Annotated in this window: 75 protein-coding genes; 38 read left to right on the forward strand and 37 right to left on the reverse strand. The window is 70.9% G+C overall.

What is annotated here, in order from left to right:
- The first annotated feature begins 163 nt into the window (after positions 1-163).
- The 6 genes from P0084_RS14455 to uxuA are packed head-to-tail and all read left to right on the forward strand — an operon-like array spanning position 164 to position 6777.
- Positions 164-1132, forward strand: coding sequence for a TRAP transporter substrate-binding protein (locus P0084_RS14455; protein WP_308917578.1), 969 nt, complete (start codon positions 164-166; stop codon positions 1130-1132).
- A 54-nt stretch (positions 1133-1186) separates the two neighbouring features.
- Positions 1187-1720 (forward strand): TRAP transporter small permease, encoded by a 534-nt coding sequence (locus P0084_RS14460; protein WP_308917579.1) that lies wholly within the window; start codon positions 1187-1189, stop codon positions 1718-1720.
- A complete protein-coding gene (locus P0084_RS14465; RefSeq protein WP_308917580.1) occupies positions 1720-3003 on the forward strand; it encodes a TRAP transporter large permease in 1284 nt (427 codons plus the stop codon). The genes P0084_RS14460 and P0084_RS14465 overlap by 1 nt, the downstream gene beginning before the upstream one ends.
- Positions 3004-3005: 2 nt before the next feature.
- A complete protein-coding gene (uxaC, locus tag P0084_RS14470) occupies positions 3006-4340 on the forward strand; it encodes a glucuronate isomerase (protein WP_308917581.1) in 1335 nt (444 codons plus the stop codon).
- The gene (locus P0084_RS14475; RefSeq protein ID WP_308917582.1) at positions 4337-5569 is read left to right on the forward strand and encodes a mannitol dehydrogenase family protein; all 1233 of its coding nucleotides are present in this window, start codon (positions 4337-4339) and stop codon (positions 5567-5569) included. Before uxaC ends, P0084_RS14475 begins: the two co-directional genes overlap by 4 nt.
- A complete protein-coding gene (gene uxuA, locus P0084_RS14480) occupies positions 5566-6777 on the forward strand; it encodes a mannonate dehydratase (RefSeq protein ID WP_308917583.1) in 1212 nt (403 codons plus the stop codon). The genes P0084_RS14475 and uxuA overlap by 4 nt, the downstream gene beginning before the upstream one ends.
- A 37-nt stretch (positions 6778-6814) precedes the next feature.
- Here the strand turns inward: uxuA and P0084_RS14485 are convergent, their stop codons facing one another.
- Genes P0084_RS14485 through P0084_RS14510 form a run of 6 tightly spaced genes read right to left on the reverse strand, consistent with a single transcriptional unit; the run spans position 6815 to position 14530 of the window.
- The gene (locus tag P0084_RS14485; RefSeq protein ID WP_308917584.1) at positions 6815-10003 is read right to left on the reverse strand and encodes a 4Fe-4S dicluster domain-containing protein; all 3189 of its coding nucleotides are present in this window, start codon (positions 10001-10003) and stop codon (positions 6815-6817) included.
- Between the two features lie 5 nt (positions 10004-10008).
- Entirely contained in the window at positions 10009-10839 is an 831-nt protein-coding gene (locus tag P0084_RS14490; protein ID WP_374213668.1) for a metal ABC transporter permease, read from the reverse strand.
- Positions 10839-11687 carry a metal ABC transporter permease gene (locus tag P0084_RS14495; protein WP_308917586.1) on the reverse strand — a complete coding sequence of 283 codons (849 nt, stop codon included), beginning with the start codon at positions 11685-11687 and terminating at the stop codon, positions 10839-10841. The genes P0084_RS14490 and P0084_RS14495 overlap by 1 nt, the downstream gene beginning before the upstream one ends.
- Positions 11688-11727: 40 nt before the next feature.
- On the reverse strand, positions 11728-12633 hold the full coding sequence (locus P0084_RS14500) for a manganese/iron ABC transporter ATP-binding protein (RefSeq protein ID WP_308917587.1): 906 nt from the start codon (positions 12631-12633) through the stop codon (positions 11728-11730).
- Positions 12630-13526: a metal ABC transporter substrate-binding protein gene (locus tag P0084_RS14505; RefSeq protein WP_308917588.1), complete on the reverse strand. Its 897-nt coding sequence runs from the start codon at positions 13524-13526 to the stop codon at positions 12630-12632. The genes P0084_RS14500 and P0084_RS14505 overlap by 4 nt, the downstream gene beginning before the upstream one ends.
- Positions 13523-14530 (reverse strand): serine/threonine dehydratase, encoded by a 1008-nt coding sequence (locus tag P0084_RS14510; RefSeq protein WP_308917589.1) that lies wholly within the window; start codon positions 14528-14530, stop codon positions 13523-13525. Before P0084_RS14510 ends, P0084_RS14505 begins: the two co-directional genes overlap by 4 nt.
- Before the next feature lie 43 nt (positions 14531-14573).
- Here P0084_RS14510 and P0084_RS14515 point away from each other — a divergent pair, with 43 nt between their 5' ends.
- The gene (locus tag P0084_RS14515) at positions 14574-15434 is read left to right on the forward strand and encodes an LOG family protein (RefSeq protein ID WP_308917590.1); all 861 of its coding nucleotides are present in this window, start codon (positions 14574-14576) and stop codon (positions 15432-15434) included.
- Between the two features lie 146 nt (positions 15435-15580).
- On the opposite strand, the gene P0084_RS14520 is transcribed toward P0084_RS14515, so the two are convergent.
- The 4 genes from P0084_RS14520 to P0084_RS14535 are packed head-to-tail and all read right to left on the reverse strand — an operon-like array spanning position 15581 to position 19807.
- Positions 15581-16435: an esterase-like activity of phytase family protein gene (locus P0084_RS14520; protein WP_308917591.1), complete on the reverse strand. Its 855-nt coding sequence runs from the start codon at positions 16433-16435 to the stop codon at positions 15581-15583.
- On the reverse strand, positions 16402-17310 hold the full coding sequence (gene mepA / locus P0084_RS14525) for a penicillin-insensitive murein endopeptidase (RefSeq protein ID WP_308917592.1): 909 nt from the start codon (positions 17308-17310) through the stop codon (positions 16402-16404). Before mepA ends, P0084_RS14520 begins: the two co-directional genes overlap by 34 nt.
- Positions 17310-18686: an MFS transporter gene (locus P0084_RS14530; protein WP_308917593.1), complete on the reverse strand. Its 1377-nt coding sequence runs from the start codon at positions 18684-18686 to the stop codon at positions 17310-17312. Before P0084_RS14530 ends, mepA begins: the two co-directional genes overlap by 1 nt.
- Positions 18683-19807 carry a fumarylacetoacetate hydrolase family protein gene (locus P0084_RS14535; protein ID WP_308917594.1) on the reverse strand — a complete coding sequence of 375 codons (1125 nt, stop codon included), beginning with the start codon at positions 19805-19807 and terminating at the stop codon, positions 18683-18685. Before P0084_RS14535 ends, P0084_RS14530 begins: the two co-directional genes overlap by 4 nt.
- Before the next feature lie 107 nt (positions 19808-19914).
- On the opposite strand from P0084_RS14535, the gene P0084_RS14540 reads away from it, so the two are divergent.
- The 10 genes from P0084_RS14540 (at position 19915) to P0084_RS14585 (ending at position 29500) form a co-directional block, all read left to right on the forward strand.
- Positions 19915-20202 carry an acylphosphatase gene (locus P0084_RS14540; RefSeq protein ID WP_308917595.1) on the forward strand — a complete coding sequence of 96 codons (288 nt, stop codon included), beginning with the start codon at positions 19915-19917 and terminating at the stop codon, positions 20200-20202.
- A gap of 102 nt (positions 20203-20304) precedes the next feature.
- Positions 20305-20898, forward strand: coding sequence for a Rieske (2Fe-2S) protein (locus tag P0084_RS14545; RefSeq protein WP_308917596.1), 594 nt, complete (start codon positions 20305-20307; stop codon positions 20896-20898).
- Positions 20895-21743: an aromatic ring-hydroxylating dioxygenase subunit alpha gene (locus tag P0084_RS14550; protein WP_308917597.1), complete on the forward strand. Its 849-nt coding sequence runs from the start codon at positions 20895-20897 to the stop codon at positions 21741-21743. Before P0084_RS14545 ends, P0084_RS14550 begins: the two co-directional genes overlap by 4 nt.
- Positions 21740-22432: a glutathione S-transferase family protein gene (locus tag P0084_RS14555; protein ID WP_308917598.1), complete on the forward strand. Its 693-nt coding sequence runs from the start codon at positions 21740-21742 to the stop codon at positions 22430-22432. The genes P0084_RS14550 and P0084_RS14555 overlap by 4 nt, the downstream gene beginning before the upstream one ends.
- Positions 22429-23817 carry an amidohydrolase gene (locus P0084_RS14560; RefSeq protein ID WP_308917599.1) on the forward strand — a complete coding sequence of 463 codons (1389 nt, stop codon included), beginning with the start codon at positions 22429-22431 and terminating at the stop codon, positions 23815-23817. Before P0084_RS14555 ends, P0084_RS14560 begins: the two co-directional genes overlap by 4 nt.
- 11 nt (positions 23818-23828) lie before the next feature.
- Positions 23829-24905, forward strand: a complete 1077-nt coding sequence (locus tag P0084_RS14565) for a BMP family ABC transporter substrate-binding protein (RefSeq protein WP_308917600.1) — start codon at positions 23829-23831, stop codon at positions 24903-24905.
- Positions 24906-24913: 8 nt separating this feature from the next.
- Entirely contained in the window at positions 24914-26407 is a 1494-nt protein-coding gene (locus P0084_RS14570) for an ABC transporter ATP-binding protein (RefSeq protein WP_308917601.1), read from the forward strand.
- Positions 26407-27552, forward strand: coding sequence for an ABC transporter permease (locus P0084_RS14575; protein WP_308917602.1), 1146 nt, complete (start codon positions 26407-26409; stop codon positions 27550-27552). The genes P0084_RS14570 and P0084_RS14575 overlap by 1 nt, the downstream gene beginning before the upstream one ends.
- A complete protein-coding gene (locus P0084_RS14580; RefSeq protein ID WP_308917603.1) occupies positions 27549-28418 on the forward strand; it encodes an ABC transporter permease in 870 nt (289 codons plus the stop codon). Before P0084_RS14575 ends, P0084_RS14580 begins: the two co-directional genes overlap by 4 nt.
- Before the next feature lie 26 nt (positions 28419-28444).
- Positions 28445-29500 carry a YihY/virulence factor BrkB family protein gene (locus tag P0084_RS14585; protein ID WP_308917604.1) on the forward strand — a complete coding sequence of 352 codons (1056 nt, stop codon included), beginning with the start codon at positions 28445-28447 and terminating at the stop codon, positions 29498-29500.
- Positions 29501-29796: 296 nt separating this feature from the next.
- Here P0084_RS14585 and P0084_RS14590 read toward each other — a convergent pair whose 3' ends face one another.
- Entirely contained in the window at positions 29797-31611 is a 1815-nt protein-coding gene (locus tag P0084_RS14590; protein ID WP_308917605.1) for a patatin-like phospholipase family protein, read from the reverse strand.
- Between the two features lie 195 nt (positions 31612-31806).
- On the opposite strand from P0084_RS14590, the gene P0084_RS14595 reads away from it, so the two are divergent.
- The 3 genes from P0084_RS14595 (at position 31807) to P0084_RS14605 (ending at position 34997) form a co-directional block, all read left to right on the forward strand.
- On the forward strand, positions 31807-32796 hold the full coding sequence (locus P0084_RS14595; protein WP_308917606.1) for a glycine betaine ABC transporter substrate-binding protein: 990 nt from the start codon (positions 31807-31809) through the stop codon (positions 32794-32796).
- A 90-nt stretch (positions 32797-32886) separates the two neighbouring features.
- On the forward strand, positions 32887-33927 hold the full coding sequence (locus P0084_RS14600; protein WP_308917607.1) for an ABC transporter permease: 1041 nt from the start codon (positions 32887-32889) through the stop codon (positions 33925-33927).
- Positions 33924-34997 carry a quaternary amine ABC transporter ATP-binding protein gene (locus P0084_RS14605; RefSeq protein WP_308917608.1) on the forward strand — a complete coding sequence of 358 codons (1074 nt, stop codon included), beginning with the start codon at positions 33924-33926 and terminating at the stop codon, positions 34995-34997. The genes P0084_RS14600 and P0084_RS14605 overlap by 4 nt, the downstream gene beginning before the upstream one ends.
- A gap of 132 nt (positions 34998-35129) precedes the next feature.
- Here the strand turns inward: P0084_RS14605 and P0084_RS14610 are convergent, their stop codons facing one another.
- The 5 genes from P0084_RS14610 to P0084_RS14630 form a co-directional block, all read right to left on the reverse strand.
- Positions 35130-36098 (reverse strand): pirin family protein, encoded by a 969-nt coding sequence (locus P0084_RS14610; protein WP_308917609.1) that lies wholly within the window; start codon positions 36096-36098, stop codon positions 35130-35132.
- A 109-nt stretch (positions 36099-36207) separates the two neighbouring features.
- Positions 36208-36996, reverse strand: coding sequence for a Crp/Fnr family transcriptional regulator (locus P0084_RS14615; protein ID WP_308917610.1), 789 nt, complete (start codon positions 36994-36996; stop codon positions 36208-36210).
- A complete protein-coding gene (locus P0084_RS14620; protein ID WP_308917611.1) occupies positions 36996-38141 on the reverse strand; it encodes a glycosyltransferase in 1146 nt (381 codons plus the stop codon). Before P0084_RS14620 ends, P0084_RS14615 begins: the two co-directional genes overlap by 1 nt.
- Positions 38138-40288, reverse strand: coding sequence for a glycosyltransferase (locus tag P0084_RS14625; RefSeq protein WP_308917612.1), 2151 nt, complete (start codon positions 40286-40288; stop codon positions 38138-38140). Before P0084_RS14625 ends, P0084_RS14620 begins: the two co-directional genes overlap by 4 nt.
- Positions 40285-42330, reverse strand: a complete 2046-nt coding sequence (locus P0084_RS14630) for an HAD-IIB family hydrolase (RefSeq protein WP_308917613.1) — start codon at positions 42328-42330, stop codon at positions 40285-40287. Before P0084_RS14630 ends, P0084_RS14625 begins: the two co-directional genes overlap by 4 nt.
- Positions 42331-42496: 166 nt before the next feature.
- Here P0084_RS14630 and P0084_RS14635 point away from each other — a divergent pair, with 166 nt between their 5' ends.
- Positions 42497-43300, forward strand: coding sequence for a sulfotransferase family protein (locus tag P0084_RS14635; protein WP_308917614.1), 804 nt, complete (start codon positions 42497-42499; stop codon positions 43298-43300).
- 21 nt (positions 43301-43321) lie between these two features.
- Here P0084_RS14635 and P0084_RS14640 read toward each other — a convergent pair whose 3' ends face one another.
- Complete coding sequence (locus tag P0084_RS14640; RefSeq protein WP_308917615.1) at positions 43322-43537, reverse strand: hypothetical protein; 216 nt, start codon at positions 43535-43537, stop codon at positions 43322-43324.
- A gap of 55 nt (positions 43538-43592) precedes the next feature.
- Between P0084_RS14640 and P0084_RS14645 the strand changes: the two genes are divergently transcribed.
- Positions 43593-44432, forward strand: a complete 840-nt coding sequence (locus P0084_RS14645) for a LysR family transcriptional regulator (protein ID WP_308917616.1) — start codon at positions 43593-43595, stop codon at positions 44430-44432.
- On the opposite strand, the gene P0084_RS14650 is transcribed toward P0084_RS14645, so the two are convergent.
- On the reverse strand, positions 44422-44802 hold the full coding sequence (locus P0084_RS14650) for a hypothetical protein (RefSeq protein WP_308917617.1): 381 nt from the start codon (positions 44800-44802) through the stop codon (positions 44422-44424). The genes P0084_RS14645 and P0084_RS14650 overlap by 11 nt on opposite strands.
- 55 nt (positions 44803-44857) lie before the next feature.
- On the opposite strand from P0084_RS14650, the gene P0084_RS14655 reads away from it, so the two are divergent.
- Positions 44858-45139, forward strand: a complete 282-nt coding sequence (locus P0084_RS14655; RefSeq protein ID WP_308917618.1) for a hypothetical protein — start codon at positions 44858-44860, stop codon at positions 45137-45139.
- 28 nt (positions 45140-45167) lie between these two features.
- Here P0084_RS14655 and P0084_RS14660 read toward each other — a convergent pair whose 3' ends face one another.
- Positions 45168-46091, reverse strand: coding sequence for a LysR family transcriptional regulator (locus P0084_RS14660; RefSeq protein WP_308917619.1), 924 nt, complete (start codon positions 46089-46091; stop codon positions 45168-45170).
- A 98-nt stretch (positions 46092-46189) separates the two neighbouring features.
- Between P0084_RS14660 and P0084_RS14665 the strand changes: the two genes are divergently transcribed.
- Genes P0084_RS14665 through P0084_RS14680 form a run of 4 tightly spaced genes read left to right on the forward strand, consistent with a single transcriptional unit; the run spans position 46190 to position 50702 of the window.
- On the forward strand, positions 46190-47152 hold the full coding sequence (locus P0084_RS14665) for a TAXI family TRAP transporter solute-binding subunit (protein WP_308917620.1): 963 nt from the start codon (positions 46190-46192) through the stop codon (positions 47150-47152).
- A gap of 4 nt (positions 47153-47156) precedes the next feature.
- Positions 47157-49034, forward strand: a complete 1878-nt coding sequence (locus P0084_RS14670; protein ID WP_308917621.1) for a TRAP transporter permease — start codon at positions 47157-47159, stop codon at positions 49032-49034.
- A complete protein-coding gene (locus tag P0084_RS14675; RefSeq protein ID WP_308917622.1) occupies positions 49031-50371 on the forward strand; it encodes an acyclic terpene utilization AtuA family protein in 1341 nt (446 codons plus the stop codon). The genes P0084_RS14670 and P0084_RS14675 overlap by 4 nt, the downstream gene beginning before the upstream one ends.
- 1 nt (position 50372) lies before the next feature.
- On the forward strand, positions 50373-50702 hold the full coding sequence (locus P0084_RS14680; RefSeq protein WP_308917623.1) for an AtuA-related protein: 330 nt from the start codon (positions 50373-50375) through the stop codon (positions 50700-50702).
- 79 nt (positions 50703-50781) lie between these two features.
- Here the strand turns inward: P0084_RS14680 and P0084_RS14685 are convergent, their stop codons facing one another.
- The 5 genes from P0084_RS14685 to P0084_RS14705 all read right to left on the reverse strand — a co-directional run bounded on the left by P0084_RS14685 (position 50782) and on the right by P0084_RS14705 (position 56304).
- The gene (locus P0084_RS14685; RefSeq protein WP_308917624.1) at positions 50782-51792 is read right to left on the reverse strand and encodes a LacI family DNA-binding transcriptional regulator; all 1011 of its coding nucleotides are present in this window, start codon (positions 51790-51792) and stop codon (positions 50782-50784) included.
- A gap of 62 nt (positions 51793-51854) precedes the next feature.
- Positions 51855-52688: a carbohydrate ABC transporter permease gene (locus P0084_RS14690; protein WP_374213675.1), complete on the reverse strand. Its 834-nt coding sequence runs from the start codon at positions 52686-52688 to the stop codon at positions 51855-51857.
- A 50-nt stretch (positions 52689-52738) separates the two neighbouring features.
- Entirely contained in the window at positions 52739-53779 is a 1041-nt protein-coding gene (locus P0084_RS14695) for a carbohydrate ABC transporter permease (protein WP_308917625.1), read from the reverse strand.
- 61 nt (positions 53780-53840) lie between these two features.
- The gene (locus tag P0084_RS14700) at positions 53841-55073 is read right to left on the reverse strand and encodes an extracellular solute-binding protein (protein ID WP_308917626.1); all 1233 of its coding nucleotides are present in this window, start codon (positions 55071-55073) and stop codon (positions 53841-53843) included.
- Between the two features lie 40 nt (positions 55074-55113).
- Positions 55114-56304 (reverse strand): nuclear transport factor 2 family protein, encoded by a 1191-nt coding sequence (locus P0084_RS14705; RefSeq protein WP_308917627.1) that lies wholly within the window; start codon positions 56302-56304, stop codon positions 55114-55116.
- Between the two features lie 131 nt (positions 56305-56435).
- Here P0084_RS14705 and hisD point away from each other — a divergent pair, with 131 nt between their 5' ends.
- Positions 56436-57725 (forward strand): histidinol dehydrogenase, encoded by a 1290-nt coding sequence (gene hisD / locus P0084_RS14710; RefSeq protein ID WP_308917628.1) that lies wholly within the window; start codon positions 56436-56438, stop codon positions 57723-57725.
- Positions 57726-57731: 6 nt separating this feature from the next.
- On the opposite strand, the gene P0084_RS14715 is transcribed toward hisD, so the two are convergent.
- From P0084_RS14715 to P0084_RS14725, 3 genes are all read right to left on the reverse strand, one after another.
- Positions 57732-59066 (reverse strand): amidase, encoded by a 1335-nt coding sequence (locus tag P0084_RS14715; protein ID WP_308917629.1) that lies wholly within the window; start codon positions 59064-59066, stop codon positions 57732-57734.
- 87 nt (positions 59067-59153) lie between these two features.
- Entirely contained in the window at positions 59154-59531 is a 378-nt protein-coding gene (locus P0084_RS14720) for a rhodanese-like domain-containing protein (protein WP_308917630.1), read from the reverse strand.
- Between the two features lie 263 nt (positions 59532-59794).
- Entirely contained in the window at positions 59795-60655 is an 861-nt protein-coding gene (locus P0084_RS14725; RefSeq protein WP_374213672.1) for an AraC family transcriptional regulator, read from the reverse strand.
- Positions 60656-61134: 479 nt separating this feature from the next.
- Here P0084_RS14725 and P0084_RS14730 point away from each other — a divergent pair, with 479 nt between their 5' ends.
- The gene (locus tag P0084_RS14730) at positions 61135-62028 is read left to right on the forward strand and encodes an NAD(P)H-binding protein (RefSeq protein ID WP_308917632.1); all 894 of its coding nucleotides are present in this window, start codon (positions 61135-61137) and stop codon (positions 62026-62028) included.
- 462 nt (positions 62029-62490) lie between these two features.
- Here the strand turns inward: P0084_RS14730 and infB are convergent, their stop codons facing one another.
- The 4 genes from infB to rimP are packed head-to-tail and all read right to left on the reverse strand — an operon-like array spanning position 62491 to position 67852.
- The gene (gene infB / locus P0084_RS14735) at positions 62491-64977 is read right to left on the reverse strand and encodes a translation initiation factor IF-2 (RefSeq protein WP_308917633.1); all 2487 of its coding nucleotides are present in this window, start codon (positions 64975-64977) and stop codon (positions 62491-62493) included.
- A 5-nt stretch (positions 64978-64982) separates the two neighbouring features.
- Entirely contained in the window at positions 64983-65606 is a 624-nt protein-coding gene (locus P0084_RS14740; RefSeq protein ID WP_308917651.1) for an RNA-binding protein, read from the reverse strand.
- Between the two features lie 18 nt (positions 65607-65624).
- On the reverse strand, positions 65625-67256 hold the full coding sequence (nusA, locus tag P0084_RS14745; protein ID WP_308917634.1) for a transcription termination factor NusA: 1632 nt from the start codon (positions 67254-67256) through the stop codon (positions 65625-65627).
- Positions 67256-67852 carry a ribosome maturation factor RimP gene (rimP, locus tag P0084_RS14750; protein WP_308917635.1) on the reverse strand — a complete coding sequence of 199 codons (597 nt, stop codon included), beginning with the start codon at positions 67850-67852 and terminating at the stop codon, positions 67256-67258. Before rimP ends, nusA begins: the two co-directional genes overlap by 1 nt.
- Positions 67853-68027: 175 nt before the next feature.
- Here rimP and P0084_RS14755 point away from each other — a divergent pair, with 175 nt between their 5' ends.
- Positions 68028-69530, forward strand: a complete 1503-nt coding sequence (locus P0084_RS14755) for an FAD-dependent oxidoreductase (protein ID WP_308917636.1) — start codon at positions 68028-68030, stop codon at positions 69528-69530.
- 4 nt (positions 69531-69534) lie between these two features.
- On the opposite strand, the gene P0084_RS14760 is transcribed toward P0084_RS14755, so the two are convergent.
- Positions 69535-70527: a Gfo/Idh/MocA family protein gene (locus tag P0084_RS14760; RefSeq protein ID WP_308917637.1), complete on the reverse strand. Its 993-nt coding sequence runs from the start codon at positions 70525-70527 to the stop codon at positions 69535-69537.
- A gap of 135 nt (positions 70528-70662) precedes the next feature.
- On the opposite strand from P0084_RS14760, the gene P0084_RS14765 reads away from it, so the two are divergent.
- Complete coding sequence (locus tag P0084_RS14765; protein WP_308917638.1) at positions 70663-71343, forward strand: potassium channel family protein; 681 nt, start codon at positions 70663-70665, stop codon at positions 71341-71343.
- 1 nt (position 71344) lies between these two features.
- On the forward strand, positions 71345-72739 hold the full coding sequence (locus P0084_RS14770; RefSeq protein ID WP_374213674.1) for a TrkH family potassium uptake protein: 1395 nt from the start codon (positions 71345-71347) through the stop codon (positions 72737-72739).
- Positions 72740-73231: 492 nt separating this feature from the next.
- Here P0084_RS14770 and P0084_RS14775 read toward each other — a convergent pair whose 3' ends face one another.
- Positions 73232-73654, reverse strand: coding sequence for a DUF2335 domain-containing protein (locus P0084_RS14775; protein WP_308917639.1), 423 nt, complete (start codon positions 73652-73654; stop codon positions 73232-73234).
- A gap of 282 nt (positions 73655-73936) precedes the next feature.
- Positions 73937-75592, reverse strand: a complete 1656-nt coding sequence (gene ettA, locus P0084_RS14780; protein ID WP_308917640.1) for an energy-dependent translational throttle protein EttA — start codon at positions 75590-75592, stop codon at positions 73937-73939.
- Positions 75593-75705: 113 nt separating this feature from the next.
- Between ettA and P0084_RS14785 the strand changes: the two genes are divergently transcribed.
- Positions 75706-76323: a nicotinate-nucleotide adenylyltransferase gene (locus P0084_RS14785; protein ID WP_308917641.1), complete on the forward strand. Its 618-nt coding sequence runs from the start codon at positions 75706-75708 to the stop codon at positions 76321-76323.
- A 52-nt stretch (positions 76324-76375) separates the two neighbouring features.
- Here the strand turns inward: P0084_RS14785 and P0084_RS14790 are convergent, their stop codons facing one another.
- Complete coding sequence (locus P0084_RS14790) at positions 76376-77221, reverse strand: DMT family transporter (RefSeq protein ID WP_308917642.1); 846 nt, start codon at positions 77219-77221, stop codon at positions 76376-76378.
- 230 nt (positions 77222-77451) lie between these two features.
- Between P0084_RS14790 and dacB the strand changes: the two genes are divergently transcribed.
- From dacB to P0084_RS14805, 3 genes are read left to right on the forward strand one after another with little or no spacing between them, the layout of a single operon-like run.
- Positions 77452-78915 carry a D-alanyl-D-alanine carboxypeptidase/D-alanyl-D-alanine endopeptidase gene (gene dacB / locus P0084_RS14795; protein ID WP_308917643.1) on the forward strand — a complete coding sequence of 488 codons (1464 nt, stop codon included), beginning with the start codon at positions 77452-77454 and terminating at the stop codon, positions 78913-78915.
- The gene (locus P0084_RS14800) at positions 78908-79369 is read left to right on the forward strand and encodes an excinuclease ABC subunit B (RefSeq protein WP_308917644.1); all 462 of its coding nucleotides are present in this window, start codon (positions 78908-78910) and stop codon (positions 79367-79369) included. The genes dacB and P0084_RS14800 overlap by 8 nt, the downstream gene beginning before the upstream one ends.
- Positions 79370-79378: 9 nt before the next feature.
- Positions 79379-79876 (forward strand): tRNA (cytidine(34)-2'-O)-methyltransferase, encoded by a 498-nt coding sequence (locus P0084_RS14805; RefSeq protein WP_308917645.1) that lies wholly within the window; start codon positions 79379-79381, stop codon positions 79874-79876.
- 105 nt (positions 79877-79981) lie between these two features.
- Here the strand turns inward: P0084_RS14805 and P0084_RS14810 are convergent, their stop codons facing one another.
- Together P0084_RS14810 and P0084_RS14815 are read right to left on the reverse strand one after the other, a co-directional pair.
- Positions 79982-80734 (reverse strand): 3-keto-5-aminohexanoate cleavage protein, encoded by a 753-nt coding sequence (locus tag P0084_RS14810; protein WP_308917646.1) that lies wholly within the window; start codon positions 80732-80734, stop codon positions 79982-79984.
- On the reverse strand, positions 80731-82050 hold the full coding sequence (locus P0084_RS14815) for an aspartate aminotransferase family protein (protein ID WP_308917647.1): 1320 nt from the start codon (positions 82048-82050) through the stop codon (positions 80731-80733). Before P0084_RS14815 ends, P0084_RS14810 begins: the two co-directional genes overlap by 4 nt.
- A 168-nt stretch (positions 82051-82218) precedes the next feature.
- On the opposite strand from P0084_RS14815, the gene P0084_RS14820 reads away from it, so the two are divergent.
- Both P0084_RS14820 and P0084_RS14825 read left to right on the forward strand, forming a co-directional pair.
- Positions 82219-83193 (forward strand): TAXI family TRAP transporter solute-binding subunit, encoded by a 975-nt coding sequence (locus tag P0084_RS14820; RefSeq protein ID WP_308917648.1) that lies wholly within the window; start codon positions 82219-82221, stop codon positions 83191-83193.
- Between the two features lie 71 nt (positions 83194-83264).
- Positions 83265-85883 (forward strand): TRAP transporter permease, encoded by a 2619-nt coding sequence (locus tag P0084_RS14825; protein ID WP_308917649.1) that lies wholly within the window; start codon positions 83265-83267, stop codon positions 85881-85883.
- Positions 85884-85995 lie beyond the last annotated feature (112 nt).

Raw genomic sequence — 85995 nt, forward strand, 5'->3', positions numbered from 1 at the left:
TGCTTCCTGGTCAGACCAAAGACAGCCTAACAGACCCCGTGGAGGCCGAAATCCCGTTTTGCGCGAAATTGGTCTTGCCATAATGGGTGCCGCCGGTCGAATGTCGCCGGATTGGACGGACCAATTCGCCGCATGGCGACCATGTCCGAACGGGAGGACCACCATGAAGAGACTGACCCTCGCCGCGGCCCTGCTGGGCGCGACCACGCTGACCGTGCAAGCCCAGGAGATGGCCCTGCGCGGCTGGAACACGCACGTTCCCGACTACCCCGTCTCCATCGCGCTGGACCGCTTCGCGGAGATGGTCGAGGAGCGCACCGAAGGCCGCATCCAGATGGAGAACTTCCACGGCGCCACCCTGGGCGAGGGCGAGTTCGCCACCGAGCAGCTGCAGTTGGGCGCGCTCGATTACGGCGTCTTCTCGACGGCGCCGATGGTCAACACCGTGCCGGAGCTTGGGCTCTTCAGCCTGCCCTACGCGTTCCGGTCGCCCGAGCATCAGTTCCGCGTCCTGGAGGGTCCCATCGGCGACGAGATCGCGGCCGCCATGAACGAGGCCAACATGGAGCCGCTGTCCTGGTACGCGTCGGGCACGCGATCGTTCTATGCCAACACCCCGCTCGACAGCGTGGAGGATCTTCAGGGTCTGAAGTTCCGCGTCCAGAACAGCGACATCAACGTCGCCATGGTCGAGGCGCTGGGCGCCAACGCCACGCCCCTGCCCTTCGGCGAGGTCTATACCGCCATCCAGTCGGGCGTCGTGGACGGGGCGGAGAACAACTGGCCGTCCTACGAGTCGACGGGGCATTACGAGGTCGCGCCCTACTACATCATCGACAGCCACACGATCATCCCGGAGGGGATCTTCTTCGCCCTGACGACCTGGGACCAGATCAGCCCGGAGGACCAGGAGATCATCCGCGAGGCCGCGCAGGGATCGGCGATCTACCAGCGCGAACTGTGGGCCGAGCGCGAGGCCGAGTCGCGACGGATCGTGGAGGAGGCGGGCGTCACCATCGTCGAGGACGTGGACAGCGCGTCGTTCTCGGACGCGATGGGGCCGGTCTACGACCGGTTCGTGACCGACGACACCCTGCGCGACATGCTGGACCGCATCCAGGCGACGGAGTGATCCCGCGGACGGGGGCGGCCGCGCCCCCGTCACCCCATGCCCCGGGAGTCGTCGATGCCTGACCATCGCTGGACCTTTCTCGACCCGCTGGCCCGCGTGGTGGTGGCGATCAGCGCCGTGTCGCTGGTGGCGCTGGTCGTGCTGACCGGCTGGCAGGTCTGGGGGCGCTATGTCCTGAACGACACGCCGACCTGGACGGAGAAGGCCGCGCTGCTGCTGATCCTGGTGGTCACGCTGCCCATGGCCGCGGTGGGCCTGCGCGAGAACACGCATCTGGGGCTGGATCTTCTGGTGGACGCGCTGCCCCGCCCCGCGCGCCGGGCCGTCCGCATGCTGGGCGCGCTGGCGGTGGGCGTCTTCGGCGTCTGGATGATCTTCGGTTCCTGGCCGCTGGTCGAACGGACATGGGGGCGCCTGATCCCGCTGCTGCCCTTGCCGCAGGGGGTGCAGTACCTGCCCCTGATGATCACCGGCGCCCTGATCGCGATCTTCATGGCGGAGCGGATCTGGATGCTGGCGCGCGGATGGGAGCCGCTGCCCGACCTCGGCCCGCCCGCCGATCCCGGACCCGAGGGACGGGTGGACTGATGGGGCTGGCCGTCCTGCTGGGCGTCTTCGCCCTGGCGGTCCTGGCGGGCGTCCCCATCGCCTTCGCCCTGGGCCTGTCGGCCTTGGCTGCCGCGCTGCAGTCCGGCGTGCCGGAGTTCGTGGTCTTCCAGCGGATCGTGTCCGGGATCAACGTCTACACGCTGCTGGCCATCCCGTTCTTCGTCTTCGCCGGCGAGATCATGATGCGCGGCGGCATCGCCCTTCGCCTGGTGCGCGCGGCGGAGGCGGTCGTGGGCCGGGTCCGCGGCGGGCTGGGCGTGGTCAACGTGCTGACGTCGATGCTGTTCGGCGGGATATCGGGCTCCGCGGTGGCGGACACGTCGGCCCTGGGATCGGTGATGATCCCCATGATGCGCGAGCGGGGCTACGACGACGACTATGCGGTCAACGTCACCGTCACGTCCTCCATCGCGGGCGTGATGATCCCGCCCAGCCACAACATGATCCTCTATGCGCTGGCGGCGGGGGGCGGCATGTCGATCACGTCGCTGTTCCTGGCGGGCGTGGTGCCGGGCGTGCTGATGTGCCTGTGCCTGACGGCGGCGGCCTATGCGGTGGCGGTCAGGCGCGGCTATCCCACCGGGGCCTTTCCGGGGTGGGGCGCGGCCCTGGTGGCCATCGCGGCCGCCCTGCCCGGCTTCCTGACGGCGGTGGTCATCATCGGGGGCGTGGTGTCAGGGATCTTCACCGTCACCGAGAGCGCGGCCATCGGCGTCATCTATGCGCTGCTGGTCACGCTGGTCGTGTATCGCAGCCTGGACTGGCGGGCCTTCCGCGACAGCGTGCTGGCGGCCATCCGGACGACCGCGATGGTGATGGTGCTGGTCGGCACGGCCAGCGCGTTCAGCTACTTCGTGACGCTCAACCGCGTGCCCGAGACGATCCTGGCCACGTTCCAGGGGCTGACCGACAATCCGATCGTCCTGCTGCTGCTGATCAACCTGTCGCTGCTGGTCCTGGGGATGCTGATGGACATGGGCGCGCTGATCCTGATCTGCACGCCCATCTTCCTGCCCGTGGCGCAGGCGCTGGGCGTCGATCCGATCCAGTTCGGCATGATCCTGATGATGAACCTCGGGCTCGGGCTGACGACCCCGCCGGTGGGCAACTGCCTGTTCGTCGGATGCGCCATCGCCAAGGTCCGCATCGAATCCGTCGTCGGCACGATTTGGCCCTTCTACCTCGCGATCCTGGTCGCGCTGGCGGCGACGACCTACGTGCCGGTGCTGTCGCTGGGGCTGCCGGGCCTTCTGGGATACTGACCATGCTCTACGACGCCATCGCCGACCTTCCGATCCTGTCGCCGCACGGGCACACGGTGCCCGAATGGTTCGCGCAGGACCGCGCCTTCGCCGACCCGGCCGCGCTGCTGATCGTGCCGGACCACTACGTGTTCCGGCTGCTCCGTTCGCGCGGCGTGGCGCTGGGGGATCTGGGCGTGGGCGTGGACCCCGCCGATCGCGACCCGCGCCGCGCCTTCCGCATCCTGGCCGAGCACTGGCACCTGTTCCTGGGCACCCCGTCCCGCGGGTGGCTGGAGCACACGCTGCGCCACGTCTTCGGCATCGACGACCCCCTGGGCCCCGACACGGCGGACGCGATCTACGACCGGATCGACGCCGCGCTGGCGACGGACGCGTTCCGGCCCCGCGCGCTGCTGGAGCGGTTCGGGATCGAGGTGCTGGCCACGACCGACTCCGCGCTCGACGACCTGGCGCCCCATGCGGCCTTCGCGACCCTGGGGCACCGCACGCGGCTGGTCCCGACCTTCCGCCCCGACGCGGTGCTTGACCCGGCCAAGCCGGACTGGGCCGCGGACATGGAACGGCTGGGCGGGCTGACGGGTGAGGACACGGCCACGCTGGCGGGCTGGCGGGCCGCGCTGCGGGCGCGGCGGGCGCATTTCCGCGACCACGGGGCCACGGCCACGGACCACGCGATAGACCACCTGGCGACCGAATGGCTGGACGATGGCGAGGCGCAGGCGCTGCTGGACGCCTGCCTGACGGGGCGGGCCGACGCGGGGGCGCGCGCGCGCCTGCACAACCACATGCTGATCGAGATGGCGCAGATGTCTGCCGACGACGGGCTGACCATGCAGATCCACGCCGGATCGGGCCGCAACACCGACCGCGCCCTGTTCGAGCGCCTGGGCCCCGACAAGGGCGCCGACATCCCCCTGCCGCAGGACTGGGTGCGCGGGGCGGACGGACTGCTGAACCGGGTCGGCACCGAACCCGGCCTGACGATCGTCGCCTTCACCCTGGACGAGAGCGTGTATGCCCGCGAGCTGGCGCCGATGGCGGGGTACTGGCCGGCCCTGAGGCTGGGGCCGCCGTGGTGGTTCCACGACAGCCCCAACGGCATCGCGCGCTATTTCGACCGGGTGGTCGAGACGGCGGGGTACTGGAACCTGGCGGGGTTCAACGACGACACCCGCGCGCTGATGTCGATCCCCGCGCGTCACGACATGTGGCGGCGCGCCGTGGCCCGCCACCTGGACGCGCAGGTGGCGCGCGGCCTGTTCGGCCCGGCGGACGCGGAGCGCATCGCCCGGTGGCTGACCGATGGCGCCGCGCGGGAGGCGTACCGCCTGTGAACCGGATCGTGCATCTGGGCTTGGGGGCGTTCCACCGCGCGCACGGGGCGCATTACGTCCACCGGGCGAACGCCGCGACGGGGACGGGCTGGCGCATCCACGGCGTTTCGTTCCGATCGGCGGGCGTGCGCGACGCGCTGGCCGCCGATGGCTGGCGCTATGTGCTGGAGGTCGCGGATGCCGACGGGCGGCGGCCGGAGGTCGTGGACGTCCTGGACGGCGTCACCGTGCTGCCGGAGAAGCCGGACGCCCTGCGCGGCCTGTTGGCGGACCCGGCCGTGTCCCTGGTCACCCTGACCGTGACCGAGAAGGGATACCACCTGCGCGGGAACGGCCGGGCGGACCTGGACGCGCTGGCGGAGGACGTGGCCGCGCTGCGGGACGGGCGGCCGGGGCGCACGGTACCCGGCGCGCTTTTGGACGCCCTGCGCCACCGCGACGCGCCGCTGACGGTCCTGTCCTGCGACAACCTGCCGGACAACGGGGCGGCGCTGCGCGGCGTGCTGCTGTCGCTGGCGGACGCGGCGGGGGTGGAGCGGGGCGTCGTGACCCGACACGCGTATCCGTCCTCCATGGTGGACCGCATCACGCCCGCGGCCGACGACGCCCTGCGCGACCGGATGCGCGCGGCGGGCCTGCCCCACGCCGCGCCCGTCGCGACGGAGGCGTTCACCGAATGGGTGGTGGAGGATCGCTTCGCGGGCCCGATGCCCGACATCGCCACGGCGGGCGCGCGGATCGTGCCGGACGTCGCCCCCCACGAGATGCGCAAGCTGCGGATGCTGAACGGCGCGCATTCCACGCTGGCCTATGCCGGGTTGAACGCGGGCCACGCCTTCGTCCACGAGGCGGTCGCCGACCCCGACCTGCGCGCCGTGGCCCGCGCCGTGATGGCCGAGGCCGCGGCCACCCTTCCGCAGGCCGTGCAGGGCGATGCGCCGGCCTATGCCGACGCGCTGATCGAGCGGTTCGAGAACCCCCATCTGGCCCACCGGCTGGATCAGATCGCCATCGACGGGTCGCGCAAGCTGCCCATCCGCATCCTGGGCACGCGGCGGGACCACGACGGCCCCACGCCCGCCTGCGACCGCGCCCTGCGGGAATGGACCGCCTGGCTGGACGCGACCTTCGCCGCCGGCGGGACCCCCGACGATCCCGCCGCGGACGTCCTGCGGGCGGGCCGGGCGGCGGGCCACGACGCCGAGCGGCTTCTGGAGGACGCGGCATGAGGGCCACTTGGCGCTGGTTCGGGCCACAGGACACGGTTCCCGTGGACTGGATGATGCAGGCGGGCGTCGAGGGCGTCGTCAGCGCGCTGCACCACGTCCCCTATGGCGCGGCGTGGACGCCCGACGAGATCGCCAAGCGCCAGGCCGAGATCGCGACGATGCGCGACGGCGGCCCGTCCGGCCTGGCCTGGGAGGTGGTGGAGAGCCTGCCGGTGTCAGAGGACGTCAAGACGCAGACGGGCGACTGGCGCGCGCATTTGGACGCCTATCGCAGCAGCCTGGAGGCCCTGGCGGCGGCGGGGATCCGGGTCGTGTGTTACAACTTCATGCCCGTGCTCGACTGGACGCGGACGGATCTGGCCTGGCGCCTGCCCCACGGCGGCACGGCGATGCGGTTCGACGCCGTGGACTTCGCGGCCTTCGACATCCACATCCTGGGCCGCCCCGGCGCGGCGGACGGCCTGCCGGAGGACGTCGTGGAGGCCGCCGGGCGCCGCCACGCCGCCATGGACGACCCCGCGAAGGAGCGCCTGGCCGCGAACCTGGTCATGGGCCTGCCCGGCGGTCAGGCGGGCCTGACGCTGGACGAGCTGTGCGACCACCTGGCGACCTATGCCGCCATACCGGAGGACCGTCTGCGCCGTCATTTGGCCGACTTCCTGGCGGAGGTCGTGCCCACCGCCGAACGACTGGGACTGCGGATGTGTTGCCACCCCGACGACCCGCCCTGGCCGCTGCTGGGCCTGCCGCGGATCGCGTCGACGGAAGCCGACTACGTGTCCCTTACGGCGGCGGTGGACAGCCCGGCCAATGGCGTGACGCTGTGTTCCGGCGCGCTGGGGCCGCGAACGGACAACGACCTGCCCGGCATGATGCGGCGGCTGGGGCGCAAGGTGCATTTCCTGCACCTGCGCAACGTCGCGCGCGAGGGCGATGCCGTGACGGGGGGCTCGTTCCACGAGGCGGATCACCTGGCCGGAGCCACCGACATGGCCGCCCTGGTCGCCGCCGTCCTGGCGGAGGAGGACCGGCGGAACGCGGAGGGACGCGCGGACGCGGAGATCCCGTTCCGCCCCGACCATGGCCAGGACCTGATGGACGACGCCGCGCGCGGCGGTCAGCCGGGATATCCTGCGGTGGGGCGCCTGAAGGGGCTGGCGGAACTGCGGGGGGTCGTCGCGGGCCTGCGGCACGGGGCGGGTCGGTAGAGGACCGCACGGCCCCGCGCGCGGCGCGCGCGCACGGCTAGAGCGCCACCTCCACCACGCCGCCCGCCTGCGCGGCCCGGCTGCGGCACAGGATCATGGACGTCTCCCGCTCCGCCTGCGACAGCACGTGGTCTCGGTGGTCGACCGCGCCCGCGACCACCCCGCACCGGCACACGCCGCACAGGCCGTCGCTGCATTTCAGGTCCACGGGCACCCCGGCCTCCTGCAACGCCTCCGCCGCCGAACGGTCGGCGGGCACCGCGACGTCTCGGCCGGTGCGGGCCAGGCGCAGGACGAAGGGATGCGATTCCCGCTCGGGCTCGTCCGGCACGGCGAAGAATTCCAGATGGCGCGCGTCCTCCGGATAGCCCTTCGCCTCCGCGGCCCGCATCGCGGCCTCCATGTAGGCCCCGCCCCCGCAGGCGTAGAGATGCGCGCCGGGGGCATGGGGCGGGATGGCGGCGTCCAGGTCGCAGCGCGTGCCCTCGTCGGTGACGTAGAGGCGGACGTGGTCGGCCCAGGGAAACGCGGCGAGGTCGTCCAGGAACCCCATGGCCCCCCGCGACCGCCCGGAATAATGCAGCGCGAAGGGCGTGCCGCGCCGGTGCAGGGCGTGGCCCATCGCGATCAGCGGCGTGATGCCGATGCCCCCGCCCATCAGCGTCACCCGCGTGGCGTCCGGGACCAGGGGGAAGTGGTTCGCGGGCGGGGCGGCGAAGACGCGGCGGCCCGGCGCGAAGATGCGGTGCAGGAGCGCCGATCCGCCCCGGCCCCCGTCCTCCCGCAGGACGCCGATCTGATAGGTCGTCCGGTCCGCCGGGTCGCCCGACATCGAATAGGGACGCAGGTATTCGGGGGCCACCACCACGTCCAGATGCGCGCCCGCCTCCCATGGCGGCAGGTCGGATCCGTCGGCAGCCCCGAGGTCGTACTTCGTGACGCCGTCGGCCATCGGCGTGGCGGCGCGCACCACGAGCGACAGGACGGGGCTGTCCGCGGCGGCCGCATAGAGGTGGTCGGTGGGCGCCTCGCCCCGATCCAGCCGGGCGCGGTATTCCGCGGCCGACGGCATCGCGCGATGGGCGGCGATCCCGGCCTCCCGGTCCATGGGCGCGGGATAGGGATGGGGGTGGGGCGCCAGATGGGCGGGATAGACGGCCATCGTCTGATCCCGTGCATCGAGGGTCAGGTCCGGCCGCAGATCGCGGGCGTTCACGGGGTCCGGCGTGGGACGGTACGCGCCGCCGTCCTCGGACAGGGCGATGTCCCACCACCACTTCTTCGCGGGATTGAGGCCGCCGTTGCCCGCCGCGTCGTCCAGCTTCGCCAGGACGGGCGCCAGGCTGGGCGCGTTCATCGCGGCCCAGCGGAAGGGACGTTCCTTGAACACGCCTTCGAGGTTCCAGGGACAGGTCTTCATGCAGCGTCCGCACATCGCCCCGCCCTTCGTGGTGATGCGGTAGGTCGCGCATTTCTGGCTGTCGGACTTCCAGATCTCGTAGCCGTTGAACATGGTCTTCGGCCCGGCCGTGATCGCCCCGGATGGGCATTCGCGCGCGCACTTGTTGCACCCCTCGCAGAAGCGCTGGAGCCCGAAGTCGATCGGCCGGTCGTGCGCCACCGGCATGTCGGTCGTCACGACACCGGACTTCAGGCGCGGCCCCAGGAAGGGGTTCAGGATGACCTCGCCGATGCGCGACACCTCCCCCAGGCCGGACAGCAGCAGGAGGGGCGGCTGGAGCACCTCCCCGTCCATGACGGTGTGGGCCTTGGCCGAATGGCCCAAACGTCGGATCTGTGCGGCCACCACGCCGCCCAGCAGGCTGAACCGCAGATAGGCGCGCATGGACTGGGCCACGCTGATCCAGTCGTCGCCCGATGCCCCCTCCATCGTCTCGTAGCCCTGGTCCACCACCATGCTGATCGCGTGACCGTGGGGCGGGTCGATCGGGTCGCCCGCGGCGTCGTGGGAATACCACGCCCAGTCCGGGCAGCGGGAGATCCCGACCGCGTCGATCCCCAGGAAGTAGGACGCGGCCTTGACCAGGTCGGCAGCGTCCCGTGGCCCGGGGGCCGTCCGGTCCGCCGCGGGCGTGCCGTCCTGGAACGGCACGAGCGCGCCCAGGGCACGCCGCTGGGCCGCCGCCGTGGGGGCCTTGCGGATGTGATGGCCGCCCTTCATCGCGTCCTGCACCCGCTTGCCCATGTCGCCGAACTGCCCGCGTGCGAACAGGTCGGCGCGCTTGGGCACGCGGGGGACGCGCGGCTCGTCGATATAGGTCGTCGGCGCGTCCACGCGGCGCAGCGTCTCGAACGGGTGGGGACCGTCGCGGAAGTCGCGCGCGGCGAACGGGTCCACCGTGCCGGCCCGCACCCCCGTGCCGACGCCCAGCGTCCAACGCCAGTCGAAGGCGGCCCGGGACCGGTCGGGCGCCAGGGGGCGGTCGGGCGCCAGCGGGCAGGTCGTGGTGATCGCGGCCAGGGCATAATCGTGCCCAAGATGGGGATGCCGCAGGTCGGCATGGACCAGCCCCGCGGCGACGGCCAGGACGTTCAGGTCCACCTCCGCGTCGGACATGGTATGCGCGCGGGCGGGATGCCCCAGGAGGCGCAGGTAGTTGGCCAGCACGACCGCGTTCTCGGCGGCCAGCAGCGCGGACCGATGCATGCGCGCGCCGCGGATCCAGGCGGCGCCGGGTTCGTCCGCGCGGGGCTCGCGCGGGTGGTGGACGAGGACGATCAGCGCGTGGTCGTGGTCCGCGATGCCGCCCGGGGGCGCGGCCAGCCCTTCGCGCAGGTCCGCCATGATCGCGTCGATGCCGGCGGCCAAGGACTTGACCGGACGGTCCCGCAGATCCGCCGCCAGGCGCGCCACGTCCGCGTTGCGGTGGGGCGTGGCGAGGCGCGCGGCGTCGGGCAGGCGGCAGACGCCCATGCCCGTGGCGTCGTTGAAGTGCCCGAACGCCTTGAGGTGGTTCGCGCGCGCGACCGGGTCGTCCGGGATCTCGGCGGAGGCGGGGTTGACGGGTCCGTCGCGGATGGCGTCCAGCACGGCGGCATGCTCGGCCATCGCGTGGACGATGGAGGCGGGATCGTCCGCCTCGTACCGCAGGGGCGGACGGGGCGGCACGTCCGCCAGGTCGACCGCGTCCGTGCGGGCCAGACGCTCCACCGGCAGGGGGCCCATGTGGACGGGCCGGTCCGCGTTCGACAGAAGGCGTCGCATGCGCGTCAGGCGGTGCGGCGCGATGCGGCCCGCGTCAGGCGCATCCGGCGCAGGAAGGCCAGGACGAACAGGGCGGTCAGGATCAGCACGACGGTGGGCGCGGGCGCCGCGTCGATGAAGAAGCTGAGATACACGCCCGCCAGCAGGGACGCGGTGCAGACCGCGACCGACACGGCCAGCATCCGACCGAAGGACCGAACCACCAGGAACGCGACGGCCCCCGGCGTGACCAGCAGCGCCACCGCCAGGATCAGCCCCGTCGCCGTCAGGGTGGCCACGATGCACAGCGACAGGACCGACAGCAGCCCGTAATGCAGCCAGGCCACGGCCAGGCCGGAGGCGCGGGCCTGCGCGGGATCGAAGGCGTGCAGCAGCAGGTCCCTCCATTGCAGCAGCAGGAACAGGCAGACGATGGCCGAGATGACGCCCGCGGTCCACAGATCCCCCGGCCCCACGCCCAGCATGTTGCCGAACAGGATGTGGTCCAGATGCGCCTCCGTCGGGATCGCGGTGTAGAGCACGATGCCCACCGCGAACATGCCGCTGAAGACGACCCCCATCACCGTGTCGGACTTCACCCGGCTGTTCTGCGACAGATAGCCGGTCGCGAGCGCGCAGGTCATGCCCGCCGCGAAGGCGCCCACCACGAGGGGCAGGCCCGTGATCCAGGCCAGCACCACGCCCGGCAGGACGGCATGGCTGACCGCGTCGCCCATGAGGGCCCAGCCCTTCAGCACCAGGAAGCAGGACAGGAGCGCGGCGGGCGGACCCACCAGCAGGGCCACGTAGAAGGCGTTGCGCATGAACGGGAACGCGAACGGCAGCAGCGGGTCCATCAAGCCACCGCCGCCCGCGCGCGGCGCCGGGCCGCAAGCAGCCCGTGCCGGGGCGCCAGCACGAAAGCCGCCAGGAACACGGTCGTCTGCAGCGCGACGATGATCCCGCCCGTCGCCCCGTTCAGGAAATAGGACAGGTAGGCGCCCGCGAAGGACGTCGCCGCCCCGATCGCCACCGACGTGGCCAGAAGGCGCGGAAAGCGGTCGCAGAGCAGATAGGCCGTGGCCCCCGGCGTCACGACCAGGGCGATGACCAGGAAGGCCCCCACCGTCATCATCGCCGCCACCACCGCCGCCGAGAGCAGGGTGAAGAACACGACGCGCAGGAGGTCGGGGTTCAGGCCGATGGCGCGCGCGTGGCTCTCGTCGAAGAAGACGACCATCAGGTCCTTCCACTTCAGCCCCAGCACCGTCAGCGCGACGAGACCGATGACCGCCAATTGCGCCGTGTCGCCGGGCGAGATCGCCAGGATGTTGCCCATCACGATGGTCTGGACGTCCACCGAGGTCGGCGACACGGAGATCATGAACAGGCCCAGCCCGAAGAACGACGTGAAGATGATCCCGATCACGACGTCCACCTTCAGGCCCGACCGCCCCGACAGGAACAGCATCGCCCCCGCCGCCAGCCCGCCCGCGAAGAACGCCCCCACCGCGAAGGGCAGGCCGATCAGGTAGGCCCCCGCGACGCCGGGCACGACCGAATGGGCCAGGGCGTCGCCGATCAGCGACCAGCCCTTCAGCATCAGGTAGGCCGACAGGAACGCGCAGACCGCGCCCACCAGCGCGGACACCCACATCGCGTTGAACATGTAGCCGTAGGCGAAGGGCTCGAGGAGGGTGGTCATGTCATCGCGCCGTCATTCCCGGACTCGATCCGGGGAGGACCTATCGCTTCGCATCCGCGTCGGGCGACGGCTTCGCCCGCTCCCCGTAATGGACGAACGGCCGCTCGTCGTCGGTGATGATCCGCACGATGCGGTCGTCGTCGTCGTCGTGCAGCTCGTCGCCCCCCAACGTGAAGTGGCGCAAGACGCCGCCGAAGGCACGCTCCAGGTTGGCGCGCGTGAAGATCTCGGCCGTGGGGCCGTGGGCCAGCACGGTGCGCTTGACCAGGATGGTGCGGTCGCAGAACTCCGGCACGGAGCCTAGGTTGTGCGTGCTGACCAGCATCACGCGCCCCTCGTCGCGCAGGGCGCGCAGGAGTGCTATGATCTGATCCTCCGTCTTCACGTCGACGCCGGTGAAGGGTTCGTCCAGCAGGATGACCTGCCCGTCCTGCGCCAGCGCGCGGGCCAGGAACACCCGCTTGCGCTGTCCGCCCGACAACTCGCCGATCTGACGGTCGGCGAAGTCGGTCATGCCCACGCGGTCCAGGGCGCCGGCCACCGCGTCCCGGTCGGCGCGCGACGGGATGCGCAGGAACCCCATCCGTCCATAGCGGCCCATCATCACGACATCGCGGACCAGGACGGGGAAGTCCCAGTCCACCTCCTCCGCCTGGGGGACGTAGGCCACCAGGTTCGCGCGCAGCGCGTCGCGCACGGGGCGGCCCAGCAGCGTGATGGCGCCCGCGGCGACGGGAACGAAGCCCATGATCGCCTTGAACAGCGTCGACTTGCCCGCGCCGTTCACGCCCACGAGCGCGGTGATCGTCCCGCGCGGCACGGCGAAGCTGGCATCGTGCAGCGCGGTGTGGCCGTTGCGATAGGTGACAGTCACGCCGCGCGCGACGATGCCCGCCCCGTCCGAATTCCCCGCCGCGAAGCCGGACGCGCGCGGTTCGGCGTTCATCCCGCTCCGCCTTCCAGCCCGTCGGCGATCGTCTCGGACGTGACGCGCAGCAGATCCAGGAAGGTCGGCACCGGTCCGTCCGCCTCCGACAGGGAATCGACGTAGAGGACGCCGCCGTAACCCGCCCCCGTTTCGCGGGCGACCTGCTCGGCGGGGGCGGTGTTGACGGTGGATTCGCAGAACACGACCGGGACGTCGTTGTCGCGCACGCCGTCGATCACCGCACGCACCTGCCGCGGCGTGCCCACGCGATCGGCGTTCATGGGCCATAGGTACAGCTCGCGCATGCCGAAGTCGCGGGCGAGATAGCTGAACGCCCCCTCGCACGTCACCAGCCAGCGGCGGTCCTCGGGGATGACTTGGATGCGCGCGCGCAGGGGCTCGATCACGCTTTCCAGTTGGAGCTTGTAGGCTTCGGCGTTGGCCCGATAGATGTCCGCGTTCTCCGGATCGACCCGTGCGAAGGCGGCGGCGATGTTGTCGACATAGGTCCGGGCGGTGTCCAGCCCCATCCAGGCATGGGGGTTCGTCTGCCCCTCGTACGCCCCTTCGGCGATGGGGATGGGGTCGATCCCTTCCGTGACGGTGACGTACGGGATGTCGCCGAGGTTCACGAGGAACTGCTCGAACCACCGCTCCAGGTTCAGGCCGTTCCACAACAGGAGGTCGGCGTCGCTCGCCCGCACGATGTCCTGTGGCGTCGGCTCGTAGCCGTGGATCTCGGCCCCCGGCTTCGTGATGGACACGACGTCCGCGGCATCGCCGGCCACGTTCCGCGCGATGTCGGCCAGGACGGTGAAGGTGGTGGCGACCTTCATGCGGTCGGCCGTGGCCGCCGTCGCGGTCAGCAGAACGGCCGCGAGGGCGGTGGCAATGGTCTTCGCACGGATCATGGTCGCACCTTTCCCGCAGGGTGTCGTTCCCTAGATGCGATCCGTTCGCAATAGTCAACCCTGTTGCGAACGATTCCTAACTGCATGCCTCGTACGTCAACGGGTCGTACCGGATTGGCCCCGCAGATCAGCACCGCGACGCGTTCGCCCGGCCCCGGTCGATAGGCCCCCGACAGGAGCGCCGCCACCCCCGCGGCCCCCGCGGGCTCGACCAGGCATCGCAGTTCGCGCCACAGCAGGTCGCGCGCGGCCAGGATCGCGTCGTCGTCCACCAGGACGGCGTCGATCCCCCGCGCGAGTTCGAAGCCGAGCGCACCGATGCGCCTGGCCCCCAGGGCGTTCGCCGCGATCCCGCCCACGTCGACGTCCACCGGGCGCCCCGCGTCCAGGGCGGCACGCAACGTCGCGGTCCCCGTGGATTCCACGGCCACCACCTTGCGCCGGCCGTCAAGCCACGCCAGCGCGCCGCCGATCAGCCCGCCGCCGCCCACGGCGATCAACACGGTGTCCGCGTCCAGTCCCTGCGCCTCCCATTCGCGCATGACGGTGCCCTGGCCCGCCAGCGTCGGCACCGCGTCATAGGCGTGGACCTGCATCGCCCCCGTGGCCGCCTCGTGCGCCCGCGCCGCCGCCAGCGCGTCGGCATAGAGGCCGGGCACCACGTGGCACGCGGCGCCCGTGCGTTCGACCAGGGCGATCTTCGACGGTCCCGCGACCTCCGGGACGAAGACGTGCGCCGGATGTCCCAGCGCCGCCGCCGCGAAACCCACCGCGGCCCCGTGGTTGCCCCCGGACGCCGCCACCACGCCGCCCGCGGGCACGTCCGCCGCGAGCAGCGTGTTGAACGCGCCCCGCGCCTTGAAGCTGCCGGTGTGCTGCATGTGCTCCAGCTTGCACGTCAGGTCGAACCCCCCAAGCGTGACGTCGATCACGGGGGTCACGCGGACGTGGCCCGCGATGCGCCCCGCCGCGGCCTCGATTTCCGCCTGCCAATCCCCCGCCATCCTGCTAGGTCCCCCCCTTCGACACCGCTTCGGGGAACGCCGCATGAAGGACGACCACCGCCACCACCCCATGCGCGACTCGCGCGAGGATATCCACACCGCCGCAGTCGTCCCGGACACGCCGCAGACCCGCGACCCGGCCTATCGCCTGGCCTTCGCGGACGACGACTTCCTGTGCCGGGAGGAGCTGCGCCCCGTCCGCCTGCAGTTGGAGCTGATGAAGCCCACGATGGGCCTGGACGAGGCGGGGGTGGAGTCCACGGTCGTCCTGTTCGGCGGTGCCCGCATCCCGCGGCCGGAGAACCGCGACCGGGCGCGGACCTCCACCCTGCGGGATCTGTCGGACCAGTACGATCAGGCCCGCCGCTTCGCCCGCCTGATGACCGAACGCAGCATCGCGCGCAGCGGCGGGCGCGAGGACGTGATCGTCACGGGCGGCGGCCCCGGCGTGATGGAGGCGGGCAACCGCGGCGCCGCGGATGCGGGCGGGCGCAGCGTTGGGCTGAACATCGTGCTGCCCCACGAGCAGGCCCCCAACGAGTACGTCACGCCGGAGCTGTCGTTCAACTTCCACTACTTCGCGATCCGCAAGATGCACTTCCTGATGCGGGCGTCGGCGATCTGCGTCTTCCCCGGCGGGTTCGGCACCCTGGACGAGTTGTTCGAGGCGCTGACCCTGATCCAAACGGGCCGCATGGCGCGGGTGCCGTTCCTGCTGTTCGGCGAAGGGTTCTGGCGCCGCATCGTCGACTGGGAGGCGCTGCGCGACGCGGGCACGATCGGGGTCGACGACCTAGATCTGTTCCGCTTCGTCGAGACCGCGGAGGAGGCGATCGCCCTCATCGACGACTGGCCCCTGCCCCGTGGTCGCCGACAGGAGATCCCGAACCGGGTGGAAGGTTAGGGCGGGTTCGACCGGGGTGGACGGGCCCGGCACCGGAGTGCCGAAGGTGGTCACGACACGGTCGCCCCGATCCTGTTTCGAGTCGGCCCGCCCGCGAACCCCGGTGAACGGCCACGGATCGATCGTCAACCCATCGTGCGCCTGGATCAGTCCGCATCGCCCAGCGCGTAGTCCACGAACTCCGTGCGCTGCACCGCGCGGAAGTTGTCGTCCGAGATCATCGTCGCGCGCAGCCGCCCCGCGTCGTCGCGCCAGATCGCCAGCCCTTCCAGGTTGTCGTGGCTGCCCAGCGCGCTGACCATCTCCTCCCGCTCGTCGCCGCCCGACGGGTCGAAGCTGCGGATGCGGCTGCGGAACCCGATCAGGGCGAAGTCGCGTTCCAGCACGTAGAGGCGTCCGTCGGGACCGATATCGGCGCCCACAACCAGGAAGCCGCCCCGCCGGGAGACGTGGAAGGCCCGCGTCCAGACCCCGCCCTCCCCCACGAAGACGGGAAACCCCTGCGGCTCCGCCGTTTCGGTGATCGCGAACAGGCGGCCCGCGGCATCGACGGCCAGCGCTTCCAACCCGTTGTTGGGCCGTGGCGGCGCCAACCCTTCGATGTCGGGCAAGCGTTCCCCGGGGGCCGCGGGGTCCGCGAAGCGCATGACCCTGTGGTCCTGCTCGAACGACACGAAGACCGTTCCGTCCCGCACGGCCAACCCTTCGGCGTCCGCCGACAGGCCCCGCAGGGGGCCTCCCCGTCCCAGGAAGGCGCCGCGCTCCGCCCCCTCGACGCCGGCGACCGCCCCGCGCGCGTCGCGGACCAGGCGTCCGCGCACCCAGCCGCCGCGGTCGGACACGGTCAGGAAGTCCCGTCCGTCCGGCGATACCCACAGGCCCGAATAGCCGCCCGACCCGTGCCAGCCCCCGACCCACGTCTGCGCACCCAGGAACTGGGCGGCGCAGGCGGGCGGGGCGAGCAGGGTCAGCGCGAGGGCGAGGCCAGGACCGCGGCGCATTGTCCGGGCAGATCCGCCATCGTCAGGTCCCGGCGGGGCCTGGGCGCAGGCGCGTTCGGATCGGGGGGCGGCGGGTTCAGGATGTTGGCCTGCCACTGCCGCGCCTCCGCGCAGCCGTCGCCGGGCGGCGGCGGATCCTGGTCGACGCAGCCCCGCGCGCCCCGGGGACAGGCGATGCGGATATGCATGTGGTAATGGTGGCCGTACCAGGGCCGGACCTTGCGCAGCCAGGACCGGTCCCCCGTTTCGGCGTCGCACATCGCAACCTTGGCGCCGGGGAAGATGAAGATCCGCGTCGTGCGGGGATCGCTGGCCGCAGCCTTCACGACCTGCATGTGCGCCTGGGTCCAGCGGTCGTTGACGTACGCGCCGCTCGCCCGTCGCATGGAGACCGCGGACAGACTTTCCCGCTCGGCCCGGGTCAGGTTCAGACGTTCGACGGGGTACAGCCAGACGTCGGCGTCCAGTCCGATCTGGTGGCTGGCATGGCCGGAGACCGGTCCCCCGCGCGGCAGCGACAAGTCGCCGACATAAAGACCCGCCCATCCGGCGCGCACCGCGGCGCGCGACAGATCCTGCACCATGTCCACCATCTGCGGATGGCCCCAGAACCGGTTGCGCGACAGGCGCATCGCCTGCCAGGTCGGCCCCGTCTCCGCCAGCGGCACGCTTCCCGCAGCGCATCCGCGCGAATGACCGCCGAAGGCGGCGGGCCCGCCCTCGGTCGGGCGGGTCACGGCCTCGAACAGGGGTTTGGCCACGCGGTCGTCGCGCGTGGCCTGAACGGTCTGCGCCGCGTCGAACCGGACGACGGGGTCGTCGGCGACGCAGCCGGCCAGAAGGGCGCAGGCGGTCAGAAGGGCGGCGAGGCGCATCAACGGTCTCCGTCGGGGTCGACCCAGCGTAGCAGCGCCAGCCCGGAAAGGAACAGCAAAGCGACGGGAAGGATGCCCAACCTCGCGGAACCCGTGGCCCAGGTGGCCAGCCCGATCAGGAGCGGCGCCAGGAACGCGGTCGCCTTGCCCGACAGTGCATAGAGGCCGAAGGCTTCCGTCGCCCGGTCCGGGTCGGCGTGGCGCACCATCATCGTCCGACTGGCCGCCTGGAGGACGCCGCCCGCCCCCCCGATCACCGCCCCCACGGCATAGAACAGGACGTCCGGCGCCGGGCTGCCCGGCGCCAGCGGGACGCCCAGCACCGCATCGCGCGAGGTCATGGCCAGGACGACCACCACACCCGTCAGGATCAGGACGGCGCCCACTATCACCGGCTTCGGCCCGTGCCGTCCATCCAGGCGTCCGCCGATCCAGGACGCGACCGCCGCCGTGACCGCGCCCAGGATGCCGAAGACGCCGATCTGCGTCGTTTCCCAATCCAGAACGAGCACCGCATAAACGCCTCCGAAGCTGTAGAGCGAGGCCAGCGCGTCGCGGTACAGCATCGAGCCGCCGAGCCACGCCATGAGGCTCCGCCGCCCCGGCACGGCGCGCAGCAGCGCCACGACGTCGGCCCAGGCCAGGCGCAGCGACACGGGCTGGGGCGCACGGGCGGGTTCGCGCACCCAAACGAAGAAGGGGATCATGAAGACGACGAACCACAGGGCCGTGAACGGACCCACAGCGCGCGTGCCTTCCCGCGTCGCGCCGTCCAGGCCCAGCGCGGGCGCGCCGCCCAGGATCGTGGTGCCGTCCCCGTCGTCCGCGAAGAGAAGCAGGAACGTCAACAGCGCCAGCACACCCCCCGCATAGCCCAACGCATAGCCCGTGCCGGAGATGCGCCCGATCTCCGCCCGGGGGGCCAGGCTGGGCAGCATGGCGTTCGTGAAGATGGTGGTGTATTCGGCCCCGATCATCGCGACCGCGAACGCCAGCAGCGTCACCGTCACCGCGGACGCGTCCGGCGTCATCGCCCACAGCCCGGCTGTCCCCAGCGCGTAGAACGCCCCGAAGGTCGCGATCCACCGCATCCGCGACCCCGACCGGTCCGCCATCGCCCCGAGCAGCGGCGCCGTCAGCGCGATGGCCAGCCCGATCCCCGTCAGCGCCCAGGACCAGACCTGCTGCGCGCGGGCGTCGGCCGCGACCTCCGGCAGGCCATCGGCCAGAAGGGACTGCGCGACGGTCGCGGTGAAGTAGGGACCGAACACGAAGGTCAGGCACAGCGTGTAGAAGGGCTGGCTCGCCCAGTCGAACGCGATCCAGCCCCGGATGCGGCGGCGGGACGGGAGGACCGCCGCGACGGCGTCCGTCACAGAAGGCCCCGCCCGGCCAGGTTCCGCATGAGGGCCGCGGTGCCGAAGGTCCAGGGCGGGCATTCGGTGCAGGGCATCACGACGTTGCGGAGCGTTCCCAGCTCGGCGCAGGACAGCGTGACGGCGTCGCCCGCCTTGTGCGTGAACCCCTGCCCGGGCGCGTCGCGGTCCTGCGTGGGCGCGAACAGCGTGCCCAGGAACAGCATGAACCCGTCCGGGTACTGGTGATGCCGCCCGATCGTCTGCGCCACGATGTCAGCCGGATCCCGGCTGATCGCGGCCATGGCGCTGGACCCGTCCAGCACGAACCCGTCCTGCGCCCCCTCGACCCTCAGACGGACCGTAAGGCCCTTTACCGTGTCCAGGTCGAAGTCGTCGTCGAACAGGCGGATCATGGGTCCGATGGCGCAGGATGCGTTGTTGTCCTTCGCCTTGGACAGCAGCAGCGCGGACCGTCCCTCCACGTCGCGCAGGTTGACGTCGTTGCCCAGGGCGGCCCCCCGGATCGCGCCCCGCGAGTCCACGGCCAGCACGACCTCCGGCTCCGGGTTGTTCCAGTTCGACATGGGGTGCACGCCGACCGCCGCGCCGTGGCCCACCGCGGCCAGGGCCTGCGCCTTGCTGAATACCTCGGCGTCGGGGCCGATGCCGACCTCCAGGTATTGCGACCACAGCCCCTCGTCCTGCAGGGCGGCCTTGACCCGCATCGCGTGGTCCGAGCCGGGCACGATGCCCGACAGGCTGTCGCCGATGCGCGCCCCGATGCGGGCGCGGATCTCGGCGGCCCGGCCCGCGTCGCCCGCCGCCTGCTCCTCGATGACGCGCTCGACCATGGATCCCGCGAAGGTCACGCCCGACGCCTTCACCGGCTGCAGGTCGCAGGGTGCCAGCCAGGACCATCCGTCGGGCGCGTCGGGCGGGCCGATGGCCTCCCCCCGGGCGCCCGCGACGTGGGACACGGGGTCGTCGGCCTCCAGGACGTCGCGGACCGTGGGCGCGGCCCGCCCGGTGATGTCGTGCAGTTGCCCGTCCCGCAGGGTGACGAGGCAGGGGCCGATGCCGGGCCGGTCGACCCGCCCGATCCAGGTGCCGCGCGGGTCCAGTGCGGGATCGTCGGTCATCGCTCGTGGCCTTTCGCTGGATTCGTCGGTCCGACCTTAGTGGCAAGGCGGGGCGTCCGGCCAGCGGTCGATTGACCCCGCGGCCCGCGCGGGCGCAGGATGCGGCCATGGACCCGACCCGTCACGCGACGCTGCGGATCGCCGGCGCGGTGGGCGATCCCGCCTTTCCACCCTGGATCCGCATGCAGGCCACGCGCCGCGGCCTGACCGGCGTCGCGGTGGAGGCGGCCAACGACGGACTGACCGTGCGCGCGGCGGGAGCGGCGGCGATGCTGGAATCCCTGGCGCTGGTCTGCGCCCTGGGCCCGAGGGAGGTCGCCGTGGACGACGTGGACTTGCAATTCGATAGGGTCGGTGCTTCGGGCGCCGACGGCGCCGAGATGCCCGAAGATTAGGCAGACGCCCGATTTCCGATCTGCCATCGCCGATGCATGTTGAATCCATGCATTCTCGTGGTGTGATGACGCGGGCACGCCGCCCCGGGGGAAGACGCGACGATGAGATGGACCGCCGTCATGCTGGCCGCCGATCTGCCCCCCGGGGCGGCCGCGGGCACGACGGTCGACGGCACCGATTTGGCGGTCTGGCGCAGCGCATCCGGTGCGGTGCATGCCTGGACGGACCGCTGCCCCCATCGCGGGATGCGCCTGTCTCACGGCTTCGTGCGCGGCGAAACCCTGGCCTGCATCTATCACGGATGGCGCTATGGCACCGACGGGGCGTGCCGGCACATCCCCGCGCATCCGTCGCTGACCCCGCCGAAGACCATCGCCGCCACGGACCACGCCTGCCGGGAGGCGGGCGGTCTGATCTGGGTCGGCGGCACGGGCGAGCCGCCCGTGATTGAGCACCCTCATCCCGTCCGAAGCCTGGAAGTCGCGGCCCCGCCCGAGGCGGTGGCCCGGGCCTTCGGCGCGGCGGAGGGGGTGCGCGTCCTCGACCTCGACGGACGCGCCGCCACGCTGGCCTTGCAACCGGTCGCGAGCGCCGCGACCCGCATCCACGCCCTGTGCGCCCGGCCTGACGACCGCCTCGCCCTGTCCCGCGCGCTCGATGCCCGCCGGGCCCGCGCCGAAGGAGACGCCGCATGACGATCGCCCCCGCCGACCGCGCCGCCTGGTACCCCGCCGCCCCCTCGTCCGCCGTGACGGAAGGACACGCGACCCCGACCGTCCTTCTGGGCGAGGGCGTCGCCCTGTTCCGCACGGACGGCGTCGCCGCGGCGACCGGCGCGGACAGGCGCGCGCTGGCCGTGACCGAACGCTACGACCATGTCTGGGTGTGTCCCGGCACGCCGGACCGCGCGCTGTTCGCGATTCCCGAGGCCGCCATGCCGGGCCGCCGGGCGGTGCCGTGCGGGTCGATCCACGTTCGCTGCTCGCCGCTTCGGGCGGTCGAGAACTTCCTCGATATCGCGCATTTTCCGTTCATCCACACCGGCATCCTGGGCGAGGAGCCGCATACGGAGGTGAACCGCTACGACGTGAGGATCGACGACGACCTGGACGAGGTCTGGGCGCGGAACATCACCTTCCACCAGCCGCAGGCCTCCGTTTCCGCCGAAGGGGCGCTGGACGTGCGCTACGAGTACCGGGTGCCCGCGCCGACGACCGCGATCCTGTACAAGACCTGCCCCGCGCGGCCCGCGGAATGGGACGTCATCGCGATCTTCGTCCAGCCCGTGTCGGAGGAGACGTGCATCGCCCATCCCTGGATGACGATGTTCGACGACGCGACCCCCCACGCCGACATGGTCGCCTTCCAGCAGACGATCTTCCTGCAGGACCGGTCGATCCTGGAGAACCAGATCCCCGCCCGTCTGCCGCTGGACCCGGGCATGGAGGTGCCGACCCAGGCCGATCTGACCTCCATCGCGTATCGCCGCTGGCTGAAGCGGCGGGGGCACGCCCACGGCGCGCAACTGGTGGCGGCGTGACGCCGGTCCTGCACGACTGGGTGCTGGACGCGGGCTGCTACCGCGTGCGGCTGCTGGCGTCGCTGCTGGGCGCGGATCTGGACCTGCGGTCGGTCGACGTCCACCCGGGCGATGCGCTGCGGAGCGAGGCGTTCCTGCTGCTGAACCCGGCGGGCACCTTGCCGGTGATGGAGGTGGACGGGTCGGTCCTGACGGATGGGCCCGCCTGCCTGACTTGGCTGGCCGCGACGCACGACGCCGGGTGGCTGGGCGATCCCTCGCCCGGTGGACGGGCCGCGCTGCAGCACTGGCTGGGCGTGTCGCACGAGCTGGCCGCGACCCTGGGCGCCGCGCGCCCGATGGACATGCTGGGCGCCTCCGGCGATCCCCGACCGCTGCGTCTGGCGGGTCGGGGCCATCTGCGCCGCCTGGATGCCGCGCTGGCCCGAGGGCGGTGGGACGGGCGCGCCTTCCTGCTGGGCGACCGGCCCACGATCGCCGACGTGGCCTGCTTTCCGGACGTGGCCCTGGCGGGCGATTGCGGCATGTCGCTGGACCCCTACCCTTCGATCCGGTTGTGGATGCGGGCGGTCCGCGGCCTGCCCGGCTTCGTCCCCATGCCGGGCATCCATCCCCTGCACGAGGCGAGCCCATTCCCGGAGGACGCCCGCGGGTCGGGTGCGGACGCGGCCCGGGGGACGGCGGCGTGACCGCGTTCCTGCTGAAGGGCTGCGCGGCCATCGTGACGGCCCACGACGCGCCCGTCCTGCGCGACCACGACCTGCTGACCGACGGCCCCGCGGTCGCGGCCATAGGCCCCGACCTGTCCGGCCCGGACCTTCCCCAGGACGCGCAGGTGATCGACGCGTCGGGGTGGTTCGTCTATCCGGGGCTGGTCAACACGCATCACCACTTCTTCCAGTGCTTCGTGCGCAACAGGGCCGAACTGGACTGGACCAAGCTGACCGTCCTGGAATGGCTGGACCGCATCTATCCGGTCTTCGGCCGCCTGACCGAGGACGCGTTCCACCATGCCAGCCTGTCCGCGATCGCGGAGCTTCTGAAGCACGGCTGCACCACGGCCTTCGACCACCAGTACTGCTTCCCCCGGCATGCGGGCACCCGCATCGTCGACCGTCAGATCGAGGCGGCGGAGCGGTTCGGAATACGGATCCACATAGGCCGCGGCGGCAACACCCTTCCCAAGTCGAAGGGCAGCACCATCCCCGACGCGATATTGGAGACGACGGACGCCTTCCTGTCCGACTGCGCCCGCCTGATCGACGCCTACCACGACCCCCACCCCTTCGCGATGCGCCAGATCGCGGTGGCACCCTGCCAGCCGGTGAACTGCTGGCGCGATACGTTTGTGGAATCCGTGGCGCTGGCCCGCGACCGCGGCGTGCGCCTGCACAGCCACGTGGGCGAGGGCGAATCGGAGGTGATGCGCCAGCGGACGGGCATGCGGACGGTGGAATGGTGCGAGGACGTGGGCTTCGCCGGACCGGACACCTTCTATGCCCATTGTTGGGAGCTTTCGCGCGACGAGCTGGCGGCGATGGCCCGCACCGGCACGGGCGTGTCGCACTGCCCCGAACCCGTCTATCTGGTCGGCGCGGAGGTGACGGACATTCCCGCCATGCACGCGCTCGGCCTGACGGTGGGGCTGGGCGCGGACGGGGCGGCGTCGAACGACAACTCCGACCTGATGCACTGCATCCATTCGGCGTACATGCTGCAATGCCTGGCCGCGGGACGCCGCGACGACCCGGTGCCGCACCCGTCCGCCTTCCTGGGCCACGCCACGGCGGGCGGCGCCGCGCTGCTGGGCCGCGACGACATCGGGCGGCTGGGCCCCGGCCTGGCGGCCGACCTGTTCGCCCTGGACACCCGGCGGCTGGAATTCGCGGGCACGCGCCACGATCCCGTCAGCCTGATCCCCAAGGTCGGCGTCGGCCGCCCCGTCGACCTGACGATGGTCAACGGCCGGATCGTCTGGGACGGGACGCAGTTCCCCGGCCTGGACGAGGCCGCCATGCTGGCCGAGGCCGAGACCGTCCTCGACACGATCATCCCCCCCGGCACCACCATTTGAAGGAGAGACTCATGAGGACCTTGAAGACGCTGGCCACCCTGGCCCTGTCGGCCGCGCTCGCGCTGCCCGCCGCCGCGCAGGACGATACGCTGAAGGCCATGGTCATGCTGCCGTCGCCCGAAGGCGACGTCGGCTGGTCGTTCACGATGATCGAAAGCCTGCGCCGCGTGCAGGCCGAGTACGGCGACGCGATGGACCTGACCGTCATCACGCCGATCCCCGAAGGTCCGGACGCCGACCGGATCATGAACAACGCGGTCGCGGACGGGAACGAGTTCCTGGTCCTGGGCTCGTTCGGCTACATGAACGGCGGGATCCAACTGGCGAAGCGCAACCCCGACATCGATATCCTGCATGCGTCCGGCTATCTGACCGAGGACAACTTCGCCCCCTTCGCTGCGAAGTACTGGCAGGGCACGTATCTGATGGGCATGGCCGCCGCATCGCTGACCGAATCGAAGAAGCTCGGCGTCGTCGGCGCCTTCGCCATCCCCGAGCTCATCACCTCGATCAACGCCTTCGCCCTGGGCGCGCGCGAGGTCGACCCCGAGATCGAGGTCTCGGTCGTCTGGGTGAACTCCTGGTTCGACCCCGCGGCCGAGCAGGACGCCGCCCGCGCGCTGCTGTCGCAGGGCGTCGATGTCCTGTTCTCGAACGCCCAGGACACGCCGTCGGTGGTGTCCCTGGCGGAGGAGGAGGGCGCGTACGTGTTCAACCTCAACTCCTCCATGAAGGCCTATGCGCCGTCGCGCTATCTGGGCGTGGTCGGCACGGACTGGTCCCCCTGGTTCGCCGAGAAGATCGCCGGGCACCTGGACGGCACCTTCGAGGGCGAGTTCGCCTGGCTGGGCTTCGGCGACGACGTCCTGTTCATGGCGGATTACAGCGCGGACATCCCGGACGACGTCGCGGCCCTGATCGCCGAGCGGGAGGCCGCGATCCGATCGGGCGACTTCGACGTCTTCGGCGGGCCCCTGGTCGATCAGTCGGGAACCGAACGGGTCGCTTCGGGCGCGTCCATGTCGGACCCCGAGATCCTGGGCATGGACTGGCACGTCGAGGGCGTGACCACGCCCCTGCCGAACTGACCGGGGCCGTGCCCGCCCCCCTGCTCTCGCTGCACGGCGTGACCAAGCGGTACGGCCCGGTCCTGGCGAACGACGCCGTGGATCTCGACGTGGCCGCCGGGTCGATCCACGCCGTGCTGGGGGAGAACGGGGCGGGCAAGTCCACCCTGATGAAGCTGATCGCGGGGGTGGAGCGCCCCGATGCGGGTCGCATCGAATGGGACGGGGCACCGGTCGCCCCGTCCTCCCCGGCTCAGGCGCAGAGGATGGGCGTGGGCATCGTGTTCCAGCACTTCGCCCTCTTCGAGACGCTCAGCGTCGTGCAGAACGTGGCCTTGGTCATTCCGGGACGGCAGGCCGACCTGGCCCGCCGCATCCGGGACACCGGCGATCGCTTCGGCCTGCCCGTGAACCCCGACGCGATGGTCCACCGCCTGTCGGTGGGCGAACGCCAGCGGGTCGAGATCATCCGCTGCCTGATGCTGGACCCCCGCCTGCTGATCCTGGACGAGCCGACATCGGTGCTGCCGCCCCAGGCGATCCCGCCGCTCTTCGACACGCTTCGCGGCATGCGGGACCGGGGGATGGCGCTGCTATTCATATCCCACAAGCTGGGCGAGATCCGCGACCTGTGCGACACCGCGACCATCCTGCGCGGCGGGCGGGTGGTGGACAGGGTCGATCCCCGGGACCGGACGCCCACCGAACTGGCGCAGGCCATGATCGGACGCGACATGCCGCCCCGCGTCCGGGCCGTGCCCCGCATGCCCGGAACCGTCCGCCTTTCGCTGGAGGGCGTGACCTGGGACAACCCCGACCCGTTCGGCACGTCGCTGTCCGACGTCTCGCTCGGCGTGCGGTCGGGCGAGGTCGTGGGCATCGCGGGCATATCCGGCAACGGCCAGGCGGAGATGGCCGCGATCCTGTCGGGCGAGGTCACGCTGGATCGCGCGGACGCCGTGACGCTGATGGGCCGCCCCGCGGGCCGGACCGGGGCCGCGGACCGCCGCCGCGCGGGCCTGGCCTTCGTGCCGGAGGATCGGCTGGGTCGCGGTGCGGTCCCGGACATGTCGCTGTCGGACAACACGCTGCTGACGGCGCACGGCCACGGCCTGACCTGGCGGGGCTTCCTGCGGCACGCGCGCGAACGGGCCATGACGTCCGCCATCATCGCCAACAACGACGTCCGCACCCCGTCGGCGGCGACGGAAGCGGGCGCGCTGTCGGGCGGCAACCTCCAGAAGTTCGTAATGGGGCGCGAGATCGCGCTGGCCCCCGACGTCCTGGTGGTGGCTCAGCCCACCTGGGGCGTGGATGTCGCCGCCGCCGCCGCCATCCGCGCGCGCCTGATCGCGCTGCGCGACGCGGGCTGCGCCGTCCTGGTCATATCGGAGGAGATCGAGGAGCTGTTCGAGATCTGCGACCGGATGCACGTCCTGCACCACGGGCGGCTGTCGCCGTCGCTGACCACCGCCGACGTGACGCCGACCGACGTGGGCCGCCACATGATCGGGGCGGCGTGATGGTCCGGCTGATGCGGCGCGACCGCGCATCCCGCTCGGCCATGGTGGCCGCCCCGCTGCTGGCGCTGGGGGCCGCCGTCCTGGTCAGCCTGATCCTGTTCGCCGCCCTGGGAAAGCCCGCGGGCGTGGCGCTGCACGCGTTGCTGATCCGACCCTTCGCGTCCTGGTATTCCTTCTCCGAGGTGCTGTTGAAGGCCGCGCCCCTGATGCTGATCGCGCAGGGTCTGGCCATCGGCTTCCGCGCCAACGTGTTCAACATCGGGGCCGAGGGGCAGTTCGTCATGGGCGCGGTGGCCGCCTCCGCGCTGCCGGTGCTGGGGGGCGATCCGTCGGGTCCGTGGGTGATGCCCCTGATGCTGGGGGCGGGCATGGCGGGGGGGCTGGCCTGGGCCGGGCTCGCGGCCTTCGCGCGGGACCGGTTCGGCGCGAGCGAGATCCTGGTCACCCTGATGCAGTCGCTGATCGCCGTGCAGGTCCTGAACTACCTGCTGCTGGGGCCATGGAAGGATCCGCGCGGCTTCAACTTCCCCGTCAGCGTGATGTTTCCCGACGCGGCCCTGCTGCCGATCCTGCTGCCCGGAACGCGGACAAACGTGCTGCTGGTCTTCGCGCTGCTGGCCAGCGTGCTGGCCTGGGTCCTGATGCGGCATCGCCTGACCGGGTTCCAGTTGCTGGTGGGCGGCCTGGCGCCGGGGGCCGCGCGGTACGCGGGCATCGCGCCCCGGCGCGCCGTCTGGCTGTCGCTGGGGCTGGGCGGGCTGGCGGCGGGGCTGGCCGGCGCGGGCGAGGTGATGGGCCCCCTGGGCCAGCTGCAGCGATCGGTGGCGGCCGGCTATGGCTATGCGGCGATCGTGGTGGCCTATGTCGGCGGGCTGAACCCCCTGGGCATCGTGGTCGCCGCGGTCGCCATATCGGCCGTCTACATCGGCGGCGACGCCGCGACCGTCAGCGCGGGCCTGCCCGTCCCGGCGGTGGAGGTGTTCCAGGGTCTGCTGCTGGCCTTCTACCTGGTCGCCTTCGTCCTGGTCCGCTACCGCATCGCCCGGATGCCCGGCCCCGCGACCCGCGCCGCGACGCCGCGTCGCGGGGGCCGTCCGCGGACGTTCGACGGTCCGGTGCCGTCGGCGGCGGATGGCGGTCCGTGACCATCCTGGCCTTCGTTTTCGCGGGCATCCTGGCCGCGTCGCTGCCGCTGCTGCTGGCCGCCCTGGGCGAGATGGTGGTGGAGAAGACGGGCCTTCTGAACCTGGGCATTGAGGGAATGATGGCCCTGGGCGCCGCGGTGGGCTTCGTCGCGGTCTATCTGACCGGCAGCCACGTCCTGGGCCTGGCGGGGGGCGCCCTGGCGGCGGCGCTGCTGTCGCTGGCCTTCGCGGGCATGGTCCTGGGGGCCCGCGCGAACCAGGTCGCGGCGGGGCTGGCCGTGGGCGTGCTGGGCCTGGGGCTGTCCGCGCTGTTCGGGGCATCCTACGAATCGTTCACGGTATCGGGCCTGCCGAAGCTGGCCGTGCCCGCCCTGTCGGATCTGCCCGTCCTCGGCGGGCTCTTCCGGCAGGACGTCCTGGTCTGGGCCGCGATCCCGGGCGTCGTCGTGCTGTGGTGGGTCCTGGAGCGCACGAAGGCGGGCTTGGTGATCCGCGCGGTGGGCGAGAACGCGGACGCCGCGCGGGCCATCGGATACGACGTGGTCCTGATCCGCGCGGGCGCGGTGGCCTTCGGCGGCGCCATGGCGGGCCTGGGCGGCGCCTATGCCTCGACCGTCCTCACCCCGCTCTGGGCGGAAGGGATGATCGCGGGGCGGGGCTGGATCGCGCTGGCCCTGGTCGTGTTCGGGACCTGGCGGACGGGGCGCGTGACGCTGGGCGCGCTGCTGTTCGGGACGCTGGTGCTGGGCGGACTGGCCGCGCAGGCGGCCGGCGCGCGGGTGCCGTCGCAGCTCCTGGCCAGCTTGCCCTATCTCGTGACGATCGTCATGCTATGCATCCTGTCGGCGGGTCGCCGACGAGCCTGACGGAACGGCCGGCCCGCCCCGCGGGTTTGCCGCTTGCACCACGGAAGGGGACCGGACCGCTGCCAGACGCCGACGCCATATCGAACGCCGCCGCCGGGGCCGACCGGTTCGCCCCGCTCGAGGCGGGACACGACGCGCCCTCGCCCGACGCGATCCCGATCGCGGGCTGGAAGCGAATCGGCAAGCGCGTGATCCAGGCCCTGATGAGCGACAAGCTTTGGACCAACTGCGCCTGCGTGGGGTTCTTCGGCTTCCTTTCGGTCTTCCCGATCCTGGCCATCTTCGTGCTCCTCTATGGTCTGGCCTTCGACCTGGACGCCGTGAACGCGCAGATCGCGGTGCTGGAGCCGTTGGTGCCGGAGATGGTCTTCGGCCTTCTGGCCGATCGTTTGACGTCGCTCGCCACGAACTCCAACAGCGATCTGACCCTCGGGCTGCTGATCTCGACCGGCGTGGCGCTGTGGACCGGGTCGCGTGGGACGAACGCGATGATCGACCTGCTGAACCTGGCCTATCACGAGGAAGCGTCGCGCAGCTTCGTGCGCCGGCTGATGACGGCGATCGCGCTGACCATCGGGGGTCTGATCGGCCTGATCGTCGTGCTGCTGACGGTGGCGGCCATCCCCATCGTCGTCGGCAACATCCCGTTCGACCGCACGGCCGAGCTGATCGCGCTCTACGCCCGCTGGCCCGTCCTGGCGACGTTGATCTTCGCGGGCCTCACGCTGCTCTATCGCTTCGCGCCGAACCGCCGCGACGCCCGTTGGCGCTGGCTGATGCCGGGCGCCATCACCGGGTCCGTCCTGTGGATGGCCCTGTCGGTCGCGTTCTCGATCTACGTGGAACGGTTCAACGACTACGGCGCGATGTTCGGCACGCTGTCGGTCGCGGTGGTGATGATGCTGTGGGTCTATTACTCCGCGCTGGTGATCGCCATCGGCGCGATCCTGAACGCCGAGATCGAGCTTCAGACCCGCCGCGACAGCACCGTGGGCCCGCCGAAGCCGCGGGGGCAGCGCGGCGCCGTGGTCGCCGACGCCCTGCCCCCGCCCGAAGCGAAGCAGGAGCCGAAGGAGGCCTAGCACGCGCGGGACCGATCGGGCCTTCATGCTGCACTGCGGCGAAAGTGATCGGGCCTGGGGCGCGGGGCGGCCGTTCCGATGCGAACAGTCTGCCCGGGAGCGGGACGCGGTGCAACCGGAGCTACGATCAAGGAAACAGGGGGTCTGGCGGGTCCCCGGGGGACGGCCGGCGCGGGGGGACGGGCGGCATGGTCGTATCCGGCCCGTGTCTGCCTTCCGTCTGCGTTCCGTCTGCTCCGCGTCGGACGAAATCGGTGCGCGGGCCGGGATCGTCTGGTCGGGGCGGCGCCGAAGGATCAGTCCGCTTCGGTCCTGAACCGGGCCAGCACCTCGGGCGGCAGCGCGTCCAGCTGGGCCTTGCAGCTCTCGTAGCCCGCGTCGATCGCGGCCTCGAACCGGTTCCAGTCCAGAAGGCCGATGCGGGGCAGCACGGGACGCAGGCACAGGTCGGCCCGATCGCGCATCCGTCGCTGTCGTTCCAGCGATCCCAGCACGGTGGAGGTCAGGATCGTCGACAGGATCCCCGGCACGCGGTAGCGACGCCGCTTGCGGCCCCGGAACCGGTCCAGCAGCATCTGCCAGCCGGTGGGCATCGCGTCCAGCTGCACGGGGCGGGACGGATTGCCCAGCAGGTCGACCCCGATGGTCCTGGCCACGCCCATGTCCTCCAGCACGTCGACGGGCAGGTTGTTCACCACGCCCCCGTCCACGTGCAGCGCGCCGTCGATCAGCACGGGCGGCAGCACGCCGGGGATGGCATAGGTGGCCGCGAGGGCCCGCCACAGCGGCCCGCGGGTCATCACGACCTGCTTCTGGTTCGTGAAGTCGGCGGCCACCGCGAAATAGGGCGACCACGTGTCCTCGACGTCGGCATCGTGTCCCGTGGCCCGGTGGACGGCATCGCGGCCCAGCCTGCGCGTCTTCTCGCCCTTCACCATGCTGATCAGCGGAAAGATCGTCCAATCGCTGGTGGGCGAGCCGTGGGCGACGAAGACCTCCTTCGTCGCGGACTCCAACGCGTCGCCCCGCAGGCCCATCGCGTGCCAGGCGGCCATGGCCGCGCCGATGCTGGTCCCGCCGATGACGTCCGGCACGATCCCGTGCTCGGCCAGGGCCCGGATCGCGCCCAGATGCGCCGCCCCGCGCGCGCCCCCGCCCGCCAGCGCCAAGCCCACGGCGCGGCCGAACAGCATCCGGGCCATGCGGCGCATGTCGCCCGCGTTGCCCCGGCGCAGGTGGAAGTGGCGGTCCACCCGCCGTCCGTCCAGCCAGGCCGCCGTCCGGGTGGGGGCCTTCGCGTCCGCGTCCTGCAGCAGCACCAGGGTGCGACGCGGCAGCGGGCCCCCCGGCAACGCATCCCCCAGGATCGCGTCCACGGCACCGGGCGACGGGTCCGCGGATGCGGCGGCCAGCATCACGACCTCGTCGGCATGGGCCAAAAGCGCGGGCAGGCCGGACCGGTCGCCCGCGGGGACGATCACGAACGCGCCCGTCCCTTCCGCCGCCGCGAAGTCGGCATCCGATGCGTCCGAAGGCAGGTTCACCGCATCGGCGATGCCGGCACCGGCCAACGCCCGCACGAAGGCGGCGGCATCCACGTCGTCCGACAGGGGCACGCAGCAGACCACGCCCGGCACGTGGGCCGGATGCCGGGGCCGGGCGGCGCGCTGTTCGCGCGCGATCATCGTGCGCCCGACCGCCAGCCCCAGCCGGGGGTGGCGTTCCACCAGGGCGTCGAAGGCGGCGGCCTCGATGCGGGCCACGACGGACCGGCGCGCGGCGCGGACGGTGGCGTTGCGTGGGGCACCCGACACGACGCCCACCTCGCCCACCGTTTCGCCGGGCCGAACCTCGCCGAAGATGGCGTCGCCCCGTCCGGCCCAAAGACGCCCGGACAACAGGATGAACAGGGCGTCCGGGGGGGACCCCTCCTCCATCAGGACCTCGCCCGGGCCGAGGGTCAGCAGCGCGGAGATGGCGACGTCGTCTAGTGGATCGCCCCCGTCCGGTGCATCGTCCAGCCCGAAGACCCGCCGCAGGGCACGGGCGGCGAAGGCGGCCGCATCCTCCTGGGGCGATATCGGCTCGGGCGCGGAGGGATCGGCGGTCATCCCGCGATCAATGGACGCATGGAACGGTCGAATCAATCCACCCTAGCTGCGGATGCATCCTGGACCGGCGGTGACGTCACGGCGCGAAACCGTTCGAAAACGTCGGAAACATGTCGGTTTCAGTCCCCGAACGGATATGATTAGCTACGCCGCAAGACCGCGCCAACAGCGGTCCGGGTACAGGGAGAAGATGGAATGCGTATCACTGCAATGCTGCTTGGCACCGCGATGGCGCTGCCGATGGCGACGTTGGGCACCGCAGCACTGGCCGACGGCCATTCGTCGTGCGGCGAGGTGTCGATCACCGAGATGAACTGGGCGTCCTCCGCGGTCGTGACGTCGGTCGCCACGTTCCTGATGGAACAGGGCTATGGCTGCTCCGTGACGAAGGTGCCGTCCTCGACGACGCCGTCGCTGGTATCGGTGGCCGAGAACGGCACCCCCGACATCGTGACCGAGCTGTGGATCAACGGCACGCCGGCCTATGGCGAGCTGTCGGATGCGGGCACGATCGTGACGCTGACCGACGTCCTGTCCGATGGCGGCGTCGAAGGCTGGTGGATGCCGAAGTACATCGCCGACGAGCATCCCGAGCTGACCACCATCGAGGGCATGCTGGCCAACCCCGACCTCCTGGGCGGACGCCTGCACCAGTGTCCGGAAGGCTGGGGCTGCAAGAACTCCAACGCCGCGCTGGCGCGCGCGCTGGACATGGAAGGCGCAGGCTACGAGATCTTCCAGCACGGGTCCGGCGAGACGATGGCGACCGCCATCGCCGCGGCCTTCGAGAACGAGGAGCCGATCCTGACCTATTACTGGGCGCCGACCAGCGTCCTGGGCAAGTACGAGATGGTGAAGGTCGACTTCGGCGAGTACGACGAGGAAGGCTTCATGTGCAACGCCGACCCCGCCTGCGAGACGGACACGGTCACCCCCTATCCGGTGGGGCCCGTGAAGACGATCGTGACGACCGACTTCCAGGAGCGGCAGCCGGCCATCGCGGACCTGATGACCAACGTGCAGTTCACCAACGCCCAGATGGGCGACATCCTCGCCTGGCAGGATGCGAACAACGCGTCGGCCGACGAGGCCGCGGTGTACTTCCTGACCAGCTATCCGGACGTGTGGTCCGGCTGGATCTCGGACGACGCGCGGGCGAACCTGTCGGCGCTGCTGTCGAACTGATCGAACGGCGGGGCGGGCCTTCGGGTCCGCCCTTCCTTCTTCCGACCGGCCGGACAGACAGGCACGGCGGACCACATGGGGGTGGGACGAATGGCGACCTATGACGGCCTCTTCGAGGCGACGGGATTGCAGGGCTGGTGCGGCGAGACGACCGACGGTCCGCTGACGATGGCCGAGCTGATGGCGCGCGCGCGGGGCGAGGATGCCGCCGACGTGGCCACGCCGCTGATGAACACGCCGTTCCCGTCGCTCGACGTGCTGCACGAGAGCTGCGCCACGATCCCCCGGTCCCGCGACATGACCGAAGCGGTGGAACAGGGCTTCCTGGCGATCAAGGATCCCCTGAAGGTCGTGCTCGACCCGATCACGCAGCCCCTGTCCTGGGCGCTCGACGCGTCGCTCGAACTGTTCCAGGCGGTGCCCTGGTTCATCATGATCCCGCTGCTGGTGATCCTGACCTGGTTCTCGACGAAGCGCATCGGCGTGACGGTCTTCGTGGCCGCCGCCTTCCTGTTCATGTCGTTCATCAACTTCTACGACGACGCGATGCAGACGCTGTCGATCATCTTCGTCTGCACGCTGATCTCCATCGCGCTGGGCGTGCCCATCGGCATCGCCATGTCGCGGTCGAACGCGTTGCAGCGCGGCACGATCCCCATCCTCGACATGCTGCAGACCCTGCCGACCTTCGTGTACCTCGTGCCGCTGATCTACCTGTTCTCCGTCACGGAATCTAAGCTCTACGGCATCGCCATCATCCTCTATGCGATCGTGCCGGTCGTGCGGCTGACCGACCTGGGCATCCGCCTGGTCGACAAGGAGGTGATCGAGGCCGCGGACGCCTTCGGCATGACCGCGCGCCAGAAGCTGTGGAAGGTGGAGGTGCCGCTGGCGCTGCCCAACATCATGGCGGGCGTGAACCAGACGATCATGATGTCGCTGGCGATGGTGGTCATCGCCTCGCTCGTCTCGGCCCCCGGCCTGGGCGTCAAGGTCCTGGCGGGCATCCGCAACCTGGAACTGGGCGTGGGCCTGGTGGCCGGCTTCTGCATCGTGCTGCTGGCGGTCCTTCTGGACCGGTCCACCAAGGCCGCGCTGGCCCGGGTCGACGTGTCGGGGACGGCGCGATGAAGGACACCGCGACCACCGCCCGCACGGCCGCCCCGCAGGTCCGCATCAAGGGGCTGTACAAGATCTTCGGGCCCCGATCGAAGCAGATGATGGCCCATGTCGACGCGGGCATGGGCAAGGCCGAGCTGCTGGAGAAGCATCAGCACGTGCTGGGCCTGCAGGACATCGACGTCGACATGCACGCGGGCCAGATCACGGTCGTGATGGGCCTGTCGGGTTCGGGCAAGTCGACCCTGATCCGCCACCTGAACCTGTTGATCGAGCCGACGGCGGGCGTGGTGGAGGTGGACGGCGTCGACGTCACCAGCCTGAACGAATCCGCCCTGCGGGAGATGCGGCGCAAGAAGATGTCGATGGTGTTCCAGAAGTTCGCGCTGCTGCCGCACCGGACGGTCCTGGACAACGCCGCCATGCCCCTGGAGGTGCAGGGCATCGACGCGGCCACCCGCGAGGCGGAGGGGCGCAAGTGGCTGGAGCGCGTGGGCCTGGGCGGCTACGAAGGCCGTTATCCCCACCAGCTGTCGGGCGGCATGCAGCAGCGCGTCGGCATCGCCCGCGCGCTGACGTCCAACAGCGACATCATGCTGATGGACGAGGCGTTCAGCGCGCTGGACCCCCTGATCCGCACCGACATGCAGGACCTGCTGCTGGAGCTGCAGAAGGAGCTGCACAAGACCATCGTCTTCATTACGCACGATCTGGACGAGGCGCTGAAGCTGGCCGACCACCTGGTCATCCTGAACGACGGCGCCGTGGTGCAGCAGGGCGAGCCGCAGCACATCCTGCTGAACCCCGCGGACCCCTACATCGAGGACTTCGTCAGCGACATCAACCGCGCCCGCGTCCTGCGCGTCCGGTCCGTGATGCACGACGAGCCGAAGGGCCGCCCGGTCGCGGGCGATGTCGACGCGAACGCCACGCTGGAATCGCTGATCGCCATGTCGGGGGGCGAGACCAACCTCGCCTATCGCGTGATGCAGGACGGGCAGATCGTGGGCGAGATCGACATGGCCGACCTAGTGCGCGCCCTCGTTCCCCGCGTTTCCGAAGGCACGGCCCGGACGACCTGAAGCCCGCCCCATCGGGGATGCGGGCGTCGCACGCCCCCCATGCGCCGGGGGTCGGACGGCGTCCGACCACGCGGGCGAGGGGTGAACGCGGGACGTCGCGGACGCGCGCGCGGGGGACGCGCGCGCCGGCGCCTATGGGTAGTGCACGCCCCCTTCGGCGCGGACGACGCTGCGCCCCTTCTCGGGCAGGGGAATGAACTCCGCCTCGTCGCCAGGCACCGTGTCGAACCGGCCTCGGGCCCATTCCTCCTTCGCCATCTCGATCCGCTCCCGCCGGGAGGACACGAAGTTCCACCAGATGTAGCGCGGGCCGCCCATCGGCTCGCCGCCGAACACCATGTACCGGGCCGGTCCCGCCCCCACGGCGCGGACCGCGTGGGGGTCGCCGGGGCGCAGGACCAGCAGCTGACCCGGTTCGAACCGGTCGCCCGCGACCTCGATCTCGCCCGCTATCGTATAGATCGCGCGCTCGGTGTACTCGGCCTCGATCGGGGCCCGCGCCCCGGGTTGCAGCGTCACGTCGGCATAGAGCGAGGGCGACGCCACGGCCAGCGGGCTTTCCGCCCCCATCGCGCGCCCCGCGATCAGGCGCGCCTGGATCCCTTCGGCGTCGACGACCGGAAGATCGTCCGCGCCGTGATGGACGAAGGCGGGGTCCGATTCCTCCCGATCCTCCGGCAGGGCGATCCAGGTCTGCAGGCCGAACAGCCGCTGCCCGGAGGCCTTGCGTTCGTCGGATGTCCGTTCCGAGTGGACGATGCCCTTCCCGGCCTGCATCCAGTTCACCGCGCCGGGACGGATGGCCATGTCCGTTCCCAGCGAGTCGCGGTGCCGGATCTCGCCGTCGAGCAGATAGGTCAGCGTCGCCAGGTTGATGTGCGGATGGGGCCGGACGTCGATCCCCTCGTCGGTCAGGAACTCCGCCGGACCCATCTGGTCGAAGAAGATGAACGGTCCCACCATCTGGCGCTTGGAGGACGGCAGGGCGCGCCGGACCGTCATCTCGCCCAGATCGACGGCGCGCGGAACGATCAGGGTCTCGATCACGTCGCAGGCGGCGCGGTCGCCCAGGTTGGGGTCGGGGGCCGGGGCGAAGGACATGGTTCGTCTCCCACTATGGTGACGCCGCGGCTGCGGCATGACCGGCAACTTGGGTCGTGGGTCCCCCATCGGCAACGTCCGCCCGCGCACGCGCCCTGTGCGGGCGTCCTCAGCCGGTGCCGCCCCGCCAGATATCGAGGAAGTCGGCCTCGTACTGGCCCACCGCCACGAGCTTCGGGTGGTTCACGATCGTCACGCGGCCGTCGCGGACGGTGCAGCATTCGGCTTCGCGCAGCTCGCGGATGACGCGGTTCACATGGACGGGCGACATGCCGCAGGCTTCCCCGAGGTCGGTCTGCGTCAGGGGCAGGTCGAAGCCGTCCGCGTCGGCGAGCCCCGCCAGGGTCAGGCGGGAGTGGAGCTCGCACACGAAGTTCGCCACCCGCGCGGAGGCGCGCAGCGCGCCGACCCGGAACGACCAGTAGCGGTGGATCGCGGCGTCCACCACCGTCTGGGCCCACAGCGTCAGCGCGACGTCGGGGTGCTCGCGCAGGAGGGCGCGCAGGTTCGCGTGGGGGAAGACGGCCAGCTCGACATCCGTCATCGCGGTGACGTCGTGGTCCAGGACGCCCACCGGAAAGCTGTGGAGGTCCACGAAGTCGCCGGGCACCTCCAACGCCACCATCTCGCGCAGGTCGCGGTGGGGGCCCGGGACGTGGCGGCCCACGATGCCGTTCATCAGGTACAGCGACCGGTCCAGCGCCTCGCCCTTGCGGCTGATCAACGTCTTCGCCGGCACCTTCGCGACATAGGCGCAGGCGTCCCGGATGACCCGCCACTCCGCGTCCGTTATGCGCAACGCCAGGCCCCGGCGGTCCGGCTTGCCCGGACCGGCGCCGGGATGCGCCGCCGCGGTCAAGGGGATCGCGTCGCTGGTCAGTTCCGTCCGCCTGGGCATCAGGCGACCCGACGATCCGGCACGGCGACGTCCAGCTCGATCCGGGGGAAGGATGGCGGTGCGAACGCGTCCCATCTGGCCGCCACGGCCTCGCGGTACGACTGTTCCAACCGATCGGTCATGCGATCCAGCGTGAAGCGGTCCATCACGCGGGCACGGCAGGCCCTGCGCGGCAGGTCCATCGCGGCCCGCAACGCCCGGGCCAACGCGGGCGCGTCGTGCGCCGGGGCATAGGTGCCGCAGGACCCGATCACCTCGCGCACGGCGCCGTTCTCGATGCTCGCGACCGGCAGGCCGGTGGCCATGGCCTCGATGGCGACGAGGCCGAACGGCTCGTCCCACAACGGGGTGAACAGCATCGCGGAGGCTCGCCCGATCTCCCGCGCGAGGTCCGCGCCGCGCAGATGGCCGCCATAGCGGATGTCGGCGGTCAGGTGCGGCTTCACCTCGTCCTGGAAGTAGTCGCGATGCTCGATGGTCCCGAACAGCGTCAGGGGCACGCCCGCGATGGCGGCGGCCCGCACCGCCAGGTGAGTGCCCTTGTTCGGCGTGATGCGCCCCGACCAGACCGCGGTTCCGTCGCCCTGCGGCACGAAGGGCCAGGCGTCGGGATCGATGCCGTTCCACACGACCGACGCCTGCGCGGGCGGCGTGGCGGGCCACCACCGCCGGGCCTGCACGCGCGACGTCACCGTGAAGCGGGTCCAGGGCGTCGCGCTCTCGTGGACGGCGCGGCGCAGGGCGTCGAAGGGGGGCACGTGCAGGGAGGTCACGGTGGGCATCCGCATCGCCGCCCCCAGACGGGGTGGATAGCGATGCAGGCTGTTGTTGTGGATTACGTCGAAGCCCCCCGACAGGAGGTCGCGCGCCGCGCCGGCGAAGGCGAGGTCCTGGTGCGCGTTCAATTCCGGCGTGTCGTGGTAGCGATGCCATGGGTGGGTGTGGTCGTAATGCGACCCGACCACCGGATGGACCGTGACGCCCCGGGGGGCGCCGTCCGCGCTGTCGCCGCTGGCGAACAGGGTCACGTCGTGCCCTCGTGCGGCCAGGCGTTCCGCCAGGTGCCAGGTATGCGCCTCCATGCCACCCGCGAAGGGGGGCGCGATGGGATGGCGGATGTGGCCGACCAGCGCGATCCGCATCATTCGGCCGCCAAACGGGGGGCGGGCTCCAGCAGGCGTTCCTGTTCGGCGACCATCGCGGCATGGCGTTCGTCCGCGGAGGCATAGGTCCGGCGAACGCCGTCCGCCGCGGCGCGCGCGTCCTCCAGCCGGCGGATCACCGGGCCGGTCGCGGCATAGGGCATGTCGGGCCGTTGGGCGCAGAGGGCATAGTCCGCCTCGTTCGGTTCGCGCAGGATGCGCAGGCCGCTCCGCGTGTTCTCGATCAGGCCCATCATCGCGAACCCGTGCAGCCAATGCTCCATTGTGCGATGACCCCATTTTTCGGCGAAGATCTCGGTGTTGCGCAGGATCGACGCGACGTGATGGATCGGCGGCATGCAATGCGTGTGGTGCTGATGGAACGACCGCGCCCCGCGCAGCCACCAGATCGGAATGCCCTTGGCGTCCAGCGACTTGCCGAAGTCCGTGTCCTCGCCGCCATAGCCCACGAACCGCTCGTCGAAGCCGCCCGTCGCGGCCCAGTCGTCGCGATGCATGGCGAAGGTCAGCGACCAGAAGCAGCGGTAGTCCTCGCATCGCTTGCGCGCCGTCGCCGGCGGGCCCTGGCGGTCGGAATGGCGCACGGCGACCTTCTCAAAATGGTCGTAGGTCCAACCGTCCCTCGCGGCGCCGGCGGGCAGGTACAGGACCTCGCCCATGGTCAGGCCGTCCCCCTTCCGCGTCCCCTTGACGTAGTCGCCGACCAGGTCCGGATGCGGGATGCAGTCGACGTCCAGGAAGATGAGCACGTCGCCCTCGGCCGCGTTCGCGACCGTGTTCCGGGCACGGGCCAGGGGCAGTTCGTGGTCGGTGACGTGGATCTGCCGGATCGGGAAGGAGGTCTCCGGCAGGTCCTCGTAGGGCTCGTCCTGCATGACGCCGATCACCAACTCCTTCGGTCGATGATGCTGCCGCATCAGTCCGAGGATCACGTTGCGCAGATGTGCCTCCCGTCCGCGGGCGAGCGTGAGCACGGATGCGGGGGTCGGGGGAAGGCGGTCGGTCATTGCAGGCTCCGGTCTCTGGGGGGTGGGGGCATCCAGGCGTTCGGCCAGTTCCTCGAGCCACCCGGCCACGTGGGCGGCGGCATCCGGGCGGACCATGGACGTCTGGAGGATCGGGTCGTGCGTCGCGCGAGCGGCGTCCAGCGCGGCCCGCCACGCATGGGCGGATGACGGCAGGTGCGGCACGTGATGCACCGCGCCGGCGGCCTGCAGGGCGCGGGCCTTCTCGACCTGTTCGTCGAAGTAGCGCCATTCCGGCACGGCCAGCCAGGGCACGCCCGCGGCGAGGATCTGCTGGCAGGTTGTGTTCCCGGTCGAAGCGACGACCAGGTCCGCGGCGGCCAGCCAGCGGGGGACGTCGTCGACCCAGCCGCGGTGTTCCAGATTGGCGGGTTCGGTCGCGTGCCAATCGCGCGCGACCTGGCCCAGGGTGATCCAGCGCGCCCGCGGCGTCGCGCGCGCGCCGACGCCCAGGGGTGCGCCCGCAAAGCCGCCGCCGCCGCCGCCCGACAGGACGACCACGATCTCCTCGGACGGGTCCAGGCCCAAGGCGCGGCGCGCGTCGGCACGGGCGGGCATGGCGGTATCGACGCCGAGCCCGCCCGCGAAGACGGACTTGGCGCGCATCGCGGGTGTCCAGTCCGCTTGCGCCAGACGTTCGTCGCAGGGCACGATCAGGCCCGCCGCCCCGTCATAGGCCGCGCGGTGACCCGCATCGCCGCGATCGCCATGTTGCAGCACCTTCACGTGCGGGACCGAGCAGATCCGCGCCAGTTGCGCCACTTCGGCGGACACGTCGCAGACGATCAGCGCCGGGTCGGCCTCCGCGAACCAGCCCGCCAGGGTGCCCATCGCAGCGCGGATGCCCGGCCAGCCGACCGGCGCGCAGTGGAGGGTGTCGGGCGTGGCGATCCAATCGGCGGGACGCTCGTCGCCCCTAGGCTCGAACAGCGACGGGATGGGGACGATCCGCGCGCGGTCAGGCAACAGGCCGTCCAGCATCTCGGGGCGTGCGCAGAACACGGTCGCGGGGCGCGACGCGGGAAGCGCGTGCAGGATGGCGGCGCACCGCTCGGCATGCCCGCGCCCCTGGTGGTGCAGGAAGTATCCGAAGGGACGGGTCACGCCGACACCGCCACCGGCACGGCCGTCCTGGCCAGCCCCAGGCGGACCAGCCCTTCCATCACGCCATCGGCGTTGTGCGCCGCCGTGCGATGCAGCCGGTCGGACGCGGGCAGGCGGTCCAGTTCCGGCAGGGCGTTGCCCACGACGATGGCCCGGCCGCAGGCGCGCAGCATGTCCAGGTCGTTGCCGCTGTCGCCCGCCGCGATGCAGTCGTCCAGCCCCAGCCCCAGCCGCGACGCGGCCGCCTCGACCGCCGCGGCCTTGCCGCCCTGGGGGGCCAGCACGTCGATCAGCCGACCGTGGGACGGCACCACGCGGGCCGACAGGCCGGCCCGGCGCAGGACGGCGCGCAGTCGGACCGCCTCGGCCGCGTCGCCGAAGCAGGCCAGCTTCCACCGGCGCTGCTCCACCTCGGGCTGCATCGCGGCCCCGGCGTCCCGCAGGGCCGCCAGCACGGCATCGCGGTCCCAGTCCCGGGACAGGCGCGCAGCATAGTCGGGGCACAAGTGCAGGCGTCCGTCCGTGCCGCGGACGTGGAGTTCCGTGCCCACCGCGCTGATGAACGCGTCGGGCTGCGGCAGGTGCCAGTCGTCCAGCACGCGCCGCGCCTCGCTGATGCAGCGGCCCGTCGCCACGACGTAGGACACGGTCCGCCGCGCGGCCCAGTCGCGGAACGCGTCCGCGCCCGCGGGCGAGCCCGTCAGCGTTCCGTCGATGTCGCAGGCCAGCAGCGCAACGGCATGCGACGCGGGCCGCGCCGGGGTCGCGATCCTGCGATAGACCATCTGCGCCCGATCGGCCCAGCGGTCCCAGTCGAACCGTCCGATCCGATGAAGGCCCGCCCCAGACGCGGCGTTCCACCCGGCCGGGTCGTCGAGGAGGGATCGGATGGCGGCGGCGATGGCGTCGTCGTCGGTGGGATCCACAAGGCGGCCGTTGCCCAGCGTCGCGACGATGTCGGAGGGTCCGCCCGCCCGCGTGGCGACGACGGGGAGGCCGGCGATCGCGGCTTCCAGAAGGGTCAGGCCGAAGGGTTCATGCAGGGCGGGGTTCACGAACACGCCGCGCCGTTCGGCGGCCAGGCGGTACATCTGCGCCACGGTGCCCATCGCGTGGCGGGGGGGCAGCGCGATGCGGCCCGGGTGCCGGGCGGCGATGCGCTCCAACTCGGCGATGACGGCGGCCGTTTCGCGGGTGGTCGCGATGCCGGGGCCCCGCTGCCCGGCCAGGATCACCAGGTTCGCCCTTTCATGGAGCGCGGGGTCGGCGGCGTAGGCGCGGGCCAGCGCGACGAGGTTCTTCTTCCGCACGGGCCGCGCGATGGCCAGGATCATCGGACGCGACGGATCGTCCAGCATCCCGTCCACCAGGGGGCGCGCGTCGCCCGTGCCGTCCGGCCCGGTCGCGTCCTCGACGCCCGGAGGGATGCGATGGACACGGCCGGCGACGTCGACGTCGTAGCCTTCGACCTGACGCTCCGCCTCGTCGCGCGACGACACGACGACGGCCGCGGAGCGGCGCAGCGCGTCGCGCTCCGACTCGATCCGGGCCGCGAGCGCGGCGCCCATCGGGGCCCCCATCGCGCCGCGCTTGTCGACGCCCAGCGAATGGGGAGTATAGACGACCGGTATGCCGAACCGACGGGCGGCCTCCCGCACCACGGCCGCGGCATCGGCGAAGTGGGCGTGGATCACGTCCGGGCGGGCGTCCATCGACGCCAGCAGATCTTCGAACGCATCCGCCAGCGCCGGACGTTCGGCGACGAGTTCTTCCTTGGCGAGATAGTCGGTGCGGGGGGTCGGAAGCCGCAGGATCCGCATCTTCGCGCCGATCGGCTGTTCGGTGCGGCGATGGTCCGACCCGAGCGCGGGGTCGTCGAAGGCCCGCGTGACGATGTCCACGCGATCGACGTCGCAACGGCGCGCCTGCGCCCGCGCGGCGCCCAGGATGTACGCGATGTGCCCGCCGGTGTCCTCGGTGATCCCGTAGGGCGTGTCGGGATAGGTCAGGCAACCGCCAAGGGCGATGTGCAGGATGTTCATCGTGCGCTCCCACTCGCTGCGGGGAAAAGCGCATGGGAGGGGGAGGGGTTCCCGGGGGGAGGGGATTGTTTTTCCTTGTTCCTATAGCGCCTTGTGCGAAACCAACGAAACAAGGTGATTCGCGGCTAAAGCGTTTGAGGGTGTTAATTGTTAGGATGGCACGGCGTTGACGATCCCCCACCGTTACCTATTCGTCGGCGGCCTGCATCGCTCCGGAACCAGCCTGACGGCACGGCTGGCCGCAACCGTTCCGGGCGTCGCGGGGATCGAGGACGCCCCCGTTCCGGAGAACGAGGGCGTGTACCTGCAGGGCGCGATCCCGCACGACGCCCTGGCGGGGCGGCCGATGCACTTCGCCACCGATCCCGACCAGCACCTGACCGAGGCCCATCCGCTGAACCGGCTGGACACGCGCGACCGCCTGGCCGCCGACTGGGACCCCTGGTTCGCCCCCGCGCCGTGGCGGGTCGAGAAGTCCCCCGTCAACCTGACCCGGATGCGGCTGCTGCAGCAACTGTTCCCGCTGTCCCAGTTCGTCGTCGTCCTGCGCCATCCGGAGGCCGTCGCCGCCGCCGTCGCGAAGTGGGTCGACGCGACCGCGACCGCGTCGATCGACCATTGGCTGGAGGCGCACGAGCGCGTGCAGGCCGATCTGCGCCATCTGCACAGCGCGATGGTCCTGCGATACGAGGACGTGGTCGCGGATCCCGCCCGGGCCCGCGCCGCGCTGGCGGCCTTCCTGTCGTCGCCGCCCGCGGACGCCCCGCTGGGGGAGGCCGTGCGCGACGGCAACGCGGATTACGACGGCGCCCACGTCATGGACCCGCTTCAGTCGCGCCGCGCGGGCGCCTGGGGCTATGGCCCCGGGCTGGCCGTGGACGAAGCTTGGCGCCCTCCCGTGCGGCATCCCCTGCGCGCCGTCCGCGAGCGCGTGACGGCGGCATGGGGCGGCCCCGCTCGACAGGTCTAGGATCGGATGGCGCCGTCCGGGTCAGCCGCGGTCCTTCCGGTCGCACCGACGGGCACCGGCGGGACCGTCCAGGACGTCCAGGACGCGTCGGAGGATGCGCGGTCCCGCCCCGCCGTGGCGGGCATAGAACGCATCCTCCGCGCTCTGGACGGCACGGGGATGCGCGCGGTGGCGGGCCTTGGGGACTGGGATGACGGGGATGGCCATGGGGCATTCCTTCTCGTTGGGTCTTGCCATCACGATACCCGTCCGGAAGCCTGACCGCTACGACACGAGATGAAGGGGTCGTTTCATGGTTGGAACGAAAGGAGACGGCTCGACCGATGCGTCCCGCATCGCCTGGGGGGACCTGGCCGCCTTCCTGGCCATCGCGCGGCATGGCGGACTTACCGCCGCCGCCCGCGAGACGGGGTCGAGCGCCCCCACGCTGGGACGCCGCATGCGGGCGATGGAACGAACCCTCGGGCGAGACCTGTTCGTGCGGCGGACCCATGGCTATGACCTCACGGAAGCGGGGACGCGCCTGCGCGACGACCTGCGCCCGGCGGAGGCGACCATCCTGCGCGCCACCGCGCCGGCCGGCGACGACGTCCTGCCCCTGGTGCGGATCACGGCCGGAACGTGGACGATGCTGGCCCTGACGGGATTGGCGGGGCGGATCACGGGCACGCCCCCCGACCTGCGCGTGCGGCTGTTGCAGGGGGAGGACATCCTGTCGATCCCCCGGCGCGAGGCTTCTATCGGGTTCCGCCGCGACCGGCCCACCGAAGCGGGACTGGCCGGGCGGCGCCTGCGGCCCGTGGCGTTCGCCCCCTATGCCGTCGCCGGCGCCCCCGATCGATGGATCGCGGTGCGCGCGCGGACGCCGTCGGCGCGCTGGGTGGCCGAACGCTGCGGCGACGCGGCCGCGGCGGAGGTCGACATGCCGCGACTGGCGCTGGATCTGGCGCTCGCCGGCCTGGGCCGTGTGCTGCTGCCGACCTTCGTCGGCGAGGCGCAGGCCGATCTCGATCGTGTCGGACCGGAGATAACCGAGCTGGCGCACGATCAGTGGCTGGTCACCCACGACGCGGATCGGGCGCTGCCGGAGATCCGCCGCGCCCTGGATCGCATCGCCGATCTCATGGCCTGACGGAGGTCCCGCTCGCGACGACCAGACGATAGCCGACGTTCAGCGACACCCGTTCGCGTGAGCGCCGTACCGCGCGTCCCATTCCCCGTCGTCCCGGTGTGCCATCAGACGCGTCGATCCGCCGGACACGTCGGGGAGGGCCTGAGGGGACGACATCGCGGCCCGCATCCTCGGCATGGGCGCGGGCATGGCGGCGAGGGCTGTCGTCGCGGCAGCGGATCCCGCCGCAGGTCAGGCGCTGTCGCGGATGCATCCGGTCGGTGCGTTCGGCCACGCGATCCTCACAGGCGAGATCCGCCTTCCGTGCCTTTGTCAGGCGTTCGACGGCGATGGTGTCGGTATGGGTGCGGGCGACCATGATCGATTCCACCGTTGGTCGAAGGTCATCCCGGGGGTCTGCGTCCAACACGCAACGGGAGAGCGCGATGTCCGACCAACCCATCCAACCCGGCTTCGGGTTGTTCGCCGCCGAGGGCGCCACCGCGATCGGAGCCGTGCGCGCCATGCAGGGAAACGAGATGCTGGTCCATGTCGAGAACTACGGCGAGGCGACGCTGGACCGGTCCCACGTCGCGTCCGTGCACGACGGCAAGGTGCTCCTGGCGCTGGACCGCCTGCCCGACGACCTGCGCGATGCCGTTCGCCATGCCCATGACGCGGAGGATCGGCGCTTTCGCGATCACAGCGGGGATGCGCCCGGGACGTGACCCGCGCGCCCGCCCCCGTGCGCGGGCTTCAGGGGACCGGGCCCGCATGGGACCCCGTCCAGCCGCTTCGCATCAGCCCGATGAAGGCCGCCGCCGCGGGAGGCAGGGTCCGGCCCGATCGCTTCACGAGGCCCACGCGGCGCATGGCGCCGAACCCTTCGATCTCGCGCCGCACGAGCACGGTCATGTTCAGCACGGGAAGCGTCAGGGTGGGCAGGGCCGTGACGCCGAGATCGGCCGCGACGAGCGCGCCCGCCGTCGCCAGGTGCGAGGCCTCGAAGCGGGGGGAGAGTTCCACGCCGATCCGCAGGCACGCGCCGTCGACGAGCTCCCGGACGCTCGTGCCCTTCGCCATGGCGATGAACGGCATCGCGGCGATCTCGGCCCAGTCGTAGCGGCGATCCTCGGCCAACGGCCCGTCGGGCGTGCCCACCGCCACGAAGGGATCGTTCATCAGGGGCTGGAAATCGAGCCGCCGCCTGGTGGAGACCGTTCCCGCCGCGAAGCCCAGATCGGCCACCCCGCCCTCCACCGCTTCGAGGACGCCGTCGGACAGACCGTCCATGATCCGCAGATCGACATCGGGATGACGTGCCGCGAAGCGCCGCAGGACGGCGGGCAACAGGCCCGCCGTCACCGACGGAAGACCCGCGATCGTGAGCCGCCCGTTGCGCGCGGCCAGGAAGTCCTCGAAGTCCCGCATCCCATCCTCAGTCGCGCCGATCGCCCGTTCGGCGGCCCGCAGGAAGGCGAGGCCCGACGCCGTCGGCGCGACGTTGCGCGTGTCGCGGTCGAAAAGCCGGGTGCCTTGCCTTCGTTCGAGCGCCGTCACCTGTCGGGACAGTGCGGAGGCGGACAGGCCGAGCGCCTCGGCCGCGGCCCGAAAGGTTCCGGTTTCGGCGATGGCGACGATGGCGCGAAAATCGGACAGCGTCACATTGATGCGCTTCATGCACCTATAATGCGCATGATCGCACTTCCCGCAATGGTGTCGGGGGGCGATCTGTTTGCCGCGGACGTGACGTCCGACGCGATCCCGGGAGGAAGACCATGAAGTCCACGTTCATCGCATTGGCGGGCGCCGTCGCGCTGGCCGGTCCGGCCCACGCTCAGGAACAGGATCTGCTGATCGGTTCCACCTCCGCGTCGTCCAGCCATTACGGCTACTTCGTGGCCGTCGGCCAACTCATCAACGAGAACGCGGACGGCGTCTCCGCCTCCGTGGTCGAGACCGGCGCCACGCTCGACAACATCCGCCGCATGGCGCGCGGTCAGGTCGATCTGGGCCTCGTGACGACCAACACCGTCCAGCATGCCGCCGCCGGGACGAACGACTTCGAAGGCAACGCCCAGGACCTGACGCTTTTGTGGGTCTATACGAACGCCCCGCAGAACGTCATCGTCCGATCCGATTCCGGCGTCGAGGCGCTCGACGGCCTGGAGGGCGTGCGCTTCAACCCGGGGATACGGGGGTCGTCGACGGAGGCCACCACGGAGGCGGTGTTCGAAACCCTCGACCTTTCCGCCGATTTCGCCCGCGGATCGACCACCGACGTCGTGGGCGCGATCAAGGACAACCGGATGGCGGGCTACGTGAAGTCCGGTTCGGGCCTGAAGCTCGACGGATCCACCATGGACATCGCGACCTCCACCGATATCCGCGTCCTGGGACTGGACGACGCGCAGGCCGCGACGTTGGCCGAGGCGATGCCCGACATCTCGATCGTCGACATCCCCGCGGGCGCGGCCGACGGCATTCCGGCCTACCGGACCTGGAGCTTCGGCGTCGGCGTGGCCGCGCCGTCCTCGTTGGACGAGGAAACGGCCTACAAGATCGTATCCGCCGTGATGGCAGGCCAGGACGCGCAGGCCAACGCGATGGCGAGCATCGCCGATACGGACCTGGCGGACCTCACGCTGGAGTTCGGGACCATTCCGCTCCATCCAGGGGCGGCCCGCTGGTTCGAGGAGAACGGCCACGAGATCCCCGAGAAGCTGCAGCCCGAAGGCTGAGGTCGTGGCCGATGGGACGTCCCCTGCCCTGGCCGGGGTTCAGCGAACCCTGGCCGTCGCGGTCGGCGCCTTCGTCTTCTATACCGCAGCGACGGGTCCGTTCGAGGGGCTGATCCAGCGCGCGGTCTTCCTCGCCCTCGTGACCTGCCTGGGATTCGCGTTGTTTCCCCTCGGTGGGGGCAGGCCGTGGCGCCCGGTGGGCCTTGCGGTCGACCTCGCCCTGGCGGGGATCGCGGTGGCGGCCTGCGGCTACGTGGTCTGGAACTTCGAGACGATCATGGGCTCCCTGCCCTGGGCCACGACGCTCGACACCGTTCTGACCATCGGGCTGGTCGCAGCGGTCCTGGAACTCGGGCGGCGGACGGTCGGCTTGATCTTCCCCGTTCTGGTGATCGCGGGACTGGCCTATGCGCTCTTCGGCGACGTCCTGCCCGGCGCGCTGCACCATCGCGGCTTCGACGCGGCCTTCGTGACCGAAACGGTGTTCCTGGGGGATCTGGGCATCTGGGGAATGCTGACGGGCGTGGCCGCGACGATCATCGCGGCCTTCGTCCTGTTCGGCGCGCTGCTGCTGCATACGGGCGGCGGGCAGACCTTCATGGACTTCGCCATGCGGATCGGGGGGCGCCAGCCCGGCGGCGCGGCCAAGATCGCGACGATCGCCAGCGGCCTGTTCGGGATGATCTCCGGGTCGGCGGTCGCCAACGTGGCCACGACCGGCAACTTCACGATTCCGATGATGGTGCGCCTGGGCTATCCCCGCCCCTTCGCCGCGGCCGTCGAGGCGGTCGCCTCCACCGGGGGGCAGATCGCGCCGCCGATCATGGGCGCCGCCGCCTTCGTCATGGCCGAGATCCTCGGCATGTCCTATTGGACGATCATCCTGGGCGCGATCCTGCCCGCGCTTCTGTTCTACGTCTCGGTGTTCATGACGGTCCATTTCGTCGCGATCCGACGCGACCTCGCGCTGGTCCCGGAGGCGGACCTGCCGGCTTGGTCGGTCATCCGGGCGCCGCGCCGGGTGCTGCCGATCCTGTGCGCCCTGGGGGGCCTGGGGATCGGCATCTATCTGGGGCGGTCCATCGCGACGTCGGCTTTCTACGGCATCGTGGGCCTGCTGGTCGCATTCGTGGCCACGCGGGCCGGACGCATGGCCCCCCGCGAGATGGGCGGCCGCGTCCTGTCGGGGGTGGAGGACGCGGGCAAGGGCATGGTCATCATCGGCGTCCTGCTGGCCGGCGCGCAGGTCCTGGTGTCGATGATCAACCTGACCGGCATCGGCGTCACGCTGTCCTCCCTGATCGTCGCGTGGGCGGGGGACGTCCCGGTCCTCGTCGCGCTGATCGTCGGCCTGGTCTGCCTGGTGATGGGGATGGGGCTGCCCACGACCGCGGCCTACGTGCTGGTCGCAGCCGTGCTGGCGCCGGCCCTAACGGCGGTCGGGGTCGACCCGCTCGCCGCGCATCTCTTCGTCTTCTACTTCGCGACGATATCGGTCATCACGCCGCCCGTCTGCGTCGCGGTCTTCGTCGGGTCGGGCATCGCAGATACGAACTGGCTGCCCGCGGCGGGAGAGGCGGTGCGTCTGGCCGCCGTGACCTATGTGGTGCCGTTCCTCCTGCTGCTCTATCCGGGCATGACGATGCAGGGCGGGACGTTCGACCTGATCGAAGCGGTCGCGGCGGGGCTGGCGCTCGTGATCGCCATACCGGCCCTTCTGGCGGGGGCCGACCTGACGGGGCACCGCATGCGGGACGCCGCCGCCTTGCTGGCGGTCGTCGTCCTGGCGATCTGGCCGCAGCCGGCGACCCCGTTCCTGGCGCTGGGCATCCTGGCCGCGCTCCATGCGTTCGGACGCATGCGGCGGGGGATCGCCGCTTGAGCGAGGTTCGGACCGTCCGGATCGGGACCGGCGCGGGTTTCGCGGGCGACCGGATCGCCCCGGCCGTGGACCTGGCCAAGCGCGGGGCGCTGGACTTCCTGGTGTTCGAATGCCTGGCGGAGCGGACCATCGCGCTGGCGCAGCAGGCGCGTCTGCACGATCCCTCCGGCGGGTTCGACCGCCTGTTGGAGCGGCGGTTGCGGGCGGTCCTGCCGGCCTGCCACGCGAACGGGACGCGCATCGTCACCAACATGGGGGCTGCCAATCCCCGTGCCGCGGCGCGCAGGGCAGCGGACGTGGCGCGGGACCTGGGGCTCAGGGGGCTGCGCGTGGCGGCCGTGCTGGGCGACGACGTGCTTGACCGAACCGGCGACATCGCCCTGGACGAACTGGGCGCGACGGTGCGGGAACTAGGCGACCGCGTGATCTCGGCCAACGCCTATACCGGCATCCGCGGCATCGTCGCGGCGCTGGACGCAGGCGCCGACGTGGTGGTCTGCGGCCGCGTCGCGGATCCCGCGCTGTTCGTGGCGCCGCTGGTGCAGACCCATCGGTGGGCGATGGACGACTGGGATCGTCTGGGCAAGGGCACGCTGATCGGCCACCTGCTGGAATGCGCGGCGCAGGTCACGGGCGGCTACTTCGCCGATCCCGGACGGAAGGACGTGCCCAACTTGGCCGAGATCGGGTTCCCGATCGCGGAGGTCGGAGCGGACGGGAATGCCGTCGTCTCGAAGTTGGAGGGGACGGGCGGCCAGGTCACCCGGGCTACCTGCATCGAGCAACTCCTCTACGAGGTCCACGATCCGGCGGCCTACATGCAACCTGACGTGATCGCGGATTTCTCGCAGGTCCAGTTCGAGCGGATCGGCCCGGATCGGGTCCGGGTCACCGGTGGGACAGGCCGTCGCGCGCCGGCTATGCTGAAGGTCTCCGTCGGCTATCGGGACGGCTGGATCGGCGAGGGGCAGATCTCCTATGCCGGGTCGGGTTGCGTCGCGCGGGGCCGCCTCGCGGCCGACCTCGTGACGGCGCGCCTCGGACCGCTGGGCGATGACGTCCTCGAACGGCGCAGCGATCTGATCGGATACGATGCCGTTTCGCGCGCGGTCCGCGATCCCCGCCCGGACCCCCCCGAGATACGCATGAGATTCGCGGCACGGTGCCGGACGCGGGCCGGTGCGCATCGCGTCGCCGAGGAGGTCGAAGGCCTCTATCTCTGCGGACCCTCGGGCGGCGGCGGCTTCACGGGCCGGACCCAGGAGGTCGTGGCGATCGCGTCCGGCTACATCGCGGCCCCGGACGTTTGCCAGACCCACGAGATGACGGAGACCTGAGATGCGACTGCGCGACATCGCCCATGCGCGGACGGGCGACAAGGGCGACACGTCCAACATCTCGGTCATCGCCTATCGGGCGCGGGACTGGCCCCTGATCGAGCGGACGATGACCGCCGAACGCGTGGCGCGGCATTTCGGTATCGAACGCGCCGATGCGGTCTCGCGCTACGCGCTGCCGCAGCTCCACGCCCTGAACTTCGTCCTGCGCGGATTCCTGACGGGCGGCGTCACCCGGTCGCTGGCGATCGATGCCCATGGCAAGTGCCTGGGCGCCACCCTCCTGGACATCGAGATGGAGGCGGGGGGCGAAAGCCTCCCCCGACCCTAGGGCGTCGAGGCGTTCGCTGCCGCGGCATGATCGAGGATGCCGGACGGTCGTTTCCGCAGACCCCGTCGGCCGCCGTCCATCAGGCCCCGTGCCGCGTGGTGGATCGGAGCACCAGCGTCGGCTCGATGCGGACCGGTTCGGGGATGACGGCATGTTCCGCGATCGCGTCCATCAACAGGTTGATGCTTCGGCCGACCATCGTTTCCACGGGTTGCCGGACGGATGTCAGATCGAAGCTGGGCCAGGCGGATTGCGGCACGTCGTCGTAGCCCACGACCGCGAGATCCCGGGGCACGCGCAGCCCGAACTCGTGCCGTGCGACGTCGAGGGCCGCGAACGCCATCTGGTCGTCGCCGCAGAACAGGGCGTCCGGCCGGTCGGATCGCGCCAACAGCGTCCGCGCCGCGTCGCGAGCGACGTCGTAGCGGTAGTTCCCCACCGCACGGCTGTGGAGCGTATGCCCCGCCTCGGACAGGGCGGCGCGAAACCCCGCTTCCCGGTCGATCTGGGTCGACGCCCCCTCGAACCCGGCGAGATGCGCGATGCGCCGGGGCCTGCCGCGCAGCAATGCGCGGGCCGCCAGCCGTCCGCCGGCGACGTTGTCGGTCGTCACCGCGAGCATGTCGGCCCCGGGTTGATCGCGGTTGAACAGCAGCACCGGAATGTCCAGCGCGGCGCACCGCCGCGCAAGCGTGGAGCCGAGCGAGATCGAGACCATGACGATCGCGTCGACCTGGTAGTCCAGGATGCGTTGGAGGACGGGTTCCACGTCGCCCAGCGTCGGCGAGGCGGTGAACAGCAGCACGTGATAGCCTTCGGCCTGCAACGCGATCGACAACCGTTCGACCACGTCGGGATAGAACGGGTTGTCGAGATAGTAGACGACGAGGCCCACGATCCGGCTGCGTCCGGTGATGAGCGTCCGTGCCGTCGCGTTCGGGCGATAGCCCAGTTCCTCCGCCGCGCGCCGGACCTTCGCGGCCATGCGGGGCGACACGGACGTTCCCGGCGTGAAGGCCCGCGAAACCGCCGACTGGCTGACGCCCGCATGGCGCGCCACGTCCTGAGCGGTGATCCTGCGGTTGCCCATGGCGCGCCCCCATCTGCCGACCGCCATATGGCGCAGCGGCGCGGCACTTGCGAGGGCCGGTCCTACCCCTTCACGGCACCGGCCGTCAGGCCGCCCACGATCTGACGCTGAAAGAACAGGACCAAGACGAACAGGGGCACCGTCGCGGACACGACCGCGGCCACGGCGTACATGATCGCCCCCTCGGTCTGCACCGTTCCCAGGAAGGACGCGATCTTCGGGACCATGGTCTGGTTGTCCTGGTTCAAAAGCAGGGCCGTCACCACGAAGTCGTTGTAGGCCAGAAGGAAGCTGAACAGCCCCGTGGTGATGACGCCGGGCCACATCACCGGGATGATGACCAGCCGGAACGCCTGGAACTGGCTGCACCCGTCCACCATCGCGCTCTCGTCCAGGTCGCGTGGCACGGACAGGAAGAAGCTGTGCAGCATCCAGATGGTGAAGGGCTGATTGATCGCGACGAGCACGACGATCGCGGTCGGCAGGACGCCCCAGACGTTCAGCTCGAAGAAGGGCAGCAGGTAGCCCGACACCAGCGTGATGTGCGGCATCGCCCGGAAGATCAGCGCCCCGATCAGCAGCCAGAACGCGTATTGGCGCGACGACCGCGACAGGGCGTAGCCCGCCAGCGTGCCGACCATCAGCGAGACGGAGGTGACGCAGAGCACCACGAGCCCGGTGTTCAAGGCCGCGCGCCAGAACTCCCGCTCGATCCACGCACCGGCATAGCCGTCGCCCGTGAAGGCGTCCCCCGTCTGCTGGATCGTGTTCACCCCGAAGATCGCGTTGCGCCAATCCTCGCGGCTGAAGAAGTCCGCCTGGACCTTGAACGACCCCCAGAGCGTCCACAGGAACGGCACGGTCGCCGCGATCAGCCAGACCGTCAGGAAGATCAGGGCGACCGTGCGCGCGCGGGACCGGCGCCCCAGGACCGATACGGGTCCGCTCACGACCGGGCGCCCCGTTCCCGGAACGACCGCCACGTCCGCAGGAGCGACGGCATCAGCAGGACCGCGACGCCGATCGTCGTCAGGACGGAGGTCGCCGCCGCGGATGCGAAAAGCTGGTCGGCCTGGCCGTAGAGGTCGTTGTAGATGGCCCAGGACAGCGACGTGGCGTGCGCCTCCGCCTGGAAGCTGACGATGGGTTCCAGCACCCGGAAGTTGTCCATGAGCAGGATCAGCGCGATGAACGTGACCAGCGGCGCGAGGTGCGGGATCACGACGTAGCGGATCTGCTCCCACCGGTTGGCACCGTCGATCATCGCCGATTCCAGGGTGTCGGACGGCACCGTCTGGAGCCCTGCATAGAAGACCACGAAGGCGAAGGGGGTCATGTGCCAGATGCCGTAGACGATGAGCGTGATCCACGTCAGCACGGGCGAAGCGCGCAGGTGGAGGCCGGGATCGTCGAACAGGACCTGCAACGTGGCGCCGATGATGCCGTCCGACCCCGTCATCCAATAGATGATCAGCGCGCCGATCAGGGGCGTCACGATGTAGGGCAGCAGCGACATGAAGATGACCGGGCCGCGCAGCCCCTTGGTCACGCCGGTCACCCCGAGCGCCACGAAGAAGCCCGCGACGATGGCGATCGGCGTGACGAGGAACGTATAGGCGAGCGTGAAGGCCAGCGCCTTGTAGAACGGAAGGTCGTAGATGCGCGCGACCACGTCCGCAGGGCCGTCGTTGTCGCGCAGGATGGCCCCGATCTCGGCGCTGGCGAGGTGGTTGCGGTTGAGGTACGTCTCCAACCCCGCGAACCGCCCGAGCGGTTCGGCTTCCCGCAACGAGTCGGTCGCGGTGGTGTCCACGCGCAGTTCCGTCGTGCAGCCCCCGAAGGGGGAACACGTCTCGACCTCCTCCAGGACGCGGGGATGTTCCACGTGGAGGGACTGGACGACGATGGACGCGATGGGCAGCGCGATGAACAGGACCATCAGCGCGACCGACGGCGCGACGAAGCCCAGGAACACCTTTGTACGCATCGGCAACTGCCTCCGACAGGCGTCCGCGCGGGCGTGGCGCGCCCGCGCGGCGCGGCGGTTCCTATTGCAGGAAGCCCGCCTCGCGCGCCGACACGCGGTAGGAGGCGGCGACGTCGGCCAGGGCCTCCTCAGCGGTCTCGTTGCCCTGCATGAAGTCGGTCAGCTCGGCGCCGAGCGCGGTGTGGAGCAGGCCCATCTGCGGCGTCATCGGATAGGCCAACGCACCGGCCCGCGCGGTCGCCAGCACGGCCTGCGACGTCTCCGTCGGCTCGAAGCCGGGGATCAGCCACGTGGCGGCGTTCGGGTTCGCCGCCGCCACCTCGGGCCGCGTGGCGTGCAGCATCGCCTGGAAGGACGCGGCGGCGTCCTCGTCCGAGACGTTCGCCGCGATGGCGAAGCCGTCCCACCACAGCGCGGCCGCCGGGATCGAGCCGCCGCCCACGGTGGGAGCGGCGGCCAGTACCGTGGCTTCGGACACGTCGGCGTTGCCGCTGGTCTCGCCGTCGATATGGGCCCCCGCCATCGAACCCCACTGGTTCATGATGGCCACGTCGCCCGCGAGGTACAGAGCCTTCATCTCGTCGGCCGTGTAGTTCAGGAAGTCGGGGCCCATGTATTCCGACAGGGCCTTCATCATCTCGAGCGTCGCGACGCCCGCTTCGTTCTCGATCGCGGGTTCCGCCGTTCCGGCCTCGAAGAAGTCCCCGCCCATGCCCAGATGCATGTTCACGAACTCGGCGGCCAGGTACCATCCAGCCGCGTTCGTCGCGGCCAGCGGATGCTCCTGTATGCCCGCGGCGCGGATCGCCTCGGCGGCGGCCAGCACGTCCTCGTAGGTTTCCGGCGGCTCGACGCCCGCCTCCTCCAGGACGTCGGACCGGAAGTACAGATGCTGCGCGTTGCCCATGAAGGCGATGGCGACCGTCTCGCCGCCCACGCGGATCATCTGCTGCGGCGACAGATCCTCGCCGTACCGCGCGATGAGGTCGTCGAGCGGTCGGATCAACCCGTCGTTCAAGAGCGGGACGATCGAGTTGTTGGCGACGATGGCCACCGTGTACTCCGCGGGATCGATGCTGAGCGCGGGCACCTGGATGTTCTTGTGCTCGGTCGTCAGGTTCACCGTCACCTCGACGTCGTCGGACGCGCAGGTCCGCGCCTCGTCCGTGACGATGGAGATGGCGTCGAAGTCGTTGCCGAGGATGCGGACCGAACCGGCTTCGATGCCGCATTCGGCCGAAGCGATCGTGGCGAAGGCCATGCCGACCGCTGCGGTGATGGTGAAGGTCTTCATCGATATGCTCCGTGGAAGGGGAAGGGGGCGTGCATCCGTGTCACTGGACTGCGGGCGCGGCGTCACCGGACGCGATCCGCGCCGCCGGGGCGGCCGCAGCCCGGTCCGCCATCTGCGCCATGCGAACCTGCACCAGCATCGAAAGCTCGTCGTAGAGCGTCCAGTCGTCGACGATCCGCCCGTCCTTGTAGTGAAGATGCGTCATGCCCATCACGCGAAGGTGCTTTCCGGTGGGATCGCCCAGGCTTTCCAGGATGCCGTAGCCCAGATGATGCCCTTCCAGCGTCCAGCGGACCGCGACCTTCGTCCCCCCCTCGACGCAGGGCTGCGAGCAGACGTGATGGGCGGTGAACCGGGCATCCGGCAACGTCCCGCAAAGGCCCAGCGACTGGTGTATCACGGCGCTTGTGCCCGAAAGCTCCTTCATCAGGGGGCCGTGCCACTGCGCGTTGGGGGCGTACACGTCGCGGATGCGTCCGAACATCTTGCGGTTCCAGACGTCGTGCATCCAGCCCAGCGTCAGCCGCTCCAGGTCGTTCGACGCGATCGAAAGGTCGGGTGCGGCGTCGGGCGGGTACTGGCCCAGCGACACCCCCGTCTCCCCGATGTCGACGCCCGTCAGGCCCTGATCCAGCTTGGCGCGCGCCAGACGGTCGGCATAGGCACGGACGTCCAGGCCCAGTTGCCGGATCATCGCCATCTGGTCCGTGACCAGATATTCACGGTAGATCATGTTGCGCAGGATCATGCAGTCCGCGATCGTGCGCGTCGTGAACGGTCGGAACGTCGGCGGTCCGTAATGGCCGTTCTGCGAATGGCGTCCGGACCCCGTCACCAGATGCGACGTATAGAAGCCGCTCACGTCGTCGCCACCCCAGATCACCTGGGTCGCCTGTCCGCGGCGTTCGGGCAGGGACACGAGGCGCTGGATCGTGTCGCGGACCACGTCGTCCCGGTTATAGATCGTACCCATGGGCGTGTAGAGAACGCAGTTGTGGGTGTAGTGCGTGTAGATCAGGCCGATGTCACGCTCGTCCCAGATCCTGTGGGTGCACCGGACGATGTAGTCCACGATGTCGGCATAGCCGTCGTCGAACCCGTCCATCGGCTGGGTACGGGATCGGTCGGGGGCCATCACCTCAACGAAATCGTGCGTCTCGACCTGCATCGCCTCGTCCCGTTTCCGCGAGTCGTCGGCGACCGCGTCGCCGATTGCGGGATTTCCGTCCATGTCCATCCTCCGCCGTGGCGTTCCGATGTCGCGCCGTCGCCCGGCCCGCGTTCCGCTCCACGCATGATGCCACGCTACTGTGTTTGCATACGAATGCAATACATCCTAGCGATCGCGTGGTCGTGGCAGACATGAGGAACACCGGAATGAACGACGGGGTGGGGATAGAATACATCAAGGCACCCGCGCGCGATGCGGCATTGGACGGACGGACGGTGTCGGAAACGGTGCATGGCATTCTGGCCGCCGTCGCGGCGGAGGGCGATGCGGCGGTCCGGCGCTACGCGGATCGCTTCGACGGCGGCTGCCCCGATCGCCTGGAGGTGACGATGAACGACAGGCAGGCGGCCGTCGATCGCCTCGACCCCCAGACCCGTGCCGATACGGAGTTCGCCATCGCGAACGTCCGGGCCTTCGCCGAGGCGCAGCGCGCGACGCTGTCCGATCTCGAGGTGGAGATCCTGCCCGGCGTGCATCTCGGGCACCGGCACATCCCCCTGGCCCGCGTCGGATGCTACGTGCCGGGTGGCCGCTATCCGCTGCTGTCCGCCCCCGTCATGACCGTCGTGCCGGCCAAGGTCGCGGGCGTGGGCGAGATCGTGGCCTGCCTGCCGCCGAGCGCCCACGAGGCGATGATCGCGGGCTGTCACCTGTCCGGGGCCGACCGCATTTTCCGCATCGGGGGCGCTCAGGCGGTCGCGGCGATGGCCCATGGCACCCAGACCGTGCCGAAGGTCGACAAGATCGTCGGGCCCGGCAACGCCTTCGTGAACGAGGCGAAGCGGCAGGTCTTCGGTCCTGTCGGCATCGACCAGCTGGCGGGCCCATCGGAGATCTTCGTTCTGGCCGACGAGACGGGGGATGCGGCGACCATCGCGACCGACCTCCTCGCGCAGGCCGAGCACGACGTGCGCACGCGCGTCGGGCTCGTGACGACGCACCGCCCCCTGGCCTTGGCCGTGTTGGCGGAAGTGGAGGCGCAGTTGGCGACGCTGTCGACGGCGGAGACGGCGGGCCAGGCTTGGCGCGACTTCGGGGAGATCGCGCTCGTCTCCGACGAGGACGCGATGCGACGCTATTCCGACGCGGTGGCGGCGGAGCACCTGCAGGTCCACACCGCGGACGCCGAAACCTTCGCCCGCACGCTGACGGGCTATGGGTCGCTCTTCGTGGGGGAACTCGCCAGCGTCGTCTATTCCGACAAGTGCTGCGGCACGAACCATACGCTGCCGACGATGAGAGCGGGCCGGTACACGGGCGGGCTTTGGGTAGGGTCCTACCTCAAGACCGTGACGCATCAGAGCATGACGCCGGAGGGGGTCCGCGCCGTCGCGCCGCCGGCGGTGCGGCAGAGCCGCAGCGAGGGGCTGGAGGGGCATCGCCGCGCCGCGCAGTTGCGGCTGGACCGGCTGAACGGCTGATCGCGCCTACGATCGTCGGACCGCATGACCCGCCGCGGCCTCGTATGCCGCGGCCACCGCGCAGATCGCGGCCTCGGATCCGGTCCGGCCGGCGATTTGCAACCCGACGGGCAAACCGTCCACCGTCCCGCACGGCACGTTGATCGCCGGCAATCCTGCGACGTTGAACGGGATCGTGCGCATCGCGGTCCAGCGCGGTCCATCGCGGAAGTCGGCCAGCGGCGGCGCCGGCGTCAGCGTCGTCGGAAGCAGCAGGACGGACACATCCGCCATCGCCGAGCGCAGGTGGCCCGACAGGGCATCGGCGGTGCGGCGGGCGTCGGCTAGGTCAGTCTCGGTTAGGTCCGAGCCCGATAGGAGATCTTCCCGCGCTGCCGCGCCGTAGGACCTACCGTTCCGCGCGATGGCGTCGCGGTGGACGGACCACGCCTCCGCCCGCAGGATCGTGGCGCCGGTCGTCTCGAACGGGGCGTAATCAGGGAGATCGACGATCTCGACCGGGAACCCCAGTGCCGCGAACACGTCCGCCGTCTCGTCGAGCCGCCGCACCAGTTCCGGCGCCGTCCGCGGGTCGAACGACCACGACCGGCCGTATCCGATCCGGATGCCTTCGAGCGAAGGAACGTGCGGCGGCCGCGCGGCCATGATGTTCGAGGCCACCGCAGCCTCCGCCACGGTCACACCGATCGCGTCGACGTTGTCCAGACTGGGCGATAGGGGATGCACGCCATCGAGCGGGATCGCCCCACGCCCCGACTTCAGTCCGACCACCCCGCAATAGGCCGCGGGCGCCCGGATCGATCCGCCGGTATCCGTTCCGACCGCGACCCGCACCAGGCCTGCCGCCACCGCGGCCGCCGATCCCGACGAAGACCCACCGGTGATGCGGGTGGGGTCGCGCGGATTGCGCGGTGGAGGCACCGGTCCATCGAAAGTCGGTCCACTCAGGGCGTACTCGTAGGTCGCGAGCCGCCCGATCGGGATCGCGCCCGCGACACGCAGCCGGGCGACGGCCGTGGCATCGACCCGCGCCGGCCGCGGCGACGCGGCGAACGACCCGCATCCCGTGGGCCACCCCGCGACGGCGACGACGTCCTTGATGCCGATCGGAATGCCGTGCATCGGCCCACGGTCGTCACCGCGCGAGAGTTCCGCATCCAGAACCGCCGCCCGTCGCAAGGCCGCGTCGCCATCCACGGACACGAACGCCCCGATCTGCGGATCCCGCACCGCGATCCGATCGAGCGTCGCGCCGATCAGGTCCACGACGGTCGCCTGACCCCCACGCAACGCCCGTGCGATCTCGGCGATGGTGAGATCGGGCAGTTCGATCATCGTCATGTCGTGTTCTCATCGCCCCGATCACGGTGCGTCCTTCCCGCCCGATCGATGCGCGAGCCCTGCGCTATGGGGCACGGAAGCCGCAGGTCATCCGGCATCCATCGGGCCGCCAGCGTCCTTCCAATCCCCGATGCCGCCGATATTCGTGACGTGGGCGAACCCCATCGCCTTCAGGGTCGCGCCAGAGAGCGCCGCCTGGCCACCCTTTCCGCAGACGAGGAAGATCTCCGCCTCGGGGTCGAGTGCCGGATCGTGGGAGCCGAGATCCTTGTCGGCCGCGAACTCGAGGAAACCGCGCGGGATGCGATGGGCCCCCGCGATGGTCCCGGTCTGGGCGATGGCAGCGCTGTCGCGAACGTCGATGAACGTTCCGCGCCCCTCCGAATGGATCGCGATGGCCTCCGATGCCGGGATGCGCGGTACGATGGCGTTCGCCGCGTCGAGATAGTCTTGAGCCGTCTTCATTGCCGTGTCTCCCAAGGACGTGCGTCGTGCTCCGACCGAAGGCGGCCGATCTACAGGAACGCAGACACCCATGTATACGCGATCGTCGCGACGACGAGCATGATCGACATGTTTGACGGCGCTGCGGTCGGCGCACGGACCGTCATGGCACCCTGGGCCAGCCCCCCTTTCGCACCCCCGAACCCATTCCGGATGGTGCGAGCCGATGGTGCTGCGCATTTCGATCGGTCCGCCCGGCGATACGGCGGCACGACGGTTCACCTTCATTCCGCCGAGCTTCGGGCATGGCGTCGTGGTGTCGTTCCCATCGTCCGGCGGAAGGCCACCGAGAACGCACTCTCGGAGGCATAACCCAGATCGGCCGCGATTCCGGCGATCGGGTCGCCGGTCCGGCGGAGGCGTTCCGCCGCCAGCAGCATGCGCCAGTCCGTCAAGTACGCGATCGGCGTCTGCCCCGTCACCCTCCTGAACCGGACGGTGAGCGATGTGCGCGACAGTCCGGCCCGTCGGGCCAGGTCCTCCACGGTCCACGCATGTCCGGGATCGGCATGCATGGCGGCGACCGCGCGGACGATCTGCGGATCGGACAGGGCCGCGAGCCATCCGCCCGTCATGAGGTGGCCGGAGTCGAGATATCGTCGCATCGCCTGGACGAGGAGGAAGTGGGACAGATGCTCGATCGACAGCGCGGTCCCTGGGCGCGGCTCCCGAAGTTCCGCCGCGATGTGATCGAGCGCCCAGGCGACGGCCGCGCTTTCCGCACCCGGCGTCACGATCAGGACCGGCGGGAGGGGCGCCAGCAGGACCTCCGCCGTCTTGCCCCCGAGCAGGAACCGGCTTCCGGTCATGTAGAACTCTCCGCCATCGCCGTGGACGACGGTTCCGCCATGCGGGACCGGGGCATAGATCGTTTCCGCGGCCATCCCGTTTCGTTGGCCGGACGACGAGATCAGGAACGGCCTGCCATGGGGCAGGATGAAGCACGTGCCGGCTTCGAGCCGCGTCGGACGTCCGCCGTCGACCGAAAGCCAGCAGCCACCCCTCACGATCGCGTTGCATTTCATGCCGGCATGCCGCTCGAAACGGATCGCCCAGTCGCCGGACGCATCCAGGCCGGCGGCCATGCATCCATGAGGACGCAGCAAGGCGATGATGTTCGACAGGGGATCCATCGTCGTACGCTCGCGCTAGAAAACCGTCCTCTCGGACATAACACGTTCCCGATGACGGGGTATCCGCGTGCCGATACCGAAAGGATCCGGATGCCCATCGCGAAGCACGGCTGTGACGTCTGGATGCCTTCGCGGATGGCGACCCCAGACGCCGGGGCGTCGAACGGATCACGCCCACCCCGAGGGACGTTGGACGGCCCGATGACATGGTGGCGGTCCCGTCCGGACAGGATCTCGTGGGTCCTCCCCGGGCGGGCCCTTCCGACGCATGCGTCGGGTCTGTTCCCCCGGGACGATCGAGGGCGGGCCGACCGCAATCATCGGAGATCCGCCGATCCGGCGATGCCATGACACGTTCTAATGTGCGGCGCCCGGACGACCGGTCGCCGCGAATGGCCCGGCCGGGCGCAGTAAGAACAGGAGTTTTTCCCATGATCCTCGTCACCACGCCCACGGGCGACATCGGCACCCGCGTCCTGAAGGGGTTGCTCGAAGGCGGCGAACCGATCCGCGTCGTCCTGCGCGATCCTTCGAACCTCGACAGCGATGTGCGCGGCCAGATCGACGTCGTGCAGGGATCTCATGCCGACGCGACCGTCATCGGCCCCGCGCTCGACGGGATCGATGCGGTCTTCTGGCTTCCGCCGGGCCCACCCACCGCCGAGAGCTCCGAAGCGGCATATGTCGATTTCTCCCGCGCCTTCCGCGATGCGTTGCGGACGTCCTCCGTCAGTCATGTCGTCGGCGTCTCGGCGCTCGGGCGCGGTTGGGGGATGCCGGCCGGGCACGCGACCGCGAGCATCGCGATGGACGACATGATCGGGGCGACCGGCGTCGCCTATCGTGCGCTGGCCTGCGCTTCGCTGATGGACAACGTCGCGCGCCAGGCGGAGCCGATCCGCGAGGCGGGCCTCTTCTTCCAGCCCAGCCCAGGCCATTTGAAACTGCCGCACGTGGCGAAGGCGGACGTCGCCGCGAGGGCCGTGGACCTCCTGCGGGACCGCTCCTGGACGGGGGTCGAGGACGTGCCGCTTCTGGGTCCGGAGGAGCTGACCTTCGACGAGATGGCCGCGATCGTCACGGACGTCGTCGGCCGGGAGGTCCGGTTCCGGGAGATCGCGATGGCGGATTTCGCCGACATGATGCGCGGGATGGGCGCGACGGAGGGCATGGTGAAGGGCTATGTCGAGATGCTGACCGCGAAGAACGAAGGGATGGATCTGGCCTTCGTGCCACCGGACCGGCGCGATACGCCCACGACATTCCGGGAATGGTGCCACCGGGAACTGGTCGCGGCCCTTTCCGGTGGAGATGCCCGATCATAGGACCGTCGCCGGTATCCGGGTAACGACCTTCGGCCCCGATGTGCCGCCGACGCCCCCCGGCGTCGCCGCCTAGGCCGATCCCGGGGATCCATCGTCACGAACGAACGCTTCGCCGATGCATGACCCTCCCTGGCGAAGCGTGGGGGAGCCGTCCTTCGATACATGCGCGGCCCCATGGCCTTTGGGTTGGGCGCGCGTCCAGAGCTGGCCGCGATGACCCAAAGGACGATCGCACATCCTCCGTGACCACAGCTGCGTTCGTGCAGCGGATCGCCCTGGGGCATGAACGGTTTGCGGAGCGGACGGCATCCTCCCCAGGTCCCGCACGCGTCGGGCGATGCAGCGAAGGCTGCCGCCTCCGCACCCGGGCGCTCGACGGCATCGTGGGCCGCCATCCGTCGAGGAACGTCGATCACCACGTCCGAAGCTCCATCCGTGGTGAAGCTCCGGACGCGGAACGGGTCAGGCGAGCGTGCGCTCGACCTCCTCCCGTTCGAAGATCTCGATGACGTCGCCCACGCGGATGTCGTCGTAACGCTCGAACGCCATGCCGCATTCCTGGCCGGACTGGACTTCCTTGACCTCGTCCTTGAAGCGCTTGAGCGTCTTGAGCGTGCCTTCGTGGACCACGACGTCGTCGCGCAGGAGGCGGACGCCGGCGGACCGGCGCGCCACCCCTTCGGTGACCAGGCAGCCCGCGACGTTGCCGACGCCGGTGACGCGGAAGACTTCCTTGATCTCGGCGTAGCCGATGAAGTTCTCCTTGATCTCCGCGGACAGGAGGCCGCTGGCCGCCTGCTTCACGTCGTCCACCAGGTCGTAGATCACCGAGTAGTACCGGATCTCCACGCCCTTCTGGTTGGCCGCCGCGCGTGCGGGTGCGTTGGCGCGGACGTTGAAGCCGATCACGGGCGTCTTCGACGCTTCGGCCAGGGTGATGTCGGATTCGGTGATCGCGCCGACCCCGCTGTGCAGGACGCGGACGCGGACCTCCTCGTTGCCGACCTTCTCCAACGCCTGGGCGATGGCCTCCGCCGAACCCTGCACGTCGGCCTTCACGACCAGCGACAACTCCGACACACTCTCGTCGGCCTTGGCCTTCGCCAGAAGCTGATCCAGCGTCGTGGCCGCGCCGAGCGCCGCGCGCTTGTCCTTGGACTGCTGCTCGCGGAAGGCCGCGATCTCGCGGGCCTGGGCCTCGGACCGGACGACGTTCAGGACGTCGCCCGCCTGGGGCGTGCCGTTGATGCCGAGCACCTCGACCGGAACGGAGGGGCCGGCGGCCTTCACCCGCTTGCCCTGGTCGTTCTCCATGGCGCGGACCTTGCCCCACTGCTCGCCGACGACGAAGATGTCGCCGGTGTTCAGGGTGCCGTTCTGGACCAGCACGGTCGCCACGGGACCGCGTCCCACGTCCAGCTTCGCCTCGATTACGGCGCCGAGGGCGGCACGGCCGGGGTTGGCCTTCAGCTCCAGGATCTCGGCCTGCAGGGCGATGGCTTCCAGCAACTGGTCCAGGCCGTCGCCCTTCAACGCGGAGACCTCGACGTCCTGCACGTCGCCGGACATCTTCTCGACGATGACCTCCTGGCGCAGGAGGTCGGCGCGGACCTTGTCGGGATCGGCGCCCGGCGCGTCGATCTTGTTGATCGCCACGATCATGGGGACGCCCGCCGCCTTGGCGTGATTGATCGCCTCGATCGTCTGGGGCATCACGGCGTCGTCCGCCGCCACCACCAGGATCACGATGTCGGTGACCTGCGCGCCCCGCGCCCGCATGGACGTGAACGCGGCGTGGCCCGGCGTGTCCAGGAACGTCAGGGCGGTGTCGCCCTGCTTCACCTGATAGGCGCCGATGTGCTGCGTGATGCCGCCCGCCTCGCCCGCTTGGACGCGGGCGTTGCGGATCGCGTCCAGAAGCGACGTCTTGCCGTGGTCGACATGGCCCATGATCGTGATGACGGGGGGCCGGGGCTTCAGATCCTCCGCCTTGTCGTCGGCCGCATCGATGACCTGCTCGACGTCGGCATCGGACACACGCTGGATCTTGTGGCCGAACTCCTCGATGATCAACTCCGCGGTATCGGCATCGATCGTCTGGGTCTGGGTCGCCATGATGCCGTTCTGCATCAGCGACTTGACCACGTCCGCGACGCGTTCGGTCATGCGGTTCGCCAGTTCGGCGACGGTGATCGCCTCCGGCAGCTGGACGGTTCGCATCACCTTCTCCTGCGGACCGCTGCTGCCGCCCTTCTGACGCTGGCGCTCCTGCTTGCGCCGCATAGACGCCAGGGATCGCGTGCGGCCTTCGCCGCCCCGCAGGGCCTGGTTCACGGTCAGCTTGCCCGACCGGCGGTTGTCGCCGCCACGCGGCTTGCCGCTGTCGTCGTCGCGCTTGCGCTTGGCGTCGTTGCCGGGACCGCCCGGACGGGCGTCGGGGCCGAGGTTGCGCTGGCGCTGCGGCTGACCCGCATCGCCGCCCGCGGGCGGCGTGGCGGCGGCGGGCGCACCGGCGGGGCGGTTGCGCGCCTCCTCGGCCTCGCGCTTGCGGCGCTCGTCCTCCTCCGCCTTCTGCTTGATCAGCTCCTCGCGCTCGCGCTCCTCGCGCTCCTTGGCCTCGGCCTCGGCGCGACGGCGCTCGCGGTCGGCGGCGCGCTCCTCTTCCTCGCGCTTGCGGCGCTCCGCGTCCTCGGCCTCCTGGGCCTTGGCCATCTGGAGCGCGCGCAAGCGGCGCTGCATCTCGGCATCGGTGGCGCCGGCCTTGCTCTTGGAACCCTGCGCCGAGGCCTGCGCGGCGGTATTGGTGCCGGGCTTCGGCGCCATCACGCGCTTGCGCTTCGTCTCGACCACGACGTTCTTCGTCCGGCCCCGCGCGAAGCTCTGCTTCACCTGGCCGGAACGGGCGCCACCCGACAGCCCGAGGGGTTTCTTGCCGTCCGTATCGCTCATGCGTCCTACGATTCCTTCCCGGTGGCCACATCGCCACCGTCCACGCCGCGTATGCCCTTAAGCTTCGCGGCTTCCTCTACAACACGATAACCCAGGGTGCCAGATGCCACCGCTGCGTGAATCACCCGGTCGCGCCCGAAGGCCCGGCCCAGTTCGTCGGCCGACAGGTGGCCGATCCAGCGGGCGCCCTCGGGCGTCCACAGCTTGCCCTTGCCGCGCTCCGACCCGTCCCGGGCCTGGAGCAGGGCGGCGATGGGCCATCCGCCCAGGGCGGCCTTCACCTTCTCGTATCCCGTGACGGCCTCGCCCGCCTTGCGGGCCAGGGCCAGCGTGTCCTGCACGCGCTTCAACAGACCGGCCTCGACCAGGTCCATCAGCCCGTCGGGCACCGTGACCTGCCGCTTGGCGCCCCGACCGAACATGCGCTTCGCCACGGCCCTTTCCAAGGCCGCGCGGTCCGCGGACACCCAAATTCCCCGCCCGGGCAACTTGTTCGCGAAGTCGGGGACCACGACGTCGTCGGGTCCCGCGACGAAGCGGATCAGCCCCGCCTTGGGTCCCGTCTCGCCGGTGACGATGCAGCGGCGTTCGCCGTCGTCACGTATCTTCGCCTTGCCGCCGCGGCTCAGGGGAACGATCCGGGGCGATCACGCCCCGGCCTCCTGGGGCTCGCGTTCGCCTTCGGCGTCCGCTTCCGCATCGTCGGTCTGCCCCAGGGCCTCCTCCGGGGTGACGTAGCCCAGCATCACGCGGGCGGTCATGACCAGGTCGCGGGCTTCCTCCAGCGACATCTTGAACTGTTCCAGCAGGCCGTCGTCCTTCACGCGCTGCCCGTCGATGACCGACCAGCCGCCCGCCAGCTCCCAGTCGGCGCATTTGGCGAACTCCTCCAGGGTGGTGACGCCGTCCTTTGCCAGCACCTCCAGCATCTGGGGGGTCAGACCCTCGAACTCGGCCAGGTCGTCCTGCAGCCCGGCCTCGCGCGCGGCCTCCAACGCCTTGGCGTTCTGCGCCTCGATGTGGTCGCGGGCGCGGGCCTGGAGCTCGGCAGCCGTGTCCTCGTCCACGCCGTCGATGACCAGCAGCTCGTCGATCTCGACGAAGGCGACCTCCTCCAGGTTCGTGAAGCCCTCGGACACGAGGAGCTGGGCGAAGAACTCGTCCAGGTCCAGCGTCTCCATGAACAGCTGCGTGCGCTGCTCGAACTCGGCCTGGCGGCGCTTCGACTCCTCCTCCTCGGTCAGGATGTCGATATCCACGCCGGTCAGCTGCGAGGCCAGCCGCACGTTCTGGCCGCGCCGACCGATGGCCAGGCTCAGCTGCTCGTCGGGGACCACGACCTCAATGCGCTCGTTCTCGTCGTCCAGGACGACCTTCGACACTTCCGCGGGCTGCAAGGCGTTGACCAGGAAGGTCGGCGCGTCGTCGTTCCACGGGATGATGTCGATCCGCTCGCCCTGCAACTCGTTGACGACGGCCTGCACGCGCGAGCCGCGCATGCCGACGCAGGCACCCACCGGGTCGATGCCGCTGTCGTAGGAGATGACGGCGATCTTCGCGCGGCTGCCCGGGTCGCGGGCGCAGGCCTTGATCTCGATGACGCCGTCGTAGATCTCCGGCACCTCCATCTCGAACAGCTTCATCATGAACTCGGGCGCGGTGCGCGACAGGAAGATCTGCGGGCCGCGCGGCTCGCGCCGGACGTCCTTGATGTAGACGCGGATCCGGTCGCCCGGGCGATAGGATTCGCGGCCGATCTTCTCGTTGCGGCGCAGCACGGCCTCGCCCGCGCCGATGTCCACGATGATGTTGCCGTATTCCTCGCGCTTGACCAGGCCGTTGATGATCTGTCCGGCGCGGTCCTTGAACTCCTCGTACTGGCGCTCGCGCTCGGCCTCGCGGACCTTCTGCAGGATGACCTGCTTGGCCGACTGCGCGGCGATGCGGCCCATGTCGACGGGGGGGACCTCCTCGACGAAGGTGTCGCCGATCTTTGGGTCGGCGAGGTACTGCTTGGCGACCTCGGGCGGGAACTCCGCCTTGTCGTTCTCGATCTCCTCCTCCGGCACCACGGTGCGCACGCGGGTGAAGGTCGGCTGGCCGGTCTTGCGGTCGATGGACACGCGGATGTCCATGTCCGCGCCGTAGCGGGACTTGGCGGCGCGGGCGAGCGATTCCTCCATCGCCTCGATCACCAGAACGGGGTCGATCATCTTCTCCCGCGCGACCGCGTCGGCAATCTGCAGCAGTTCCAGTTGGTTTGCGGATGTGATGGCCATCAATCGTCCTCGCTGTCCATCGTCTGGATTTCGTCGAACTTGCTCTCGTCTATCTCGGCCGGGTCCACGGTCCCCGCCGCCTTGCGCTGGCGCAGCGTCTCGCGGACCAGCTCGTCGGTCAGGACCAGCTTGGCCTCGGCCAGCAGGTCGAAGGTCAGGCCGATCACGACGCGGCCGCCGGGCCGGTCGATCTCGAGCAGGATCTCGTCGCCTTCGGTCCCCTGGACGATGCCGCGGAACCGCTTCTGGTCGTCCACGGGTTCGGACAGCTCGACCTTCGCATCGTAGCCCTGCCACGTGTCGAAGTCCTTCAGCCGCGTCAGGGGGCGGTCGATGCCGGGGGAGCCGACCTCCAAGACGTATTCGCCGTCGATGGGGTCCTCCACGTCCAGGGTGGCCGACAGCATGTTCGAGATGTCGGCGCAGTCGTCCACTTCGATCCGCCCGTCGGGGCGTTCGGCCATGACCTGCAGGGTGGGCGTGTTGCCGCCCTGCATCCGCAGGCGGACGAGTTCGAAGCCCATGTCCTCGATCACGGGCGTGACGATCGCGGCGAGGCGACGGTCAAGTGCGGTCTTGGCGATCAGGTCAGACACGATGATGTCCCCAGAAACGAAAAAGCGGGCCGTGCGGCCCGCTGACGTTCGGTGGTGCCCAGGGGCGCCGCTGTTGAGGTGCAGATAGGGGACCGGTCGGGGGGATGCAACCCGCCTTTCCGCAGCACCCCCCCGGCCTAGCTTTCCGGCTGCACCCGCGACCCCGGAGGATCCCATGCCCGACCACGACCTGGCCGCCCTGTCCGACCTGCCGCAGGACGAACCCGTCAAGGCGATGGCGGGCGAACGGGCCATACTGCTGATCCGCACGGGCGACGACGTGACCGCGCTGACGCACGAATGCCCCCATCTGGGCCTGCCGCTGTCGAAGGGGGTGGTCCGCGACGGCACGTTGATCTGCGCCTTCCACCACGCCTGCTTCGACGCGCGCACGGGCGCGCAGACCCAGCCGCCGGGACACGGAGACCTGCAGCGCTTCGCCGTCGCGATCCGCGACGGGCGGGTGATCGTGGACGTGCCGGACGACGCGCCCGCCCATCCTATGCCGGACCGGGCGCGGGGCACGTCCGACGCCCGGCGCTTCGTCGTCGCGGGCGGCGGCGCGGCCGCCATGGCCGCGGCGGCGGAACTGCGGGAGCGGGGCTTCGACGGGGTGATCGAGATGGTGTCCCCCGACGGTCCGCCCCTGGACCGGACGATGCTGTCGAAGGCCGTGCTGGCCGGGGCGAAGGCCGTGGGCGACCTGGCCCTGCACCCGACCCCGGCCGATCTCGACATTGCGACGATCGCGGGGCGCGTGATCGCGGTGGGGGACGGCACCGTCACGCTGGAGGGCGGCGGAACGCGGGCCTTCGACGCGCTGCTGCTGGCGCCGGGCGGCACCCCGCGGCGGCTGGACGTGCCAGGCGCGGAACTGCCGGGCGTCTACGTGCTGCGCTCGGGCGAGGATGCGGCCGCGATCGCCGCGGCGGCGGAGGGGGCCGAAACGGCGATCGTGGTCGGCGGCGGCTTCATCGGGATGGAGGCCGCCCTGTCCCTGACCAAGCGCGGCCTGTCGGTGACCCTGGCCACGCGCAACGCCCTGCCCCTGGCCGGCATCGTGGGTCCGGACGTGGCCCGCGCCATCCTGGCGGAGCACGTCGAGGCGGGTGTGTCCCATCTGGCGGAGACCGAGGCCGTGGCGTTCCGGGCGGACGGCGACGGCGTCGCGGTGGACTGGAAGGACGGCGGAACGGCACGCGCCGACCTGATCCTGACCGCAGTCGGCGTGACGCCGGGCACGGACGGGATCGACGGGATCGACACGGGGGACGACGGCGGCGTGCGGGTCGGTCCCGGCATGGGCGTGCCCGGGCGGCCCGGGGTCCATGTCGCGGGCGACAGCGCGGCGGCGCCCACCCCCTTCGGCACGGCGCGGATCGAGCATTGGCGCGTGGCCCAGCAGCACGGCCGCCGCGCGGCGCGGGCGATGCTGGGGCAGGCCGGGGACGCGGACGACATCCCGTTCTTCTGGACGGCGCTCGCGCGGCAGTACCGGTATCTCGGACATGCGGAGGAGTGGGACCGGATCGACATCGACGGCGACCCGTCGGGGCCGTTCCTGGCGCGCTACGTCAAGGGTGGGACGGTGGTGGCGGCCCTGACCGCCGGCCGCGACGCGGAGCTGGCCGAGATGCACCTGGCGATGGCGCGAGCCGGGGGACCGGTTCCGGCCTGACGGGTCAGCCCGCGCGCGCGATCGCGTCGATGCACCGCTGCACCGGAAGCGCCGCGCTCGCCGGCAGAAACGGCGGCCGTCCCGCGCGCACGGCCCCGGCGAAGTCCAGCATCACCGCCTGGTGGGCATCCAGTGGGAAGGCCATCGGATCGGCCCCGCCGCCGCTGCCCCCCTCCTCTCCCACGACCTCCTGCCGGCCGTCCCGGTGCAGGACGGTCAGCGCGCCGCCGCCCAGGCGCAGGGTGCCATGCTCGCAGGTCAGCTCCACGATCTCGGACCGGCCGGGATAGGCGGCGGTGGTGGCGGTGAAGACGCCGACGGCGCCCCCCTTGAAGTCGATCAGGGCGGCGGCGGTGTCCTCCCCCTCCAGGTCGTGCAGGGCGCGGGCCGTGCCGCCGCGAACGCGGACCACGGGTGCGCCCGTCAGCCACAGGCCCAGATCCAGCGCGTGGATCGCCTGCGTGATCATCACCCCGCCCCCGTCACGGGCCAGCGTCCCCCGCCCCGGCTGCGCATAGTAGCCCGGGTCGCGCCACCACGGCACGTCCACGCGCAGCAGGCGCGGGGCGCCCAGCGCGCCGCCGTCCACGGCGTCCCGCGCCGCCCGGCTGGCCGCGCGCATCCGGTGCTGCAGGACGACCCCGAAGGGCACGGTCCCCATCCGGGCCACCAGGGCCGCCGCCGCGTCCGCGGTGCGTTCCAGCGGCTTCTCCGCCAGGACGGGCATCCCCGCATCGGTGCAGGCCGCCACCATCGCGGCGCGCGCATCGGGCGGCGTGGCCAGGATCACCGCGTCCACCCCGCCCTCGGCCAGCACCGCGCCCAGCGAGCTCGCCATGCGGCACCCATGCGTCGCGGCCACCCTGTCCCGCGCGTCCTGCGAGCGCGCAACGACCACCTCCACCGCCATGCGCCCGTCGGACGCGGCGGCGGCGCGGTGGAACACGTCGGCGACCATGCCAGCCCCCACGAGGGCATAGCGGAACGGCTGGGTCATGGCGGGGCCTTCCTTCGGCGCGGGCGGTCGCGCGCAACCTGCGCGACGCGGGCCCGCACGGCAAGGCGCGGCGGGTCTTGGCGGGGGCGGGGCGGACGCTAGGTTGCCGCTTCGCGCGGTGCCGGAGGGACGTCCATGGCCGACAGCAAGACCCCTGACCCGATCGGCCCCGTTGCCGTGGTCGGTCTGGGCACGTTCGGTGGCGCCGTGGCCCGCGACCTGGCCGCCTTCGGGCACCACGTCCTGGGCATCGACGTCGAGGACGCCAAGGTGAACGCCCTGGCCGACACCCTGGCGCAGGCCGTGATCGCCGACGCCCGGGACGAGGCGGCGTTGCGCGACGCGGGCGTGGACCAGTGCGACGCCGTGGTGATCGCCATGGGTGACGACCTGGAAGCCAACATCGTGGGCGCCATGAACGCCCGCGTGCTGGGGGTGAAGCGGATCTGGTCCAAGTCCCGGTCCCGCACCCATCGCCGCATCCTGTCGCGCATCGGCGTGGATCACGTCGTCAACCCGGAGCAGGAGATGGGCCGCCGCGTGGCCCAGACGATCCACAACCCGTTCGTCACCGACTACATGGTCGCGGCGGGCAACCAGACGGTGGTCAGCCTGAACGCGCCGGGCCGCCTGCTAGGGCGGACGCTGGGGCAGATCGACTTCCGCGAGCGGCACGACATCGAATGCCTGGGCCTTCTGCGGCACGGCCAGCTGCACCGCCTGGAGGCCGATCCAACGATAGCGGAGGGGGACACCCTGCTGCTGCTGGGCCGCCGCAGCCCGTTGCAGAGGTTCGGGGAGGCGCAGTGCGGCTGACATGGCCCCACGCCTGAGACGACCGGCCATGCGCGTCCGCTTCCGGCCCCGGCAGGGCTGGCGCAACCGGGTGCTGCGCCTGCCCCCGCCCCTGACGCTGCTGGTGCTCTATGCGGCCCTGGTGGCCCTGGGCGCCGTGCTGCTGAAGCTGCCCTTCGCCCTGGAGGATCCGGTGGCCCACCCCGTCGGCTGGGGCGACGCGGTGTTCATGTCGGCCTCCGCGGTCACGGTCACGGGGTTGGTCGTCGTGGATCCGGCCAGCGCCTTCACCTTCTTCGGTGAAGCGGTGATCGCCGCCCTGATCCAGCTGGGCGGCCTGGGGCTGATGGCCTTCGCCGTGCTGATCCTGACGGCGCTGGGCATGCCCGTCGGCCTGCCCCGGTCGATCACCCTGCGCGAGGATCTGGGCCAGACCAGCCTGCGCGACCTGGGACGTCTGGTGAAGCTGATCGCGATCGTCGTCGTGTCGTTCGAGGTGGTGGGCGCGCTGGCCCTGTGCTTCGTCTTCGTGCCCGACCTGGGGCTGTGGCCGGGGATCTGGCACGCGGTGTTCTTCTCGATCTCGGCGTTCAACAACGCGGGCTTCGCCTTGTTCGCGGACAGCCTGACGGGCTATGCCCTGGACCCGTTCGTGAACGTCACCGTGCCGGTGCTGTTCATCGTGGGCGGCCTGGGCTTCGCGGTGATCGCGGACCTGCACCGCCACGGGTACCGGTTCGCGCCCCTCAACCTCCATTCCAAGCTGATGCTGGTGGGCACGGCCTGCCTGATCGTCTGGGCCGTCGCGACCTTCGCCGTGCTGGAATGGAACAACCCCCGCACGCTGGGGCTGTTCGACGACCCCGTGCACAAGCTGACCGTCGCCTGGTTCCAGGGCGTCACGCCGCGCACGGCGGGGTTCAACACCGCCGACTTCGCCGCCGTCCACGACAGCACGGCCTTCATGACCATCACCCTGATGCTGGTGGGCGGGGGCCCCACGTCCACGGCGGGCGGGATCAAGGTCACGACCTTCATCTGCCTGATCCTGGCGACGCTGGCCTTCTTCCGCCGCTCGACCGAGCTGAACGCCTTCGGCCGGTCCATCCCGTTGGAGGACGTGCTGCGCGTCACAGCCCTGGTCGCGGTCGCCATGCTGTTCGTGGCGGTGGCCACCTTCCTGGTGCTGCTGTCCCACGACGGAGACTTCCTGGACCTGCTGTTCGAGGTGGCATCCGCCTTCGGCACGGTCGGCCTGTCCCGGGGTGCCACGGGCGAACTGGACGGGCTGGGTCGCACGGTCATCATCGCGCTGATGTTCGCCGGACGGGTGGGGCCGCTGACGCTGGGGTTCTTCCTGGCGACCCGGGTGCGGCCGAGGGTGCGCTATCCGCGGGGGCAGGTGTTCCTGGGGTAAGGACGACGGCGCGTTCGCTGCGGTGCGGCGAGAGATTCTCGGGCCTGGGCGGCGTCGGGGGGTGCCGATGGGGACAGTCTGCGCGCGAGCGGGGGTGCCGGGCAAGGGGGTGATGGTTCCAACGGGCGTTGGGGGTTTCACGTGTCCGCAGGGTTGGCGTGGGCCCGGACGGGCCGCCGGGGGGCGTGGACGGCGCGTGTCTGCGGAACGTCTGCGCGGTGTCTGCCCTGCGTCGGACGGGTGGGTGATTCGGTTGGGTGGGTGCTTTGAGCGCGGCCTGCGATCTCGCCGGGCTGGTGCCGTGGTTTGGCACGGGGGATCGGGGTCTCGGATCGGGTCCGGGGCGCAGGTGGGGAGTATCGTCGGACCGGCCATGGCAAGGGGATGGGACCGCCGATATCGAAGACCTTCCTGGCCATGTGGGAAGGGCCAAGGACGTGCTATCCACAGGAGACGGTGTTCACGGGGCGAACGAAGCTACCCTGTCATGGGTCAGTCGTCGCGTTCCCGTTGCTTGACGAAAGCCCAGACGACACTTGCGATCGTCCCGCTCCCCAGTATCGCGGCAACCCAATTAGCGCCGATCGCCGCCGTGTAGATGCACGCCCCGAGGGCGCCACATACGAAGAGGAACGCGAACACCTTTCCGAGGATCGTATCTACGGCGCTCAAAAGAAGATTGCGTTTCTCCAGCGCATGCCGGTGGGCCGTCTCGCCCTCCCACGCCGCGAAGATGCGTTCCGCCCCGCCGGGAACGACCCTGTCGAAATCCTCGAGAACCGCAGGCGGTGGCAACGGACCGTTCCAGTATGCGGATACGGTCTGGGCCGCTTCGTCGTTCGAGGAAGCGTTCGGCTCCAGGACATCCGGTTTCGGCGACACGGTCGCCGGGTCTTCATCCCGTTCGCCGCTCAATCGCCATCTCTCTCCGCGCGACGCGCTTGAGGTCGTTTCCCACGGCGACCATGTCCCCGCGCAACGCGGTTATGCTGTCAGGCCGGCGCACGAACCGCCATGTCGGGGTCGGGCCGGCGACGACCAGAAGCGATGCGAACCCCCGACGGAGACCGTTCCGAAGACCGTTCCATCTGCTGTTCATGTCCGGCCCTCCTGTCCGTTCGGTGACGCGATAGCCCAGAACGATATAAGGAAGCGTATGCGGTGGACAACGTTCTTGTCCACCGCGACGGTCCGACCCTACCGCGTGAACTTCTTGTGGCTCACCCGGCTCGGGCGCATCGCCTCGTCGCCCAGCCGGCGGCGCTTGTCCTCCTCGTAGGCCTCGAAGTTGCCTTCGAACCATTCCACGTGGCTGTCGCCCTCGAAGGCCAGGATGTGCGTGCACAGGCGGTCGAGGAAGAAGCGGTCGTGGGAGATGATGACGGCGCAGCCGGCGAACTCGGCGATGGCGTCTTCCAGGGCGCGCAGGGTCTCGACGTCGAGGTCGTTGGTCGGCTCGTCCAGAAGCAGGACGTTGCCGCCGTCCTTCAGCAGACGGGCCATGTGGACGCGGTTGCGCTCGCCCCCCGACAGGATGCCGACCTTCTTCTGCTGGTCGGAGCCCTTGAAGTTGAATGCCCCGCAATAGGCGCGCGACGCGATCTCGGCCTTGCCCAGCTTGATGATCTCCGCGCCCCCGGAAATGGCCTGCCACACGTTGTCGTCCGCGTTCAGGTCGTCGCGGGACTGGTCGACGTAGGACAGCTTGACCGTGTCGCCGTATTCGACGGACCCGGCATCGGGCTGTTCCTGCCCCGTCAGCATGCGGAACAGGGTGGACTTGCCCGCGCCGTTGGGGCCGATCACGCCGACGATGCCGCCGGGCGGCAGCGAGAAGGACAGATCCTCGAACAAGAGCTTGTCGCCATAGGCCTTGGTCAGCCCTTCGGCCTCGATCACCTTGGCGCCGAGGCGGGGGCCGTTGGGGATGATGATTTGGGCCTTGCCGACCAGTTCCGTTTCCGGCCGGTCCGCCATCTCGTGATAGGCGGCGATCCGGGCCTTCGACTTGGTCTGGCGGGCCTTGGCGTTGGAGCGCATCCATTCCAGCTCGCGCGCCAGGGTCTTCTGGCGGGACTTGTCCTCGCGCGCCTCCTGCTCCAGCCGCTTGGCCTTCTGCTCGACCCAGGACGAATAGTTGCCTTCCCACGGGATGCCGCGCCCGCGCTCCAGCTCCAGGATCCAGGACGTGATGTCGTCCAGGAAGTAGCGGTCGTGGGTGACGATCAGGCAGGTGCCCTTGTAGTCGATCAGGTGGCGCTGGAGCCAGGCGATCGTTTCCGCGTCCAGGTGGTTCGTGGGCTCGTCCAGGAGCAGCATGTCGGGCGCCTGCAGCAGCAGCTTGCACAGGGCCACGCGGCGGCGTTCGCCGCCCGACAGGCTGGCGGGGCTGGCGTCGTCGGGCGGGCAGCGCAGGGCCTCCATCGCGATGTCGACGCGGGCGTCCAGATCCCACAGCCCTTCGGCGTCGATCTCGTCCTGCAGGCGCGCCATCTCGTCGGCCGTCTCGTCGGAATAGTTCATCGCGATCTCGTTGAACCGCGCCAGCTTGGCCGTCTTCTCGGCCACGCCCATCATCACGTTCTCGCGCACGGTCTTTGTGTCGTCGAGGTCGGGTTCCTGCGGCAGGTAGCCGACCTTCGCGCCCTCCGCTGCCCAGGCCTCGCCCTGGAAATCCTTGTCCTGGCCCGCCATGATCCGCATGAGGGACGACTTGCCGGTGCCGTTGACGCCCACGACGCCGATCTTGACGCCGGGCAGGAAGGACAGGCGGATGTTCTCGAACACCTTCTTGCCGCCGGGATACTGCTTGGACACGCCGTCCATGTGATAGACGTATTGATAGGCCGCCATGGGATCGCACCGCTTTCGTGAATTCGTGGGTTGCCCGCCATATGGCGGGGAGTGCGGCGGGGTTCAATCCGGGGCGGTTGCGCGGGGGGGGGCCGTGGGGCATGTCCCCGGCCATGGACGCGACGCCCCACGCCCGGACCGGCATGGCGATCGGCCTTCTGGGCGGGTCGTTCGACCCCGCGCATGACGGCCACGTCCACGCGACGCGCGAAGCGCTGAAGCGGTTCCGCCTGGACCGGGTGTGGTGGCTGGTCAGCCCCGGCAACCCGTTGAAGCGCGACGGCCCCGCCCCCCTGGAGCGCCGCGTGGCGCGGGCGCGTGCGCTGCTGGGGGGCCACCCCCGCGTGAGCGTCACCGACATTGAGGCGCGGCTGGGCACGCGCCACACGGCGGCCACGCTGACGGGGCTGCGGCGGCTCTATCCGGGGGTGCGGTTCGTGTGGCTGATGGGGGCCGACAACCTGGCGCAGTTCCACCGCTGGGACCGCTGGCGGCGGATCCTGCGCACGGTGCCCGTGGGGGTCGTGGCGCGGCCCGGCGACCGGATGGCCGCGCGCATGTCGCCTGCGGCCCACGCCTTCCGCCGCTGGCAGGTGCCGGAGGCCGGGGCCCCGGGCCTGGCGGGGATGGACCCCCCCGCCTGGTGCCTGGTGAACGTGCCGATGCACCCTGCCAGCAGCACCGCGATCCGGGCCGCGGGCGGGTGGGTCACGCGAGGCGGCCTCGTTTGACCGTCGTGGAATGGCCGTGTGATCGACGTGTGACGAGCGCGGGACGGACCGATCAGCCCCGCCGCACCGCGAGCGTCGAGAGCCCCGCCCCCACCAGGAGCGCGAGGCCCGTCAGCGTGACGGCGTCGGGCAACTCCGCGAAGACCAGCCATCCCAGCAGGGTGGCGGCGATCAGCTGGAAGTACACGAAGGGCGCCAGCACGGTCCCGCCCGCGCGGCGGTAGGCGAAGACGAGCAGGACGTTGCCCGCCGCCGAGGCCAAGCCCGACACCAGGAGCAGGGGCACGGTCGCGGCATCGAGGGGCGGCCAGTCCCACGCGCCCAGGGGCGCCAGCAGGAGCGTACCGATCACCGTCTGCGACACCATCAGCTGCATGGGGGGCACCGCGCCCGACAGCCAGCGGGACGCCGTCAGGAACCCCCCGTAGAGCAGGCCCGCCGCGACCGCGAAGCCCAGGCCCGGCGTCATGCCGAAGCCCGGTCGCACGACCAGGAGGACGCCGCAGAAGCCCAGCGCCACCAGAACGGTCTGCGCGGGGCGGACGCGTTCCCCCAACAGCCACACCGACAGGACATAGGAGACGAGGGGTCCCACGAAGAACGCGCCGAAGACGTTCGCCAGGGGCTCCGTGCGCAGGGCCGTGAGGATGCAGGCGATGCCGCCCGCGATCAGGGCGGCGCGCAGCCACAGCCGGGGGTCGCGGAACAGGGGCCACCGGACGCGTCCGCGCACCAGAACCAGCACCATCGCCGTCCCCACGGCGAAGCGGGCGAAGGCCACGAAGAACGGATCCGCGCCGTGCCGCGTGGTCAGGATCTTGCCCGCGCTGTCGCCCACGGGGATCAGCGACATGGCCACGAACATCAACGCGACGGATCCCAGGAGGGTGCGGTCCATGGCGGGGGTTAGGGACCGGCGAGGGGCGGATGGCAAGCGGGGGTCGGGGGCGACGGGTGCCTCGGAAGGCCCGGGGCCCGGCGCGCGTCGCAGGGCCGGGACCGGCGATCCGAGGGTCCGGTCGACGCGCGGGGGCATGTCCTTATGGGTTCGTGAAGGGCGGCCCCGCACCCCTGGGCTTCCCTTCCGCGCCGCCACGCGGCAGGGTCCCGCCGGGGACGGAGACACGGATGAAGCGACGCACATTCCTGGGCGGCGCCCTGGCGCTGGGCGCGGTCGGACGGGCCGACGCGTTCGAGGTGCTGGCGCGCTCGGCCCGCCCGCCGCGCAAGCCGGAGGACGCGCTGGCCCGCGGGGCGCCCGCCGCGAGCGACCTGATCGCGGCCGCCGGCCTGGGCGGGCATGTCAGCGCCGTGGTCGCCGACGCCCGCACGGGCGCGGTGCTGGAGGCGGTGAACCCCCTGCGCGCCCTGCCCCCCGCCTCCGTGCTGAAGGCGGTCACCGCGCTCTATGCCATCGAGACGCTGGGACCGGACCACGCCTTCCGCACGCGGCTGTGCGCCACGGGCCCGGTCGAGGGGGGCGTCCTGCGCGGCGACCTGGCGCTCCTGGGCGGGGGGGACCCGTCGCTCGACACCGACGGGCTCTACGCGATGGCCGCGGCCGCGAAGGCCGCGGGCGTCACGGCGATCGAGGGGGAGCTGCTGGTGTCGCCCGGCCCGCAGCCCACGCTGCCGCGGATCGATCCGGCCCAGCCGCCGCACGTGGGCTACAACCCGGCGGTGTCGGGGCTGAACCTGAACTTCAACCGCGTCCATTTCGGGTGGGAGCGCCGGGACGGCGACTATCGCGTCACGATGGACGCGCGCACCGAACGGTTCCGGCCCGACGTCGCGTCGGCGCGCATGGCCGTCGCGGACCGGTCGCTGCCGGTCTACACCTATGCCTCCGACGGGGCGGTGGACCGTTGGACGGTGGCGCGCGCGCAGCTGGGGGGGGCGGGCGCGCGCTGGCTGCCAGTGCGCAACCCCCTGGTCTATGCGGGCGACGTGATGCGCACGATGCTGCGGTCCCACGGCATCGCGGTGGGGCCCGCGCGCGTCGTGGCCGACGCCCCCGCGGGCCGCGTGGTGGCGGAGCAGGACGGCGCGCCGCTCGCGCGCGTGGCGGCGGGGATGCTGCGCTATTCCACGAACATCACGGCCGAATGCCTGGGGCTGGCGGCGACGCGCGCGCGCGGCGGGTCCACGGTGACGCTGGCGGCGTCGGGGGACGCGATGGCCGGTTGGTTGGGCGCGCGGGCCGGCGTGGGGCGGGCCGCCTTCGACGACCATTCGGGGCTGAACGGCACGTCGCGGCTGTCGGCGTCGGACATGGTGCGCGTCCTGTGCGCGCCGGAGGCCGAGCGCGTGCTGCGCCCCATCCTGCGCGACCGCGTGGTCCAGGAGGGGCGCGAGCCGTTCATGGCGGTCGCCAAGACGGGGACGCTGAACTTCGCGTCCGGCCTGGCCGGGTACTTCGACGCGCGCTCGGGGCGGACGCTGGCCTTCGCGGTCTTCGCCGCCGACCCCCCGCGGCGGGAGGCCCTGCCGGTGGGCGAGCGGGAACGCCCGGCCGGCGGTCAGGCCTGGGGCCTCCGCGCGCGCAACCTGCAGCACGAGCTGATGGCGCGGTGGTGGGACGTCCATGCCTGACCACCGGGCGTCCTTCCCCGTCCGCGCGGCGGGCGCGGCCCTGCTGTCGCTGCCCCCTTCCGCTGCTGCGGCGTGGGCGTTCGCGCCGGACCCGGTCTGCACCCTGTCGCATGACGGGGCGGCGGCGGCGGTCGTGGTCACGTTCGACCCCGCGCTGCCGGAATACGCCATCGCGATCACGCTGGCGGACGGCACCTGGCCCGACGCGCCGGTCTTCGCCCTGCTGTTCCGGGGCGGGACGGCGTCGACGATCACCACGGACCGGCACGTCCTGTCCGACGACGGGCGCACGCTGACGGTCACGGATCGGGGCTTCGGCAACGTCCTGAACGGGCTGGAGCGGAACGGCGCGGCGGTCGCGGCGGCCGGGACCCTCCGCGTGCCCGTATCGCTGGACGGCGCCGCCGGGCCCGTGCGGGCGTTCCGGGGCTGCCCGTCCACGGCCCTGTCCTAGGGGCGGATCGTGGGCGGGGACGGGTTCCGCGCGGCGGCCGGGCCTCCGCCCGCGATCGTCCTGGTGGAGCCCCTGATCCCCGGCAACACCGGCACGATCGCGCGGACCTGCGCCGCGTTGCGGGTGGATCTGTGCTTGGTGGGGCCCTTGGGGTTCGACCTGTCGGACAGGGCGGTGCGGCGGGCGGGGCTGGATTACTGGCCGCACGTGCCCCTGCACCGCTTCGAGGGCTGGGACGACTTCCTGGCCCGCCGCGCCCCGCCGGAGGACGCGCTGTTCCCGTTCGAGGAGTTCGGCGCGACGAGCGTGTACCACGTGGACTGGCCCGCGGGCGCGCATCTGGTGTTCGGGACCGAAACGACCGGCCTGCCCCCCGCCGTGCTGGACGGGCGCCGCGACCGGACCGTGCGCCTGCCCATGCGCAGCCCCCACGTGCGGTCGCTGAACCTGTCCAACGCGGTGACGGCGGCGGCCTATGTCGCGTTCCGGGGGCTGCTCGGGGGGTGATGGGGCGAGGGGGGGGGCATGGAGGTGGATCGTCGGGTCGAGGCCGACGGCGACGGGGACGTCCGGGGTTCGCGTCGAGCGGTTCCCCCCCGATCCGGGTGGCCGTCAGATCCCCGCCGCCGCCCGCACCGCCGCCACCCGGTCCGCGTTGCTTCGCGCGACGGTGCCGTCGGCGTGGTGGCGCGCGTTCTCGAACCCCACGCGCAGCTTGCCGCCATGGGCGTGGGCGCGGACCAGGCAGGCGGTCTCGGCCCGGCCGAAGGCGCAGGCGGCCCAGTCGGGCACCGCGTCCGCCCCGGCCATCCAGTCTAGGAACGGGGTCAGGTCCGCCGGGTCGGCGCGCTGGCCGGGCGCATGGCGGCCGAGCACGAACAGGACCTGCGTGGCGGGCATCACCGGCAAGAGGGCCGACAGGGCGTCGGCATCCGCCCGGTCGTAGAGGATGTGCTGCACGGCGATGCCGCGCGCGGCGCATTCGTGGTAGAAGGCGGCGATGCCGTCCGTACCGTCCGCCGTGACCTCGCGCACCGACACGGAGACCGCGCAGGCCCCGCCGTCCAGGGCGACGCGGCGCTGGTGGGCGGGGTCGTAGCGGCCCGCGGCTTCGGTGGTGATCTGGACGCGCAGGGCGGGCACGGCGCCGCGCAGGGCGGTCAAGGCTTCCCGGTAGGCGCCCGCGTCCAGCAGGTGGCCGCCATCCGCGTCGCGCAGGTGCAGGTGCAGCCCGTCGGCGCCCGCCGCGTGGCAGGCGGCGGCGTCGGCCAGGATGCGGTCCAGCGTGACGGGCAAGGCGGGGTGGTCCCGCGGCGTCAGGCGCGCGCCGTTGGGGGCCACCATCAATCGCGGCAGGGGCGTCACAGCACGTCGTCCAGCGCCCCCGCGAGCGCGTCGCAGATCTCGGCCAGGTGGTCGTCGGTCACGATGAAGGGGGGCGCCAGGAGCACGTGGTCGCCCCGCCGCCCGTCGATCGTGCCCGCGGTGGGATAGCAGATCAGGCCGCGCGCGAAGGCGGCCGCCTTGATCGCGGCGGCCACCCCCCGGTCCGGGTCGAAGGGCCGCTTCGCGTCCCGGTCGGCGACCAGCTCCAACGCGCGGAACAGGCCCCGGCCCCGGATGTCGCCGACATGGGGGTGGTCGCCGAACCGGTCGTGGAGCATCGCGGCCAGGCGTTCGCCCATCGTCGCGGCGCGGTCCGCCAGCCCCCCGTCGGTCAGCTTGCGGAGCACCGCGTCGGCGGCGGCGCAGGCGACGGGATGACCCCCATAGGTGTGGCCGTGCTGGAAGGCGCCCGTGCCGTCCCGGATGGCGTCGTGGATGGCCCGCGTGCACAGCATCGCGCCGATCGGCTGGTAGCCCCCGCCCAGCCCCTTGGCGATCGCGGCGATGTCGGGCGCCACGCCGTCCTGCTCGCAGGCCCACAGCGTGCCGGTCCGGCCCATGCCGCACATCACCTCGTCCAGGATCAGCAGCACGCCGTGGCGGTCGCAGATCTCGCGGATGCGCCGGAAGTAGCCCGGCGCGGGCGGCACGGCCCCCGCCGTGGCGCCGACGACGGGCTCGGCCACGAAGGCGATCACCGTTTCGGGGCCCAGGCGTCGCAGCTCCGCCTCCAACAGGTCGGCGGCGCGGATGGCGTAGTCCTCCGACGTCTCGCCCGGTTCGCGCAGGCGGTACTCGTAGCAGGGCTCGATGTGGCTAGCCGACGTCAGCAAGGGGTCGAAGGGCGCGCGGCGCCACGCGTTGCCGCCCGCGCCCAGCGCGCCCAGGGTGTTGCCGTGGTAGGATTGCCGGCGGGCGACGAAGCGGGTGCGGTCCGGATGTCCGGTCTCCAGCATGTATTGACGGGCGAGCTTCAGGGCGGCCTCCATCGCCTCCGACCCGCCGGACACGAAATAGACCCGGTCGAGGTCGCCGGGCGCGTGGGCGATCAGCCGGTCGGCCAAGCGTTCGGCGGGGTCCGACGTCAGGAAGCCGGTATGCGCGAAGGCCAGGCGGTCGACCTGATCCGCGATCGCGCGGGCCACGTCCGCGTCGCCGTGGCCCAGGCAGGACACCGCCGCCCCGCCCGACCCGTCCAGGTACCGCCGGCCCCGGTCGTCCCACAGGTACACGCCCTCGCCCCGCACGGCGCGGGGGGGCAGGCTGCGGGACTGGCGGGCGAAGACGTGGGACACCGGCGGGCCTTCGTGGTTGGCGCAATGACAGGACCACGCCCGGAAACGATTGACCAACCCGAATTCGTGGCGAACACTCGCCCCATGGGGGAGTCCGGCCGCGCGACCCGCGGCCCCGCGCCCCCGTCCGCCCCTGTCGGGGCCGACGACGAGGATAGGGAGATCCGCATGACGATCAGTTTCAAGACGGCCGCCGCGGGCCTGGTGGCCGCGGCCCTGGTGGCCCCGGCGGCCCACGCGCAGCAGGAATCGTTCATCACCATCGGCACCGGGGGGGTCACGGGCGTCTATTATCCGACCGGCGGCGCGATCTGCCGGATGCTGAACCGCGGCCGTCGCGACCACGGCATCCGCTGCTCGGTCGAATCGACGGGCGGGTCGGTGTACAACATCAACACCATCCGTGAGGGCGAGCTGGAGTTCGGGGTCGCGCAGTCCGACTGGCAGTACCACGCCTATAACGGCACGTCGCAGTTCGAGGACGGCGGCCCGTTCGAGGGGCTGCGCGCCGTGTTCTCGATCCACCCGGAGCCCTTCACCGTCGTGGCCCGCGCCGAGGCCGGGATCGAGACGTTCGACGACCTGCAGGGCAAGCGCGTCAACATCGGCAACCCCGGTTCCGGCGCGCGCGGCACCACGGAGGTGCTGATGGAGGCCAAGGGCTGGACCACCGACGACTTCGCCCTGGCGACGGAGCTGAAGGCCGCGGAACAGTCCGCCGCGCTGTGCGACAACCAGATCGACGCGATGGTGTACACCGTGGGGCACCCGTCGGGATCGATCCAGGAGGCCACGACCGCCTGCGACAGCGTGCTGGTCGAGGTGTCGGGCGCCGAGGTCGAACAGTTAATCGCGGACAACCCGTTCTACCGCACCGCGACCATCCCCGGCGGCATGTATCGCGGCAACGACGAGGACGTGCAGACCTTCGGCGTGGGCGCGACCTTCGTGACCAGCGCCGACGTCCCCGACGAGGTGGTGTACCAGCTGGTCAAGGCGGTCTTCGACAACATCGAGGACTTCAAGGGCCTGCACCCCGCCTTCGCCAACCTGGAGCCGTCGGAGATGGCGTCGGCCGGACTGTCCGCGCCGATCCACGACGGGGCCAAGCGGTACTATGACGAGGCGGGCCTGAGCCAGTGACGGCCGCCTGACCGACATCGCCGGGGGCGGCCCGCCCGCCCCCGGCGCCACGCGACACGGGGGACGATCCGATGGCCAAGGACAAGCGCGCGCTGAGCGACGCCGAACTGCAGGAGCTGGTCTCGGCCAACGACAGCGGGGCGCGCAACCCGTCGGGTGCGGTGGGCACCTTCATCGCCTGCGTGGCGCTGGCCTGGTCGGTGTTCCAGGTCCTGCTGGCCTCGCCCGTGGCGCCCTACGTGCTGCCCAGCGATGCCATCAACAACTCCCGCCAGATCCACTTGGCCTTCGCGATCTTCCTGGCCGCGATGGCCTATCCGCTGTTCAAGTCCAGCCCCCGCGACCGGATCCCGTGGTACGACTGGATCCTGGGCCTCGCTGGGGTGTTCTTCGCGCTCTACGGCTATTTCTTCTACGACAAGATCGTGCAGAACGGCGGCCTGGCCGACGACACCGACGCGATCGCGGGCCTGACCGGCCTGATCCTTCTGTTCGTCGCGGCCTATCGCGTGCTGGGGCCCGTCATGGTCGCCCTGGCGCTGGTCTTCCTGTTCTACGTGTTCTTCGGATCGTCCGACGTCGTGCCCGACCAGATCCGCTGGGCGGGGGCGTCCCTGCGCAAGGCGATGAGCCACATGTGGATCACGTCGGAAGGGGTGTTCGGCATCGCCTTGGGCGTGTCCACGCGCTTCGTGTTCCTGTTCGTGCTGTTCGGCGCGCTGCTCGACAAGGCGGGGGCGGGCAACTACTTCATCAAGATGGCGTTCGGCGCCTTAGGCCACCTGAAGGGCGGACCCGCGAAGGCCGCGGTCGTGGGCTCGGCCGCCACGGGCCTGATCTCGGGCTCGTCCATCGCCAACGTGGTCACGACCGGCACCTTCACCATCCCGCTGATGAAGCGCGTGGGCTTCAGCCCGGAAAAGGCCGGATCGGTCGAGGTGGCCAGTTCCGTCAACGGCCAGATCATGCCGCCCGTCATGGGCGCCGCCGCCTTCCTGATGGTCGAGTACGTCGGCATCTCCTACGTCGAGGTCATCACCCATGCCTTCCTGCCGGCGGTCATCAGCTACATCGCGCTGGTCTATATCGTCCACTTGGAGGCGGTGAAGAACGACATGCCCGTGATCGGCGACAAGGTCGTGTCGGTGGGCCGCACCCTGGGGGGCATGTTCGCCTTCTTCGCGGGCTTCGCGATCCTGTGCTATGCCACGCAGTACCCGGTGGGCTGGATCGTGTCGCTGTTCCCCGACGGGTCCGGCTGGATCCTGGCCGCGCTTCTGGCGGTGGTCTACGTGGCCCTGGTCTGGGTCGCGGCGCGCAGCCCCGACCTGGAGCCCGACGACCCGAACGCGGAGGTCGTGGAGCTGCCCGACCTGGCGAAGATCTATGCCACCGGCCTCTATTACCTGCTGCCCATCGTGGTGCTGGTCTATTTCCTGATGATCGAACGCAAGTCGCCGGGCTTGTCGGCCTTCTGGGCCACGTTCCTGCTGTTCGGTATCCTGCTGACGCAGAAGCCGCTGAAGGCGCTGTTCCGGGGTGAATCAGACTTCGCCGCGCGGCTGCGGGATGGGGTGGGCGACCTGATCGCGGGCATGATCGACGGCGCGCGCAACATGATCGGCATCGGCCTGGCCACCGCCACGGCGGGCATCATCGTGGGCACGGTGTCCCTGACCGGCATCGGGCAGGTCATGGCCGACTTCGTGGAGTTCCTGTCGGGCGGCAACCTGATCCTGATGCTGATCTTCGTGGCGATCCTGTCGCTGATCCTGGGGATGGGCCTGCCGACCACGGCCAACTACATCGTCGTGTCCTCGCTGATGGTGGCGGTGGTGGTCGAGCTGGGGGCGCAGTCGGGGCTGATCGTGCCCCTGATCGCGGTGCACCTGTTCGTGTTCTACTTCGGGATCATGGCCGACGTGACGCCGCCCGTGGGACTGGCGTCGTTCGCGGCCGCCGCCGTGTCGGGGGGCGACGCGATCAAGACGGGGTTCATCGCCTTCTTCTATTCACTCCGCACGGTCGCCCTGCCCTTCGTGTTCATCTTCAACACCGACCTGCTGCTGATCGACGTGACGTGGACGCAGGGGATCGTCGTCTTCATCGTGTCCACGGTGGGGATCCTGGTCTTCACGGCGGCCACGATGGGCTGGTTCCTGGCGAAGAACCGCATCTGGGAAACGGTGGCGATGCTCCTGATCGCCTTCGCGCTGTTCCGGCCGGGCTTCTTCATGAACCAGATCCAGCCCCCGTTCGAGGACATAGCGCCCGCGGCCTTCGAGCAGGCGTTGGCCGACGCCCGGCCCGGATCGACGTTGCGGACCGTGGTGTCCGGTCCCGACTTCGACACGTTCGAGGTCAAGGACGTGACCGTGCCCCTGACCGTCCCCGAAGGCGCCACGGGCGCGGAGCGCCTGGACGCGCTGGGCCTGTTCCTGATCCCCGAGGGCGACGCCGTCTATCTGGACGAGCCGGGCTTCGGGACGGAGATCGGGGACGCGCTGTCGTCGTTCGACTTCTATGGCGACGAACGCGTGACCCTGACCGCCGTGCAGGCGGACGCGGACCAATGGCCCAAGGAACTGATCTTCGTGCCCGCGCTGGCGCTGCTGGGGCTGATCGCGATGCTGCAGCGGGGGCGGGCCTCCCCCGCCGGCGGCCGCGCGGTGCCCGCGGCGGCGGAATGACCGCCGCCTCCCCCGGGATCGCTGGATCGGTGGTTCCCTTCCGCCCGGTATCCGACTAAGGTGGTCGGGAACGGGATCCGACCAAACGGGGGTATGTCCATGGCCGCACCGC

The sequence above is a fragment of the Jannaschia maritima genome, assembly GCF_030973515.1.
Classification (GTDB): Bacteria; Pseudomonadota; Alphaproteobacteria; order Rhodobacterales; family Rhodobacteraceae; genus Jannaschia; species Jannaschia maritima.

Excerpts from the sequence above, each read along its gene's own strand:
- P0084_RS14455 (WP_308917578.1), top strand. The coding sequence starts at position 164 with ATGAAGAGACTGACCCTCGCCGCGGCCCTGCTGGGCGCGACCACGCTG.
- P0084_RS14460 (WP_308917579.1), top strand. The coding sequence starts at position 1,187 with ATGCCTGACCATCGCTGGACCTTTCTCGACCCGCTGGCCCGCGTGGTG.
- P0084_RS14465 (WP_308917580.1), top strand. The coding sequence starts at position 1,720 with ATGGGGCTGGCCGTCCTGCTGGGCGTCTTCGCCCTGGCGGTCCTGGCG.
- uxaC (WP_308917581.1), top strand. The coding sequence starts at position 3,006 with ATGCTCTACGACGCCATCGCCGACCTTCCGATCCTGTCGCCGCACGGG.
- uxuA (WP_308917583.1), top strand. The coding sequence starts at position 5,566 with ATGAGGGCCACTTGGCGCTGGTTCGGGCCACAGGACACGGTTCCCGTG.
- P0084_RS14485 (WP_308917584.1), bottom strand. The coding sequence starts at position 10,003 with ATGCGACGCCTTCTGTCGAACGCGGACCGGCCCGTCCACATGGGCCCC.
- P0084_RS14490 (WP_374213668.1), bottom strand. The coding sequence starts at position 10,839 with ATGGACCCGCTGCTGCCGTTCGCGTTCCCGTTCATGCGCAACGCCTTC.
- P0084_RS14495 (WP_308917586.1), bottom strand. The coding sequence starts at position 11,687 with ATGACCACCCTCCTCGAGCCCTTCGCCTACGGCTACATGTTCAACGCG.
- P0084_RS14500 (WP_308917587.1), bottom strand. The coding sequence starts at position 12,633 with ATGAACGCCGAACCGCGCGCGTCCGGCTTCGCGGCGGGGAATTCGGAC.
- P0084_RS14505 (WP_308917588.1), bottom strand. The coding sequence starts at position 13,526 with ATGATCCGTGCGAAGACCATTGCCACCGCCCTCGCGGCCGTTCTGCTG.
- P0084_RS14510 (WP_308917589.1), bottom strand. The coding sequence starts at position 14,530 with ATGGCGGGGGATTGGCAGGCGGAAATCGAGGCCGCGGCGGGGCGCATC.
- P0084_RS14515 (WP_308917590.1), top strand. The coding sequence starts at position 14,574 with ATGAAGGACGACCACCGCCACCACCCCATGCGCGACTCGCGCGAGGAT.
- P0084_RS14520 (WP_308917591.1), bottom strand. The coding sequence starts at position 16,435 with ATGCGCCGCGGTCCTGGCCTCGCCCTCGCGCTGACCCTGCTCGCCCCG.
- mepA (WP_308917592.1), bottom strand. The coding sequence starts at position 17,310 with ATGCGCCTCGCCGCCCTTCTGACCGCCTGCGCCCTTCTGGCCGGCTGC.
- P0084_RS14535 (WP_308917594.1), bottom strand. The coding sequence starts at position 19,807 with ATGACCGACGATCCCGCACTGGACCCGCGCGGCACCTGGATCGGGCGG.
- P0084_RS14540 (WP_308917595.1), top strand. The coding sequence starts at position 19,915 with ATGGACCCGACCCGTCACGCGACGCTGCGGATCGCCGGCGCGGTGGGC.
- P0084_RS14545 (WP_308917596.1), top strand. The coding sequence starts at position 20,305 with ATGAGATGGACCGCCGTCATGCTGGCCGCCGATCTGCCCCCCGGGGCG.
- P0084_RS14550 (WP_308917597.1), top strand. The coding sequence starts at position 20,895 with ATGACGATCGCCCCCGCCGACCGCGCCGCCTGGTACCCCGCCGCCCCC.
- P0084_RS14565 (WP_308917600.1), top strand. The coding sequence starts at position 23,829 with ATGAGGACCTTGAAGACGCTGGCCACCCTGGCCCTGTCGGCCGCGCTC.
- P0084_RS14575 (WP_308917602.1), top strand. The coding sequence starts at position 26,407 with ATGGTCCGGCTGATGCGGCGCGACCGCGCATCCCGCTCGGCCATGGTG.
- P0084_RS14590 (WP_308917605.1), bottom strand. The coding sequence starts at position 31,611 with ATGACCGCCGATCCCTCCGCGCCCGAGCCGATATCGCCCCAGGAGGAT.
- P0084_RS14595 (WP_308917606.1), top strand. The coding sequence starts at position 31,807 with ATGCGTATCACTGCAATGCTGCTTGGCACCGCGATGGCGCTGCCGATG.
- P0084_RS14600 (WP_308917607.1), top strand. The coding sequence starts at position 32,887 with ATGGCGACCTATGACGGCCTCTTCGAGGCGACGGGATTGCAGGGCTGG.
- P0084_RS14605 (WP_308917608.1), top strand. The coding sequence starts at position 33,924 with ATGAAGGACACCGCGACCACCGCCCGCACGGCCGCCCCGCAGGTCCGC.
- P0084_RS14610 (WP_308917609.1), bottom strand. The coding sequence starts at position 36,098 with ATGTCCTTCGCCCCGGCCCCCGACCCCAACCTGGGCGACCGCGCCGCC.
- P0084_RS14615 (WP_308917610.1), bottom strand. The coding sequence starts at position 36,996 with ATGCCCAGGCGGACGGAACTGACCAGCGACGCGATCCCCTTGACCGCG.
- P0084_RS14620 (WP_308917611.1), bottom strand. The coding sequence starts at position 38,141 with ATGATGCGGATCGCGCTGGTCGGCCACATCCGCCATCCCATCGCGCCC.
- P0084_RS14630 (WP_308917613.1), bottom strand. The coding sequence starts at position 42,330 with ATGAACATCCTGCACATCGCCCTTGGCGGTTGCCTGACCTATCCCGAC.
- P0084_RS14640 (WP_308917615.1), bottom strand. The coding sequence starts at position 43,537 with ATGGCAAGACCCAACGAGAAGGAATGCCCCATGGCCATCCCCGTCATC.
- P0084_RS14645 (WP_308917616.1), top strand. The coding sequence starts at position 43,593 with ATGGTTGGAACGAAAGGAGACGGCTCGACCGATGCGTCCCGCATCGCC.
- P0084_RS14655 (WP_308917618.1), top strand. The coding sequence starts at position 44,858 with ATGTCCGACCAACCCATCCAACCCGGCTTCGGGTTGTTCGCCGCCGAG.
- P0084_RS14660 (WP_308917619.1), bottom strand. The coding sequence starts at position 46,091 with ATGAAGCGCATCAATGTGACGCTGTCCGATTTTCGCGCCATCGTCGCC.
- P0084_RS14665 (WP_308917620.1), top strand. The coding sequence starts at position 46,190 with ATGAAGTCCACGTTCATCGCATTGGCGGGCGCCGTCGCGCTGGCCGGT.
- P0084_RS14680 (WP_308917623.1), top strand. The coding sequence starts at position 50,373 with ATGCGACTGCGCGACATCGCCCATGCGCGGACGGGCGACAAGGGCGAC.
- P0084_RS14685 (WP_308917624.1), bottom strand. The coding sequence starts at position 51,792 with ATGGGCAACCGCAGGATCACCGCTCAGGACGTGGCGCGCCATGCGGGC.
- P0084_RS14695 (WP_308917625.1), bottom strand. The coding sequence starts at position 53,779 with ATGCGTACAAAGGTGTTCCTGGGCTTCGTCGCGCCGTCGGTCGCGCTG.
- P0084_RS14700 (WP_308917626.1), bottom strand. The coding sequence starts at position 55,073 with ATGAAGACCTTCACCATCACCGCAGCGGTCGGCATGGCCTTCGCCACG.
- P0084_RS14705 (WP_308917627.1), bottom strand. The coding sequence starts at position 56,304 with ATGGACGGAAATCCCGCAATCGGCGACGCGGTCGCCGACGACTCGCGG.
- hisD (WP_308917628.1), top strand. The coding sequence starts at position 56,436 with ATGAGGAACACCGGAATGAACGACGGGGTGGGGATAGAATACATCAAG.
- P0084_RS14715 (WP_308917629.1), bottom strand. The coding sequence starts at position 59,066 with ATGACGATGATCGAACTGCCCGATCTCACCATCGCCGAGATCGCACGG.
- P0084_RS14720 (WP_308917630.1), bottom strand. The coding sequence starts at position 59,531 with ATGAAGACGGCTCAAGACTATCTCGACGCGGCGAACGCCATCGTACCG.
- P0084_RS14725 (WP_374213672.1), bottom strand. The coding sequence starts at position 60,655 with ATGGCCGCCGGCCTGGATGCGTCCGGCGACTGGGCGATCCGTTTCGAG.
- P0084_RS14730 (WP_308917632.1), top strand. The coding sequence starts at position 61,135 with ATGATCCTCGTCACCACGCCCACGGGCGACATCGGCACCCGCGTCCTG.
- infB (WP_308917633.1), bottom strand. The coding sequence starts at position 64,977 with ATGAGCGATACGGACGGCAAGAAACCCCTCGGGCTGTCGGGTGGCGCC.
- nusA (WP_308917634.1), bottom strand. The coding sequence starts at position 67,256 with ATGGCCATCACATCCGCAAACCAACTGGAACTGCTGCAGATTGCCGAC.
- P0084_RS14755 (WP_308917636.1), top strand. The coding sequence starts at position 68,028 with ATGCCCGACCACGACCTGGCCGCCCTGTCCGACCTGCCGCAGGACGAA.
- P0084_RS14760 (WP_308917637.1), bottom strand. The coding sequence starts at position 70,527 with ATGACCCAGCCGTTCCGCTATGCCCTCGTGGGGGCTGGCATGGTCGCC.
- P0084_RS14765 (WP_308917638.1), top strand. The coding sequence starts at position 70,663 with ATGGCCGACAGCAAGACCCCTGACCCGATCGGCCCCGTTGCCGTGGTC.
- P0084_RS14770 (WP_374213674.1), top strand. The coding sequence starts at position 71,345 with ATGGCCCCACGCCTGAGACGACCGGCCATGCGCGTCCGCTTCCGGCCC.
- ettA (WP_308917640.1), bottom strand. The coding sequence starts at position 75,592 with ATGGCGGCCTATCAATACGTCTATCACATGGACGGCGTGTCCAAGCAG.
- P0084_RS14785 (WP_308917641.1), top strand. The coding sequence starts at position 75,706 with ATGGACGCGACGCCCCACGCCCGGACCGGCATGGCGATCGGCCTTCTG.
- P0084_RS14790 (WP_308917642.1), bottom strand. The coding sequence starts at position 77,221 with ATGGACCGCACCCTCCTGGGATCCGTCGCGTTGATGTTCGTGGCCATG.
- dacB (WP_308917643.1), top strand. The coding sequence starts at position 77,452 with ATGAAGCGACGCACATTCCTGGGCGGCGCCCTGGCGCTGGGCGCGGTC.
- P0084_RS14800 (WP_308917644.1), top strand. The coding sequence starts at position 78,908 with ATGCCTGACCACCGGGCGTCCTTCCCCGTCCGCGCGGCGGGCGCGGCC.
- P0084_RS14820 (WP_308917648.1), top strand. The coding sequence starts at position 82,219 with ATGACGATCAGTTTCAAGACGGCCGCCGCGGGCCTGGTGGCCGCGGCC.
- P0084_RS14825 (WP_308917649.1), top strand. The coding sequence starts at position 83,265 with ATGGCCAAGGACAAGCGCGCGCTGAGCGACGCCGAACTGCAGGAGCTG.